Origin of the sequence: Streptococcus sp. Marseille-P7375 (assembly GCF_902460365.1) — a bacterium.
GTDB classification, from domain to species: domain Bacteria; phylum Bacillota; class Bacilli; order Lactobacillales; family Streptococcaceae; genus Streptococcus; species Streptococcus cristatus_I.
Genome location: NZ_CABPTR010000002.1, coordinates 1 through 115,343 on the forward strand (window position 1 = coordinate 1; position 115,343 = coordinate 115,343).

The 115,343-nt window shown below is 43.1% G+C and carries 110 protein-coding genes and 3 pseudogenes (1 of these 113 running past the window's edge); 12 read left to right on the forward strand and 101 right to left on the reverse strand.

Annotated features, from left to right (window positions below):
* Positions 1-216: 216 nt before the first annotated feature.
* From nth to FZ954_RS05425, 11 genes are all read right to left on the reverse strand, one after another.
* A complete protein-coding gene (nth, locus tag FZ954_RS05375) occupies positions 217-846 on the reverse strand; it encodes an endonuclease III (protein WP_148877644.1) in 630 nt (209 codons plus the stop codon).
* Positions 847-923: 77 nt separating this feature from the next.
* Positions 924-1,406 carry a transcription elongation factor GreA gene (greA, locus tag FZ954_RS05380; RefSeq protein WP_005592281.1) on the reverse strand — a complete coding sequence of 161 codons (483 nt, stop codon included), beginning with the start codon at positions 1,404-1,406 and terminating at the stop codon, positions 924-926.
* Positions 1,407-1,470: 64 nt separating this feature from the next.
* Positions 1,471-3,273 carry an endolytic transglycosylase MltG gene (gene mltG / locus FZ954_RS05385; protein WP_187423333.1) on the reverse strand — a complete coding sequence of 601 codons (1,803 nt, stop codon included), beginning with the start codon at positions 3,271-3,273 and terminating at the stop codon, positions 1,471-1,473.
* 64 nt (positions 3,274-3,337) lie between these two features.
* Positions 3,338-3,835 (reverse strand): GNAT family N-acetyltransferase, encoded by a 498-nt coding sequence (locus FZ954_RS05390; protein WP_148877646.1) that lies wholly within the window; start codon positions 3,833-3,835, stop codon positions 3,338-3,340.
* Positions 3,832-4,347: a GNAT family N-acetyltransferase gene (locus FZ954_RS05395; protein ID WP_148877647.1), complete on the reverse strand. Its 516-nt coding sequence runs from the start codon at positions 4,345-4,347 to the stop codon at positions 3,832-3,834. The genes FZ954_RS05390 and FZ954_RS05395 overlap by 4 nt, the downstream gene beginning before the upstream one ends.
* Before the next feature lie 11 nt (positions 4,348-4,358).
* Positions 4,359-5,693, reverse strand: a complete 1,335-nt coding sequence (gene murC / locus FZ954_RS05400) for a UDP-N-acetylmuramate--L-alanine ligase (RefSeq protein ID WP_148877648.1) — start codon at positions 5,691-5,693, stop codon at positions 4,359-4,361.
* Positions 5,694-5,725: 32 nt separating this feature from the next.
* Complete coding sequence (locus tag FZ954_RS05405) at positions 5,726-6,397, reverse strand: cystathionine gamma-synthase (RefSeq protein WP_148877649.1); 672 nt, start codon at positions 6,395-6,397, stop codon at positions 5,726-5,728.
* Between the two features lie 41 nt (positions 6,398-6,438).
* Positions 6,439-9,552, reverse strand: a complete 3,114-nt coding sequence (locus FZ954_RS05410; RefSeq protein ID WP_148877650.1) for a DEAD/DEAH box helicase — start codon at positions 9,550-9,552, stop codon at positions 6,439-6,441.
* Positions 9,553-9,701: 149 nt separating this feature from the next.
* Complete coding sequence (gene hpf, locus FZ954_RS05415; protein WP_148877651.1) at positions 9,702-10,244, reverse strand: ribosome hibernation-promoting factor, HPF/YfiA family; 543 nt, start codon at positions 10,242-10,244, stop codon at positions 9,702-9,704.
* 81 nt (positions 10,245-10,325) lie between these two features.
* Complete coding sequence (locus FZ954_RS05420) at positions 10,326-10,991, reverse strand: ComF family protein (protein ID WP_148877652.1); 666 nt, start codon at positions 10,989-10,991, stop codon at positions 10,326-10,328.
* The gene (locus FZ954_RS05425; protein ID WP_148877653.1) at positions 10,988-12,289 is read right to left on the reverse strand and encodes a DEAD/DEAH box helicase; all 1,302 of its coding nucleotides are present in this window, start codon (positions 12,287-12,289) and stop codon (positions 10,988-10,990) included. The genes FZ954_RS05420 and FZ954_RS05425 overlap by 4 nt, the downstream gene beginning before the upstream one ends.
* A 56-nt stretch (positions 12,290-12,345) precedes the next feature.
* On the opposite strand from FZ954_RS05425, the gene FZ954_RS05430 reads away from it, so the two are divergent.
* Positions 12,346-12,978, forward strand: coding sequence for a YigZ family protein (locus tag FZ954_RS05430; RefSeq protein ID WP_148877654.1), 633 nt, complete (start codon positions 12,346-12,348; stop codon positions 12,976-12,978).
* A 119-nt stretch (positions 12,979-13,097) separates the two neighbouring features.
* Entirely contained in the window at positions 13,098-14,027 is a 930-nt protein-coding gene (gene cysK, locus FZ954_RS05435; RefSeq protein ID WP_148877655.1) for a cysteine synthase A, read from the forward strand.
* Positions 14,028-14,074: 47 nt separating this feature from the next.
* Here the strand turns inward: cysK and FZ954_RS05440 are convergent, their stop codons facing one another.
* The 16 genes and pseudogenes from FZ954_RS05440 to FZ954_RS05515 all read right to left on the reverse strand — a co-directional run bounded on the left by FZ954_RS05440 (position 14,075) and on the right by FZ954_RS05515 (position 32,715).
* On the reverse strand, positions 14,075-14,437 hold the full coding sequence (locus FZ954_RS05440; RefSeq protein WP_005591890.1) for a S1 RNA-binding domain-containing protein: 363 nt from the start codon (positions 14,435-14,437) through the stop codon (positions 14,075-14,077).
* Positions 14,437-15,837, reverse strand: coding sequence for a bifunctional Cof-type HAD-IIB family hydrolase/peptidylprolyl isomerase (locus tag FZ954_RS05445; protein WP_148877656.1), 1,401 nt, complete (start codon positions 15,835-15,837; stop codon positions 14,437-14,439). The genes FZ954_RS05440 and FZ954_RS05445 overlap by 1 nt, the downstream gene beginning before the upstream one ends.
* Positions 15,838-15,874: 37 nt before the next feature.
* Positions 15,875-16,507, reverse strand: a complete 633-nt coding sequence (locus FZ954_RS05450) for a response regulator transcription factor (RefSeq protein WP_045500904.1) — start codon at positions 16,505-16,507, stop codon at positions 15,875-15,877.
* Entirely contained in the window at positions 16,485-17,504 is a 1,020-nt protein-coding gene (locus FZ954_RS05455) for a sensor histidine kinase (RefSeq protein WP_148877657.1), read from the reverse strand. The genes FZ954_RS05450 and FZ954_RS05455 overlap by 23 nt, the downstream gene beginning before the upstream one ends.
* Positions 17,501-18,196 carry a cell wall-active antibiotics response protein LiaF gene (gene liaF, locus FZ954_RS05460; protein WP_148877658.1) on the reverse strand — a complete coding sequence of 232 codons (696 nt, stop codon included), beginning with the start codon at positions 18,194-18,196 and terminating at the stop codon, positions 17,501-17,503. Before liaF ends, FZ954_RS05455 begins: the two co-directional genes overlap by 4 nt.
* 220 nt (positions 18,197-18,416) lie before the next feature.
* The gene (locus FZ954_RS05465) at positions 18,417-19,232 is read right to left on the reverse strand and encodes an endonuclease/exonuclease/phosphatase family protein (RefSeq protein WP_148877659.1); all 816 of its coding nucleotides are present in this window, start codon (positions 19,230-19,232) and stop codon (positions 18,417-18,419) included.
* 17 nt (positions 19,233-19,249) lie between these two features.
* Entirely contained in the window at positions 19,250-21,442 is a 2,193-nt protein-coding gene (locus FZ954_RS05470; RefSeq protein WP_125372146.1) for a PTS transporter subunit IIBC, read from the reverse strand.
* A 259-nt stretch (positions 21,443-21,701) separates the two neighbouring features.
* Entirely contained in the window at positions 21,702-22,628 is a 927-nt protein-coding gene (locus FZ954_RS05475; RefSeq protein WP_061423515.1) for an ATP-binding cassette domain-containing protein, read from the reverse strand.
* Between the two features lie 10 nt (positions 22,629-22,638).
* Positions 22,639-23,706 carry an ABC transporter ATP-binding protein gene (locus FZ954_RS05480; protein WP_005591881.1) on the reverse strand — a complete coding sequence of 356 codons (1,068 nt, stop codon included), beginning with the start codon at positions 23,704-23,706 and terminating at the stop codon, positions 22,639-22,641.
* Positions 23,707-23,714: 8 nt separating this feature from the next.
* A complete protein-coding gene (gene oppC / locus FZ954_RS05485; protein ID WP_148877660.1) occupies positions 23,715-24,641 on the reverse strand; it encodes an oligopeptide ABC transporter permease OppC in 927 nt (308 codons plus the stop codon).
* On the reverse strand, positions 24,641-26,137 hold the full coding sequence (locus tag FZ954_RS05490) for an ABC transporter permease (RefSeq protein ID WP_045500889.1): 1,497 nt from the start codon (positions 26,135-26,137) through the stop codon (positions 24,641-24,643). The genes oppC and FZ954_RS05490 overlap by 1 nt, the downstream gene beginning before the upstream one ends.
* Before the next feature lie 65 nt (positions 26,138-26,202).
* The gene (locus tag FZ954_RS05495) at positions 26,203-28,179 is read right to left on the reverse strand and encodes a peptide ABC transporter substrate-binding protein (RefSeq protein ID WP_148877661.1); all 1,977 of its coding nucleotides are present in this window, start codon (positions 28,177-28,179) and stop codon (positions 26,203-26,205) included.
* A 140-nt stretch (positions 28,180-28,319) separates the two neighbouring features.
* Positions 28,320-30,075 (reverse strand): annotated as a pseudogene (locus FZ954_RS05500) (glycerophosphoryl diester phosphodiesterase membrane domain-containing protein).
* A 141-nt stretch (positions 30,076-30,216) separates the two neighbouring features.
* Positions 30,217-30,711 (reverse strand): DUF536 domain-containing protein, encoded by a 495-nt coding sequence (locus tag FZ954_RS05505; protein WP_005591876.1) that lies wholly within the window; start codon positions 30,709-30,711, stop codon positions 30,217-30,219.
* 114 nt (positions 30,712-30,825) lie between these two features.
* The gene (locus FZ954_RS05510) at positions 30,826-31,554 is read right to left on the reverse strand and encodes a pseudouridine synthase (RefSeq protein WP_148877662.1); all 729 of its coding nucleotides are present in this window, start codon (positions 31,552-31,554) and stop codon (positions 30,826-30,828) included.
* Between the two features lie 9 nt (positions 31,555-31,563).
* Complete coding sequence (locus tag FZ954_RS05515; protein ID WP_148877663.1) at positions 31,564-32,715, reverse strand: MFS transporter; 1,152 nt, start codon at positions 32,713-32,715, stop codon at positions 31,564-31,566.
* A gap of 194 nt (positions 32,716-32,909) precedes the next feature.
* Here FZ954_RS05515 and def point away from each other — a divergent pair, with 194 nt between their 5' ends.
* Complete coding sequence (gene def, locus FZ954_RS05520) at positions 32,910-33,542, forward strand: peptide deformylase (RefSeq protein ID WP_148877664.1); 633 nt, start codon at positions 32,910-32,912, stop codon at positions 33,540-33,542.
* 67 nt (positions 33,543-33,609) lie between these two features.
* Here def and FZ954_RS05525 read toward each other — a convergent pair whose 3' ends face one another.
* From FZ954_RS05525 to FZ954_RS05535, 4 genes are all read right to left on the reverse strand, one after another.
* Positions 33,610-33,840 (reverse strand): GlsB/YeaQ/YmgE family stress response membrane protein, encoded by a 231-nt coding sequence (locus FZ954_RS05525; protein ID WP_005591872.1) that lies wholly within the window; start codon positions 33,838-33,840, stop codon positions 33,610-33,612.
* Positions 33,841-33,933: 93 nt separating this feature from the next.
* Positions 33,934-35,175 carry an aminopeptidase gene (locus tag FZ954_RS05530; protein ID WP_148877665.1) on the reverse strand — a complete coding sequence of 414 codons (1,242 nt, stop codon included), beginning with the start codon at positions 35,173-35,175 and terminating at the stop codon, positions 33,934-33,936.
* A gap of 21 nt (positions 35,176-35,196) precedes the next feature.
* Positions 35,197-35,349, reverse strand: a complete 153-nt coding sequence (locus tag FZ954_RS11745; RefSeq protein ID WP_005591870.1) for a hypothetical protein — start codon at positions 35,347-35,349, stop codon at positions 35,197-35,199.
* Positions 35,350-35,368: 19 nt separating this feature from the next.
* Complete coding sequence (locus FZ954_RS05535) at positions 35,369-39,757, reverse strand: PolC-type DNA polymerase III (protein ID WP_148877666.1); 4,389 nt, start codon at positions 39,755-39,757, stop codon at positions 35,369-35,371.
* Between the two features lie 168 nt (positions 39,758-39,925).
* Here FZ954_RS05535 and FZ954_RS05540 point away from each other — a divergent pair, with 168 nt between their 5' ends.
* On the forward strand, positions 39,926-40,468 hold the full coding sequence (locus FZ954_RS05540; protein ID WP_148877667.1) for a DUF1307 domain-containing protein: 543 nt from the start codon (positions 39,926-39,928) through the stop codon (positions 40,466-40,468).
* Between the two features lie 151 nt (positions 40,469-40,619).
* Positions 40,620-41,087, forward strand: coding sequence for a hypothetical protein (locus FZ954_RS05545; protein ID WP_148877668.1), 468 nt, complete (start codon positions 40,620-40,622; stop codon positions 41,085-41,087).
* A 99-nt stretch (positions 41,088-41,186) separates the two neighbouring features.
* Here the strand turns inward: FZ954_RS05545 and FZ954_RS05550 are convergent, their stop codons facing one another.
* The 17 genes from FZ954_RS05550 to tmk form a co-directional block, all read right to left on the reverse strand.
* The gene (locus tag FZ954_RS05550) at positions 41,187-41,567 is read right to left on the reverse strand and encodes a PH domain-containing protein (RefSeq protein ID WP_148877881.1); all 381 of its coding nucleotides are present in this window, start codon (positions 41,565-41,567) and stop codon (positions 41,187-41,189) included.
* A gap of 243 nt (positions 41,568-41,810) precedes the next feature.
* Positions 41,811-43,661 (reverse strand): proline--tRNA ligase, encoded by a 1,851-nt coding sequence (locus FZ954_RS05560; protein WP_148877669.1) that lies wholly within the window; start codon positions 43,659-43,661, stop codon positions 41,811-41,813.
* Between the two features lie 45 nt (positions 43,662-43,706).
* On the reverse strand, positions 43,707-44,963 hold the full coding sequence (gene rseP, locus FZ954_RS05565) for an RIP metalloprotease RseP (protein ID WP_148877670.1): 1,257 nt from the start codon (positions 44,961-44,963) through the stop codon (positions 43,707-43,709).
* A gap of 70 nt (positions 44,964-45,033) precedes the next feature.
* Positions 45,034-45,837 (reverse strand): phosphatidate cytidylyltransferase, encoded by an 804-nt coding sequence (locus tag FZ954_RS05570; RefSeq protein WP_148877671.1) that lies wholly within the window; start codon positions 45,835-45,837, stop codon positions 45,034-45,036.
* Positions 45,838-45,852: 15 nt separating this feature from the next.
* Entirely contained in the window at positions 45,853-46,602 is a 750-nt protein-coding gene (locus tag FZ954_RS05575) for an isoprenyl transferase (protein WP_148877672.1), read from the reverse strand.
* A 217-nt stretch (positions 46,603-46,819) separates the two neighbouring features.
* Positions 46,820-47,155 carry a preprotein translocase subunit YajC gene (yajC, locus tag FZ954_RS05580; protein ID WP_005591861.1) on the reverse strand — a complete coding sequence of 112 codons (336 nt, stop codon included), beginning with the start codon at positions 47,153-47,155 and terminating at the stop codon, positions 46,820-46,822.
* A 120-nt stretch (positions 47,156-47,275) separates the two neighbouring features.
* On the reverse strand, positions 47,276-49,252 hold the full coding sequence (gene tkt, locus FZ954_RS05585; protein WP_148877673.1) for a transketolase: 1,977 nt from the start codon (positions 49,250-49,252) through the stop codon (positions 47,276-47,278).
* A 198-nt stretch (positions 49,253-49,450) separates the two neighbouring features.
* Positions 49,451-49,693, reverse strand: coding sequence for a hypothetical protein (locus tag FZ954_RS05590; RefSeq protein WP_005592291.1), 243 nt, complete (start codon positions 49,691-49,693; stop codon positions 49,451-49,453).
* Between the two features lie 164 nt (positions 49,694-49,857).
* On the reverse strand, positions 49,858-50,793 hold the full coding sequence (gene msrB / locus FZ954_RS05595) for a peptide-methionine (R)-S-oxide reductase MsrB (RefSeq protein WP_148877674.1): 936 nt from the start codon (positions 50,791-50,793) through the stop codon (positions 49,858-49,860).
* A gap of 167 nt (positions 50,794-50,960) precedes the next feature.
* Positions 50,961-51,314 (reverse strand): arsenate reductase family protein, encoded by a 354-nt coding sequence (locus FZ954_RS05600; RefSeq protein ID WP_148877675.1) that lies wholly within the window; start codon positions 51,312-51,314, stop codon positions 50,961-50,963.
* Positions 51,315-51,413: 99 nt separating this feature from the next.
* The gene (locus FZ954_RS05605) at positions 51,414-51,716 is read right to left on the reverse strand and encodes a YciI family protein (RefSeq protein WP_148877676.1); all 303 of its coding nucleotides are present in this window, start codon (positions 51,714-51,716) and stop codon (positions 51,414-51,416) included.
* Positions 51,717-51,787: 71 nt separating this feature from the next.
* Entirely contained in the window at positions 51,788-52,963 is a 1,176-nt protein-coding gene (locus FZ954_RS05610; protein ID WP_148877677.1) for a 3-phosphoglycerate dehydrogenase family protein, read from the reverse strand.
* A gap of 12 nt (positions 52,964-52,975) precedes the next feature.
* Positions 52,976-54,067: a 3-phosphoserine/phosphohydroxythreonine transaminase gene (gene serC, locus FZ954_RS05615; protein WP_148877678.1), complete on the reverse strand. Its 1,092-nt coding sequence runs from the start codon at positions 54,065-54,067 to the stop codon at positions 52,976-52,978.
* 139 nt (positions 54,068-54,206) lie between these two features.
* Positions 54,207-55,073, reverse strand: a complete 867-nt coding sequence (gene rsmI, locus FZ954_RS05620; RefSeq protein ID WP_148877679.1) for a 16S rRNA (cytidine(1402)-2'-O)-methyltransferase — start codon at positions 55,071-55,073, stop codon at positions 54,207-54,209.
* Positions 55,074-55,075: 2 nt separating this feature from the next.
* Positions 55,076-55,393, reverse strand: a complete 318-nt coding sequence (gene yabA / locus FZ954_RS05625; protein WP_005591852.1) for a DNA replication initiation control protein YabA — start codon at positions 55,391-55,393, stop codon at positions 55,076-55,078.
* Between the two features lie 9 nt (positions 55,394-55,402).
* Positions 55,403-56,305 carry a DNA polymerase III subunit delta' gene (locus tag FZ954_RS05630; RefSeq protein WP_148877680.1) on the reverse strand — a complete coding sequence of 301 codons (903 nt, stop codon included), beginning with the start codon at positions 56,303-56,305 and terminating at the stop codon, positions 55,403-55,405.
* On the reverse strand, positions 56,302-56,940 hold the full coding sequence (tmk, locus tag FZ954_RS05635) for a dTMP kinase (protein ID WP_148877681.1): 639 nt from the start codon (positions 56,938-56,940) through the stop codon (positions 56,302-56,304). Before tmk ends, FZ954_RS05630 begins: the two co-directional genes overlap by 4 nt.
* A 180-nt stretch (positions 56,941-57,120) precedes the next feature.
* Here tmk and FZ954_RS05640 point away from each other — a divergent pair, with 180 nt between their 5' ends.
* Positions 57,121-58,008, forward strand: a complete 888-nt coding sequence (locus FZ954_RS05640) for a YitT family protein (RefSeq protein ID WP_148877682.1) — start codon at positions 57,121-57,123, stop codon at positions 58,006-58,008.
* A gap of 52 nt (positions 58,009-58,060) precedes the next feature.
* On the opposite strand, the gene FZ954_RS05645 is transcribed toward FZ954_RS05640, so the two are convergent.
* The 4 genes from FZ954_RS05645 to glmU all read right to left on the reverse strand — a co-directional run bounded on the left by FZ954_RS05645 (position 58,061) and on the right by glmU (position 61,100).
* Positions 58,061-58,753, reverse strand: a complete 693-nt coding sequence (locus FZ954_RS05645) for a 5'-methylthioadenosine/adenosylhomocysteine nucleosidase (protein ID WP_148877683.1) — start codon at positions 58,751-58,753, stop codon at positions 58,061-58,063.
* Positions 58,754-58,836: 83 nt separating this feature from the next.
* Positions 58,837-59,148 (reverse strand): cell wall synthase accessory phosphoprotein MacP, encoded by a 312-nt coding sequence (macP, locus tag FZ954_RS05650; protein WP_045500835.1) that lies wholly within the window; start codon positions 59,146-59,148, stop codon positions 58,837-58,839.
* Positions 59,149-59,160: 12 nt separating this feature from the next.
* A complete protein-coding gene (locus tag FZ954_RS05655; RefSeq protein WP_148877684.1) occupies positions 59,161-59,712 on the reverse strand; it encodes an NUDIX hydrolase in 552 nt (183 codons plus the stop codon).
* 8 nt (positions 59,713-59,720) lie between these two features.
* Complete coding sequence (gene glmU, locus FZ954_RS05660) at positions 59,721-61,100, reverse strand: bifunctional UDP-N-acetylglucosamine diphosphorylase/glucosamine-1-phosphate N-acetyltransferase GlmU (RefSeq protein WP_148877685.1); 1,380 nt, start codon at positions 61,098-61,100, stop codon at positions 59,721-59,723.
* Between the two features lie 529 nt (positions 61,101-61,629).
* On the opposite strand from glmU, the gene FZ954_RS05665 reads away from it, so the two are divergent.
* Positions 61,630-61,923, forward strand: a complete 294-nt coding sequence (locus FZ954_RS05665; protein WP_148877686.1) for a bacteriocin immunity protein — start codon at positions 61,630-61,632, stop codon at positions 61,921-61,923.
* A 289-nt stretch (positions 61,924-62,212) separates the two neighbouring features.
* Here the strand turns inward: FZ954_RS05665 and FZ954_RS05670 are convergent, their stop codons facing one another.
* From FZ954_RS05670 to rsmH, 10 genes are all read right to left on the reverse strand, one after another.
* Entirely contained in the window at positions 62,213-65,665 is a 3,453-nt protein-coding gene (locus FZ954_RS05670) for a GBS Bsp-like repeat-containing protein (RefSeq protein ID WP_148877687.1), read from the reverse strand.
* Between the two features lie 208 nt (positions 65,666-65,873).
* On the reverse strand, positions 65,874-66,785 hold the full coding sequence (trxB, locus tag FZ954_RS05675; protein ID WP_148877882.1) for a thioredoxin-disulfide reductase: 912 nt from the start codon (positions 66,783-66,785) through the stop codon (positions 65,874-65,876).
* Between the two features lie 68 nt (positions 66,786-66,853).
* Positions 66,854-67,078 (reverse strand): DUF4059 family protein, encoded by a 225-nt coding sequence (locus tag FZ954_RS05680; protein ID WP_045500825.1) that lies wholly within the window; start codon positions 67,076-67,078, stop codon positions 66,854-66,856.
* Between the two features lie 94 nt (positions 67,079-67,172).
* Positions 67,173-67,916 carry an amino acid ABC transporter ATP-binding protein gene (locus tag FZ954_RS05685; protein WP_015605309.1) on the reverse strand — a complete coding sequence of 248 codons (744 nt, stop codon included), beginning with the start codon at positions 67,914-67,916 and terminating at the stop codon, positions 67,173-67,175.
* Positions 67,916-68,722, reverse strand: a complete 807-nt coding sequence (locus FZ954_RS05690; RefSeq protein ID WP_148877688.1) for an amino acid ABC transporter permease — start codon at positions 68,720-68,722, stop codon at positions 67,916-67,918. The genes FZ954_RS05685 and FZ954_RS05690 overlap by 1 nt, the downstream gene beginning before the upstream one ends.
* 208 nt (positions 68,723-68,930) lie before the next feature.
* Positions 68,931-70,274 carry a DEAD/DEAH box helicase gene (locus tag FZ954_RS05695; RefSeq protein ID WP_148877689.1) on the reverse strand — a complete coding sequence of 448 codons (1,344 nt, stop codon included), beginning with the start codon at positions 70,272-70,274 and terminating at the stop codon, positions 68,931-68,933.
* 100 nt (positions 70,275-70,374) lie between these two features.
* Positions 70,375-71,358, reverse strand: a complete 984-nt coding sequence (gene mraY, locus FZ954_RS05700) for a phospho-N-acetylmuramoyl-pentapeptide-transferase (RefSeq protein ID WP_048764978.1) — start codon at positions 71,356-71,358, stop codon at positions 70,375-70,377.
* A gap of 1 nt (position 71,359) precedes the next feature.
* Positions 71,360-73,645, reverse strand: coding sequence for a penicillin-binding protein PBP2X (pbp2X, locus tag FZ954_RS05705; protein ID WP_148877690.1), 2,286 nt, complete (start codon positions 73,643-73,645; stop codon positions 71,360-71,362).
* Positions 73,638-73,958, reverse strand: coding sequence for a cell division protein FtsL (gene ftsL / locus FZ954_RS05710; RefSeq protein WP_148877691.1), 321 nt, complete (start codon positions 73,956-73,958; stop codon positions 73,638-73,640). Before ftsL ends, pbp2X begins: the two co-directional genes overlap by 8 nt.
* 5 nt (positions 73,959-73,963) lie before the next feature.
* Positions 73,964-74,914, reverse strand: a complete 951-nt coding sequence (gene rsmH, locus FZ954_RS05715; RefSeq protein WP_148877692.1) for a 16S rRNA (cytosine(1402)-N(4))-methyltransferase RsmH — start codon at positions 74,912-74,914, stop codon at positions 73,964-73,966.
* Between the two features lie 246 nt (positions 74,915-75,160).
* Between rsmH and FZ954_RS05720 the strand changes: the two genes are divergently transcribed.
* Complete coding sequence (locus tag FZ954_RS05720) at positions 75,161-76,384, forward strand: MFS transporter (protein ID WP_148877693.1); 1,224 nt, start codon at positions 75,161-75,163, stop codon at positions 76,382-76,384.
* 206 nt (positions 76,385-76,590) lie between these two features.
* Here FZ954_RS05720 and htpX read toward each other — a convergent pair whose 3' ends face one another.
* Together htpX and FZ954_RS05735 are read right to left on the reverse strand one after the other, a co-directional pair.
* Positions 76,591-77,487 (reverse strand): zinc metalloprotease HtpX, encoded by an 897-nt coding sequence (gene htpX, locus FZ954_RS05730; protein WP_148877694.1) that lies wholly within the window; start codon positions 77,485-77,487, stop codon positions 76,591-76,593.
* A 9-nt stretch (positions 77,488-77,496) separates the two neighbouring features.
* A complete protein-coding gene (locus tag FZ954_RS05735; RefSeq protein ID WP_148877883.1) occupies positions 77,497-78,054 on the reverse strand; it encodes a LemA family protein in 558 nt (185 codons plus the stop codon).
* 277 nt (positions 78,055-78,331) lie between these two features.
* On the opposite strand from FZ954_RS05735, the gene rsmG reads away from it, so the two are divergent.
* Positions 78,332-79,045, forward strand: a complete 714-nt coding sequence (gene rsmG, locus FZ954_RS05740) for a 16S rRNA (guanine(527)-N(7))-methyltransferase RsmG (protein WP_125390300.1) — start codon at positions 78,332-78,334, stop codon at positions 79,043-79,045.
* 51 nt (positions 79,046-79,096) lie between these two features.
* On the opposite strand, the gene FZ954_RS05745 is transcribed toward rsmG, so the two are convergent.
* From FZ954_RS05745 to FZ954_RS05890, 30 genes and pseudogenes are all read right to left on the reverse strand, one after another.
* Positions 79,097-79,564, reverse strand: coding sequence for a hypothetical protein (locus FZ954_RS05745; RefSeq protein ID WP_262366229.1), 468 nt, complete (start codon positions 79,562-79,564; stop codon positions 79,097-79,099).
* A 163-nt stretch (positions 79,565-79,727) separates the two neighbouring features.
* The gene (locus FZ954_RS05750) at positions 79,728-80,564 is read right to left on the reverse strand and encodes an energy-coupling factor transporter transmembrane protein EcfT (RefSeq protein WP_148877696.1); all 837 of its coding nucleotides are present in this window, start codon (positions 80,562-80,564) and stop codon (positions 79,728-79,730) included.
* Positions 80,557-81,360: pseudogene (locus tag FZ954_RS12165) on the reverse strand (energy-coupling factor ABC transporter ATP-binding protein); the annotation flags it as partial. The gene FZ954_RS05750 and the pseudogene FZ954_RS12165, both read right to left, overlap by 8 nt.
* Positions 81,361-81,387: 27 nt before the next feature.
* A pseudogene (locus FZ954_RS12170) lies at positions 81,388-82,242 on the reverse strand (DUF3744 domain-containing protein); the annotation flags it as partial.
* A gap of 6 nt (positions 82,243-82,248) precedes the next feature.
* Positions 82,249-83,010, reverse strand: coding sequence for a nucleoside phosphorylase (locus FZ954_RS05760; protein ID WP_148877698.1), 762 nt, complete (start codon positions 83,008-83,010; stop codon positions 82,249-82,251).
* Between the two features lie 329 nt (positions 83,011-83,339).
* Positions 83,340-84,251 carry a DUF4299 family protein gene (locus FZ954_RS05765; protein WP_148877699.1) on the reverse strand — a complete coding sequence of 304 codons (912 nt, stop codon included), beginning with the start codon at positions 84,249-84,251 and terminating at the stop codon, positions 83,340-83,342.
* A 288-nt stretch (positions 84,252-84,539) separates the two neighbouring features.
* Positions 84,540-84,890, reverse strand: a complete 351-nt coding sequence (locus FZ954_RS05770) for a TfoX/Sxy family protein (RefSeq protein WP_148877700.1) — start codon at positions 84,888-84,890, stop codon at positions 84,540-84,542.
* 9 nt (positions 84,891-84,899) lie between these two features.
* Positions 84,900-85,313, reverse strand: coding sequence for a VOC family protein (locus tag FZ954_RS05775; protein ID WP_148877701.1), 414 nt, complete (start codon positions 85,311-85,313; stop codon positions 84,900-84,902).
* A 56-nt stretch (positions 85,314-85,369) separates the two neighbouring features.
* Positions 85,370-86,173: a helix-turn-helix transcriptional regulator gene (locus tag FZ954_RS05780; RefSeq protein ID WP_148877702.1), complete on the reverse strand. Its 804-nt coding sequence runs from the start codon at positions 86,171-86,173 to the stop codon at positions 85,370-85,372.
* Positions 86,174-86,331: 158 nt separating this feature from the next.
* Positions 86,332-87,318 (reverse strand): rhodanese-related sulfurtransferase, encoded by a 987-nt coding sequence (locus tag FZ954_RS05785; protein WP_148877703.1) that lies wholly within the window; start codon positions 87,316-87,318, stop codon positions 86,332-86,334.
* 137 nt (positions 87,319-87,455) lie between these two features.
* Positions 87,456-87,947, reverse strand: a complete 492-nt coding sequence (locus tag FZ954_RS05790; RefSeq protein WP_148877704.1) for a DUF6773 family protein — start codon at positions 87,945-87,947, stop codon at positions 87,456-87,458.
* 9 nt (positions 87,948-87,956) lie between these two features.
* The gene (locus tag FZ954_RS05795) at positions 87,957-88,634 is read right to left on the reverse strand and encodes a CPBP family intramembrane glutamic endopeptidase (RefSeq protein WP_148877705.1); all 678 of its coding nucleotides are present in this window, start codon (positions 88,632-88,634) and stop codon (positions 87,957-87,959) included.
* Positions 88,631-89,107: a DUF6773 family protein gene (locus FZ954_RS05800; RefSeq protein WP_148877706.1), complete on the reverse strand. Its 477-nt coding sequence runs from the start codon at positions 89,105-89,107 to the stop codon at positions 88,631-88,633. Before FZ954_RS05800 ends, FZ954_RS05795 begins: the two co-directional genes overlap by 4 nt.
* Positions 89,108-89,150: 43 nt before the next feature.
* Positions 89,151-89,645, reverse strand: a complete 495-nt coding sequence (locus FZ954_RS05805) for a DUF6773 family protein (protein ID WP_148877707.1) — start codon at positions 89,643-89,645, stop codon at positions 89,151-89,153.
* 19 nt (positions 89,646-89,664) lie between these two features.
* Positions 89,665-89,862, reverse strand: a complete 198-nt coding sequence (locus tag FZ954_RS05810) for a helix-turn-helix transcriptional regulator (protein WP_005591814.1) — start codon at positions 89,860-89,862, stop codon at positions 89,665-89,667.
* Positions 89,846-89,971, reverse strand: coding sequence for a hypothetical protein (locus FZ954_RS11930; protein WP_262366230.1), 126 nt, complete (start codon positions 89,969-89,971; stop codon positions 89,846-89,848). The genes FZ954_RS05810 and FZ954_RS11930 overlap by 17 nt, the downstream gene beginning before the upstream one ends.
* Before the next feature lie 210 nt (positions 89,972-90,181).
* Entirely contained in the window at positions 90,182-90,745 is a 564-nt protein-coding gene (locus FZ954_RS05820; protein ID WP_045500779.1) for an ECF-type riboflavin transporter substrate-binding protein, read from the reverse strand.
* Positions 90,746-90,756: 11 nt separating this feature from the next.
* Positions 90,757-91,602, reverse strand: a complete 846-nt coding sequence (locus FZ954_RS05825; RefSeq protein ID WP_062005582.1) for an S-adenosyl-l-methionine hydroxide adenosyltransferase family protein — start codon at positions 91,600-91,602, stop codon at positions 90,757-90,759.
* Positions 91,603-91,827: 225 nt separating this feature from the next.
* A complete protein-coding gene (locus FZ954_RS05830) occupies positions 91,828-92,421 on the reverse strand; it encodes an MptD family putative ECF transporter S component (RefSeq protein WP_148877709.1) in 594 nt (197 codons plus the stop codon).
* 513 nt (positions 92,422-92,934) lie between these two features.
* Positions 92,935-93,627 carry a methionine ABC transporter permease gene (locus FZ954_RS05840; protein WP_005591809.1) on the reverse strand — a complete coding sequence of 231 codons (693 nt, stop codon included), beginning with the start codon at positions 93,625-93,627 and terminating at the stop codon, positions 92,935-92,937.
* Position 93,628: 1 nt separating this feature from the next.
* Entirely contained in the window at positions 93,629-94,693 is a 1,065-nt protein-coding gene (locus FZ954_RS05845) for a methionine ABC transporter ATP-binding protein (RefSeq protein ID WP_148877710.1), read from the reverse strand.
* On the reverse strand, positions 94,683-96,059 hold the full coding sequence (locus FZ954_RS05850) for a M20/M25/M40 family metallo-hydrolase (RefSeq protein WP_148877711.1): 1,377 nt from the start codon (positions 96,057-96,059) through the stop codon (positions 94,683-94,685). Before FZ954_RS05850 ends, FZ954_RS05845 begins: the two co-directional genes overlap by 11 nt.
* A 206-nt stretch (positions 96,060-96,265) precedes the next feature.
* Complete coding sequence (locus tag FZ954_RS05855; RefSeq protein ID WP_148877712.1) at positions 96,266-97,141, reverse strand: MetQ/NlpA family ABC transporter substrate-binding protein; 876 nt, start codon at positions 97,139-97,141, stop codon at positions 96,266-96,268.
* An 86-nt stretch (positions 97,142-97,227) separates the two neighbouring features.
* Positions 97,228-98,061, reverse strand: a complete 834-nt coding sequence (locus FZ954_RS05860) for an amino acid ABC transporter substrate-binding protein (RefSeq protein ID WP_045500765.1) — start codon at positions 98,059-98,061, stop codon at positions 97,228-97,230.
* Positions 98,062-98,265: 204 nt separating this feature from the next.
* Positions 98,266-99,402, reverse strand: coding sequence for an amidohydrolase (locus FZ954_RS05865; RefSeq protein ID WP_148877713.1), 1,137 nt, complete (start codon positions 99,400-99,402; stop codon positions 98,266-98,268).
* A 108-nt stretch (positions 99,403-99,510) separates the two neighbouring features.
* A complete protein-coding gene (locus tag FZ954_RS05870; protein WP_187423335.1) occupies positions 99,511-100,605 on the reverse strand; it encodes a DUF4352 domain-containing protein in 1,095 nt (364 codons plus the stop codon).
* 312 nt (positions 100,606-100,917) lie between these two features.
* Positions 100,918-101,478, reverse strand: coding sequence for a hypothetical protein (locus tag FZ954_RS05875; RefSeq protein ID WP_148877715.1), 561 nt, complete (start codon positions 101,476-101,478; stop codon positions 100,918-100,920).
* 29 nt (positions 101,479-101,507) lie between these two features.
* A complete protein-coding gene (locus FZ954_RS05880; protein ID WP_148877716.1) occupies positions 101,508-101,918 on the reverse strand; it encodes a peptide deformylase in 411 nt (136 codons plus the stop codon).
* 80 nt (positions 101,919-101,998) lie between these two features.
* On the reverse strand, positions 101,999-102,898 hold the full coding sequence (gene scrK / locus FZ954_RS05885) for a fructokinase ScrK (RefSeq protein ID WP_062123547.1): 900 nt from the start codon (positions 102,896-102,898) through the stop codon (positions 101,999-102,001).
* Positions 102,899-103,057: 159 nt separating this feature from the next.
* Entirely contained in the window at positions 103,058-104,995 is a 1,938-nt protein-coding gene (locus tag FZ954_RS05890; protein WP_148877717.1) for a sucrose-specific PTS transporter subunit IIBC, read from the reverse strand.
* A gap of 199 nt (positions 104,996-105,194) precedes the next feature.
* On the opposite strand from FZ954_RS05890, the gene FZ954_RS05900 reads away from it, so the two are divergent.
* Both FZ954_RS05900 and FZ954_RS05905 read left to right on the forward strand, forming a co-directional pair.
* Entirely contained in the window at positions 105,195-106,649 is a 1,455-nt protein-coding gene (locus FZ954_RS05900) for a sucrose-6-phosphate hydrolase (RefSeq protein WP_148877718.1), read from the forward strand.
* The gene (locus FZ954_RS05905) at positions 106,630-107,595 is read left to right on the forward strand and encodes a LacI family DNA-binding transcriptional regulator (protein WP_148877719.1); all 966 of its coding nucleotides are present in this window, start codon (positions 106,630-106,632) and stop codon (positions 107,593-107,595) included. Before FZ954_RS05900 ends, FZ954_RS05905 begins: the two co-directional genes overlap by 20 nt.
* 500 nt (positions 107,596-108,095) lie before the next feature.
* Here FZ954_RS05905 and nusB read toward each other — a convergent pair whose 3' ends face one another.
* The 5 genes from nusB to FZ954_RS05930 all read right to left on the reverse strand — a co-directional run bounded on the left by nusB (position 108,096) and on the right by FZ954_RS05930 (position 112,101).
* Positions 108,096-108,533: a transcription antitermination factor NusB gene (nusB, locus tag FZ954_RS05910; protein ID WP_181951229.1), complete on the reverse strand. Its 438-nt coding sequence runs from the start codon at positions 108,531-108,533 to the stop codon at positions 108,096-108,098.
* Positions 108,526-108,915 carry an Asp23/Gls24 family envelope stress response protein gene (locus tag FZ954_RS05915; RefSeq protein WP_045500744.1) on the reverse strand — a complete coding sequence of 130 codons (390 nt, stop codon included), beginning with the start codon at positions 108,913-108,915 and terminating at the stop codon, positions 108,526-108,528. The genes nusB and FZ954_RS05915 overlap by 8 nt, the downstream gene beginning before the upstream one ends.
* Before the next feature lie 30 nt (positions 108,916-108,945).
* The gene (gene efp, locus FZ954_RS05920) at positions 108,946-109,506 is read right to left on the reverse strand and encodes an elongation factor P (protein ID WP_045500742.1); all 561 of its coding nucleotides are present in this window, start codon (positions 109,504-109,506) and stop codon (positions 108,946-108,948) included.
* Positions 109,507-109,567: 61 nt separating this feature from the next.
* Entirely contained in the window at positions 109,568-110,629 is a 1,062-nt protein-coding gene (locus FZ954_RS05925) for a Xaa-Pro peptidase family protein (protein WP_148877720.1), read from the reverse strand.
* A 65-nt stretch (positions 110,630-110,694) separates the two neighbouring features.
* Positions 110,695-112,101 carry a Cof-type HAD-IIB family hydrolase gene (locus FZ954_RS05930; protein WP_148877884.1) on the reverse strand — a complete coding sequence of 469 codons (1,407 nt, stop codon included), beginning with the start codon at positions 112,099-112,101 and terminating at the stop codon, positions 110,695-110,697.
* A gap of 66 nt (positions 112,102-112,167) precedes the next feature.
* Between FZ954_RS05930 and FZ954_RS05935 the strand changes: the two genes are divergently transcribed.
* A complete protein-coding gene (locus FZ954_RS05935; RefSeq protein WP_148877721.1) occupies positions 112,168-113,130 on the forward strand; it encodes an asparaginase in 963 nt (320 codons plus the stop codon).
* A 317-nt stretch (positions 113,131-113,447) separates the two neighbouring features.
* Here FZ954_RS05935 and FZ954_RS05940 read toward each other — a convergent pair whose 3' ends face one another.
* Entirely contained in the window at positions 113,448-113,705 is a 258-nt protein-coding gene (locus FZ954_RS05940; RefSeq protein WP_039975732.1) for a DUF896 family protein, read from the reverse strand.
* 20 nt (positions 113,706-113,725) lie between these two features.
* A protein-coding gene (glyS, locus tag FZ954_RS05945) for a glycine--tRNA ligase subunit beta (RefSeq protein ID WP_148877722.1) crosses the window boundary here: on the reverse strand, positions 113,726-115,343 show its 3' portion. It continues 422 nt past the right edge of the window; only the last 1,618 of its 2,040 coding nucleotides appear in the window; its start codon lies beyond the right edge, outside the window; its stop codon occupies positions 113,726-113,728.

Below are 115,343 nucleotides of genomic sequence, written 5' to 3' on the forward strand. Positions count from 1 at the left end.
TATCTTTTTTTTACAAATTTATTTCCTAATGCCTACAATATCACTGATAAATCAATAACTAAAAGGGAAAGGTATCCTCTCCCTCTTACCTCTCCCTTATTCTCTATATCACCGTGCTGCTAAAGTCTATTAAATATTCCTCTAACTCTCGCAACAGTCTTTTACGCCCCTTAAACCGTTCGTCGCCTAGCGAAATTTATTATCAAAGACACTAACTTAAACATGATCAAAGTTGTAAAGTTGAGGATAGTGATCACACTCTGGATTTTTGGGATGACAAACAGCCCGACCAAAGTAGATCATAGCCTGATGCGCAGCTAGCCAGCGTTCAGGTGGGAGAACGTCCATAACACGTTTTTCAACTTCTAAAGGACTTGCTGACTTTTTGACAATATCGTGGTGTTTACAAATGCGTTCAACGTGCGTATCAACAGCAAAAGCTGGAATACCAAACCCTACACTCATGACCACGTTAGCTGTCTTACGCCCCACCCCAGCTAAACTTTCTAATTCTTCCCGAGTCTGAGGCACTTGACCATTGAAATCGTCCAAGAGTTGCTGGGCGCATTTTTTTAGAAACTTGGCCTTATTTCGATAAAGTCCTAAGCGTGAAATGTGCTTGGCAATATCTGCCTCGGATGCTGCTGCCATAGCTTCTGGAGTAGGATAAGCTAAAAATAGATTCGGTGTAGCTTTATTAACTGCAGCATCTGTCGTTTGAGCGGATAACATGACTGCCACGAGTAGCTCAAAGTGATTTCTAAAATCTAAACTCGGTTTGGCATCAGGAAATAGGGCAATGATCTCCTCGATGACATGGCGTGCTCGTTTTTTTGATAAAACCATCAGTATACAATCTCCTTTGCTTGTTCTATATTATAGCATAAATTGATAAAGAAAAAGCCGAGCGTGCTCGACCTTTCTTAGACTGTTTTTTCAACTTTTAGGATTTTGACGTCATAACTGCCAACTGGTGTTTCTACTGTTGCAATATCACCAGTCTTCTTACCAATCAATGCTTGACCAATTGGGCTTTCATTTGAAACTTTTCCCGCAAAGGCATCCGCACCAGCTGAACCAACGATAATGTATACTTCTTCTTCAGTCTCACCGACTTCTTGGATAGTAACTGTTTTACCGATGGCAACTTCATCTTTAGCAACTGAATCGCTATCAACAATCACAGCATAGCGGATTTTAGTCTCCAGACTTGAAATTTGTCCTTCAACGAAAGCCTGCTCATCCTTTGCTGCTTCATATTCACTATTTTCTGATAAATCTCCGTAAGAACGAGCAATTTTAATGCGTTCTACTACTTCTGGACGTCGAACCAATTTCAATTCTTCTAATTCTTGTTCTAATTTTTCCTTTTCTACAAGGGTCATAGGATAAGTTTTTTCAGCCATTACTTTATTTTCTCTCTTCTTTCTATTTTTTGATAAAACAAAATTATGTGGAAAACCACATAATTTAGTTAGAACTTTCACCTGATTGGTTTAATTTGCTATTAACGTGTTCTTCCACATTCTTAGCGTGTTCTTCGTAGGTATTTGCAAAATATACAGCCCCTGTCTCCACATTTGCTACAAAATACAAGTAATCTGTCTTACTTGGATTAATAGTAGCTTCGATAGCAGACAGGCTTGGACTATCTACTGGACCAGGCATCAAACCTTGCTTCTTGTACACATTATAAGGCGAGTCAAGATTTGTATCAATTTCAGCATCTTCTTTAAGAGTTGTCTTTTGACCAAGTTTTCCTTGAGCATAAAGAAGCGCAATATTGCTCTGAAGTGGCATAGCTTGGTTCAAACGATTATAAAAGACGCTCGCAATATCTTTGCGATCCTGATCAGTTGATCCCTCTTTTTCAACTAAAGAGGCGAGTGTTAAAACATCATTGACCGTCAGATTCTTGGACTCAATTGTTGAGTAATACTGCGACAGATTGGTATTCATAGCAGCCAACATTTGGTCAATCAGTTCTTCAACCGTGGTTTCTTTTCCATAATCATAAGTAGCCGGGAAGAGATAACCTTCAAGACGATATTTAACACCACTATCCTTGCTCGGCAAAGTAGCTAGAAGCTGCGGATATTTAGCTGCCATTTTTGCAATAAAGTCTTCATCTTGAGCTTTATTTAGAAAATCTTCCTTGCTGAATGGTGTTTTAGTATTCTTGTTCGCAGTTTTTGCAGCATTGACAGTAGTTGCTTCGGCGATTTGCTCCAAAGTGTATCCCTCAGGAATTGTTATCTTGCCAAGAACTGGAGGCTGTGGTGTATCTGTTCCACCTTCTTGTAATTGCTTAGCAATCGTGTCTAAGTCCATACTCTTTTGAAGATTATAGTAACCAGATTGGAAATTACCATAACTTCTGATTTTTGAATAAAGATTAAAGACTTGAGCGTTCTTAATCAGGCCTTTCTTTTCTAAAATCTCTCCGATTTGTTTGGTACTAGAACCAGCAGGAATCTCCACCGTCACATATTCTGTCGATTTGGCATCTACTGGTTTCAGCGCAGAGGAAACATAATTGTATCCAACAAAACCAGTAATACCAAGGCCCAATAGGAAAAGTACCAAGACTGTCATCACGATTCGATTGGCTAGGCCGTTTTTACGTTTTTTCTTTTTACTACTATTGGTACGATCTGCACGTGAACGTTTCTTTCCATGAGCAACATCTCTACGGCTTAGCGTTGGTTCTGCAGTAGAAAAGTCTTTTTTAGCTTCTCTTTCATCTGTAGTGTTTGAATCAGGTAACACTGTTTCTTTTATCTCATCTGCAACTGGTGCTACCTTTTCTTGATAAGCTTCTGAATGAGCCACAGAAGTCTGAACTTCTCCAGACTCTATACTTTCCTTCTTAGCAACATCAGCTTGTCCTGGTCCATCAACATTTGATGGAACTTCCGAAATCGTAGAATTACGAACTATATTTTCTAGCACATCTGCCTGAGTATGAACAGTAGGGTCGCTTTTTCCCATTGGCTCTTCTACTTTGATCTTACTAGGTTCTTCCTCTACTGAAGTATCCTTCTCTAGAACCTCATGAGATTTTTCAACAGCAGAAACGAGAGATTCCAAGCTCTCCGCCAATTCCATTTCTTTACCTAAAAGAGGCTGCGCTTCTTCCTGAACTGAGTGATTTTGGATACCATTGGCTGCTGCCAACTCATTCAAAATCTTCTCTTTAAAACTCAGCGTCTTTTCGTTATCCTGTGAATTTTCAGTCAAAAACTTGATCTCCTTCTTCATAATCCCTAACATTATATCTTAAAAGTCAGATAAATGCAATCATATCCGACTTTTAAAACTATATTATTTATGAAAGTTATATCTGGGGATTTTCCCAAACCATATCAAACCATACTTCATCTGCATAAGTTGAGGACGAAGGTCCTTCATTGACGAAGCCATGCTTCTCATAATAGGCTATCAAATAATCATGACAAGTGAGATTAATACCGTGGCGTTCATCTGCTATAGCAATCTCTTTCATAGATTCCAATAGCTTGCGGCCGACTCCCATCCCCTGAACATCTTTCGAGATAGAAAGGCTGGTCAATGAGATAAAGCCACCATCCAGATGACCATAATCTTCAACGTCCTCTGTAAAGGAAATATCTTTTAAATAGCGTTCTGGTCGGACAGGACCTTCTAAATAGCCCAAAATCTTGCCACTTTTTTCTGCAACCAAAAAAGTTGAAGGAATCGTTTCAATGTGTTTCGCCAGTATTTCACGACTAATAGCCTCTTCTGGACTAAAATTTTCCAATTCGATGGCATAAATGGCATCTAAGTCAGCCATTTGAGCTTGACGGATAATCATTCTTTCTCCTTAAAATCAGGATTTTCCCATACCATATTTGACCAGATAGTCCCACCGTGAGTTGAGTCAGAAATCCCTTCGTGGACAAAGCCATTCATCTCATAATAAGGTATCAGCTCATCATGGCAGGTTAGGCTAATGCCCCGCCGGTTTTGCTGAACAGCTGTCTCCTTGAGAGCTGCAAGCAACAAGGTTCCGACTCCCTGCCTCTGAAAATCCGGATGGACGGACAGACTTTGGACGGCAATGAAGCCACCTTCTGAAGGATTAACACCCACCTTGCTAAAGAGATCATCTGTCAAATATCGCGTCTGAACAGCTGGTCCAACAATATAACCCGCCAGCTGACCATGCAGCTCTGCCAGCAAAAAAGTATCCGAGATGCGTTCAATCCGCTCTTTGAGAACTTCTGCACTGGCTGCTTCTGCTGCTAGAAATTTCAGCTGCTCGATTGCAAGAATTTCCTCCCAGTCGCTCAAGTCAGCCTGCCTGATTCGAATCGGTGCTTCCATCAAGTCTCCTCCTACTGAACGTTGCTGGTAAGATTGGACAGGAGGCGTTCAAAGGAATATTCATAGGTCTGGATATCTCCAGCTCCCATAAAGACATAAACGGCATTATCGTGGTCAAGAAGTGGAGAAACATTGTCCACATCAATAACCTTGGCACGCTTCACAATCTTTTCAGCCAGATCTTCTACCTTAACATCGCCTTTATCCACCTCACGCGCAGATCCGTAAATCTGAGCTAAATAGACTGAGTCGGCCTGATTGAGGGCTTCCGCAAATTCGTCCAAGAGAGCAATGGTCCGAGTGAAGGTGTGCGGCTGGAAGATGGCCACAATTTCCTTGCTTGGATACTTCTGACGAGCTGCATCCAGAGTCGCGATAATTTCCGTTGGATGATGGGCAAAGTCATCAATAATGACTGTGTCGTTGACAATCTTTTCTGTAAAGCGGCGCTTAACCCCACTAAAGGTCTTGAGATGTTCCCTTACTAGATTCAAGTCAATACCTGCAATATACAAGAGACCGATGACCGCAGTCGCATTCATAATGTTGTGACGGCCAAAGCTTGGAATCTGGAACTCACCCAGCTCTTGTCCGCGGAAGGAAACTTTAAATCCTGAACCGCTGGTAGAGCGCAAGAGATCGTGAGCGACAAAGTCATTGCCTTCTTCCTTGAAACCATAGTAGTAAATCGGTGCAGTTGCAGTGATGCGGCGTAGTTGCTCATCTTCTCCATAAACGAAGAGACCTTTGGTAATCTGCTTGGCGTAATCATTGAAAGCATTAAAGACATCTTCCAAGCTTGTGAAATAATCTGGATGATCGAAGTCAATATTGGTGATAATTGAATATTCCGGATGATAAGGCATAAAATGACGCTCGTACTCGTCTGATTCAAAGACAAAATACTTGGCATTAGCAGAACCGCGGCCTGTACCATCCCCAATTAGATAGCTAGTATCTGTGATATTAGACAGAACATGAGAAAGAATGCCCGTTGTAGAAGTTTTCCCGTGAGCACCTGCTACTCCTAAGCTGACAAAGTCACGCATAAAGCTACCCAAAAATTCATGGTAGCGCTTGTAGCTAATACCATTGGCATCTGCATAGGCAATTTCCACATTGTTATCTGGACGGAAGGCATTACCGGCAATAATTTCAAAATCTGACTGGAGATTTTTCTCATCGAAAGGCAAAATGGGAATCCCAGCCTGTTCCAGACCACGCTGAGTGAAATAATATTTATCAACATCGCTTCCTTGAACCTTATGGCCCATCTGATGCAACATCAAAGCCAAAGCGCTCATACCTGAGCCCTTAATTCCGATAAAATGATAGGTTTTCGTCATGATTACTCCTTAAATCTTAAACAACTGAAGCCTTATTGCCCTTGGGCATCTGAACTCAACTTGGTGATGTCCAATTCCTGAGCTTTTTTATGCTTATTGTGTTTTTCTCGCTTCTTGCCCTTGTTATAGACTTGGCTGGTTTTGAGAAAATCGTAGTTATTCTTTTTCTTTTTTTCTGGATTCGTTGGTACTTCTATGAGAGGTTGAGACTGAACATCTGCTAATATGTAGCTACCTTGCTTTAGCTTATCACTGAACTTCGTTAACTCACCCGGATTTTCCTTTTGGAAAGGGGCTGTTGGTTTAACTGGATTTCCCTCAAAAGGAGGTGCCACCTTCCGACTACGAACCTTATTTGGGAGCTTGCTCGTCAAATAAGCAGCCGAACGTTTTTTCCTCAGATCAGCCCGAGCTTCCTCTCGTGCTTGCTCAGCATAGCGAATAGCGGGATCTTTCTTATCAATCGGCTTTTTAAAGTCCGTAACTAGAGCTTGCTTCTTTCTCGCTTTACTTACGGTTTGACTAGGAGCAGCATGAGCAGGATTTTCTGGCTTAGCAATCGGCATCCATTCTAAATAATTACGGTCCTGGTAGTCACCTTTAATGTTGCTAATCAGATCCAACTCATCGTACAAATTCATGTGTGGCATTTCTGTCAACATGATTTCGTCATCAGCAATTATAGGAAATTTAGTATTTGTCATAGCATGTCCTTTCAACTCTTCATTATTATAAACTATTCAAACTATTTTTCAAGCGATTCAGATGAAATTCCAAGAATTTCTCGAATTTCTTCCAGCGAAAGACTGGAGCGAGACTCCGCCCCGTCCAAAATCGTTGAAACCAGATTTCGTTTGGTGTCTTGTAATTCCTGAATTTTTTCTTCAATAGTCCCCCGTGTAATCATACGATAAACTTTTACATTCCGTTCCTGACCGATGCGATGAGCCCGACCAATAGCTTGAGCTTCTACTGCGGGATTCCACCAAAGATCCACTAAAATAACAGTATTTGCACCAGTTAGATTGAGACCCACACCGCCAGCTTTAAGAGAAATCAGGAAGGCTGATCTTTCTCCTTGATTAAAGGCTTTGGTCATCTCCTGACGTTCTTTTGCTGGAGTTGAGCCTGTGATTTTGAAGGACTCCATTCCCATCTGACTCAGTTCTTGCTCAATAATATCCAGCATGCCACGGAATTGCGAAAATATCAGAACACGATGATCACCGTCTTGGATCTGCTCTAACAGCTCCCGCAAACTTTCCAGCTTGCCACTTTCTCCATTGTAATCCTCCATGAATAATTTGGGAGTGTCACAAATTTGACGGAGTCGCATAAGACCAGACAAGATTTCAATTTTGCTACGATTGATTTCTTCCTCCGTTGCATGAAGGATTCGCTCCTGCATTTGCTTGAGCAGGGCTAGATAAATCGTTTTCTGGCTGTCTGCGAGTTCATTTCGGTAAGAAACCTCAATCAAATCAGGAAGTTCCTGCAAGACTTCTTCTTTCTTGCGCCTCATAACAAAGGGTTTGATATAACGCGCAACTGTTTCTGCCGACATCTTCAAAAAAGCTTTCTTGTTCGGTAATAAGCCCGGAAGGACGATCTGGAAAATAGACCAAAGTTCACCTAGATGATTTTCAATCGGCGTCCCAGACAAGGCATAAGTCCGCTCCACCTCAAATGCTCTCAGATATTGAGCAATCTTGCTCTGGTCATTCTTCATGACCTGTGCTTCGTCCAATATCAAATAGTCAAAATGAAGTCCTTGATACTCTTCAACATCTTGTCTGAAGGAAGCATAGCTGGTAATGGTAATCTGATGGTCTTCTGCAATCACAGCATCTCGAACATTTTTCAGACCATACACAACAGCCACATCTAGGTCTGGAGCAAATTTGGCAAACTCATCGCTCCAGTTGTAAATCAGGCTAGACGGCGCCAAAATCAAAACTTTCTTAGACTTGGTCAAATGAGCAGTCAAGAAAGAAATGGTCTGGAGAGTCTTTCCCAAGCCCATGTCATCGGCTAGAATACCACCGAATCCATATTTATTCAGCATGGATAGCCATTTCACACCCGTCTCCTGATAATCTCGAAGCTCTGCCTGAACCTTCAGCTTAGGCAGGGGAAAATCCTCAGGATGGGTCAAATCATAAGCTAGCTGGCGAAAATCCTGCGATAAGTCAACTCTTTCCTGATCTTTGAACAATTCAGAGAGCTGATAAGCAGCCAGACTATGCGTTTGGATGACCCCATTTTTAGAATGTTTGCTTCGCAATTGTTGCAAAGTCTGGCTGATTCGCTTACTATTCTCATCAAAAATCACAACTTGACCCGTCTTGCTGATAAAGTAATCCTTTTGACTCATTAGTGAATCTAGAACATCATCCACTTCAGACTGATCAATACCAGTAAAATCAAAGCCAATATCCAAGAGCCCACCATTCATACTGATGGAAACTTTCGGAGGTGCTGTTTGTGATAGACTCTGCAGCTCATATGACAAGTAAACATTACCTAGTGCTCTAAAGCGTGGAATCAACACGGAGAAGAAGCGGTAAATTTCTTCAGGTCGTAAAGGCGGACGCTGGCTGATAAAATCATCTGCAAAACCTTCCTCCAGCATTGCTTTAAAAACTTGCTGTTCCCGCTCAAAATTACTGGCAAAAGGCAGCTTTCTCAGCTCTTCACGACTGGTGACAGTCTGACTGCCATAATCAAAGACAAGATCCAGCAATACTTGCTTGTCAGCCCCTAAATAAAAATTGAAATCCACGGTAAAATCATGAATGAACAGTCGCTCAGGTGCTGTCACACGGCCAATTTTTTTGAACTCGAGCAAGCTTACTGCCAGTTTGGACTGCTCAGACACATCAAACTGCAGGCGCTTGACGCGCTCTTGCTCAATCGGCAATTCCTGTAAAGCTTTGACTAACTTGGTCTGCTCAGTCGTCAGCTGATAGAAGGTCTGATTATGAAAGATAAATTGCCCCCCATAGAGCATCTTATAATTCTTTTCAGATATCAGCAGCTCAAAAAAGTTTTCCCGTTCTTGCACCTCAAACTGATAAATCTCCGCCTCTTCATGCAAATCTTGGAAAAATACCTCAGCATAATCATAAAAGCTATATTCTAAACGAAATGAAGTGAGATTCATCAAGCGAGTCACACCTTCCTCAAAAAGACTGGCTGGGAAATAAAGGTGGCGTCCAGCATTGGGAAAGACCAACGAAGAGTCCTGCCCCTTATAATCCGTCACCAAGCCTCGTAAAAATTCTAGTAGGTCTTGACTAGCTTCATCAAAATTCTCCATTCGGATAGGCTCATAGTAATTCTTACCGATTTGATAATGCCCACCCTTATTCAAGGTTCTCAAAAAGGACAAAATATCACGCACTACATAAGAGCGCTCATCCGGCAGACGGCTAATCCGCAGACTCCATAAAAATTGTCCTGTGTAAATATCTTCCTGTCCAGTCGCTGATAGCTCATAGCGGACTTGCTGACTGGATTTATCTAGCAAAATCTTATCCAAAAAAAGGCTACCAAAAGAAACCAATTTCTGGGCTTCCTGACTGGAAGACTCTTTTTCTGTCATCTTCGCCAGCAGATCTTTACCCGCCGGATCATTTTTCAAAAAATATTCCAAGGCAGCCAGATGGACACAGTACTTCTTCTTTTGGAAAAAGTCACAGGAGCAGAAAACTGCATCATCATCTAGACTATAGCGTAGATTGTACTGATCCACGCGCGTGTATAAAAAGGAATCTTTGACGTCAAGAATTTCGACTTTTTTGCTGTCACAGAGGGCAATTCCTTCCGTTCGAATTTTACCAGGAATTAATTTAGCCATACCTACCACCTAACATTTATCCCTTTATTATACCATAGGACAGCTATAAAAATAAAATAGAATTTCTTTATTCGTAATCATTCTTTGAAGTAGAATGAGCGAGAGCTTTCTCTACAACAAAAAGCCGTCCATTGGACGGCTCTTTTACATTATTTTACTTCTAACAAACCGATATCTCCATCTTCACGACGATAGATAACATTCGTTGTACTATCTTCAACATCTGTGTAGATGAAGAAGTCATGTCCCAACAAATCCATTTGCAAAATAGCTTCATCTAGATCCATTGGTTTCAAATCAATATGCTTAGAACGTACTACTTTAGAAGACGCTGCATCAACTTCTTCTACTAAAGCATCAGTGAACAACTGGCTAGTTGCAACCTTATTCCGATTTTTCTTTTCAATCTTTGTCTTATTCTTACGAATCTGACGTTCAATCTTATCGACAACTAAGTCAATAGATCCGTACATGTCTTGTGAAACATCTTCTGCCCGAAGGGTAATGGAGCCAAGAGGGATGGTTACTTCGACCTTCGCCGTCTTCTCCCGGTACACTTTCAAATTGACCCGTGCATCAAGTTCTTGCTCCGCTTGGAAATACTTCTCAATCTTCTCAAGTTTAGAAACTACGTAGTCACGGAGAGCATCAGTTACTTCTAGGTTTTCACCACGGATACTATATTTAAGCATATAAGTACCTTCTTTCTAAACATAAATGTTTTATTTACAATATCATTATAACGCTTTCATTCCTTTTTTGCAAATATTTTCTTATCTTGCGAGTGAAAATGTCAAAACTTCTTTCACACCTGCTTCCAGCAATAATTCTAGAGCCAATTGTAAGGTTTTTCCTGTCGTATACACATCGTCTATCAGTAAAATTTTATCTGGCAGACAGACATCTTTCGCCAATGTAAAACATTGCTGGCTTTTTAAACGTTCTTGGCGATTTTTACTGGATTGGGCAAGCACATCCTGCTTTTCAAGCAAATGTTGATAAGGCAAACCAGCAGCTTGCAAGAAACCTTCTACCTGATTAAAACCTCGACTTTGGTATTTTTCAGGACTGACTGGAATAGGAACTAAAGTATATTTTTTGACGTTTCTGAGACTTTTTTTGAGAACTTCCGTAAAAACAAATCTCAGAAGATAATCTCCTTGAAACTTGTATTTGCTGAAGAAGTCCTTCATCAAATCATTATAAAGGAAGCAAGCCTGATGCTGCACTAAATAGCCTTGCGCTTCCCAGGTTTGACAATCCGAGCAGACTTTCGCTTCCCCATCCTTCCAGCAACGTGGGCAATGGATATAGGAAATCGCTTCAAATCCCGCTCGACAATGGTTACAAATTGTATTTTGCTCTTTTTGCAATAAAATCAAGGAAGAAAAAGTCCTATTTTCTTCGACTACTTGGCTGCATAACAGGCAATTTTTCATAGGCCAGCCTCCTTGTTCATCAGTTTGATTTCACGAATCGCTTTTTCGATTGAACGTGTAGTGCCGTCGTGAAAGAAGAATAAATCTCCCATCGGCCTCTCCATACTACGTCCTACCCGACCAGAAATCTGCACCAAGGCGCTACGGCTAAAGAGACGATGGTTGGCCTCTAGAACAAAAACATCTACACAGGGAAAGGTCACACCACGCTCTAAGATGGTTGTCGTAACCAAAATGGTAATTTCTCGCTTGCGAAACTCTTCAACGATTTCTAAACGATTTTCAGTTGTTGAAGCCACAAATCCGACTCTTTCCGCTGGAAATACCTTCTCTAAAACTTGCGCAAATTCTTGACCTCTTTTGATTTCCGAGGCAAAGATCAGTAAAGGAAAGCCCGTTTTTCTCTGTCTCTCGATATACTTTTTCAATTTAGGCGGCAATTTCTTTTTCGCTAAATATTTTTGAAAATCTGCCAGCCAAATTTTTTGGGGCACAATCAAAGGATTGCCATGGAAGCGACGAGGAAGACTAAGTCGTTTTAATTCTCCTTTTTGGACTTTTTTATCCAACTCATCCGTCGAAGTGGCAGTTAGGAAGATAGTGGTTCCCTCCTCCTTGACCGACTGCTCCACGGCGTGGTAGAGCACAGGATTGTCTACATAAGGAAAAGCATCTACTTCATCCACAATCAGCAAATCAAAGGCTCGATAAAATTTAAGAAGCTGATGGGTAGTGGCAATGACCAAGGGACTACGAAAATATGGCTCGGATTCCCCATGCAAAAGCGAAATAGGGCATGCAAAATCCAGCTTGAGCCGGCGATAAAGCTCCAAACAGACATCAATCCGAGGGCTGGCTAGGCAAACGGCACCTCCACGATCAATCACTTCTGCAATCACCTGATAAATCATTTCTGTTTTGCCCGCACCAGTCACTGCATGGACTAGGCTATTCTGCTTTTGAGCAACTGACTCTAACAGTCCCTGAGAAACTTTCGCTTGAAAGGCTGTCAATTGGCCTTGCCACTTGAGTACCTGATTTTTAGGAAAATCTTCCTGCGGAAAATAGTAAAGTTCTTGATCACTCCGAACTCGCCCCAAAATCAGACATTCCCTGCAATAGTAGGCATTGACAGGTAGTTGGTAGTTCTCCTTGTCCACTTGAGAGCCACAACGGCCGCAAAACAACTTTCTCCTTTCCTCTCGCATACTGGGCAGCTGCTGGGCCTGCAAGCGCAACTCGGGGCTGAGCTGATCTTTTGTAAATATTCTACCTAGGCAATCATTTCTTTCTAACATACTTTTTTATTCGTAAAACTTTTGGAAAAATCTATTTTTTTGTGTACAATAAAACTATGGAATATAGAACAATTAGACAAGACGGCCAAGCCCAAGAAGAAATTAAAAAATCTCGTTTCATTTGCCACGCCAAGCGCGTTTACTCAGAAGAGGAAGCTCGGGATTTTATTGCAGCCATCAAAAAAGAGCACTACAAAGCCACTCATAATTGCTCTGCTTTTATTGTCGGAGAGAAAAGTGAGATCAAGCGAACCAGTGATGACGGTGAGCCTAGTGGTACAGCGGGCGTTCCTATGCTCGGCGTCATGGAAAATCACCAGCTAACCAATGTCTGCTTTGTGGTCACGCGCTATTTTGGTGGGATTAAGCTAGGAGCTGGTGGGCTCATTCGGGCTTATGCAGGCAGCGTCGCCTTGGCAATCAAAGAAATTGGTCTCATTGAGATCAAGGAACAAGCCGGTTTGCGCCTCAAAATGTCTTACAGCCAGTATCAAAACTTCGATAACTTTTTGAAAGCCGAGGATCTGATTGAATTTGATACAGAGTTTACAGATCTAGTGGCTACAACCATCTATATCGACAAGCAGGAAAAAGAACCACTAGAGCAGAAATTAATCGAGTTTTTCAATGGCAAAATCCAAATTGATGATCAAGGTTTGCGCGAGGTTGAAATTCCTTTAACAGTTTAATAATCTTAACAGCTAGGCCTAGTGATAAAGAATTTTTATCGTTGTCATAGCTTTTTTATATTTTACAAACTGCCACTTTCAGCTTATACTAGTTTCATTAAAGTATTGAGGTAGGAAAAATGGCAAACATTTATCAAAATATCACAGAATTAGTTGGAAGAACGCCAATTGTTAAACTTAATAATATTGTTCCAGAAGGAGCTGCTGAGGTTTATGTCAAGTTAGAAGCCTTCAACCCTGGCTCTTCTGTAAAAGACCGGATTGCTCTCAGTATGATTGAGACAGCTGAGCGCGATGGCCTTATCAAGTCTGGCGACACTATTGTGGAAGCAACCAGCGGAAATACTGGCATTGGACTTTCATGGGTTGGGGCTGCTAAAGGCTACAAGGTTGTCATTGTGATGCCAGAAACCATGAGTGTGGAGCGCCGCAAGATTATCCAAGCTTATGGAGCGGAGCTAGTTTTGACTCCGGGTAGCGAAGGAATGAAAGGGGCTATTGCCAAGGCAGAAGAAATCGCCCAAGAGCGAAATGGCTGGTTGCCACTGCAGTTTAACAATCCGGCTAATCCAGAGGTTCACGAACGAACAACAGGAGCAGAAGTTATCGCTGCTTTCGGTGAAACTGGGCTGGATGCCTTTGTAGGCGGTGTCGGAACTGGTGGGACTATCTCTGGTGTCTCTCATGCTCTTAAAAAAGCGAATCCAAATGTCCAAATCTATGCGGTTGAAGCAGACGAATCTGCTATCCTTTCTGGTGAGAAACCAGGTCCTCACAAAATCCAAGGACTTTCAGCTGGATTCATTCCAGAGACCTTGGATACAGCAGCCTATGATGGTATTGTCCGCGTGACTTCTGATCAAGCGCTAGAGTTAGGACGCCACATTGGCGGTCAGGAAGGTTTCCTAGTCGGAATTTCATCTGCTGCAGCTATTTTTGCAGCCATCGAAGTCGCTAAAAAACTAGGAGCTGGCAAGAAAGTCCTTGCCCTAGCACCTGATAATGGTGAACGTTATCTATCTACCGCTCTCTACGAATTTGACGCTTAATCGTGAAAATAGTTAACAAAATTCCTACCCGTTTGGGTAGGAATTTTTTACTCTTTTTGTTCTTTCAGAAAAGCTTTGGCTTCCCTTATCCAGATTGGCAATTGCTTACCTAAAGGTGCAAATCCAATTTTGCAACGATCGTTTGAAAAGCGATGTCGTCTCGGTAAACGATGTTTTTCTTCCTCTAAAGTCCGCATTGACAGGCTGGCCTTGCCAGAAAACTCATCATAATCCACCACCTGCACGAGGACCTGATCCCCGATTTTTAAAATATCGTGAATATTGTCAATATAGCCCGTCCGAATCTCAGAAATATGAATGAGGCCGATCAGACCGCTTTCTAGTTCGACAAAGGCACCGTAGGGCTGAATCCCTGTAATTTTGCCCTTTAACTTATCTCCGATTTTCATTAGTCTATAACCTCAATCGTCTCAATGACAACATCCTCAAGTGGTTTATCCATTGAAGCTGTTTCAACCGCTGCAATTTTATCCAAAACTTCATAAGATGGCTCATCCACCAGTTGACCAAATACAGTATGTCGGCGGTCCAAATGCGGTGTCCCGCCCTTGCTAGCATAAACTTCAGCGATTGGCTTCGGCCATCCTCCCCGAGTCAATTCCTTGCTTGAATAAGGAAGACTGCTATTTTGGACAATAAAGAACTGACTGCCATTGGTATTTGGTCCAGCATTCGCCATGGAAAGAGCCCCACGAATATTGTAAAGCTCAGGTGAAAACTCATCTTCAAAGCGTTCACCGTAGATGGACTCTCCACCCATGCCAGTACCTGTCGGATCGCCCCCCTGAATCATAAAATCTTTGATAACTCGGTGGAAGATTACTCCATCATAGTAGCCATCCTTTGATAAGGCGATAAAGTTGGCAACTGTTTTGGGGGCTTGGTCTGGGAAGAGTTGAATCTTCAGTTCACCATGATTTGTCTTGATCTTTGCAATTGGACCTTGAGCCTCGTCAAGATGGAGCTGTGGGAAGGTCAATTCTTTCTCCACCATGCCCAATTGCTCCAAAGCATCAAAAATGCCGTCTTCTTCGACCGTTTTTGTGACGAAATCAGCTTTTTTCTTTAGCTCTTCATCGGAAACTCCCATAGCAATGCTGAGTCCTGCATAGTCAAACAACTCTAAATCATTGAGTCCGTCGCCAAAAACTAAAACATTTTCTGGTTTGAAACCGAGGTGCTCCACGACCTTGGCAACACCAGCTGCCTTTGAACCTTCTTTCGGTACGACATCCGATGAATGCTCATGCCAACGCACCATACGGAGAGACTTGGCCAAATCTTCTGGCAACTGCAAACTGTCACCTACATCCTCAAAAGTCCACATTTGATAGATTTCATGATCTTGGTAAAAATCAGGATTGACAGCTAGATCTGGATAAATGATATCAATTGCTGACGAAATCATCGGATTACGAACAGACAAAGCCGCTTCGTGACTGCCTACCAAACCGTACTCAATGCCCACTTCCTTGGTCCAAGCGATATAGGATTCCACACACTCTTGCGGAATGACCGTTTTCGCAATGACTTCGCCCTTTCGATTTTCAACATAAGCTCCATTCAAGGTAACAAAAAAATCAGGATCCAAGTCACGAATTTCTGGAACAACTCCAAAAATGCCACGACCAGAAGCAATTCCTGTCAAAATTCCCTTTTCTCTCAGCTGCTTAAATACATCTTTGATCGACTCTGGGATGAAGCCCGTTTCCTTGACCCTCAAGGTATCATCGATATCAAAGAAAACAATCTTAATCTTTTTCGCCTTAAATTTTAATTTTGCCTTCATATTTTCCTCTTTCAATTTAATCTTTTCTATTATATCATTAAAAATCGTCTTGCGGAACAAGGTGATGCTGAAAAGCGTAGACGACTGCTTGGGTTCGATCGCTCACTTCCAGCTTAGACAAAATATTGGACACATGCGTCTTGACCGTTTTCAAGGAAATAAAGAGCTCATCAGCAATCCGCTGGTTTTCATAGCCTTTGGCTAAAAGCCCCAAAATATCCCGCTCCCGCGCTGTCAAATCCTCGTGAAGCTCTATATGATTCCGATGATATTCTACCTTCTTGCTGACTTCTGTTTCAATGGCAAATTCACCCTTTGCAACCTTTCTGACGGCATGGAGAATTTCATCCGCACTAGAAGTCTTCAACATATAGCCACGAGCACCCGCATCCAACACTGGATAGATTTTTTCATTATCCAGATAGGACGTTAAAATCAAAATTTTTGCCTCTGGCCATTCTTTCAAGATAGCCAAAGTAGCATCAATGCCGCTCATCTCTGGCATAACGATATCCATCATAATCACATCTGGACGACTTTCCAGAGCCTTTTCGACACCTTCTCTACCATTGGTAGCCTCTGTCACTTCTTCAATATCGTCCTGTAATTCAAAAAAGCTTTTCAAGCCCAATCTGACCATTTGATGGTCATCCACTAGTAATATTCTCATCCTTTTCCCCTTCTAACAATGGAACACTGATTTCAATAGAAACTCCTTTTTTAGGAGCCGTCAGAATCTTCAAAGTGCCAGCCATATCATGCACTCGATCTTCAATATTTTTCAAACCATAACTCATGTCAGCCAAACTAGCCGGATCAAAACCGATTCCGTCATCAGAAACCTTGAGTTTGAGCCTATTTGGCGTCTGATAGAGATAGATGTCCAGACGACTAGCCTGAGCATGGCGCAAGGTATTATTGATGATTTCTTGGATAATCCTAAAAATATGCTCCTCTATCTGCTTGGGCAGGCTGACCACCTCATGCTTAAACTGGACAGTCAAGTCCGACTTATCTGTCAATTCTTTGATTAAGACATTCATGCCCTCTACCAAGGTCCGATTTTCCAATTCTGTCGGCCGTAAATGTAAGAGCAAGATCCGCAAATCTTTTTGCGCTGTCTCTAGAATGTCTGCGATTCCCTTTAACTGTTGTTGGAGATTGTCTTTATCGAGACGCTCCACATTCCCCGCGACACCTGAGAGAATCATATTAGCAGCAAATAGCTCCTGACTGACCGTATCATGCAAGTCGCGAGCAATCCGCTTGCGTTCTTTTTCAATAATCTTTTCTTCCGCCTGCAAGGCCTGATTCTCAGATTTCTGCAAATTTTCGGTTAGACTATCCACCTTTTCTTTTAAGCGGACGAGAGAATCGTCCAATTCCACCTGCCTGGTTTCTTGTATGTCACCGCCTTCTAAAATAGCTTTTAAATTATTTTGAACTTGAGAAAGAGACAGGTGCTGAAGGAAGCGCGCAGCAGCGGCCAAGAAAATAGTCAACGCTAAGCCAAGAACCAGAACAAAGAAAGCAAAGGACTGGAGCAAGTCCAGATTATTCATCAGCTTTCGCCAATCTAAATTAAAAAGATTAAAGACATAGTGAAAGATAATCCCTAAAACGAAGAAGGTATAGAGAAAAATGACCAAATAACTTGTTTTTTTCACTTTCTAACAACCTCCACATTTCCTAAAAAGCTGACCAAGACAATTTTTACAGTTTTGCTGGCCCGCTTATAGTCAGGCGTTGTCAGAGAAATCGTTTCATTGCGCAGCTTGCGTGGCGGATGATTTAAAAAATTCAAATCTCCATACAAAGTGTTAATCTGAAGCTGGATTTCTACATCTAAAGGGATGACAATCTTGGTATCCCCAAAGCCCTTACGAATCACAATCACATTATCATGATTGACCACAATGACATCCTCTAAGTGAATGGTGTCCTTTCCCATCATTCTCAAGAGATTAATATCATGAAACTGGCAATCATCCTTTGCAAAATGCTGCAAATCCCCCAACCAACGATTTTTTTCAGCTCGAACTTCGGTCGCATCTTCAAAGAAAAGATGGGTCTCTTGATTTTCTTTGTAAAGATAAGGATAGGCCACAATCATGCCGTAAATCAATGCAAAAAGGACAGCAGCAATAACATAAGGATTGAGCATGACAATGAAAAAGAAGACAATCATGGTCGCAACCAATAGCGAATTGCCTCTCTGCTTGCCGAAATAATAATATAAAAACAAGAGAAAGAGCAGCATGATGAGAACAACACGCGAAAAATCGGCGGCCAGCATGGTAACCAAGGCCATTGATAATAGAATCGCTTCAACAAAGATGAATAATTGAACTTTCCACATAGCTATTCCCTTCCTTACATATCTATTGTAACAAAATTAAGCAAAAAAACCTCCGTCTGAGGCATGAAATAGCAAGATTATCCTATCTTAACCAGCAGAACTTCTTGGCTCTAGACTTCTTTACACTTTTCCTCTAAAAAGCAAAAATCACTTCAAATGCTGTTTAAACAAAACAAACATTTAAAGCGATTTTTAGTTTATTTCTATTGTTCAGATAAGCTTAGAAATGAACTTGAGCTTCCAAGCCAAAATGGTCACTAACGACTGGACCACGTTGCCCATCAAAAACAACAGCAGATCTTTCAATATTGAAATCTTTACTTGTGAAGATATAGTCAATTTTTAGAGCATCTTTGTTTCCTGCCCAGCCAGCGATATCGCCTTCAACCGTCGCTGTACCAATCGTTTGGTCAGCCACCTTATGGCTGTCTTGGAGAGCAAGTGGACTTTGAAGAATGTGCTGGTAACCCTCGTAATCAACGGGATTGTTAAAATCTCCCATGAGGACAAGAGGAGTCTCAACTTGCAAGAGCTCAGATTCAAACTTAGCCCACTCTCCTTGGAAGCCTTTATCCCACCAAGATAAGTGACAAGAAGCAACCATGATAGGCTGACCATCGAGCTCCGTTTCTGCCAGCAAGACTTTACGCGTATGATAGTCACTTGGATCATTGACATCAGATACCAAGAGTTCTCTTGCCTTCAGGGGCTTTCTGGACAGAATTGCAACCCCTTCATTGTAAATATCAAAACCAATATGATTATAAGCCCAAGACCAATAATAGTCCAGACCTGCCTCAGCTAGTTTCTCAACCAGACACAGGGCATAGTGATCCTGGTGAATCGGAATGGCGCCATCTACCGCATAATAGAAGGGAGCCTGAACAACCTGTTCAGACTCCACTAATTGATTGACTTCCTGCAGGCAAATGACATCATATTTTTCTTGAAGAATCCGCTCAGCTAGCTGATTTAGCTTGCTTTCTTGCTCTTCTTCCATCCAACTATGAGTATTTAAAGTCAGGAATTTTGCCATGATTTCTCTTTTCTATCTTACAATTCTACTTTAGCCACAACTGTCTTAGCAGCGACTTTACCGAATTTTTCAACTGCTACTGATTTGATTGCTGGAGCATTTGTGAAGACAACGATAGTGGTTGTTTCACGACCCGCTTCTTTAATAGCCGCCAAATCTGCTGTTACCAAAAGATCACCTGCAGCAACGGTTTGTCCTTCTGCTACATGTACTTCAAAAGGTTTGCCTTCAAGGCTAACAGTATCTAAACCGATATGAACAAGCACTTCAAGACCAGCTTCAGTCAAAAGACCAAGAGCGTGTTTTGTAGGGAAAACGCTTGTCACTTTACCAGCTACTGGAGAATAGATCTTGCCATTTGCTGGTTCAACCGCAAATCCGTCACCCATCATTTTTTGTGAGAAGACTGGATCTTTCACATCTTCCAACTTGACCACTTCACCATCAGCAACGGTTTCAATTGCTTCTGTCACACCTTTGTAGCTAACTGCTGCAGCTGCAGACTCAGCTTTTTGGCTTGGTAGAGTTTCAGGAATTACTTCTCCTGAATCCAACAAGTCTTGGATATCAGATTTAAGAACGTCAGCTTTTGGTCCGTAGATTGCTTGAACGCCTTGACCTTTCATAACCAAGCCCATAGCGCCTTCTGCTTTCCACTGCTCTGCTGTTCCAACTTTTTCAGCATCTTTGACAGTCACACGCAGACGCGTCATACATGCATCTACATCAACGATATTAGCGCGACCACCTAGAAGATTGATAACATTAACGGCTTGAGAAGCTGCAGCAACTTTACCATTACCAGATTCTGATGAAGAAGCCTCATCTGAACCTTCTGCTGTTTCATAGTTACCGTTGCGTCCTGGAGTTGCATAGTTGAATTTCTTGATCATGAAGTTAGAAATGAAGTACATGATCACTGCAAAGAGAACTGTAACCCAGATAAAGTTGATGACATCCATACCCAAACCAGCATTGATTGCCATTGGAGTACGAGTCAAGAATTCGATTGATCCGAATGAGTGTACACGAAGGTTGACGATATCAGCCATTGCAAATGCAGCACCTTGTACAAAAGCATAGATGATATACAGTGGTGTTGCAACGAACATGAACATATACTCGATTGGTTCAGTAACCCCTGTCAAGAAGGTTGCCAAAGCAGTCGCAATCATCATACCTTTGTATTTGTGTTTCTTGTCAGCATCTACATTGCGGTAAATAGCTGCGGCAACACCCATAAGGATACCAAATGAACCGATCATTTGTCCAACTTTGAAGCGGGCTGGGTGGAATGTGTCAAGCAAATATTGGTACTTAGTAGGATCAGCTGTCTTAGTACCAACTAAGTCAGTTGCCCAAGCCAACCAAAGTGGATCTTGTCCAAATACTTGAGTTCCTTTAGCAGCACCAGTCAATACTTCATAAGTTCCCCCAAGTTGAGTATAGTTCATTGGGATAGTCAACATGTGGTGCAAACCAAATGGAAGCAAGAGACGTTCTAAAGTACCATAGATGAATGGTGCTAGGATTGGTGCAGTATCTTGTGAATTTGCAATCCAAACACCAAAGTTGTTAATACCTGATTGAACAACTGGCCATACGAATGACAAAACAATTGCTACGATTGCTGAACGCAAGATAACAACGAATGGTACAAAACGCTTACCATTAAAGAATGACAAAGCATCTGGCAATTTACGGAAGTTGTAGTACTTGTTGTAAGCTGTTGCTCCGACAAAACCTGCGATGATTCCGACGAAAACCCCCATATTCAAAGCAGGAGACTCAAGAACACTGATAAAGTAATCAGAAACCTTGATGCTTCCTCCTAAGAAAGTGCTAACCACTGCTTTAGAATCTTTCAGCATATCGCTTGATACACCAAACATAACCCCAGTGATACGGTTAATCAAAATGAAGGATAAACCTGCCGCAAAGGCACCACCAGCACGTTCTTTCGCCCAGCTACCTCCAATAGCAAGAGCAAAGAGGATATGCAGGTTACCGATAACCCCCCAACCAATTTGTTCTAAAACGCCACCAGTAGTCACTAGAAAACCTAGCTCAGGATTGATCATCGGAATTGACTTACCAATACTGATCATCAAACCTGCTGCGGGCATTACCGCAACAACCACCATCAAAGCTTTACCGAATTTTTGCCAAAATTCAAAGCTAAAAATGTTTTTGAATGAATCTTTCATCATCCAGACCTCCTTATATTTCCACAAACCACCCCTTGATGAAATCGTTTGCATTTAATAATACTATTATACCACTATTTTTAATTTTGTAAAGGCTTTTATAAAAATTATTTTGGGACTTTTTCCTATATTTAGTGGAATAATATATAGAATAAGGTGAAATTTTAGCATGCAAGCGATTGCGTATATTTCCATAAATTTGCTGAAATAACAATAAAAAAAAGCCGAGAAACATTCAATTTCATGTTTCTACAGCTTCTTTTTATTTATATTCTTTTTTATAGCGGTCAGCTTCTGCCTGATTAGCCCAGACATAGTGACCAGGCCGGATCTCAACCATGCTAGGTTGATCCACTGAGTAGTCATGCTGCTCTGGATCGTAAACCTTTAAGACCTTTTTACGTTCCAAAATTGGGTCTGGAATTGGCACAGCAGATAAAAGGGACTGCGTATAAGGGTGGATAGGGTTGTTAAACAACTCTTCTGTCTCTGCCACCTCAACGATAACCCCTTTATAGATAACAGCAATTCGATCTGAAATAAAGCGAACTACTGATAGGTCGTGGGCGATAAAGAGATAGGTCAAGCCAAGTTCTTTTTGGAATTTTTTCAAAAGGTTCAAGACTTGTGCACGTACAGAAACGTCCAAGGCAGAGATTGGCTCATCCGCAATGACGAAATCTGGCTCCATGACTAAGGCACGAGCAATCCCAATCCGCTGGCGTTGACCACCAGAAAATTCGTGAGGATAGCGTGTCAAATGTTCAGCTAAAAGACCAACTTCACGAATGATATTCTTAACCTTTTGCTGACGGTCTTCTTCATTTTCAAAAAGATGGTAGTTATAAAGACCTTCTGAAATGATATAGTCAACCGTAGCACGCTCATTCAAGCTGGCTGCTGGGTCTTGGAAAATCATCTGAATCTTACGAATTAATTCAGCTTCCTCAGCTTTAGATTGCTTCCCGTTGATCTTTTTACCTTCGTATAAGATATCACCTGCACTGGTATCGTTCAAGCCGATGATAGCACGGCCGATGGTTGTCTTACCAGAACCAGATTCACCTACTAGGGAAAAAGTTTCTCCTTTATTGATAAAGAAATTTGCATTTTTTACAGCTACAAACTTCTTACTTCCTTCGCCGAAGGAAATTTCTAAATCTTTAATTTCAACTAATTTTTCAGTCATTTCCTTCCTCCTAAGCTTCTAAGTGATTGAAGCCCATTTTTGAACGAATTTTATCATGAAGGTTTTCGATAATAGCCGGCTTCTCAACTCTTGGTGCATCTTCGTGCAAGAGCCAGGTCTTAGCCCAGTGAGTATCGGAAACCTGAAAGGCAGGAGCTTTTTCTTCGAAATCGATAGCCATTGCATAGTCCGAACGAAGTGCAAAAGCATCTCCTTTAATGCTAGTATATAGCGACGGTGGTGTACCTGGAATCGAGTAGAGTTCACCATTTGCTTCAGCTAACTGCGGCAAGCTAGACAACAGGCTCCATGTATATGGATGCTTTGGATCGTAGAAGATTTCCTCAACTGTTCCATATTCAACGATTTCACCAGCATACATAACTGCCACTTTATCAGCAATACTTGCTACAACACCAAGGTCGTGGGTGATAAAGACAGTCGTAAAATGGTATTCTGCCTGCAACGACTTGAGCAAGTCAATAATTTGGGCTTGAATCGTCACATCGAGGGCTGTTGTCGGCTCATCACAGATCAGAATATCTGGACGACAAGCCAAGGCGATCGCGATAACAATCCGTTGGCGCATCCCACCAGAATATTGGAAGGGATACTCTTCAAAACGTTTTTCAGCGTCTGGAATTCCAACTTTAGTCATGTAGTCGATTGCCATTTCTTTGGCTTCTTTGCTTGTTTTTCCTTGGTGTTTGATGATAACTTCGGTAATTTGACTTCCGATTGTATTAATCGGATCTAGACTAGTCATCGGATCTTGGAAAATAGTCGCAATTTTAGCACCACGGATGGGTTCCCAGTCCTTATTGCTCTTTAGGGCCGTCAAATCAGTTCCTCGGTAATCAATCGTTCCTTGAGCTACACGGCCATTTTCTTCCAGCATTCCAGTAAATGTTTTTGTCAAAACAGATTTACCAGAGCCAGATTCTCCAACCAGAGCTAGAACTTCACCTTCAACTAGGTCAAGGGAAACGCCTCGAATGGCGGTCAATACTCTGTCACGAACGTCAAATTCCACGACAATATCGCGAGCAGTCAATATTACATTTTTATTTTTTGTCATATTTACTCCTATCTATGTGTCCGTGGATCACTTGCATCAGCTAAGTTTTGACCAACTACGAAGAAGGACAGGGATACCAAGATCAGGGTTGTCAATGGAATCCAGAAAAGGTAAGCGTTGGTGGTTACGTTTTGTGAATAGTCGGAAATCAAGCGTCCCAAACTTGGTACTGTTACAGGAAGACCAAGTCCAAAGAAGGAAAGGAAAGCCTCGTAAGAGATAAAGCTTGGAAGCATTTGAGAAGTTGTCGTTACAATAACAGATACCAACTGGGGCATGATATTCTTGGTCACAATCTTATATGTTGGAGTTCCCAAGGTACGCGATGCCAAGTTATACTCCAAATCACGGTAACGCATAATTTGAATACGGATCGTATACGCAATCCCTACCCAGCCAGTGATGGTCATGGCAAAGATCAAGTTCCAGAAACCAGCACCGATAGAGTAAGTCAAGACAATGACAATCAAGAGTGCTGGAATATTTGAAATGATATTGTAGACTTCCATCATGACACGGTCAACCGCTTTGGAAATTCCCCAGATAGCACCAATAATAATTCCGATAATCAGGTTAATGAGTGTTGCGATAATGGAAATCAAGATAGAATTCCGCGCACCAAACCAAACACCGTCAAACAATGATTTACCATTACTGTCTGTACCAAACCAGTGTTCAGCATTTGGTTTGATATAGCGCATACTAAAGTCATTTACCTTGCTGACATCATTGAAATCGAAATCCGAGAACATTGGATAAATGAAACTCATCAAAACGATGGCAATCAGAATCCCTAACATGATCGTCGTTGATTTCTTTTTCAAGAACTGGCGCATAACGGAGCGCCAGTATGAATAAGCCGGAGCATCAATCGTTTCAGAGGCAAAATCGTCACGTTTGACAAATTGAAATTTACTTTTATCAATTGTAGCCATTATTTACCTCCTTTAGATGTTAATTTAATACGTGGGTCAAGCATTGTCATCAAGATATCACCAACTAAGAGGGCAAAAATTGAAAGACAGGTGAAAATGAATACAAGACCAACCACCATTGAGTTATTTGATGCCTTAACAGAATCAATCAGCATTTTACCCATACCAGGAAAGGCGAAGACAGTTTCTGTCAGGGTCGCACCTGCAATAACACCAACGATAGAAGCTGGAATACTAGACACCAATGGCACCATCGCATTCTTGAAAATGTGCTTGTTCGAAATTTCTTTCTCAGAAAGACCTTTGGCACGAGCAAAGCGAACAAAGTCTTGGGATTGTAAGTCAATCATATAACGACGGATCCAGACAGCTGTCACAGGTGCGCTCAGAAGTCCAAGAATCAGAGATGGCAAAACATACGAACGCCAGTCGCCTGCTCCCAAAATTGGGAAGGAATCTGGAAGACCAATAGCTGAACCAGCCAAACGAACAATATAAACAAGAGCGATGGTTGGCAGTGACATCATGAAGGTCAAGGCACCTGTTGAAATACTATCAAACCAAGTATTTTTCAAACGAGCCATATAAGAACCAAGCGGAACAGCAATCAAATAAGAAAGCGCCACACCAATCAGACCAATAATAGATGAGCTGACAATCATCGATGGGTTTTGATAGTTATTCTTGGTTGCAGTGTAAGCATCTCCCTTGCCATATTTAGCAATATCTTGAGAGTCTGCCTTACTTGGAGTCTTGTAGGTACGAGAGTAAATATCTACAGCAGAAGTTTTCTTACCTGTTGGGAATTGAACTTCTGATGATTTTGTTTGACCTTGTCCTTGGGAAATAACTTGCAATACAGGCGTATTCGCATAAGTAGGATAAGAATTTCCTAAGTTCAAACTAACAAAGTTTTGGTGAACAAATGGGAATTGGCCATTAAAATATAGAAGATATTTATGACGAGTACCAGAACCTACGACTGACCAACCAATGGCTGGGTCATTTTCGATACGGATATAGCGCTTAAGATTTGGATTTTCCTCATCTTGAATCACATTTGGATGATCAATCTGAATCAGATTAGCATAGAACTCAAGTACACGCTCGTAAACTGGAACTTCACGAACAGCATAGAATTCTTTGCTTTCTTTGAATTGATACAATTTCCAACCTTTGCCAAGTTTTTCAACGTAGGCTTCGTAGATTTTTTTATTCTCATCGGTTGCCTCAGTAGTTACAGATTTATTTTCCTTCTTGGCTTTTTCCTGCAACTCTTTTGTATCATAATAGTCGATATAACCCATCCGCTCATAGACTGTATTTTCATAGTTTGTCTTTTTATCTTCGGTTGTGGCTATCTTATTGTAGTTCGGGTCTTGTTTGAAAATCAATCTTCTCGGAACCATTGTATAAATAATGGTATAGGTCAAGGTCGTTACCAAGAAAATCGACACAATTGAGCGTAAAATACGCATAAAAATGTATTTCTTCATTTATCGTTTCCTTTAAATTTCAAAAGAACTTTCTCTCGTTATTAGAGAAAGTTCTAGTGAACGATTTATTCTACATGACTTTCGAGATCTTTTTGTGCTTTCGCATTTGACTCTTCTTTTTCTTTCAGCCATTTCTTACGAGCTGCTTCGTAGTCTTTCTTCGTTACTACTTCATCTTTCACTTTAATACGTTTGAAGTAAGTAGAACTTGTCTTATTACCAGTTTGGGCATAAGCGCCTGAGAATGGCTCGATACGTGAGATAAATGGTGCTGCTCCTTGGTTTGCCATCAATGGAACAATAATAGAGTTATCTGTTAACCAAGCTTGAGCCGCTGCATATTTTTCGTAACGAGTAGCAACATCTGAAGTTTCTTTACCAGCTTCATCTACCAAGCGGTCATATTCATCTAAACCAACTTGCTTAGCGGCAGCATTATCTGCTCCTTCAAAGCCAAGGTAGGTTTTTGTTGTTTCAGCTGCTGAAGTTTTCAGAATGTCTGTGTATGTTGATGGATCTTGATAGTCAGGACCCCAGCTAACGAGGATTGAAATATCCCAATCTTCAGCGGCAGCATTTGGTGCGTAGTAAGTAATATTGAAGAGATCATCTTCTGACATTTGTTGGATATCTACTACCACATTTTCAGATCCCAAAGCCTTTTCAACAGATTGCTTAAGGGATTGAGCACGGTTGATCAATGGTTTCGATGTTTGAGAAACTGGAAGATCTAGATGGATTGGGAATTCAACTCCCTCTGCTTGTAAGGCTGATTTTGCTTTTGCAAACTCTGCTTTTGCCTTCTCAGCATTATAGAGTCCGTCTTGTCCATCCTCAAGTTTAACACCTTTCCATTCGTCGCCCAATGTAGCCACTTTTTCTTCGACTAGATCACCAAAGGATTTATCGCCGGCTTGAACAAAAGTTGGCGGTACAAAAGTATTGCGAACAGCGTAAGGAGCACCTTCTTCACCATTAACTTGTGCTGAATAAGACTTACGGTCGATAGCAAAGTTCAAGGCTTGACGGAAGTCTTTGTTTAGAATTGCTTTCTTAGTAGCAGACTTCTGAGCATCCGTTGTTTTACTTGTGTGATTGTAACCTTGGCGGTCAAGGTTGATACTCATCACATTTACAGTAGCAGCTGGTGCAGTAAAGTAGATGTTGTCCTTAAAATCTTTTTCTACTCCAGCATAGTTTGAGCTGGTAGGGTAGAGACGAGCTACTGTGTAGGCGCCGTCTTTAAAGTTACGAGCAAGGGCATCTTGGTCTTGTCCATCAAAGTAAGACAACTTGATAGTATCGACATGAACATTTTTCTTATCCCAGTAGTTTTCATTCTTTTGATACTCAACAGCAGACTTAGCAGTGATAGACTTCATCAAGAATGGTCCATTGTAAAGGATAGAAGATGGGTCAGTAGATTGACCGAATTTGTCCCCTTGTTTCTTAAGGAAATCTGCGTTAACTGGCCAAAGAACTTGTGAAGTTGTTTTTGAATTCCACTGTGGTTCAGGTTGGTTCAGAGTATATTGGAGAGTGTGGTCGTCAACTGCCTTAACTCCGACAGTAGAGAAGTCAGTTGTCTTACCAGTCACATAGTCATCCAAGCCTTTTACAGATTGTTGAACAAGGTATAGGGCTTCAGATTTCTTGTCGGCAGCATGCTTGAGACCAGTCACAAAGTCCTGAGCTGTCACATCGCCGTATTCTTCACCTTCTGAAGTGTACCATTTAGCATCTTTACGGATTTTATAGGTATAAGTCAAACCATCTTTAGAAACAGTCCAAGACTCTGCAATAGACGGTACAAAATTACCATATTGGTCATTTTCCAACAAACCGTCCACACCGTTTGTCACGAGGTCAACTGTTGAAGCTTTACCAGATGTCACATAGTCCAATGTTTCTGGATCAGCAACATAGACATAATTATAAGCTTTAGATGCGCTGTTTCCTTTTGATGAACCAGAACAAGCAGCTAAAACGCCTACTGAAAGAAGGCTAACCCCAGCTAAAGCTAATACTTTGCTTTTTTTCATACGAATTCTCCAATTTTGTTTTTTAGGTTTACTTAGGATTATAGCACAAGAAAGTAAAAAAGTAAACTAAATTTTCTGAATATTATGGTAGACATGCAATAACTCTACTCTATTACTCGTGTTCATTTTCTACTGCTATTCTAAGAAAAACTTAGCAAGTCTAAAGACTTATTTAATAGAAGGGTAGTATAGTCCGGATCATCCTTGAGTTCTTTTATGGAACTTTGAACCAGCTCTAAATCATCTGTAATCATCCCATCCACTCCTAAACGAAAAGATTTGACGATACTATCCTCATCATTAATGGTCCAATCATAGAGACGTTTGTCGGATTGCCAGAGTTTATTGACAAAATTTTCATCCAAGGTTGAATATTCCATGGTGTAGCCAGAAGCCTTGGTTCGTGGAAAGATTGTATTATAAGGTAGGATAAAGAAACTGGGGATAGAGGAGTCATATTTGACAACCTGATCGATAACTTGGTAGTCCAAAGACTGAATCTGGTGTTGATAAACCTTGATTTTGGCACCATACTTGCTCAAGAATCGCTCCATCATATCCTTGGAATCTTTCTTACTGGTCTTGATTTCTATCAAGAGACGCTGTCCGAGTTGATTGGCTCGAGTAAAGTAATCGTCAAAGCTAGAAATCTTAGCCCGATAGCCATTTTCTGAAATCTCTAGCGAAGTTAATTCGGCCAAGGTTAGGTCTTGAGGTTGGGCATCAAGACCTGCCAACTGCTTCAGGTTTGCATCATGCATCATGACAAATTGCCCATCCTTTGTTTCCTGCACATCCATTTCTACTAGGTCAGGCTTGAGCAAGGCTGTTTTTTTCCAGCGCCTCTACGGTATTTTGGATTCCATTTTCCCTCGAAACCCCTCTATGGGAAATCGTAATCGGAACATTCTCCAAAGGGAAATTTAGATAGACATAACCTTCTAATGCGAAGCTTGAGCTGGCAATAGTCAGAACAAACCAACGCATTAGAGACAGGCCTCTTTTCGTTGGATAGTCATTTAAGGTACGATCTGTCAGGAAGGAGACAAATTTGAGAAGGAAATAGGACAACATAGCATAGTAGGCAAACTTAATCAGGACAAAAGCTACAATACCGCTAAAGAGGACAACCTCATTTGGTTGAGTGTTCGCGTATCGCTGTCCCAGTATAGCTGGAGCTGAGAGAAAAGTATAAAGCAGAAAGCTTTTGATAATAATCCAAAAAAGATGCCTAGCGTAAAAGAAAAGGCGGTTCTTAGTTTTGGCCAGACTAAAGCGAATTGCCTGAGGAACTGTTGCGTGCTCAAAAAAGAGCTGTGGTAGGGCAAACATTAGTCGCACTGCCACCAGAAGCATGCCGACCACAAGAAGTCCCATGAAAACAGCGAACACAATATTATTTGCCAAATAGGTGACAATAAAATCCGGAACCAAAATTTTATTGAGATAGTAAATTTTCAAAATTTGACGCAAAAAAGGAAAAAGAAAGCCCATATAAAGTACGATAAAGAGCATTTTCCCTGGGCCAGCCTTCTTGACAATAGCAAAACTATCCCTGAATGTTTTTCCAAGAAAAGCGAATACTGGTCGGTTTTCTTTATCCAAAAGATTGCGAATCCCCATGAAAATCATGCCGCTCTGGAAATAGGCGACAAAGAGATTGACCACAACGAGGACTAGAAAACCTAGACCGACTAGCCAATTGGAGCTGAGGACTGCCCAGACATTATTGTAAGACAAAAAGAGATAGCCTGTCTGTTTGAGCAGGTATTCTGCTGCGTAGGAATTAAAGGGAATCCAAGCATACTCCATCATCATAAAGACCATGAAAAAGAGAACTAGGATCTTGTCTAAATTATGATAAAAGCGCTTAAAGCTAAGTTTTTCTGGTTTCATCTTATTCTTCTTTCAGAAATTTGTGCGAAAAAGGGTAGTCAAGTTACAGTGGCTACAGTGAGTCCGCTCCTGTTATTGCCATCTTGGCTCCACCCCTTCTTTGACAAATAAATCCCAGCTTTTCAACTGAGATTTTCTTTCTTATTTACCAAATAAACGGGCGAAAAATCCTTTGTTTTCCTGTTTTTGTACCTTCTCCTTGGCTTCATCCAGTTCCAAAAGAAGGGTTTCCCTCTCGCTCATAGCCTTGGCTGTCAACTGTTGCTGCTGGTCCAGCTGCTTATCTTTTTCAGCAATCTGCACGTCCTTGACACGGAGTTGTTCGTCTTTCTTAGCCAGCTGATTATCTTTCGCCTTGAGTTGCTCATAAAGGCGCAAAATCTCAGCATTTTTTTCATCCACTAAGATTTCCATCAACTCGCGCTGTTTGACTTCTTCGCTGACTGGCTCATCTTCAAAAATGGTCTTTTTATAAATTTCTTCTAGCTTAATCAGGCCACTGCGGGTCACGACTGTGACCCCTTTTTCATTTTTTTCTGTATCTTCTGGCGGCAGAGCCTTGACACGATTATTGATTGCCTGACGGCTGACTCCTAAAATCTCGGCCAGCTCGCTGACTGTCTTTTCAATTGCCATAATTTCCTCTGAAACTTTTTCTAGATATAGTTACCTAAATCTTATCATATCAAGGCTTAACTGTCAAATAAAGCAAAAAAGTGAAGCAGTATGTTGCTCCACGTTCCTAGCTTTCTATAGTTCAACTTGAAAGATTTCCAAGCGCTGCATTTCTTCTTCTGTCAAGCGTCGCCATTGCCCCAGCTCCAGACTTGGATCAAGCTGGAGAGGTCCCATAGACAAGCGCTGAAGGTCGGTGACTTCTTTCCCACAAGCTAGAACCATCCGCTTCACCTGATGAAACTTGCCTTCTGAGAGCGTGATACGAACCAGACTGGTCTGTGCTCCTTCATCTCTTTCGATAATTTCGAGCTGGGCAGGCTGACAAGTGAAGTCTTTGAGTTTGATTCCTTGGGCAAAACGCTCGACATCTGCCTGATCCATCAGACCGGCAACCCGGGCTTGATAAACCTTAGCCACATGGCGCTTAGGGGACAGCATAGCATGCGATAGCTGACCATTATTGGTCAAAAGTAAGAGGCCATGCGTATCCACATCTAACCGCCCCACAGGAAATACTTCTTTTTGACGGGCAGTATCGTCCAATAAATCTAAAACCGTTTTATGGCGGTCATCTTCAGTGGCAGAAATAACACCCTTGGGTTTGTTCAATAGATAATAGACAAATTTTTCATAAACCAGGGTCTGACCATCCACCACAATCTGATCCGACCGCTCATCAATCTGTGTCTTGGCCGACGTGACCGCTGCTCCATTGACCCAGACTTGACCTTTTTTCAATAGTTGCTTGACTTGACTACGTGAGCCAAGCCCACTTTCCACTAAAAATTTATCCAAACGCATATTCTTCTCCTAAGCAGACTTTTTCTTGAGAATGCCGAATGCCAGCACTGCCATTAAAACCATCAGACTTCCCAAAACGCCAAAAATAAAGGAAGCTTGGCTTGAAAATTGACTAATCAAAGACAAGAAAAAGGTTGTGGCAGTCGCTCCAGCACTGCAGCCTAAAATCACAATCGAAGTCGCTTGATTCAAGGATTTGCTAGGGATTCTCTCTGAAAGAATATGGAAAATCGATGTCAGACTGACACTATAAACAAAGCCAGAAGCGATGGTAACCACACTCAAGAGCAAGAGATTTGGTGCTAGGCCAATCATGATCGCAGTAACACCAAAGACCACTCCCGCAACCGTCAATAAATTTTCCTTGAAATAGTGAAGAAGAGGTGCAAAGGACAAGCCTGCGGCAATACCAATCAACTGCATAGTTGAAAGAATCAAGCCTGCCGTCTGAACACTGCCCATACCAGACTTTTCAACCAGTCCGGGCACGCGCACGTTGATGACCACATTCGTCAAGACAATCACCGCTGCTACTAGGGCTAGGCCGATTGTCAAAAACCACTGTGCAGCTGTCAAGCCCTTGCCTTCCTGATGAGCCTCATGATGCTTCTCCTCCTTGCCATAAGGCACAAAGAGCAGGTAGAGGGCTAGAACAATCAACCCCGAAGCATAGACCAAGAAAGAAATTTCCCAGCCAAAGCGAAGCAACTGGCTCACTCCAAGTGTCAAGAGAGCCGTCCCGACAACTTCAGCCGATCCACGTAGACCGAGGGTCTGAATCCGTTCCTTGCCCTCATAACGTTCGCTGATAATCGAGATAGCTTTGGCATTGAGCAAACCAACTCCCATACCAAAGATCAGACGCGAGGCAAAAATCACCCAGTAGGCCTTATTCACGAGAGGAACAAAGCCGCAAAGAGCGAAAATCAAGAGCCCCGTCACAATCATCTTTCGTTCCGATAAATATTTCTCCACTAGGCCATTTAAAACTAGCATAAGCATAATCCCAGCCGATGGGAGAGAAACCAACAATTCAATCCAGCTTTCCGGCAAGTCTTTATAATAAGCAAACATAGCCGATTGGGCACTGGAAATCGAAAAGGAGGTCGTTAACACCAAAGAAAGTGAGAGAATACTCACTTTTTCCATAAACTTTTTCATTCTATTTTCCTTTAAAAATTACACTCATTCTATCATACAGCTTTTTAGAAAAAGACGCAATCATCTTTTCTTAAAAAATCAGTGATTAAAAAGAGTATTCTTTCGAAAAATTTCTCCTCTGATAAAAGGACAAGCCCTTTCTTTATTTCTGGCGGGATTTGTGTTATGATGAAAGAAAGAAAAAGGAGAGAATCATGTCTGTTAGTGAAAAAAAATCGGTTATGGATAAATTAACCAAAGCAGCTCATTTGATTGATATGAGCGACATTATCCGTGAGGGAAATCCTACCTTGCGTGCAGTGGCTGAGGAGGTCAGCTTTCCCCTATCTGATCAGGAAATCATTTTAGGTGAGAAAATGATGCAGTTTCTGAAACATTCTCAAGATCCTGTCATGGCTGAAAAAATGGGGCTCCGTGGCGGAGTTGGTCTAGCAGCGCCTCAGCTGGATATTTCTAAGCGGATTATCGCTGTGCTAGTGCCAAATCTGGAGTACGAAGAAGGAAATCCGCCTAAAGAAGCCTACTCCCTAGCTCAGGTCATGTACAATCCTAAAGTTGTTGCCCACTCTGTGCAAGATGCTGCTCTGGCTGATGGAGAAGGCTGCCTATCCGTTGACCGAGAGGTACCAGGCTATGTCGTGCGCCATGCACGGGTGACCGTGGATTACTTTGACAAGGATGGTCAAAAACACCGCATCAAACTCAAAGGCTATAATTCTATCGTGGTTCAACACGAGATTGACCATATCAACGGCATCATGTTTTACGACCGCATCAACGAAAAAGATCCATTTGCAGTCCAAGATGGCATGCTGGTGCTGGAATAAAGAACTCATATAGCTCAAACAAAAATACCTAGACGCCTTCACGTCTAGGTATTTCTTTTACACTATTCTAAGTGCCTCGATCCCAGAAAAGAGCCAAAAGGATCACAGCACCCAAGACTGAGGGAAGAATGGCTGTGTCCGCTAGCATTGGTCCCCAGTGGCCAAAAAGCAATTGCCCAAGCCATGAACCAAACCAGCCCAAGAGGATTTTTCCGATACAGCCCATACGCTCCCCGCGACTGGTAATAGCCCCAGCCATGAGACCAATAATAAAACCGACAAACATACTACCAATCATATAGGATCCTTCTTTCTATGTTTCTAAGAATACTTTTCAAGAAGCAGGTGGGAGCTGCCAGATTAAAAGTGCCCGTCAAAACAACTTAAAATCTTAAATTGCCCAATCTCCATTGCGGAAGATTGGCACACGGCTACCATCTTCACGAATACCGTCAATATTCATCTGGTTAGAGCCAATCATAAAGTCCACGTGAACATCTGAACGGTTGAGGCCTGCAGCTTCAAGCTCTTCTTCGCTCATCTCTGCTCCACCAACAACACTGGTCGCATAGGCTGCACCAATAGCCAAGTGGTTAGAAGCATTTTCATCAAAAAGGGTATTGAAGAAGGTAATGCCTGACTGGGAAATTGGGCTTGGATCTGGTACCAAGGCACATTCACCCAAGGCACGAGCGCCCGCATTTTCAAAGACAAGGTCTTTCATAACCTGATCACCCTTCTCGGCTGAAATATCCACGATTTGTCCATCCTTAAAGGTTACCTTAATGCCTTCGATGATATTTCCGTTGTAGCTAAGTGGTTTTGTAGAAGTGACATAACCATCTGCACGACGGAAGTCAGGAGCCGTAAAGACTTCTTCTGTTGGCATATTTGGTAAGAATCCTTCTCCCTGTGCATTGATAGCACCAGCTGATTCCCAAACGTGGTTCTTTGGCAAGCCAAGTGTCAAATCTGTTCCTGGTGCTGTGTAATGAAGGGCTGAGAATTGTTCTTTATTGAGCATTTCTGCCTTGCTCTTGAGAATGGCTGCATGTTCTTCCCAAGCCTTAACGGGATCTTCTTCATAGACACGACAAGTTTTAAAGATTTGGTCCCAAAGGAGATCGACTGCTTCTTCATCGCTTGCAGCATTTGGAAAGACTTTTTTAGCCCACTCAAGTCCAGCAGCGGCCGCTACTGTCCAGCTAACCTTGTTGGATTGAGTTGCGATGCGCATTGGCTTCATAGCAAGTCCCATCGCTTTAGCAGAAGCTGAAAGCTTGTCAGCGTCCACTCCGTTCAAGGCACCTGGGTCAGAAGAACGGACACCAAGACGGCTAGCTTTCTTCTCAAGGAGATAGTTCATCTCAACAACCTTGTACTCTGGGACATTGTCCAAACGCTCCATCGGCGCGTGGAGGAATTTCTCACGGTTGATGACATCATCTGTCCACTGAACGATAACCTCATGAGCACCTAAAGCATAGGCTTCTTTTACGATCAAATGTGCCAATTCACGCTGCTCCACATCAATATTGAGCGCCACTGTGTGACCAGGTTGCACGTTGATTCCATTCGCAACCAATAGTTTAGCGTATTTTTCTAAGTTTTCTTTAAAATTTGGCAGAACCATGCTGCTTCTCCTTTTCTTTTGTTATTTCTCTTTAAACAGGGACAGCAGGCTAACCGCTGCCACCGTACCGCAAATCAAAGCGGTCATTTTCAAAATCGTATCTGGGTCAAACTCCAGCTGGTAATCAAACACCTTTTGCGCAGGCTTATCCTGAGCGGAAATGGTCAATTTCATAAAAACCTCTTTCTATATTTTAGAAAAACTCATCAAACAAACTCAACTGGTTATCCTCTGGCATATTGCCGAGAATGCCCATATCATCCATTTTTTCAACTAGGGTGCTAGAAAGGCCACCGCGCTTGCGGAGCTCTGTCTTAGAAAGGAATTCGCCTTCTTCCCGCGCTCTAACTAATTGGCGGGCAACGTTGTCACCCAGACCGTCCATAGCAGAAAATGGTGGGATAAGGGTATCTCCTTCGATGAGAAACTCGGTCGCATGGCTCTTGTAGAGATCTAGCTTTCCGAACTTGAAGCCCCGCTCCAGCATTTCATTGACGATTTCCAGAGTCGTATAAAGGTCAATTTCTACATTAGAGGCTTCATTGTTCTTGCGCTTTTCAGCGATTTCGCTCATCCGGCGCTTAACGGCATCAAGTCCACCACTCATGGTCTTGATGTCAAAGGCTTTGGCCCGAATGGAGAAATAAGCACAGTAGTAATAAATCGGATGATGCACCTTGAAGTAGGCCACCCGCAGGGCCATCATAACGTAGGCTGCCGCATGGGCTTTAGGGAACATGTACTTGATCTTTCCACAGGACTCAATGTACCACTCTGGCACATTGTTTTCCTTCATGGCTGCGATGTAGCCATTGCGCTCTTCTTCAGAAATCTTCAGCCAAAGGCCCTTCCGCACGCGCTCCATGATCGTAAAGGCCATCTTAGGATCCAACCCCTTGTGCATGAGGTAAACCATGATGTCGTCCCGACAGCCGATAACGGTGGACAGGTCAGCAATCCCTTGCTTAATCAAGTCCTGAGCATTGCCCAGCCAAACGTCCGTACCATGAGAGAGACCAGATAGCTGTAAGAGCTCGGCAAAGGTCGTCGGATGAGTCTCGTCAACCATGCCCCGTACAAAGTTGGTCCCAAACTCCGGAATCCCCAGCATACCAGTCGGCGTGCCGATTTGCTCCTGAGTCACACCCAGAATATCTGTCCCAGAAAAGAGAGCCATGACGCCAGCATCATCCATAGGAATGTCATTTGGATCAATGCCAGACAAGTCCTGAAGCTTCCGAATCATGGTCGGATCATCGTGTCCCAGAACGTCTAGCTTGAGAACATTTTCATCAATATCATGGAAGTTGAAGTGGGTGGTCTGCCACTCGGCCGTCACATCGTCAGCAGGATATTGGACCGGTGTAAAGTCATAAACATCCATGTAGTTAGGGATAACAACGATTCCGCCCGGGTGTTGTCCAGTCGTCCGCTTGACTCCGGCAGCTCCCTGCGCCAGACGCTCAACTTCAGCATCCCGGTAGAACTTCCCGTAGTCTCGCTCGTAGCCCTTGACAAATCCATAGGCCGTCTTAGCCGCAACGGTACCAACGGTTCCAGCCCGAAAAGCGTATTCTGCACCAAAGATATCCCGCACATCCAAATGGGCGCTCGGCTGATCCTCTCCAGAGAAGTTCAAATCAATATCGGGTACCTTGTCCCCGTCAAATCCAAGGAAGGTCTCAAATGGAATATCCTGACCGTTCTTGCTCAGCTTGTGGCCACACTCTGGACAGTCCTTATCCGGCATATCAAATCCAGAACCATAGGAGCCGTCTGTGATGAACTCGCTGTATTGGCATTTGCCACAGACGTAGTGGGGTGACAAAGGATTAACCTCGGTAATCCCGATCATGGTCGCAACAAAGCTGGATCCAACAGACCCCCGTGAACCTACCAGATAGCCCCGCTCATTGGAGCGTTGCACCAGCATCTGCGAAGCCAGATAAATCACGGCAAAGCCATTCCCCAAGATGGAGGTCAGCTCTTTTTCAATTCGTAAGTCCACGATATCTGGCAGCGGATTGCCATAAATCTCAAAGGCCTTTTGGTAGGTCAGCTCGGCAACTGTCTCCTCGGCCTTGTCAATGAAAGGTGTATAGAGATCGCCCTTGACCACTTCTACCGGCTCAAAAGTCTCCGCCAGCTGATTCGGATTGGTGATGACCAGCTTCTTAGCCAAATCCTCGCCTAGAAAGGCAAATTCGTCCAGCATCTCATTGGTGGTCCGGAAGTGAGCCTTAGGAAGCGGAGCCGGTTGGGCATTTTCGCCGTGACCGATGGTCCGGTTAATCATGGCTCCCTGACCTAGACTCCGAACGATAATCTCGCGATAGATTTCTTCTTCCGGCTCGATATAATGGACGTTCCCCGTCGCAAGGACAGGCTTGCCCAAGCGATCGCCAACCTCAATCAGATTGCGAATTATGGTCTGCAGTTCTTCTTGGTCCTTGATCTGCTCCTTGGCAATCAGCGGCTCATAGATAGCCGGTGGCATGACCTCGATAAAGTCATAATACTTGGCTACTTCGACAGCCGCATCCACCCCCTGAGAGACAACAGCATCATAGACTTCGCCTTCTGAACAGGCTGAGCCCAGAATCAGGCCTTCACGATGGGCATCCAGCACGGTCCGTGGAATCCGAGGAACACCTTCGAAATACTTGGTATTGGACAGACTGACTAACTTGAAAATATTCTTGAGCCCCGTCTGATTTTTTACATAAATGGTCGCATGCTTGACCCGAGCCTTCTTGTAGGAATTCTCATCGACCAGATCCGTATTCAGATCCTTGAGATTGGTCACACCATGCTTTTCAGCCACATCCTTGATAAAGATAAAGAGGAGGCGGCCCGTCGCTTCCGCGTCATAGTTGGCCATGTGGTGGTGCTCCAGAGCAATCTGGAAACGCTTGGTCAAAGGCCCCAGACCATGACGCTTGTACTCTGGATAGAGGTTGCGGGCAAATTCCAGCGTGTCAATGACCGGCTGGGTAATTTTCGGCAGGCCATGACGCTCATAGTTGACATTCATAAAGCCCACGTCAAAGGTAGCATTATGGGCAACGAGGACACTGTCCTGGCAAAATTCCTGAAACTCTTTCAGCACCTGCTCTAGCGGTTTGGCATTGCGGACATGCTCATCTGTAATCCCGGTTAGATCCGTCGTAAAGGCCGACAGAGGATGCCCCGGATTGATAAACTCATCAAACTCAGCGATGATATTGCCCTTGTGCATCTTGCTGGCAGCGACCTGAATCAAGTCATTGTAGACCGCTGAAAGCCCTGTCGTTTCCACGTCAAAGACTACATAGGTCGCATCGCTCAGCTCCATGTCCACTTCATTATAGACGATGGGCACCCGGTCTTCTACAATATTGGCCTCCATACCATAAATCAGCTGGATACCAGCCTTCTTGGCAGCCTTGTAGCCATGGGGAAAGCTCTGCACATTGCCATGGTCGGTAATGGCGACAGCCTTGTGGCCCCACTTGGCGGCTGTTGCAACAATTTCCTCGACCTCAGGCAAAGCATCCATCGTAGACATATTGGTATGGGCGTGAAATTCAACCCGCTTCTGCCCCTCAGGCATCAGATCCTTGCGCTCATAGTGGGTAACTTCCTGGACATCCTGCACATTCATGGTCAGATCGCGGGTAAAATTGTTCATCTCCACATTTCCACGCACGCGCAGCCAGGCACCTTTCTTAATCATGTCAAACTTCTTGGCTTCTTCCTCGTTTTTCATCCATTTCTGCAAGGAGAAACTGGAAGTGTAGTCTGTCATTTTGAAGTTAAGCAAGACCCGGCCGGTCCGAGTGACCTTCTGCTCCAAGTCAAAAACCATTCCCTCGAAGACCAGACGGTTTTCCTCAGTCTGAACTTCGATCATAGGGGTAATTTCTGCCTTGTCTAGATTTGGCTTTGCTGCAGCCTTGCGAGCTTGGAAGTCATAGGCTGGCTTTTCCTCTGGCGGCGGCGCCAGCTGCTGGAGAGATTCCGTGGCTTTGAGCGCTTCTTCATTGGCCGCCTGGACAATCTTGTCATTCTCCGCCTGGAAATTCTCCGCTTGCTGCTGGGTCAGCTCATCGCTGTGCTGAACCTGACAGGTCAGCTGAGGAAAACCGTACTTGACCAGCTGCTGGCTGAGATTTGGCAGGTGATTCTTGCGAAAATGCTCCGTATCAATAGTCGAAGCTCCCTCAATCAGCAGCTTGTCCCCATCCAAATGGACCCGCAAATCCTGATACAGGCTCTTGAAGCCATGACTGGCACATGGACCTTCCTCAAAGGCCAGCTGGTAATAAACCTGCAAGAGCTCGTCTGATACCTGGGGAGCCTGACAGTGAATTTCAAAAATAGCTTGATTGCCCGTCTTAGAAAACTCTTGAGCTAAGCGCTTCTGCAATTCCCGAAAAATCTCAATGGGCAGAATATTCGCAAAAGAGAAATGAAACTCCCAGACCCGACTGACCTTGTGGACTAGAACCTTCTCAATTTCTGCATTCAAAAAGGCCTCTGAATTTCTTATTTCCAGTGGCATATCCAGTTGATGCATTAAAATTTCAAACTTGTTTGACATAACATTTCCTCGTACAGTAGTGACCCTATTTTACCATAAATCAGCACTTTTTTCGACAGAAAAAGAGCGGAGTAAAGTTGTTGACGTCTATATATTTATATGTTTTCTTGTCTTAAAACTAAGTTATGCTATAATAGAACAGAACATTTATCAAAAGGAGTCTTAACTGTGAAGAAAATTTTACTAGCTAGCGCCTGTCTGCTGGCTTTGACTGCCTGCAGCATGCCTAAGCAAACTAAGCACGAAAGCAAGCCCAACCAAAGTCAGAGCCAAAGCAAGCCAAAAAAAGAAGAGAAAGTAAAAACCAAGACTTTTGCTTACAACATGCCTAACGGATACAATAATAAAATTGTTGCTTATTATCAAAAAGATAGGATTCGAGCCTTCGATTTTATGGCTACGAAACCGACTCAAGAGGACGAGCAAAGTAAGAGTCCTGAAGAAATCATCAACATTTATCAAGAAGAATTAAAAGCTGGTGACATTTATGATAAATTCAGCAAGTTAGATGGGGTCACACTTGAAGTCAAAGTTTCAGAGGACAAGAAAACCGTTGCACAAGTTGCCCACTTTGATCTCAGCAAAGCAAAAGAAAAACAAGTCATGGCGGCTTTAGGGGAAACAACTAAAGATAACCTATTTAAAAAGCTTAAGGAAAAGCCCGAAGATTTCTTTGCTTTTCTGCTATCACAAGGATTCACAGAAGAATGAAATCTTTTCTGACATATTTTTTACTTTAGAAACTATCCTGTCTTGCTAGCCAACTCCTTAGTTCACCAGCAAGAAAAAAACTTAGAAAATATTTTTTAGAGCAAGCTATTGGCTTTCACTTCTCCAATAGCATGATTTTCAAGGAACTTTTATGCGCTTAACTAAAAAAACTGTTTTTATTGGTATCGCTTCTCTTCTTATTTTGGGCTTAGCTGCATGGGGAGTAAATGTATTTCTCGTTATGAACAACGCTCAGAAAAGTTTTGATAAAAATTTTATTCACTTTCAAGCTAAAAGTGATGACAACGAAACTTTTATTACACAAGGCATCGGAAAAAAAGAAGCTTATAATTTATCCTACTCTCCTGCTAAGAAGACCATTGAAATAACCAAATCGACTAAAAATGGAGATATCTATTATTCCGATTCCATTTACGGAGCAGTAAAAGTCTATGATATAAAACAAAACGCTAATCGCTATGTCTTTATAACTGCTGCAAAACCAATAATCGTTGACTTTGGAATAACTTCAGTCAAGGTAGCTTATGACGGGGGTCATTTTGAAACTCCATACTCTGAGCTGCATTTTGGTGAATCTTTCCCTAGCGAAGACAACTAGATAGGAAGTATTCCAGATCGTCAATCTTTATTTATGAACTAACCAAGCTAATAAGATACGGTTAGTTTTTGTTTGAAAAAAAGCGGTTTCAACCGCTTTTTATCTCAATACTGCTTCTGCCAGCGCTTTTTGGATGGCAATGACACTTTTATCACTTCGGAAGGTTAGGGTTTCAGCTGGTTCCTCAGCACTGGAAACCCAGATTTTCAGCTCAGCATCTAGGTCAAAGTGGCCAGCCGTTTCCACTGAAAAGCGAGAAATGGAGCGATAAGGATAAGACTTATAAGCCGTTTTCTTGCCTGTCACTCCCTGCTTGTCCACCAAAATCAACCGCTTATCTGTAAAGACAATCAAGTCGCGAATAAGGCTAAAAGCCAGTTCCACATTCTCTGTTGTTGTCAGAATATCCTCCAATTGTCTTTCCGTTTTTTCAATATCTTTCTGAGAGGCATTGCCTAATAAACCGCTGAATAATCCCATCATTTGGTCCTCCAATCTATTTTTCCCTACTATAGCATTTTCAAGACCAATAAGCAAAAGAAAGAGAGTGGGACAGAAATCGGTAATTCGTTAGAATTCGATTTCGTCGTCCCACCTCCGCACAGTTGAGTAGGGCTGTAAAAGCTGATGAAATCAGCGTAGTAGAGCCCACTCAACCACTGCGTCTTGCTCGACAATCCAAAGACAATTGAGAGGCTAGGACTTTTGTCCTAAACTCTTGTTTTATTTTGTCAAAATAGACAGAGTTTCGAGCAGATTATCAGCATGGACTTCAATGGTATCGCCAGTAGCCTTAATCTTGACTTCAACAATGCCTTCTGCGGCTTTCTTACCAACTGTCACACGGATTGGGAGGCCAATCAAATCGCTGTCGCTGAACTTAACACCTGCGCGCTCATTGCGATCGTCCACCAAGACTTCATAACCAGCACTTAGTAAGTTAGCCTCGATTTGATCAGTCAGAGCCAGAGCTTCCTCGTCCTTGACATTGACTGGAATCAGGTGCACGTCAAATGGTGCCAACTCTTTCGGGAAGTTGATACCCCAAGCATAGCGGAATTCACCCTTAGGAGTTTTATTGACAAAGAGACGAGCGTGTTGCTCCATAACAGCAGAGAGGAGACGGCTGACACCGATACCGTAGCAGCCCATAATCATCGGTACTGCTCGGCCATTGTCGTCCAAGACATTGGCATTCATGCTATCAGAGTAGCGCGTTCCCAACTTAAAGATATGTCCAATCTCAATCCCACGAGCAAACTTAAGGATGCCTTGACCGTCCGGAGACACCTCTCCTTCACGAACTTCACGGATATCCACATACTCTGGGCTAAAGTCACGACCTGGGTTTACACCAGTCAAGTGGTAGCCATCTTCGTTAGCTCCTGCCACGGCGTTAGAAAGGTCTTGAACTCTACGATCCGCAATAATGGTCACATCCTCTGACAGATTGACTGGACCTAGTGAGCCAAAACCTGCGCCCAAGAGCTGACGAACTTCCTCTTCACTAGCGACTTCAAAGAAATCTGCACCCAAATGGTTTTTCAGCTTGACTTCGTTGAGTTGGTCATTGCCGACAAGGAGGGCTACGACAGGCTTTTCATCAGCCATGTAAACCAAGGTCTTGATTGTTTCTTCTGTATCAATTTGTAGGAAAGCTGCTACCTCATCAATGGTCTTGCAGTCAGGAGTTTCTACACGCACCAACTCTGCTTCAGTCACTACTTTTTTGTTTGGTTTGTAAGCATTGGTTGCCATTTCTAGGTTGGCCGCATAGCTAGACTCGCTTGAGTAGGCAATGGTATCTTCACCAGAAACCATCCATTTAAGCAATTCTGCCTTGATTTCTTCTTGCACTTCTGCAGGAATTTCATCAAACGAGGCAACTGACTTGTCCAAAACGACCCAACGGTCAAGATCTGTACGAGCAGGTGTGATTGCCATAAATTCCTGACTGTCCTTACCACCCATGGCACCACCGTCACCGATAATGGCTTTGAAGTCTAGCTCACTGCGAGTGAAGATTTTCTCATAAGCAGATTTGTACTCATCATAAGTTACATCCAAACTATCATAGTTAGCATGGAAACTATAACCGTCTTTCATGATAAATTCACGGGTACGAAGAAGTCCATTACGTGGACGCTTTTCGTCGCGGTACTTAGGTTGGATTTGATAAAGATTGAGCGGCAATTGCTTGTATGATTTAACAGAGTCACGAACAATAGAAGTAAAGGTCTCTTCATGTGTCGGACCTAGGATAAAGTCTGACTTTTCACGGTTTTTCAATTTATAGAGATCTTCACCGTAAGTCTCGTAACGACCTGACTCGCGCCAGAGATCTGCACTAAGCAGGGCAGGCGCCAGCATTTCAACCGCACCAATCTTATCAAACTCTTCCCGCATGATTTTTTTAGCTTTTTCAATAACACGGTTAGCCAGTGGCAGGTAAGAGTAAACTCCCGCAGAAACTTGGCGAACATAGCCAGCCCGCAACATAAGGGCGTGGCTGATAACCTGAGCATCGCTTGGCATTTCGCGCAGCGTTGGGATTAGCATTTTACTTTGTTTCATAAAAACAAAACTCCTTCATAGAATATTTTTCAATCTTTTAAAATGTTAGAAGAACAATTTCATAATATCATTCCAAGTCACAGCGATCATAAGGACAACCATGACAGCTACCCCTGCAAGGGTAACATAGCTTTCTGTTTCCCGTTTCAAGGGTTTGCGACGGATAGCCTCAAGGATATTGAGGACAATTTTCCCACCGTCCAAAGCCGGAATCGGAATTAGATTAAAGATCCCGATATTAAGGGATAGCACGGCTAAGAGATTCAGAATAGTCGGCAGACCTTGCTGAGCCGCCTGACTGCTGGCATTATAAATAGCAACTGGGCCACCTAATTTATTTAAATTAAAGTTAAAAATCAAATCTTTCAAGGCTGTCAAAATCCGACCTGTGGTCGTCCACGTAGCGGTAAAGCCTCCGATCACCTTGTCCCAGAAACCAGTCTTGATAGCAGGGGAAACGCCCAATAGATAGCGATCCCCCTCTTTTTTAGGTTCAATATCCACCTTATGAGTCTGACCCTCGCTCTTATAGGTGATGGTCAATTTTGGTGCATCTGCCTTATCTTTGGTCGCTTCTGACACTGCATCGGTCAGGTCACCCCAGTTTGCAATCTCATAATTGTTGACTTTCAGAATCTGGTCATCGCTTTTTACCCCTGCCTTGGCAACGGCCCCACCTTCCAGTACCTGAAAATGATTGCTGTTTTCATCTTGGACACCGCCTTGCAGAAAGGCCAAGAACATGAAAACTAGAATACTCAAAATGAAATTGTTCATGGGGCCAGCAAAATTGGTGATAAGGCGTCCCCAGATAGTCGCATTTTGATACTGAACATCCAGCGGAGCAATCCGAACTTCCGTTCCGTCTTCCTCAACAATGGTCGCATCGTGATCGACAGAATAAGTCTTGGTCTCATCTAAGACCAGCCCTGTAATCTCCAGTTTTTCTTCAAAATCAAAACTGGTCACATTCATAGGCAGAGCCGTCTGATCAATTTTCTTGCCAGACAGATTGATGCGGACGACTTTTCCCTCTTCATTCAGAGTTAAACTTGCTGGCGTACCTGTTTTGATTTCTGTCGAATCCTCGCCCCAGCCAGCCATGCGGACATATCCACCTAGCGGCAGAATCCGAATCGTGTAGGCTGTTCCATCCTTGCCAATATGAGCAAAGATTTTCGGGCCCATCCCAATGGCAAACTCACGAACTAGAATGCCTGATTTTTTGGCAAAGTAGAAATGTCCAAACTCATGAACCACCACAATGATCCCAAAAATAATAATAAATGTAATAATCTGCATAAGTCTAATCTTTCTCTTAAGATTGTTCATTAAGCCAAGAAGGCTTTCGGCTGCTTGGCCACCAAACTCCTTAGAACAGGCCAAAGAGGTGCATCAGTGGAAAGACAAAAAGCAAGCTATCAAAGCGATCCAAAACGCCGCCGTGCCCAGGAATAAACTTCCCTGAGTCTTTCACACCAAAGTGACGCTTGATGGCGCTCTCTACCAAGTCGCCAAATTGGCCAGCAATACTAAAGACAACAGTCAAGAGCAACATGGTCACAAAGCTATACGGAGTGGCAACTTGCGGACGAACAGACATAAAAATCGCAGAAACCAGCACCGCTGAGATAAGACCTCCCAAACTGCCTTCAATGGTTTTATTTGGCGATATCTTTGGCAATAATTTTCTCCGCCCGTAGCGGGTACCGACCAGATAGGCTCCACTGTCTGTCGCCCAGACGATAAAAAGAGCCAGCAAAACCTTGTCCACATTCACCAAACGGGCATCGATCAAAGCATTAAAACCTAAACCAACATAAAAACTAGAAGCAATCGGATAAGCCGCATCCTCAAAGCTATAAGAGGAACCTAAAACAGTCGCTCCTAGCAAGACGAAAACGACCAAGCCATAAGCCATCACATTGCCGTCCACGGGCAAAAACTTCAAGTAATTTTCAAGTGGCAGGGTCAAGACGAAAGCTGCCAGCATAGACAATCCACCCTCTAAGGTCGCTGTCGGAAGCCCCTTCATCTTAAGCAATTCATGCACTGCTAGCATAGCTAAAAGGCCAACACTGATCTGGAAGGGAATCCCCCCCATCTTCACTAGAGGAATAAAAATAGCTAGAGCAATTCCTCCAAAAAGAAGACGTCTTTGTAAATCAAAACTCATCTTTTTCTCCCTCCTTTATACACCGCCAAAGCGTCGATTGCGATGATTATACTCTACAACCGCATCCTTCAAAGCTTTCTCATCGAAATCCGGCCAAAGGATATCTGTAAAATACAACTCGCTATATGCTGTCTGCCAAGGCAAGAAATTGCTAAGGCGCAGCTCGCCACTCGTACGAATAACCAAGTCAGGATCTCGCAAACTTGCAGGCAGACTGCTGGTATAGAGATAATCTCCAAGCATTTCCTCTGTAATATCAGCTGGTTGAACTTTCGCATCTAAAACATCTTGGGCAAGCTTCTGAACCGCCTGATTGATTTCAGCTCGTCCGCCATAGTTTAGGGCGAAATTCAAAATCAGACCCGTATTCAAGCGAGTCAGCTCCTCAGCCTTCTCCAAGGCCTCAAAAGTAGCTTTAGGAAGGCGCTTCGTATCGCCAATCATTTGAATCTTCACATTGTTTCTGTGCAATTCTGGCACATAGCGGTCATAAAACTCAACCGGCAAATTCATAATGAAGGACACTTCTTTTTCTGGTCGCGTCCAGTTTTCCGTTGAAAAGGCATAGACTGTCAAGACCTGCACACCCATCTCCTTAGCTGCAATCGTCACTTCTTGCAAAGCTTCCATACCTGCCTTATGACCAAAGACGCGCGGCTGCATACGTTTTTTAGCCCAACGACCATTGCCATCCATGATAATGCCTATATGCTTGGGAACAAGCAAGGCCTCATCGAGCTTTTCTTTTTTCTTAAAACTAAACATATTTTTTATCCTATTTAAAGTTTTATCATTTCATTATATCATAAATCCTTTAAATGTGGGCAGGAGAGCTGATTTTTCGTCTATCAGAGCTGATGATAAATAGTTGGTAGTGATTACAAGCAGTTTTAGCTTATTTCGCACAACTATAATATTGTAAAAGATGAGTTTACAATATGTCCTTAAAATAAAAAAGACAGCCTCTCGACTGTCCGATATCCTATTCTTCAATTGCAGTATCTTCATCAGACACAGCGATATCGCCTTCCACTCCCGCAGCAGCTGGGATACCTTCTGTCAATGGCAAAACAGTCTTAATGGCTGCTAATTCAAATGTCAAGAAAACACCGTCTACGTCCAAGACAACAGTCTTACGCTCTGAATCAACTTCGTCAACAGTTCCGTAAAGACCACCAATAGTAATGACTTCATAGCCTTTTTGCAGTTTATTAAGGCTTTCCATCCGTTTTTCAGCTTGCTTTTTCTGTGTCCGTACTTGGAAATACATCATTCCTACTAGTACAACAAAAAAGATAATCATCATTGTTGGATTCATTTCTCTTCTCCTTTGGAATTCATCTACGTAATTACTATAGCAGATTTTGGCCCGTTTGACAAGGCAGGAAAATGATTTCCAAAAAAATCAGGATGCCTTGCATCCCGATTTTATGTCTTTTTATTTAAGATTTTTAACAACCTCTGCTACGTGCTCAACTGTAAAGCCGTATTCTTCCAGAACCTTACCTGCTGGAGCAGAGGCACCGAACTGATCAATTCCGATAACTGCGCCGTCCAGACCGACATACTTGTACCAAGGCTGGCTAGCTGCCATTTCGATCGCTACACGGCGACGAACTGCATTTGGCAGAATTTCTTCTTTGTAGGCTGCATCTTGAGCATCAAAAAGCTCTGTTGATGGCACGCTGACCACGCGAATTTTAGCGCCTTCTGCTGCCAGTGCTTTAGCAGCTGCAACAGCCAAATTAACCTCAGAACCAGAAGCCAACAAGATAGTATCGAAATCTGCTCCTGTTTCGTAGACTACATAAGCACCTTTAGCGACCTTGTCAAAGTCTGTGCCTTCTTCGACTGTCAGATTTTGACGGGTCAAGACCAGAGCAGTCGGAGTAGATTGGCTCTTAAGGGCTAAATACCAAGCTGCCTGGGTTTCACGTGCATCTGCTGGGCGAAGGACAGTCAAGTTTGGAATCGCACGCAGACCAGCCAAGTGCTCAATCGGCTCATGAGTTGGGCCATCTTCACCAACTGCAATTGAGTCGTGAGTGAAGACATAAGTCACTGGCAAGCCTTGAAGGGCAGACAAACGGACAGCTGCCTTGACATAGTCTGAGAAGACGAAGAAGGTACCGCCGTAAACGCGAAGACCACCATGAAGCGCCATACCATTGAGAATAGTTCCCATGGCAAACTCGCGCACACCAAATTGGATGTTGCGGTTGAGACGGTGAGCGTCATCCTGCAGGCCGTCTTCCTTGATGTAGGTCATATTAGAATGAGCCAAGTCAGCAGAACCGCCGAGGAAAGTTGGAAGCACCTTAGCTGCTGCATTGAGGGCATCCTGACTAGAATTACGGGTCGCTTGAGAGAAGCCATTTTCAAGTACTGGGAAATCTTCTGGCTTGATCTCTACTGGATCCTGACCAGCGATGATAGCCGCTACTTCTGACGCCAATTCTGGATGAGCTTGCTTGTAGTCCTCTACCAATTGTTTCCAAGCATCATATGCTGCTGTACCACGCTCTGCTACATTTGTACGGTAGTCAGCATAGACTTCCTCAGGAATCTCAAATGGCGCATAGTCCCAGCCCAAGGCTTGACGAGTCGCTGCTGCTTCTTCTGCTCCAAGAGGCGCACCGTGAACTGCATTCGTACCTTGCTTGTTTGGTGAACCATAACCAATAATCGTCTTAACTTCAATCAAAGATGGCTTGCCAGAAGCTTTCGCTTCATTGATAGCTGCATCAATCGCTGCTAGGTCTGTGCCGTCTTCTACCAAGGCAGTATGCCAGCCGTAGGCTTCATAGCGGGCACGAACATTTTCTGTAAAGGAATCCTTGGTTTCCCCGTCCAAGTTGATATCATTTGAATCATAGAGAACAACCAGCTTGTCCAGCTTTTGCAGGCCGGCGTAAGAAGCAGCCTCTGCAGAAACACCCTCCATCAAATCACCGTCACCACAGATGACGTAAGTGTAATGGTCGAAAATCGGATAGCCTTCACGGTTGTACTTAGCAGCCAAGAAACGCTCTGCTTGAGCAAATCCAGCCGCTGTAGAAATCCCTTGTCCCAATGGTCCAGTCGTCGCATCAACTCCAGCTGTATGACCAAACTCTGGGTGACCTGGTGTCTTAGAGCCCCATTGGCGGAAGTTTTTGATTTCCTCCATGCTGACATCTTTAAAGCCAGACAGGTGGAGCAAGGCATAAAGCAACATAGAGCCGTGTCCTGCAGATAGAACGAAGCGATCGCGGTTAATCCAATTTGGCTCTTCTGGATTGATACGCAGCTGTTTGGTAAATAGATCGTAAGCCATCGGCGCAGCGCCCATAACGACGCCGGGGTGACCTGACTTAGACTTTTCAATCGCGTCAATTCCTAAAAAGCGAATGGCATTAACAGATAATTGTGACATTGAGTTCTCCTTATAAAAAATTTAGCGGGCTGCTACAACCAGCAGACATTCCTACGCTCATTTTTCTTATTTCCATTATATGAAATTTTTGCCTTTCCTGCAATAATGGAAAGGCTATTCTTTCCTTCAGTAAAAGAATCCCACAAGCAAGCACTCATAGAATTCCAATTATATATATTTCCCTGTAAAATCGGCTACTTATTGAATAGTAATACCGTATTTTTCATGATTTTCTTCGTACCAATTAATCAGAGCAATAGCCGTTTGATAAGTAATATTCTTAATCTTGCTGCTACCTTTGACCAGTGTCAAGATGCTCATTTTGCTGATATTGGCATCTGTCGCCACACGATAGCTGGTCAAAACTCCATCGATTAGTAATTGAATAACAGCTTCTACCTTTTTATAATCAGACATTGTAGTAATATCCAATTTCTCCATTTTGCATTCCTTCCATAACATTTATCTTTTCCTAACCATTATACACTTTTCTATAGTATTTACATATATAAATGCTTGGAGCGTTAGAAAAGAGGAAATTGGTTGATTATTTCTGTCTAGTTTAGCTAGATTTTGAAAAGGTTGACAAGCGACAAAAATGAGTATTAGTCCATATAGGGTAGCAGGTAGCCGTAGCCTTCCTCTTCCATTTGCTCTCTGGGAATAAATCGCAGAGATGCTGAGTTGATGCAATAGCGCAAGCCACCTAATTCCTGCGGACCATCGGTAAAGACGTGACCTAGATGGGCATTCCCCGAGCGACTCCGTACTTCAATTCGCTCCATGCCATGACTCAAATCTTGATAATATTTGATAACTTCGCGAGCGATAGGACGAGCAAAACTAGGCCAGCCACAACCAGATTCAAACTTGTCAGCCGCAAAAAAGAGTGGTTCGCCAGTTGTCACATCAACATAAATCCCTGCCTCAAAAGTCGCGTTGTAAGCATTATGGAAAGGGCGCTCCGTTGCGCTCTGCTGGGTCACCTGATACTGCTCCTCACTTAGCACTGCTTTGAGTTGCTGCTGGCTAGGTTTAGGATAATGACCCGCATCTACCAAGGGCTGCTCAGCATCCTTGACATTGATATGGCAATAACCCGTCGGATTTTTCTTGAGATAGTCCTGATGATAATCCTCGGCCAAGATATAATGGCGCAAGGTCTCTAGCTCTACAGCCAACTTTTGTCCTAATTGCTCCTCCTGCTCAGCAAAAACCTGCTCGATAGTGGCGCGATCTTCCTCACGGACATAGTAAACACCTGTCCGATACTGACGGCCAATATCATTACCCTGTTTGTTGATGGATAAGGGGTCAATGACTCGGAAATAGTAGAGCAAAATTTCCCGCAGGCTGATGTTTTCTTCGTCATAAATCAAGTGCACCGTCTCCGCATGGTCGGTCTGGTGAATGAGCTGGTAGTTGGTGGACTCTACTTGTCCATTGGCATAGCCTACTGTCGTCTCCTCAACCCCTTCAATCCGAGAAAAATATTCCTCCAAGCCCCAGAAACAACCGCCCGCTAGATAAATTTCTGCCATAAACATCCCTCCAATCTTTTCCTCTATTTTCTCATAAAAAGAGGAACTTTTATAGGATTTTGATTGGGACTTTCTTAGAAATCATATCAAATACTGCGCCTCTATGGATTAGCCAAATTCAATTGTTTCAGAAAAATATAAAAAGACAGGAAATTTCCCATCTTTGACTAAAGATTTAGTTCTTTGTATTCTGTTCGGTAGCCGACTTGCACAATCCGATCATCTTGGACTAGCAGTGGTCGCTTAATCAGCATGCCGTCGGTCGCCAAAAGTGCGGCTGCCTCCTCAGCAGAAAACTGAGGGACCTTATCCTTGAGCTCCAATTCTCGGTACTTGATACCACTGGTATTAAAGAAAGACTTGATTTCCAAATCAGAATGAGTCATCCATTGCAAAAGTTGCTCTTGACTAGGCGTTTCTTTGACAATATCCACCGCTTCAAACTCCACTCCTAATTGATCGAGCTCAGCCTTGGCCTTACGGCAGGTAGAGCATTTTGGGTATTCGATAAATTGTAACATACTTACCTCAATTCTTATTTATCTCTAGCCTTTGTGGTCTAAAATTCCAAAATAGCTTGAAATTTCTATGCTTACTGTTAAAGAAAGCAAATGCTTCCTCTACAAGACATCACCCTCATCCAATATTTTCTTGAAGTGCTGCGAATACTTTGTCGGATAAAACTCGGTGAAAGTATATGCTGCAATCTCTTGAATATAAAAAGGATCTTCTGAAATAATCTTTTGAACAGTTTCTTTACTATCAGTATTCACTAAAATAATCCCACCAATCCGAGGATTCTTCCGTCCTGATACGATAAAATGGCCAGATGCATAATATTTATCTAAAAAAGAAATATGCTCTGGTAAATATTTTTCAACTTCTACTAGGTCTTTTTTATAAGTTAAATCAATAATAAACATAATAACTCCTATGATATTTTACTTATGATATTTAGCATATAAATCACTTTTATGTAAGCCGTATTTTTTTGTTATTTCTTAATTAAACGCACGCGCACAATATTATCGCTATTCTCAAATTTATCAACCAGCTCCTGAATCTTGCTTTCATCTGACTCATCCAGATCCAGCAAAGTATAGGCATAATCACCCTTGGAACGATTGATGATATTGTCAATATTGATATTCAAATCACTGACCGCTGTTGAAATCCGAGCCACAATATTCGGTACATTTTTGTTAATCAAGGTAATGCGATAAGGCGCTGAGAGTGCCTGACGGACATTAGGGAAATTCACTGAGTTGATAATCTCCCCCGTTTCCATGAAGCGTCGGATGGTTTTCCCAGCCATAATGGCACAGTTGAGCTCAGCTTCCTCTGTCGAGCCACCCAGATGCGGAAAGACAGTAATCTGCGGATGACGGAGCAGCTCTTCTACACCAAAGTCTGTGATATAGCGCTTGACTACACCAGCTTCTATGGCTTCAAAAAGAGCAGCATTGTCCACCAACTCGCCACGGGCAAAGTTGATGAGAGTCGTCCCCTTTTGCATGAGACCAAAAGCAGCCTGATCAAAAGTAGCGCGTGTATCATCAGTCAGGGGCACATGGATAGTGATATAGTCGCTCTTTTCAAAGATTTCCTTAATGTCTGCTACCCGCTTGACATGACTAGAGATATTCCAAGCTGTTTCAATGGATACATAAGGATCATAACCCAGGACGTTCATCCCCAGACGATAGGCATCGTTGGCAATACGGCCACCGATTGCTCCTAACCCAATGACTCCCAAAGTCTTCTCTGCAATCTCTGTCCCAGCAAACTGTTTCTTACCAGCTTCCACTTGCTTGGGAACATCTTCTCCAGAAAGGCCGTTTGCCCAACTGTTAGCTGCGATATAGTCACGGGCAGACAGAAGAATGGAAGCCAAGACTGCTTCTTTCACCGCATTGGCATTAGCTCCTGGCGTGTTGAAAACCACGATTCCCTGCGCTGTTGCCTGGTCAACAGGAATATTATTGGTTCCTGCGCCTGCTCTCGCAATGGCTTTGAGCTTGCTTGGAAATTCCTGCCCATGCAGGTTTTGACTGCGCAGGATATAAGCATCCGGATTGTCAGACTTATCTCCGTCAATCTGAAAAGCATTGCCCAGCTCCTTGAGCCCGATTTGATTGATGTTGTTAAAGGTTTTGACACTAAAGACCATAGCTTTCCTCTCTTAAGAATTTTCTTCTTCAAATTTCTGCATAAAGGCAATCAAGTCCTTGACACCTTGGAGCGGAAAGGCATTGTAGAGACTAGCTCTCATGCCACCTACGCTGCGGTGCCCCTTGATATTCTTAAATCCTGCTTCAGCAGCCTCTTTGTTAAACTTGGCATCCAACTCAGGGCTAGGAGACACAAAGGGAATATTGGCTACTGAGTGCTGCTCCTTATAACGGACTGGACTGCTGTAAAAGTCAGACTGCTCAATGAAGTCGTACAAAAGGACAGATTTTTCACGATTGCGCTTTTCCATTTCTGCTACACCACCCAGCTCCTTGACCCACTCAAAGACCAGCTTGGCCATATAGATGGCGAAAGTAGGTGGTGTATTGTAAAGAGAGCCATTGTCCGCCTGAATGCGGTAGTCCAGCATACTAGACAGAACAGGCTCATCATTGAGCAAATCCTCACGAATGATGACTACTGTCACGCCGGCTGGTCCGATATTCTTCTGAGCTCCAGCATAAATCAAACCAAAATCCTCTACTCGGTACTGAGCAGCAAGGATATTAGAAGACATGTCCGCCACAATGGGCACGCCATTAGTCGCAGGCAGGTCATAAATAGCCGTTCCCTCGATAGTATTATTGGTTGTTAGATGCACATAAGCCGCCTGCGGATCAATCTCTTTTTCATCGAAAGAAGGAATTTCCGTGTAATTTAAATCCTCTGATGAAGCCAAGAGAATGGGCTCAAAAGGAACTGTCTTAGCCAACTTGACTGCTTCTGTGTAGGCTTTCTTGCCCCAAGAACCAGCTACTAGGTAGTAGGCCTTGCCTCCCTTAGCGAGATTGAGCGGAATCATGCTAAACTGGGTAGAAGCCCCACCCTGCAGGAAGAGTACGCGGTAATTGTTCGGAATATCCATGAGCTCACGCAGCAAGTTCTCAGCTTCTTTTATAATATCGTCAAATTCCTTGGATCGGTGGGACAGCTCCATCACACTCATGCCACTTTGGGCATAGTCTAGAAACTCAGCCTGAGCTTTTTTCAAGACTTCCTTGGGCAATACTGCCGGTCCAGCAGAAAAATTGTAAATCGTCATATCCTACCTCCAAAAATGTATTTTGTCTATCATATCACAATGTTCAGAAAATTTCTATAATTCTTTCAAAGATATTTTTCTTTTGGGGAAATTCCCGAACAAAAGGAGGTTTTTGAACAAAAAAACTAGTCGAATAGGACTAGTTTCTGTCTTCTTCATGATAAAGGGCATAGAGCTGACTCTTATTGCGCCCATATTTTTTAGCTACTTCCTTGATAGCCTGATTTTTCTTACTACCGGATTGGACCAAGCTGTCAATTTCAGCCAATAGTTCCTCATCCGCTTTGTCTTCCTTCTCCAAGCTTGCACCAGCCACAATCAGGAGGCACTCGCCCTTGAGGGCATTCTCTGCCAGATAGTCTATCAACTCAGAAATCCTTCCTCTTTGGTATTCTTCGTAGATTTTGGTGAGCTCGCGAACCAAGACCACCGATCGGTCGCCATAGACTTCCAGCATATTTTCCAGCGTAGCCTTGACCCTATGAGGAGATTCGTAAAAGATCTGTGTCTCTGGATAGGATTTTTTACTCTCAAAAAATTCCTTCTGCTGGCCTGACTTGCGAGGCAAGAAACCATAAAAAATATGAGGCTGAGGCGCTAAACCACTGGCAATCAGAGCGGAAATCCCGGCGCTGGGCCCCGGAACTGTCACCACAGCAATGTCCTCAGCAATAGCCGCCTTGACCAAATCATGTCCCGGATCCGAAATGCTAGGCAAGCCTGCATCGGATACCTGAGCCAGATTTTGCCCTGACTTGAGCAAGTCCAGCAATACCGGTATCTTTTCCTGAGCATTGTGTTCATGAAAGCTGATCTGCCGCGTCTCAATTCCAAAGTGTTTGAGTAGAAGGCCTGTATTTCTGGTATCTTCGGCCGCAATGACATCCACTTCCTTGAGGGTATTGACCATGCGAATGCTCATGTCGTCCATATTTCCAATGGGAGTCGCCACCAAATACAGCTTGCCGTATGGCGACTGTCCCTTAAAACTCTTTTGAATCTGCATCTCTACTCCCTGAATAACAACTCGTCGCAGAACATGCACTCCGCATCGTTTTCTCGGCGTTGACCATAAAAATCCGTACACACATGAAAACCATCGTAGTACAATTTGCGGAGGTTGTCCCGATTTTTATTGATTTTAACCGGTGCTGCTTGCTCTACCTCACCTAGTCGCTCTCTCAGCTTGTCATTTTCTAGCTGGAGGACGATATTTTCCTCCACGACACTCTTGAGATTTTTCTTGATTGCCTCTACCTCGGCAAGGGTCACTAAAAGCGTCTGAGAAAAATCATCCAAGGCATCAAATAGTTCTTTTTTATTCATTATCTGCTCCTATCTTGCTTGGGCACTGGCTTTTAAAATCATGTATTCCAGAGCATTTTGAAAAGACACATTGGCTCGCCACATCTTCTTTGCTTCTAAGAGATCTTCCAGTTTCTTGCGACCTGCCTCGCTTCCAAGTTCCTTGGCCAGCAAGACCTCCAAGATTTTAAAGGCCTGCTCCTGTTTATCCTTGTCCTCAGCCAGTTTAGCTAGCTTGGCCACTTGAAGATAAGCCTGATTCTCATTGGTCAAGGCAGCTTTAACAAATCGCTGACTCTCACTGACTAGCTCAAAGAAAGACTTGTTGAACACCAGCTGATCGGCCTCTTCCTGGGTCTGGCTATACGCAGCTAGTAACTCAGCCTGACTTTTAATTAAGCCAGCCTCTTCCAGCTGGTGCTGGAGAGCGGCCTGATTCTTCCGAAAGTGAAAAATCTGCGTTCGACTCTTGATTGTAGGCAAAATCAGATGCTCATCGGCTGTCAAAAGAAAGATGTAAATCTCACTCTGGGGCTCTTCGATGACCTTGAGGAGGGAATTAGCGGCATTGACATGCATCTTATCTGCATCACAGATGATAAAGACCTGTCTGTTGCCCTCCATACCGCTCTGGGAGAAATTTCTCACTAACTCACGAATGCGCTCCGTTTTGATAATACCATTCACTGGCCGGACAACCGTCACATCTGAGAAATCCTCACTCTCAATCAAGCGACAAGCCCGGCAAATACCGCAGGGCCAAACTCCCTGACGATTCTCACAAAAGAGACTCTGGGACAAAGTCAAAGCCATGGTAAAACTAGAAAAATTCCCCGAAAATAAATAAGCATGATTGAGCCGCCCTGCTTCTAAGATTTGCCGAAAAGTTTCTGTAAGATTAGGCTGGGCCTGACGTAATTCTTCTACTGTCATTTTTCTTTGATAAAACGCTCTTTGATAACTGCCAAACTGTCGGCCACGACTTGCTCCAGCGGCTGACTAGCATCTATCTTGACGACACGTTCTGGTTCCTTTTCTAAAATAGTCAGATAGCCTTGGCGCACGCGCTCGTGCAAGTCGAGACCTTCCAGATCCAAACGATTGACTTCGCGCTCCTTATTTCGAGCAATGCGAGCCAGACCTTCCTTGACATCAATATCGAAATAGAGGGTCAAATCTGGCTTGAGTCCATCAGTCGCAAACTGATTGAGCCATTCCACATCGTCAACCGCCAAGCCCCGTCCGTAGCCTTGGTAGGCCACCGAGCTATCAATAAACCGATCTTGCAAGACCCATGTCCCTTGCTCCAAAGCAGGCAGAACCTTCTCCGCCAGATGCTGACGTCGGCTGGCAATATAAAGCAGCAGCTCGGTCTTAGCATCCATGGCTGTGTGCCCCTTATCCAAAATCACCTCGCGGATTTTTTCAGAAATAGCGACACCGCCAGGCTCTCTCGTCGTCAGTAACTTATAGCCCATCTCTTTCAGCTGAGGAAGCAAAGCCTCTAATACACTGGTCTTCCCAGCACCTTCTGGCCCTTCTAGCGATATAAAAATACCTTTTTTCATCGTTTTCCTTTTACATTCATTCTGCCAATGGATACAGAAATTCCTATTTTAGTCTATGCTTTATTGTACCAAAAATTATCCCAAAAGCCCATAGAAGAATTTCTCGAAAACTATTTCATATTATTTTCAAAAATGAAAACTTTTGATAAAATAGAGTCAGAAAATTCTTAGGAGAGTCTGATGTTTAAATTTAAAAATATACTGGCCATCATTCTGGGGGCTGGAATTTTTTCTTTTGGGATTCATTATTTGGTGATTCCTTTTCACTTGTATGAAGGCGGAGCAACGGGGATCACCTTGATTGTCTACTACCTCTTCAAGATTCCTGTATCAACCACCAATTTGGTCATCAATATTCCACTCTTTATTCTCGCTTGGAAATTACTGGGAAATCGCACCCTTTACCTTAGTATTTTAGGGACTTTCTCTGTATCAGCTTGGCTTAAACTATTCGAATTGCTACCTTCTTCCAAACATTTACAAGACTATTTCTTTTCTTCCTTAGATGGCGACGTCTTACTAGCCTGCCTTGGAACGGGAATTATTCTTGGAGTTGGTCTAGGAATCATTTTCAATGCTGGAGGGACGACTGGTGGGACCGATATTGTAGCTCGTATCTTCAATAAATATACCAGCATCTCCATGGGCCGCCTCATGCTGACAGTGGACTTTATCGTGATCTCTCTGGTTCTTTTAGTCTTCAAAGATCTACGCATGGTTTCTTATACACTCATGTTTGTCTTTATCACCTCTCGTGTTATTGACTTGATTGCTGAGGGTGGCTTCGCGGGCAAAGGCTTCCTGATTGTCACCAGTAAACCAATAGAACTAGCTGAAGCCATCAATGAAAAACTTGGAAGAGGCGTTACCTATCTGCAAGGACAGGGCTTCTATAGCAAGCAAGATTTGCAAATCGTTTATTGCGTTGTCTCTCGTAACGAAATGCAGCAAATGAAGAAACTCATCAATGACATCGATCCATTTGCCTTTACAACTATTACAGAAGCCCATGAAATCTTAGGAGAAGGCTTTACCTTAGATTCTAATAAACAGCCTATCATCAAATAGAGTTATCATACACAAAAAGACTTCAGAATGATTGTTCATTCTGAAGTCTTTTTTAGTCTAAGTTATTCAATAATTGAATCAGGGTTTCAGCTGAGCGCTTACCTGCTTCTAGGATAAATTCATCAAAAGTGATATTGGCATCATGGCTGGCTGTATCGCTCATTGCGCGGATGACCATAAAAGGCAAGCCAAGAGAATGCGCGGCTTGAGCAATGGCTGCTCCCTCCATCTCTACTGCCAAAACATCAGGAAAATGCTCCTTAATTTGGTCAATCTTATCCTGTCCAGCGATAAAACTATCTCCCGTCGCAATCAAGCCAACTCGGCTCGTCTGCTGGGCCTTTTCCAGCACTGCTTTCATCTCCTCAACCAAGTAGCGACTGGCTTCATAGTAGAGGGGTTGCCGTGCCATTTGACCGTAGTCATAGCCGAAAGCTGTCACATCCACATCATGGTAGACCAAACGATCTGCCACTACTACATCTCCGATTTCCAAGCTCGAAGCCACTGCTCCAGCGGAACCCGTATTGATGACCGCCGTCACCTCAAAATCATTGGCTAAAACAGCCACACTCATGGCTGACATGACTTTGCCGATTCCACTTTCCACCAAGACAACCTCATGATGGCCAATCCGACCAGTATAATAAACATTCCCTAGGCGCTGGTGTTTCTCAGCCATCTCCAGATGCTCTACCAGCAGCTTCAATTCCTCAGGCATAGCCGCGATAATTCCGATTTTCATGATTCATTCTTTCCTTTTTTACATTAAAAAGAGGGAGAGGAAGCAGAGTTTCATTTTCTCGTTTCCGTCACTCCCCTTCTTTATCATAGCCAAATAATAGCCGCAATTAATCCAATCAAAAGAAGCACAATCCAGAACAGGATTTTGTTTAACTTAGCCTGAAAAATACTTCGTTTTTGATTTTCGATTCGACGACTTTTGATAACTGTCGGTTCAACTTCAATCTGTAGAGTATCCTGATTGACAGCTTGCCGTGGAGCAGCATAACCGAAAGTTCCTTTTCTAGCAATAGAAATGACCTTAGTTTCTTCATCGTCCATCAGCAAGGGACCATCAATATGTTCTCCACGATTGGCCCGCTCAATGATTTCATCTGTTAATAAAGCTTTTCCCATTGATCTACGTTCCTATTTATTCAGATTTTTTTGTTGCCAGTACTGAAGGGCCATGATGGTCTTGGCATCGCAGATATCACCGCTTTTCAGCAACTGATGTGCCTCCTCCAGACTGACTTCAAAAAGTTCTAATGTTTCATCCTCGTCTTGAGGACGAGGGTTTTCGACCTTTGTTAAATGGCTGGCGCTGTAGAGCTTGATTTTTTCATTGCAAAAACCGATGGCAGAGTAAAAATCATAAACCAGCTCCAACTGGCCAGTGTAGCCCGTCTCTTCTTCTAATTCTCGGAGGGCAGCCGCTTGCGGATCTGCATTCTCTCCTAGCTCCAACTTCCCAGCTGGAATCTCGTATGAAGTCGTTTCAATCGCCTTACGGTACTGCTTGACTAAAATCATCTTATTTTCCGGAGTGATAGCAATCACAGCCACCGCGCCATTATGAAAAATCAAATCCCGTTGGGCTTGTCCTTTGCCTTCTGGTAGCTCTACCTGGTCCTGAACCACTTTAAAAATCGGTCCCTGATAAATCTCTGTCCGTTGGACGGTTTTTTCTTCAAATTCCATGGCTGAACCTACTTATTTTGAGGGTGATGAGGAAGACGCTTAGCATAATCTTCCTTGTTAATCTGACGGCCACGTCCCAGAGCAATAGCATCTGCTGGCACGTCCTTCGTGATGGTAGAACCCGCACCGACCAGTGAGTTGTCACCCAGCTCAACTGGAGCAATAATGGTCGAGTTAGAACCAACAAAGACATTGTTACCAATGATAGTCTTGTACTTCTTCTGGCCATCATAATTGACCGTAATCGTTCCCGCACCAAAGTTGACATTAGCACCGACTTCAGAGTTACCAATGTAGGTCAAATGACCAGCCTTTGTATTTTCTCCAATTGACGATCCTTTAACTTCTACAAAGTTTCCGACATGGACATCCTTGGCCAGACTAGAACCTGGACGAATGTGAGCGTAAGGCCCGACCGTCACTCCATCTGCCACACTAGACTCTTCAATCATAGAGTTGGTAATGACAGTCCGTTCTCCAATGACAGAGTCCACGATGTAGGTACCATTGGTCAGAATCGTCTCTGCCCCAATCTTGGTTTGACCTTTCAGAATCACATTGGCTTCGATTTGGACTTCAGGTGCGATTTCTACATCAATATCGATATAGGTCGCATCTGGATTGACAAAGCTGACACCGTTAATCATGTGCTGCTGGTTAATCCGACGGCGCATAACGCTTTCAGCTGTCGCCAAAGCCACGCGGTCGTTGACACCGAGACTTTCGTCAAAGTCTTTCAGCGTATAAGCACCGACTTTTTCCCCATTTTCACGGAAAATTCCAATCACATCTGTGATATAGTATTCTCCCTGCGCATTGTTGGTATTGATATTTTTGAGGGCCTCAAAGAGACGGGCATTGTCAAAGACATAGGTTCCTGTATTGATTTCCTTGATTTGCTGCTCAAAGTCAGAAGCATCTTTTTGCTCAACGATTTTGATGACTTCTCCGTGCTGATTGCGCACGATCCGGCCATAACCAAAAGGATTGTCCGCTTCTGCTGTCAGGATTGTCGCAACATTCTTGTGATTGATATGAAAATCAATCAGGTTTTTCAGGCTTTCTCCCGTAATCAGAGGAGTGTCGCCAGCAATAACTAATGTTTGACCAGTTAGATTTTCCAAAACAGACTCAGCCATCATGACCGCATGGCCCGTTCCCAGCTGCTCGGTCTGACGGACAAACTCTGTCTGACCTGCCAAGACTTGCTCGACCAGCTCCGCCTTGTGCCCGATAACAGTAACAGTCTTCTCAGGGTCAATCGCACTGACACTACGGAAAACGTGCTCTAGCATGGAAATTCCTGCCACCTTGTGCAAGACCTTTGGTAAATCTGACTTCATGCGAGTACCCTTACCCGCAGCCAAAATAACGGCATAATTTGTCATAAATGAACTCTTTTCTCTAAGATATTATCCTTATTATACCACTAAACGAGAATTTTTTAAAATGCAAATTGCAGAAGCAGGAAATCGCACTTAGATAAAAAGGTGAAAGCCATTGACCGAAGCACTGTCCTCAATCCGCAATCCACTCCATCCAGATCAATTTTTTAACGTCTTTTTGCAGGTCTAAAAATGATTTTTCCTTCGTTTATACCAGCTTTTGATAGCAGCGAATGGCTGGTAGATTATGTTCCTTAAACACTATAGGTCTATTACTTCTATTGTCAAAATTTTGATGGCGATTATACATTTAAAATTGATATGCAAAGAGATATTTGCTATAATGACATAAAATCAAATGTTTACCCCTGCCTTATGAAGAGCAGAAAACTCTATAAAGCTACTAGGACAATACTATGATTAGGTGATCCACTTTGGGATGATGCAATCCAAGGATTGTGAGCTCCACTTCCTAGTTTTCTTGTTTTTACCCGGCCAATTATATATTTAAAGTTGTGAGGAGATTGTGGTTATGATATTTACTAAAAATCACAAGAAGAGAGATGAATACTACCAACAGATTGACAGGATCTATAATAACGATAGTATCATCATTAGCTCAAAGTTACGGGAAGAGCTCTTAAGTAGTGCCAAAGGGCTACAGAAAGGGGACCAAATTAGTTATTTAGCATTTAAGTTGTATCCTTTTGTATGTGACGAGGTGCTGAAGAATAAGTCCGATGAATTGATCGCATTCAAAAAATACCTTGAAAAAACAAGATGGAAATATTATTGGGGAAGTGTGGCTTGGAATGGCATTCGTTAGGACATAAGTTACAACTGACGCTTTTGACAGCATTCAAAATGAATATGCAAAACTCTCCCAATATGATAAGACGATAAAAACTCATAGAATCTCCAAGTGAAGCTGATTGTCTAGTGACTGACAGTTTACACGAGTTGAGGCTCTGTGATTTTTTTCTTGCATGATATTTACAATCTAGCCATAAAAAAGAGGCTGGGACTCTTTTGTCCCAACCTCCTGAATGTAGATACTGTTAGCATACGAACATGTGCTAGAGCCCCATATAAAGTATTTTGTGACCAGCTACAATCTAAGCTCTCACAGAGATAAATGGTGAGCCTTCTGTATTATCTTCAGGCGCTCCGCTCTTTGAACCAAAGATATAATCCACTGAGTACCAACCGTTATTATTAGCATTATAAGGATCATAGACCTGGGTTTGGCCATTTTGATAGCCTCTTAAGACTATCTCATGGGTAACAGGATAGCTAGCAAAGACGCTATTACCAACAGCCGCCATGACATGATGACCTGCTGCCAAAGCTTCTTTAAGCGCTGCTGATGAATGCAAGACATCTGTGGTCAGTCCCCAGTTCTGTGCCCCTTGGACAATCCCCTTACTTGACGTTCCAAATAGACCATTTTTGTTAAAGGAGTCCGTATGATGATAAAGGAAGTCCGCTACGGTTGTTGGTAAAACCGTTTGACCTGTAATACCAGAAATAGTCATTGCTAATGTGGTAGGAACACAGCCAGTAGCTGCTAAATTATATTTTCCATAATATAAACCAGCCCATCTAGGATCACGTTGTGAATAATATGGCGTATCATAAACTCCTCTGCTGACTGTTGTAGTCGTTCCACCAACGCCTACCAAACTACCATCATTTTGAACATAATAGAGGTGAATATTGTATTCCCCAGTAGAATATTTATGGCTAGAGGTGCGTACTAAAGCCTTATAACTACCATCGGCTTGCTTTTGAGCCCGATACCAAACAATGTCATCCTGACCATTGACACTTGACCAAGTTGGCAATTTGACTTCCTGGACTCCTTTTGGACTATAAACATTGGTTACTACAACTTCGAATGTGCCTAATCGAGGATTATTATTTTTAATGGTGATTTGACCCGTTGGCTTAATGTGCTCTGAAGCTACATTCGCTGTTGTCTTCGTGCCTCCGACCCCGACCATACGGCCATCATTCTGAACATAGTAGAGGTGGATATTGTATTCGCCTGTAGAATACTTGTGGTCACGTAGATTGACCTGTGCCTTGTAAGTACCATTGGTTTGCTTGACTGCTGTGTACCAAATAATGTCGTCCTGACCATTAGCACTTGACCAAGTTGGCAATTTGACTTCCTTGACACCATAAGCATTCTCGACTTCAGAAACCACCACTTCAAAGGTGCCTGTCTGTTGATTATTATTCTGGATAGTCAGCTTACCTTTCGGGGTTCCTAGAGATACGGTCGTCTTGGTTCCTCCAACTCCGACCAACTGGCCATTATTCCCTACATAATAGAGGTGGACATTGTACTCACCTGTAGAATATTTATGGTCGCTCGCCTTAATATTCATCTTGTAGCTACCATCAGCCTGCTTGGCAGCTCGATACCAGATAATATCATCTTGACCATTAGTGCTAGACCAAGTTGGCAGAAGCACTTCACGAACTCCCTCTGGACTGCTCACTCCGCTCACGACAACATCAAAACTACCTGTTGTTGAATTATTATTGGCAATCGTGAGAGTTCCTTTTGGTTTAGCGACAGAAACAGTAGTTGTTGTGCCACTAACCCCAATCATCTGGCCATTATCTTGAAGGTAGTAGAGGTGGATATGATACTCACCTGTGGACATCTTATGGTTGCGGGCTTGAATGCTAGCCCTGTATGTGCCATCGGACTGCTTGGTGGCTGTATACCAAACAATATCATCTTGGCCTTTATCACTAGACCAAATCGGCAGATGCACGCTCTTGACACCAAAAGGACTGACAACATCAGACACAACAACATCGAAGCTGCCCGTATCCGGATTATTGTTTTCAATTTTCAAGCTTCCTTTAGGCTTAGCTGCTAAACTGAACTGAGTGCCTGCTACACCAACTAGTTGGCCGTCATCTTGGATATAGTAAAGGTGAACAGTGTAGTCTCCCAAAGAATATTTGTGATCGCGAGCCTGAATGCGAGCTCGATAAGTACCATCAGACTGTTTGATTGCTGTATGCCAGACTAGATCATCTTGACCTTTATCGTTAGACCAAGTCGGCAGCTTGACTTCCTTAACACCAAAAGGATTGGAAACGTTAGAGACAACGACATCAAAGCTACCTGTAGCTGGATCGTTGTTTTCAATTCTCAAAGTTCCTTTAGGTTGAGATAAGCTAACTGTTGTTCGAGTGCCACCTACACCAACCAGCTGACCGTCATCTTGAATATAGTAGAGATGGACATTGTATTCGCCTGTTGATTTCTTATGATTTACTGCTTTGACGGTTGCCCGATAGGTACCATCCGCCTGCTTGACTGCTGTGTACCAGATCAGGTCATCTTGACCTTTATCACTGGACCAGGTCGGTAACTTGACTTCCTTGACGCCATAAGGACTGGAAACACCAGAAACAACAACATCGAAACTACCTGTATCTGGATTATTGTTTTCAATTTTCAGCGTTCCTTTAGGCTGAGCCTTAGAAACTCTAGTCGTTGTACCACCTACACCGACCAACTGGCCATTATCCTGAACATAATAGAGGTGGATATTGTACTCACCTAGAGAGTTCTTGTGGTGGGAAGCTTTGACTGTGACAGTGTAGTTGCCATTGGTCTGGCGCTGCGCCTCATACCAGACTAGATCATCTTGACCATTGACACTAGACCAAACAGGAACAACAACCTTTTTCACACCATAAGGATTAGAAACTCCTGAGACAACAACATCGAAACTGCCTGTGTCTGGATTATTATTGACAATATCAATTTTTCCTTGTGGTTTGCCAATGGTAACAGTTGTTTTTGTACCGCCTACACCGACCAACTGATTATCTTCCAAGAGATAATAGAGATGAACATTATACTCACCTGTAGAATACTTGTGGTCACGAGCTGTAACGCTAATTTTATAGGTGCCATCCACTTGTCGTTTAGCATCGTACCAGATAATATCATCCTGACCATTCACGCTAGACCAAGTTGGTAGGGCGACTTTTTTAATAGGCTTAGGGGATGAGATATTGGTTACATGCACATCGAAAGTACCAGCATTTGGATCCACATTTGTAATATTGATAGTGCCTTGAGGCTTGTCATCAACTGCCCGAGAAACTCTCGCTTTTGGCTCAGATTCTGCCCTTGTTTCTACTTCTTGTGGCTTATCAGAAGCAGCTGTCACAGATCTAAATGAAGCCCTCCCTGAAGAAATGTTTTCAGAAGGGACTGGTGCCAAATCGTTCTTAGGCTGTTCAAGCGACGAGTTACTATCCTTTTCAGAGAAACTTGAAGCGACTTTTTCATCTTTACCTAAAGATGCTTCATATGTACTACTATCTTTCTTTGTCTCAGAATCTACTTCTGAAGGCTTGCTAGCTGGTTCAGACTGTTTAGAAGCATCTCGATTAGTCACAGCAACTGAAGGCTCCGTTTGCTGCCTATCATTTGCTGCTTGATTTGTTTCGTCAGCAAAAACGCTATTAGCACTGGCTGCTAATAAAATAGCTGTACTAGCTAGATAAACTAATCCTTTTGTTTTCATACGCTTTCTCCATCCTTTTTAGAGTTGCACACCTTTATTGTAGCATAATAGGACAATTATTACAAATTGGTAACAAATTTGTATCGTTTAATACAAAACTGATTTGAAACCTATTCTTTCTATTATGTAATTCGTAAACAAAAATAAAAAAGAGCTGGGAAAGACCAAAAATGAATCATTTTTTGCTCTTATTCCCATCTCTTCCTCTTTAATGCTCTGTGATGTATTTATAAACTTCTTGGCCTGCTACTGCTCCGTCTCCAACGGCTGTGGTAATTTGGCGTAGATCTTTCTGACGGACATCACCAATGGCATAAATGCCGTCAATAGCCGTTTTCATATGTTGATCCGTGACAACCCAACCAGCTTCATCGCAAATACCCAGATCTTTGACAAAATCGCTAACAGGATCTAGGCCGACATAAACAAAGACGCCACCAAAGTCTGACTCGCTGCTTTGCCCCGTTTTTACATTTTCAAAAACCACACTGGTTACCCTACGGTCGTCCCCTTTGATTTCTTTTACAACGGAATCCCAGATGAAACTAATTTTTTCATTGGCAAAGGCCCGCTCCTGCAAGAGCTTTTGCGCCCGCAATTGGTCACGACGGTGAACAATGGTCACAGACTTTGCAAAGCGCGTGAGGAAAATCGCTTCCTCAACGGCAGAATCGCCGCCTCCGACCACTAAGAGATCCTCATCACGGAAAAAAGCACCATCGCAGACCGCACAGTAGGAAACGCCGCGGCTATTGTATTCTTCCTCGCCAGGAACTCCTAGATGACGATGGTTGGCGCCAGGAGCCAAAATCACTGTCTTGGTTTCAAAGGCTTCATCCTCAGTAATGATTTTCTTAAAGTCGCCATGGTCTTCAATCTTTTCAACCTGACCAAATAGATGCTCTACACCTAGATTTTCTAAGGGTTCAAACATTTTCTCAGCCAGCTCTGGTCCACTGATACGAGCATAACCGGGATAATTTTCAATCTCCGCAGTATTATTCATCTGGCCGCCGTAAATTCCGCGTTCAAGTAGGGCCACTTTAAGATTACTTCTAGCTGCATAGAGGGCTGCTGTCATTCCCGCAGGACCAGCTCCAATAATCATTGTATCGTACATCATCTTTTTCCTTTCTCTTTGTTGTAACTACTGTTATTCTAACAAACTAACTAATCTTTTACAAGTATTTAAGCTTTGAGAACAACCAGTAAGCCAAAAATCGCAAAAGACAAAATTGGAATCGTCATAATTGTAATCAAAAGAAGATCGTAAATTTGGCTTTGACCTACCGCAAGCGTCCGATCCTTGCGACCGAGCCGCTGCAATAAAAGCCACAAACCATCGGCAAGTCCTACCAGAATCGTCGTATAGATGAGACTTTGGATATAGAGAGAAAAAATCTTAATTAACATGTCAGCTCCTCAATAATCAGTTGCCTTAAAAAGGTTTCAGTCGAAAACAAACCCAGCTGGTCTAGCCAACTGAGCTTTCACTTTCTCTATTATATCAAATATAAGTCCGTTTGTAACTAGCAAAGAATTCTTTAGTTCTAGCTTCCTTGGGATGATTGATAATCTCCTCTGGACTACCTGACTCGATAATATGCCCCTTATCCAAGAAAAGCACCCGATCTGCTACCTGAGAGACAAAAGATATATCATGGCTGACCAGAATCATAGTTTGTCCTGCTTTAGCAGCGTCGGCAATGGATTTCTCTACCTCACCGACTAGCTCTGGGTCAAGGGCTGAGGTCGGCTCATCTAGCAAGAGAACATCTGGCTTCATGGCCAAGGCTCGCGCTAAAGCCACCCGCTGTTTTTGACCGCCTGATAAATGCTTGGGATAATGATTCTCACGATCAGACAGGCCAACCTTTGCCAACTCTTCCTTGGCAATTTTGGTCGCTTCTTGGTCAGACAAATTTTTAACTACCAGCAAACCTTCCTTGACATTTTCCAGAGCTGTCCGACGGGAAAATAAATTGAACTGTTGGAAAACCATGGCCAATTTTCGACGTAGCGTCAAAATCTCATCTGGTGAAATAGTTGAAAAATCCACCTTGAAGTTATCAATTTCAATCCTTCCGCTATCTGGCTGCTCCAGATAGTTGAGGCTGCGCAGGAAGGTTGATTTACCAGCACCTGAGGAGCCTATTAGAGCAATGACTTCGCCTTTTTGAATTTCCAAACTCAGGTTATCCAAGACCTTTTGGCCAGAAAATTCCTTACTTAACTGCGAAATTTTAATCATCAAATCCTACCTCCTTGCGCTTGCTCCATTTTTTCCAGATTGGCTGGCGCCTTGATATCCATAGCTTTTTCAATCGCATGACCGATTTGCTCAATCACGATATTGACAATCCAGTAAATAATGGAAACAGAAATAAAGCGCTCAAAATAACGATAATCAGAGCCACCGATAGCCTGAGCCTTGGCAAAGACTTCTACGACGCCCGCACTAAAGGCCAGAGATGTTCCCTTTGTCAAGCCGATGAGGGAGTTGATCAGAGTCGGTGTTGCCACAACTGCTGCATTTGGAATGATGACCCGCAGATAGACTTGGCGATTGGTCATACCCAGACTGCGAGCCGCCTCAATCTCACCCGCGTCCACTGAAAGAATGGCTGCCCGAATCGTCTCGCTGGCATAAGCCGCTTCATTGAAAGCAAAGGCGATAATAGCAAAGACTGAGGCAGGAATGGCATTGATATTAAAAGATGTCCCATATTTTTGATTGATGGCTTTCAGCAGGAGCGGAATCCCAAAATAGGTCAACATGAGCTGAACCAAAAGGGGTGTCCCACGGAGGAAGCTCACAAAGAGAGCCTGAATAGGATACAGAATTCTCGTGCGGTTAATCTTGACCACTGCGAAAATCATGGCCAAGATGATGCCAAAAAATGCCCCACCCAGTGTCAACAAAAGTGTGACAGGCAAGGTTTTCAGGATCGCTGGAATGGCATCAAAAACAGCACGTAAACTAAATAATTTGCCGTCTGGAAGGAGCTTCAAGAGCTCTTCATACCAGTTTGCAGCTAGGATATAAGTTGTAAACATTTAAATTACTTCTCTTTCTCGATAATGCATTATTCTATCATAATTTGACCCAGATGCAAACTATTTGGCATCAAGAATAGATAATCTTTAAACCTTTAATAGCTAAGTGGGAAATGACAATAAAATAGACCAGTAATCCTAGTCTATCATAGTTTTACTGGTCTTTAAAATATAATCTTTCTATATCTGCCATAAAAAGAATTTATGGCTAGAATGTCTGGCGCTTAGCCTTGCGTTCTGCTCGACCACGTGCACGATTTTCAGCTCGCTTGGTCTTGCGGCGCTTCTCATTAACCGCCCACTGAATTTTCTTCTTATAGCCTGGTTTGATTTTTTTCTTTTTCTTCTTGACCAGACCAATCATTTCTGTGTCCAGCTTTTCCTTGGTCTTTTCCCGATTAGCACGGCGATCTCGGTCGTAGGTATCTTGAAATTCACCATTTTTGATCATCTTAGGAGTAAACTTGATACCCAGCTTTTCCAACTCTCGAATATCTGAATCGTCACTCGGTTGATAAAGGGTAATGGCTGTGCCGGGAAGACCATTTCGTCCCGTCCGACCAACTCGGTGGACAAAGAAAGACAAATCCTGCGGAATAGCATCATTGATGACATGACTGACACCTTCAATATCAATTCCACGCGCTGCCAAGTCCGTCGCCACGATGTATTCAAAATCCAGATTCTTGACCTGATTCATGATGCGCTTGCGCTCCCGTGGTGGAATGTCGCCATGAATCTTGGCTACTTTTAGACCCTGCGCAGTCAGATAGGCCTGCAATTCATCCGCACGAGTCTTGGTATTGACAAAAATCATCGCCAGATAAGGCTGGAGGAGCTGACTAATCTCATAAATCTGGGCATTCTTATCCTGCCCCTTGGTTGACAGGAGCCAGTTATCAATGGTATCGGCAATCACCGTCTTGGTCTTAATCTGCTCCATGACCGGATTAGACAGGTATTTTTTCAAGAAGGGTTGGAGCTTCTGTGGAATGGTAGCCGAGAAAACTAAAAACTGCAGGTCTTTGGGCAAGCGAGCCGCAATCCGGTCGACTGTCTCCAAAAAGCCCATATCAAGCGTCATGTCAGCCTCGTCCACAACAAAGGTATGAGCCTTGTGGATAGCCAAATCGCCTGACTCAACCAAGTCATAAATCCGCCCTGGTGTTCCAATGACGATATGGGGCTGGCTAGACTCTAGCTTGCCAATCTGACGAGCCTTGTCAGTTCCGCCGACATAGTTGGCCACTCGAATCTCTTGCTCTGAAAAGCTAGCCAGCTGACGGGCGGCCTGATAGATCTGGGTTGCTAATTCTCGGCTGGGTGCTGTAATCACCGCTTGGACACTGTCAGCCTCCTCATCGAGTTCTTGGAAGATAGGCAGCAAAAAAGTGTGGGTCTTGCCTGATCCGGTTTTGGACTCTCCAACCAAGTCTCGGCCAGATAACACCACCGGAATCAGCTTTTCTTGAACCTCTGTCGCCTCCATAAAGTTCAGGTCCTTGAGGGCTTCCTGAATATAATCTTTAAAGTTAAATTCTGTAAATTTCATTTTTTCCTCTGTTTACTCTTAATCTTATCCATTATACCAAAAAAATATCTTTTCTGCTCAGCTCAGGAAAAGAAAAGGCGGGCTTATACCCACCTTCATATCACAAATATAGAATGGCCAAAGTCAGCAAGCTAGCTAAGAGACCTACTCCCCAGAAGAAGAAGTCAACCTTCCATTCGCTCCAAGGCTGACCATGCCCAGAAAAACCACCCAATTCAAAGTGGTGATGGACTGGCGTCATACGGAAAATTCGCTTGCCACCCGTCAACTTAAAATAAGTCACCTGCATCATAACAGAAGTCGTTTCAAAGACGTAGACAATTCCGATGAGAAGCAAGGTCCACTCTTGGTGCAAGGCAATGGAGAGGGCTGCGAGCATACCACCCAAGGCAAGACTTCCCACGTCCCCCATAAAGATTTTAGCTGGCTTATGGTTAAAGACAAAGAAGCCTAGCAGGCCACCAATCATGCTGATAATGACAATCAGAAGGTCAAAGCGCTTCTGCTCCAGAGCAATGACTCCGTAAGCCACCAAACTGATCGCAACAGAGATACTAGCCAAACCATCAATTCCATCGGTCAGATTGACAGCGTTGGAGAAACCAACCAGCCAAAAGAGGACGAAGAAGATATAGAGGAAACCTAGCTGCACTGGAATCGTAAAGACATTGAGAGAGTCACCTGCCCCGTGCTGATTGTAGAAGAAGTAAAAGATAACTCCCCCTACCAGCTGCAGAGCTAGTTTCTGTTTAGGATTCAGGCCTTCGTTGATCTTACGGAAAACCTTGAGGAAATCATCCAAAAAGCCAACGATTCCGTAGAGAACCAAGATAAAGAGAATCATAATCAAGCCGTTGGATAGTTGTTGGGAAAGCAAAGCTGTCACAAAACTAGCCAAAACAGAAGCAACCAGAAAGACGGTTCCCCCCATCGTCGGCGTTCCAGCCTTAGCCTGATGCTGCTTAACATCCTCGTGCATTTGCTGGCCTGAAATATGAGCCTTGTGATAAAAACGGATAAAGGCAGGAATCCCAACAAGTGTTAGGATAAAGGTCAGAATTCCTGCAATAATTGCTGTTAACATGCTAGTCTCCCAATGTAACGGTTATTTTTTTCAATTTTTTCAGGTCTGTATTGACCTTTTCCTTCTGTTTGACAACTTTTGAGCCTTTGCCTTTAAAATTGACTTCCAGCCCTTGCCATTCAGCAAATTGCTCCACATTTTCCTTGGTCCAGCCATACATATCTGGCAAATCTTCAAAGTTATCACTTAAAATCAAAATCTGTTGATTAGCTTTCAGTTCTTGCCCTTCTTTTACAGAAATCTTCTTGATTTCACTGCCTGTTCCTAAAATGACGGGCTGTACCAGATTGCGGCGGAGTTCATCAGCCAAGCCTCCTGGGCTGATTTGATTTTTCAGCTTCAGTTGCTTGGTCAAACCATCGATAGATGGCATTTTGTAGGTTGTTTCTTTTTCAACCAATTCCAAGGCAGGGCTATCGCCAGTTAGATTCAAGCTATCTTTAAGTGCCACAGCTTCTTCCAAGACTGGATTGACAACTTCCTGCCAGAAAAGAGGGGAGAATTTAACTTCAGGCTGCTGAACAGTGACATACATAATGAAATCTGGACTTTCTGCCGGCGTCATGGCTACTACGGAGTAAATGTTATTATTCTCCCCTTCCAAATAGCCCTTAGCTGTCGCAATTTGGGCTGTTCCGGATTTCACGGCCACATCTTGCCCAGAAACCTTGATAACCGGTTCTCCGCCGATATTCAGTGTTCCATAATAAGGGACCGTTCCAACCTGAATCATATAGTCCCGAGTCGTTTTCGCTGCTTTTCCTGAAACTGGATGACCAACGATTTCTGGCTGGGATTTGCGGGCACTACCCGTTTTTGAGTCATAGATGGCAGAGATAAATTTCGGCTCTAACATGACACCATCATTTGACACAGCTGAAAAGGCACGTAACATCTGCACTTGGGTTACCCCAATCCCTTGTCCAAAGGAACTCATAGCAATGGTTACAGCATTGTCTGTAGGCAAGGCACCATATTCTTCATAGCCCATACCAAAACGAGTCGGTAAGCCAAATTTGAACTTCGATAGATAATCGATCCACTTGGCATTGCCCATATCCTGCTCAATGCGTGTCATACCAACGTTACTTGAGAAAATAAAGCCTTGAGCATAGGTCAGGACTTGTCCTGTTGCTAACCCCATGTTCACATCCCAGTCGCGGATGGTAGCATCTGCAATCTTATATTCTGAGCTATCGAATGTTCCGGTTGGATTAAAGGATCCATTATCAATCGCTGAGGCTAGAGTCATAACTTTCATCGTTGATCCAGGCTCATACTGCGTCTGGTAAAGGAAGCTATTCCAAGTTTTCAAATGATCTACATTCAGGCCCTCTTTGGTATCCGCATTATAAGTCGGACGCTGGGTCGTTGCTAGAATCTCGCCTGTCTTGGCACTGACCAAAGTCGCACTGACAAATTTTCCTTTAGCTGTTTCTTGGAAGGCATCCATCCGCGTTTCCAAGTATGTCTGCAGCTGAGCAGAGAGGGTTGTATACACATCTTTTCCGTCTTCTGTCTTAACAGAAACTTCCTCTGAACCTGGGATGATGTTCCCTTTGCTGTCTTTTTCATAGGTAACCAGACCATTCTGACCGCCCAAGATACGGTCTAGCGACTGCTCCATACCTGAGGTTCCCACAAGTGTTTTATTACCTTCTTTATCCTCTTGCATCTGAGCCTGACCGATAAATTGCGAAGCAAAGATACCGTTACTATAGCTGCGGTTAGGGCTAGTTGTAAAATCAATCCCCTCTATCTTTTCCTTCTCCATCGCTTGCCGGATAGAGCTCATGGTGCTATAGGTAATCCCATTTCCTTGAGAACCAAAAGAAACTTGCTTTAAATCCTTTTGCGCAAGTTGCTGCTTAACATAGTCCTTATCTATTCCTAGATGTTGATTAAGAATCTCAGCAACCTTTTCATACTGGGACTCCTCTACATAGAGGACCTTGCCAGCAGCGGATTTGTATTTTTTATCAATAACAGCATAAATGTTATAAGTCGTTGCATCTTCAGCGATCGGGACACCGTTGCGGTCATAGATAGTTCCTCGCTTGGCAGCGACCACGACCGTCTTTTGGTGCACTTGCTTAGCACCTTTTGACAAATTAACACCAAATTTCTGATCTGTCCCGATAATGGTCGCAAAATTAATCAAGAAAATGAAAAAAAGAAAGACGGCCAAGGCACTCATACTTTTTCCAACTTTTCGTCGATTGTATTCTGGGCTTTGTCTATTTTTTAAAGCATATCGCTGAATATTTTTTAAAAATCTATTACTCATTGGTTGTACTCACTGTCTTACGATTTCCCTTTTGGAGTTTCATATCCTGAGAGCTGGCCAACTGGGACAGCCTTTCATAACGTGTCAATTCATTCACTTCTTGCTTAATATTATCCAATTTAGCCTGCTCTGACTCAATCTGAGCATTAACTTCAGTCAAATCATGGTTGACCTGCAACAGCTTGGTCTGCATAAACACAATACTAACTGCAAGGATAATCGCTGTTAAAATAATGGAGCCATAGAAGGCTTTTTCGACTCGAGAAAATTTCCGAATCCGTTTTTGAATAGGGTGTTGCTTTCTTTCTGCCATGAAACTTACTCATGCACCTTCCTAGCCACGCGCAACTTCGCAGAATGGGCGCGATTATTGGCTTCTAATTCTTCTTTGCTTGGTAAAATGGGTTTGCGTGAAACTAACTCCAGCTTGGGCTGCAAATCATCTGGAATGAAAGGCAGACCTTTGGGAACATCTACGGTTGAAGCTTCTTTAAACAGTTGCTTGGTCAGACGATCCTCCAGCGAATGAAAGGTAATCACTGAAATGCGCCCCCCCACTGCCAACAAGTCAATGGCCTGCTGAATGGATTCATCGGCCGCTCCCAACTCGTCATTGACTTCAATCCGAATAGCCTGAAAAATCTGCTTAGCTGGATGACCTTTTTTCTTCAATTCTTTAGCAGGTTTGGCTGATTTGATGATCTCAGCTAGCTCCGTCGTCGTTTCGATGGGCTTGATTTCTCTCGCCTGCTCGATCTTACGGGCAATCTGCTTAGAAAACTTATCTTCGCCATATTTGAAAAAAATACGGACTAGGTCCTTGTAAGGATATTGATTCACAACTTGGTAAGCTGTCAAGGCAGCTTCTTGATTCATCCGCATATCCAACGGTGCGTCCTGCTTATAAGAAAAACCACGCTCTCGCTCATCTAGCTGCGGACTAGATACGCCCAAGTCGTAACAAATTCCATCAATCTTCTCGACCCCTACTTCATTCAAACGAGTCTTGAGATTGCGGAAATTATCCTTGATAAAGGTCACCATGCCTCGCTCAATATAGGGAGCCAGACGTTTTTTGGCATTGTCAATCGCAGTTTGATCTTGGTCAAAGGCATACAAATGTCCCTTGTCACCCAGCTTACTCAAAAGATACTCGCTGTGACCAGCTCCACCCAAGGTCGCATCAACATAGATACCATCTGGCTGAACATCAAGCTGGTCAATCGTTTCATGAAGAAGTACAGTAATGTGATGAAATTCTTTTGTCATATCCTATCTATTATATCACATTCATGTATAAAAAAAAATCTAAAAGAATATATCAGCTTTTGATAGGCTACCTTATAGCTTTTGCAAGTCACTTTTAGAAATCTACCACTTAGCTTGTCCGCTTCTACCAGTCAGCGAAAAGGCCTTGCGGACATGCCACATTTTGCTATAATCATAACTACCAATGCATTGCGAGTTGGAATTCCTTCACATTCCGAAATTGATTCGTCCCCAAGGAGATTTATTATGAAACTTGCTTTAAGAAATCGACTATTTGCCTTTATCAGTCTGTCACGGATCTTTAATATCCTAGGCTCTTCTATCTATAATATCGTTTTTATCGTATTTGCTTCTAGCATGCCCCAGCCCAAGTTTGCAGTCGGTATTGCTAATTTTATCGTTCTTGTTCCTACCTTTTTCACAGTCTTTGTCGGGATGAAAGCTGACAAAACCCATCGAAAGGCTCGCTGGCTTATTCATCTAGGTTATTTGCAGGCCTTCCTCTTCATCTTAGTCGCCCTCCTAACCAAGTCTGCCTCCTACCTAGCCTTTGCTACCGTCTGCTTTCTCAATATCTTTTCTGACATTATCAGCGACTATCGCAGTGGCCTACAGATGCCTATCTTACAGAAAAATATAGAAGAGAAAGATTTGATGGAAGCTTACTCCTTCACTCAACTTCTCACTTTTTTGGGAAATTTTGCTGGGCAAGCTCTAGGAGTCTGGTTACTAAGTATCAGCCAGCAGAATTTCGCTATGGTCGCCCTCATCAACGCCCTCTGCTTCCTACTCTCCTCAAACACTCTCTATCTGATTCGCCAAAAACTCACCCATGACGCCCCTGCTGTTTCAGAGCAAAAACTTCCTTTCAAGACTCAGATGAAAGACCTTTACCAGAATGTCCAAATGATTTTTGAACAAGAAAAAATCGGAAACTTCCTGCTAGTGCTGCTTCAAGTCCTCCTCTTAAACGCATTGGCCGGCTCTACCATGGGACTCTACAATCTCTATTTATTGGATCACCCATTTTGGGGACTAAATCTGAGCCAGTCTCTGCTAGTCATCGAGTCCTGCACAGTGGTTGGGATTATCTCTGCCAGTGCCTTCTCAAATGATTATTTTTCTAAGCTCTCCCTGATGCGGCTCGTCGTTTGGTGCTCGCTAGCTCTCCTCCTCTTAGGTATCAGCAATTTACTCCAAGCTCCTGCTCTCTTGGGAATTTTCTTTCTGACCTTTCTCATGTACATCTCTGGAAAAATCAATCCTAAAATCAACAGCATGCTGCTGAGTAAACTGCCTCCAGAAGTATTAGCCCAAACCTCCAACTTTCTCACTATGCTTTTTACCTTTTCCATTCCGCTAGGAAGCATGCTTTTCACTAGTCTCGGTCTTTGGAATATGGGAAGCGCTTGGTTAGTTTTCTCTCTGCTTGGTGGTGTCTGCCTTCTGCTCAGCCTCAAAAATAACTAGAGTAAAAATCGTCGCAATTTCATACAAAAAAGAGGCTGGGACAAAAGTCCTAGTCTCTCAATTGTCTTTGGATTGTCAAACAAGACGCAGTGGTTGAGTGGGCTCTACTACGCTGATTTCATCAGCTTTTACAGCCCTACTCAACTGTGCGGAGGTGGGACGACGAAATCGAATTCTAACGAATGACCGATTTCTGTCCCACTCTCTTACATATTTTTCAATCTTTCTACCCGATCAGAAATTGGTGGGTGAGTATAAAAGAGCTTTTGCAAGCCACCCTTTTTCTTCGGATCATTGATGTAGAGAGCTGCACTGGCATCATCTACATGGTGCTCCATGGGCTGGCTATTGTCTAACTTCAGCAGGGCATTGATCATGCCCTTAGGATTACGGGTCAGCTCAACACTTGAAGCGTCTGCTAGATACTCACGTTGACGGGAAATGGCCAACTGCACCAATGTTGCAGCAAGCGGCGCCAAGAAAAGAGCCAGCAGAGATACTATCATCAAAACAATTCCTAAGCCATTGTCATTGTCTCGATCGTTTCGTCGACGGCTGCCACCGCCAAACCACATCATGCGCCCAGCCATGCTAGACAGCATTGTGACAGCACTTGTAAGCGCCACTGCAATCGTCGAAATGCGAATATCATAATTGCGAATGTGACTGACTTCATGCCCCATTACACCTTCAAGCTCTTCACGATTCATGAGGGCAAGCAATCCAGTTGTAGCAGCCACAGCCGCATTCTCAGGCTTTGAGCCAGTCGCAAAGGCATTGGGTGAAGCATCTTCTATGATGTAGACCCGAGGCATAGGAATCTGAGCCACCATGGCCATATCCTGCACAACATGGTAGAGTTCAGGCGCTTCCTGCTCGGAAACTTCCCTTGCACCGTTCATCGACATGACAATCTCTGTGGACTGAAAAATCATACTGACAGCATAAATACCACCGATGATGAAAGCAATGGCCATCCCACCAAAGGGAGAATCGAGCCAAAGATAGCCGACAGCAGCTCCAATCAAAGCTAAAAGAGCAAAGAAGGCGACGAGGAGAACCCAAGTACGCCTTTTATTGCTGGCAATTTGGTCAAACAACATAGTAGCCACCTACCCCAAATCGCTAAAATCCACTTTAGGAACAGCCTTTTCTTCCTCTGGTGTCTTCAAGAAGTCTGCTGCTTTGAAGCCAAACATACCTGCAATGACATTGCTTGGGAAAGTTTCCATTTTGACATTGTAGTTGCTGGTTACTGAATTATAAAGCTGACGAGAATAAGCAATCTTATTTTCTGTATTTGTCAACTCTTCCTGAAGTTTCAAGTAGTTTGTATTTGCCTTAAGGTCTGGGTAATTTTCAGCAACCGCAAAGATACCAGAAATCGAACGAGTCAGAGCGTCACTAGCCTCCATAGCTTGAGCAGGTGATGAGGCAGCAGCTACTTGGTTACGCAATCGAGTAACATTTTCCAAGGTTGATTTCTCATATTTCCCATAACCTTTAACCGTCTCTAAAAGGTTGGGAATCAGGTCATTTCTGCGCTTGAGCTGGACATCAATCTGACTCCAAGCTTCTTGAGTTTGCATACGGCTTTTAACAAGACCATTGTAAACAGAAATCACGAAAATAGCTACAACTGCCACAACGGCAAGAATAATTAAAAACATGGACATAATAAAGATACTCCTTATGATTTGATTGCACCTATTATAACAAAAAAAGCTCAACCTGTCTTTCTTGACATGTCATCTAGTAAAATAGGTTTATCTTAAATAATATCCAAACGCTAAAATAGTCAGAAATCTAGAAAAAGCTTCTTCACTTTTCTAGAAATCAAGACAAGTCAGTATCTAATCCTTTGAGACACAAGAAGCTGATAGACAGCAGCACCTTACCCCGTTTTATGATATAATAGAATGAATACTGACAAACAAGGATGAAACTATGACACCGCAAGAATTTTACCAGCTACTAAGCCAGCAGGGAATTGAACTGACCGACCGCCAGAAAGACCAGTTTGAGCGTTATTTTGAACTTCTGGTCGAATGGAATGAAAAAATCAATCTGACAGCTATCACTGAGAAAAATGAGGTTTACCTCAAGCACTTCTATGATTCAATTGCCCCCGTTTTGCAAGGTCTGATTGACAATCAAGAGCTTAAGCTGCTGGACATCGGAGCAGGTGCAGGCTTTCCCAGCCTCCCTATGAAAATCATCTGTCCCCAGCTGGATGTGACTATCATTGACTCCCTTAACAAACGCATCAACTTCCTCAAACTGCTGGCTGAAGAGCTCGGGTTGGACAAGGTTCATTTCTACCACGGTCGTGCAGAAGACTTTGCTCAGGACAAGGCTTTTCGAGCTCAATTTGACCGAGTGACTGCCCGTGCAGTCGCTCGGATGCAGGTCCTATCTGAACTGACCATTCCCTATCTAAAAGTTGGCGGGAAGCTCCTAGCGCTCAAGGCTTCCAATGCTCCGGAGGAACTGGAAGAAGCAAAAAATGCCTTGAACCTACTCTTTAGCAAGGTCCAAGACAACCTCAGCTATGCCCTACCAAACGGCGATCCCCGCTTTATCACAGTGGTTGAAAAGAAGAAAGAAACTCCCAACAAATACCCCCGCAAGGCCGGTATGCCAAATAAAAGACCATTATAAAAAGAAAAATCAGGCAATCCTTGCCTGATTTTTTATGTTTGTTAAACCATATTATTTTTCCACAGCTTCATTATAGATTCGAATCCGAGGGGCAACTTGATTTATCACATCTAAAAACTGTAATAAGTCAATATATTTTTGATCCGTGTAAGGCCCAAAAGCCAGACGAATATCTTTGTTAGAACTCATTGGATTGTAATACAAATAAAGATAATGAATTTTTAGATGGTTCGTTTGTTCCACTTCCTCAATCTTAATGGTCACATCAGCTAAGTCAGAAAGCATGAGAAATTGGAAATAAGTATCAACCCGTATGATGACATCCTTGTAGAGATAGAGAGATAGGCTTTCACGCGCATAACGAGAGTCGCTATAAATTAGTTGAAAATCCTTTTCAAGCTCTGGAAAGTGAGAATAAAGTTCTTGACAGCGTCGCAAACTCTTTTCTCTATTGACTATAGCAAGGCAAGTAAAGAGACCACTCATCCCTATTAGCAAGATGATTGAAATCAGGGCCATTCTCCCCCCGACTTCATCTGTCTGTGACAAAGCCAAGAGCAAAACGAAAGCCCCTAGACCACAAAAAACAGGAAAAACTAATTCCTTATAAAATTTAAAATTTATTTTTTCTTGCACCAATTGATCCTCTCAATCCAAACCTGGCTTGTTTTCCACCTTTAGCCTAGGCCCAAGGATTATAAAAGCGTCCTTGATTGACAACGAAAAGAAGAAGGCTGAGGGCTAGTAGAAGGACGGACACCACGATTACAAGTTTGTCTAGTTTGCTGAAGGCTTGCTGGGTGTACCATGTCCGCTTTTTATTTTTTCCAAAGCGGCGTAGCTCCATGGCCGTCGCGATAGTATTGATTCGCTCGAGCGAGCTGAAAATCAGGGGAATGACGATTTGCAGATTGCCCTTGACCCGCTTGCTGAGGGGAGCCTTTTGGGATAATTCTTGCCCACGCGCCTCTTGAGACATCTTGATGAGGTAAAATTCTTCCTGCAAATCCGGAATATAACGCAGGGTCAGGCTGACCGCATAAGCAATCTTATAAGAAAGGCCGATTTGGTTCAGACTAGAAGCAAATTGACTGGGATGGGTGGTCATAAGAAAGATCACCGCTAGGGGAATCGTTGAGAAATACTTAAGTAAAAGATTCAAGAGATAAAAGAGCTCCTGTAGCGTGAGATTATAAGCTCCCCATCCTGTCCAGAGCAAATTCTTGGCTCCATAAATCTCCACCCCATACTGTGGTGCAAAGAGATAGACCATGAGAATATTCAGCGCTGCAAAGGTTCCCGCAAAAGCCAAAACGAAAGAAATATCCCTCAGCCGAATCTCAGACACTCGAAATAACATCAGGGAAAGCAGGGCCACAAGAAGGAGGAAACGCGTATCGTAGCTCATCATGGCCGCCACCGAAACCAGGATAAAAAAGATTAGTTTGCTAGCACCAGAAAGAGCATGGAGAAAAGTCTTTCCGGCATGGTAGCCAATCAATTTCTGTTGATTAAACATGACTTTCCTCCTTTTTTTGCATGTAAAATTGAGTCAGAGCTAGCGGATCCACTCCCAGCTTCTCAGCTAGACTAAAAATCGAAGTTTCCTTTAAATTGGCCGCTGCAATCAACTCATGATTGGACAAAACCTGAGCAGGCGACTGGTCTGCTAAAATCTGGCCGTCCACCACCACGATGGCCCGATCCGAATAATCCAACATAAGCTGCATATCATGGGTAATCATGATAATCGTGTGTCCCTGCTGGTTTAGCTCATCGAGAAAGTCCATCATTTCTGTATAATGGCGCTGATCCTGACCAGCTGTCGGTTCATCCAAAAGAATAATCTCTGGATTTAGTACCAAGATAGAAGCAATGGTCACCCGCTTCTTCTGACCAAAAGACAGGGCTGAAATCGGCCAACTGCGAAATTCATATAGACCGCAAGTTTTGAGAACAGCATGAACCCTTTCTTCAATTTCCGCATCTGCCAAACCACGCAACCGCAGCCCCAGAGCCACTTCATCAAAGATCATTGTGGTCGAAATCATCTGATTTGGATTTTGCAGGACATAGCCAATCCGCTCCGCTCGCTCCTTGATAGAGTCTCCCTTGATATCCTGTCCCTGCCAACGATACTCCCCTTCTGTATCAATAAAACGACAGAGAGCCTTGGCTAGAGTAGACTTGCCAGCTCCATTTTTCCCAACGATGGCTATCCGCTCACCCTTAAAAATCTTCAGACTAATATCCCGCAAAATAGGTTGATTGCTCTGATAGGCAAAGGAAACATGTTCAAGTTCCAAAAGGGCTTCGTGACGACAGCCATCCTGCTCTGCTTTTTGGTTGGTCAGATTCTGCGAAAGTCCTGTAAGTTCCAGCTTGGTTAAATCAGCCAGATGAGTCTCGCTTGCCACATCAAAACCAAGCTGCCGCAAGGCTGTGATATAGAGGGGTTCTCGGATCCCATTTTCCGCTAAGAGCTTCGTCTTGAGCAGATCATCTGGCGCGCCATTAAAGAGGATTTGCCCATCATTGACAAGAACAACTCGATCAACAGGTCGATAAAGAACATCTTCCAAGCGATGCTCGATGATGATGGTCGTGGTCGCAGCTTCTCTATGAATCCGATCAATCAGATCAATCGTATCCTGGCCAGACTTGGGATCGAGATTGGCCAAAGGCTCATCAAACAGCAAAATTGGACTCTCATCGATCAAGACACCCGCCAGACTGACCCGCTGTTTCTGCCCACCAGACAAGTCTTGAGGACGGTGATCCAAAAGCTGCTCTAGGTCCAGCTGCTTCGCCCAACGCAGGACTTTCTCCCGCATCAAGGGCAAGTCCACCATATCATTTTCCAAGGCAAAGGCCAAATCCTCTGCCACGCTGAGCCCGATAAACTGACCATCCGTGTCCTGCAAGACCGTGCTGACTAGATTTGACTTGTCATAAATGCTGGTGTCAAAAGCTGGCTGCTCCTTAATTAAGAGTTGTCCACTGGCCTGACCCTTGTAAATATTGGGAATAATGCCGTTGAGACACTGCCCCAGGGTTGACTTACCAGAGCCAGACGGCCCAATCAGCAGAACCTTTTCCCCCTTATAAATGGTCAAATTGATATGCTTCAAAGTCGGCTCCGACTGAGCCTGATATTGAAAACTAAAATCTTCAAATTGAATAATTGGTTTTTTCATGTTTTTCTATAAGGCCAGAGCGATCTGAATCGCCAGATTGGCCACCTTGTCTTTCTCGTCTAAGTCCGCGTGATTAGCCAGGTTGCGCATATCCCAAGCCTCCTCAGACAGATGATCCGCCGCATAAAAGAACTGGCAAACTTGAATGCCACGAAAGGCCGCCAGAGCTGCTACAGCCGAGCATTCCATATCCACACAGATAGCTCCCGCCTCTTTTCGCCTGCGCAGCTTATCCGCAGTCTCTCGGAAAATACCATCGGTCGTCCAAACCTTGCCCAAACTATGGGAAATTCCTCGCTGTTCAAGGAATTTCAAGAGAAAATCCTGCGAGCCAACATTGACTGCTATCTCCGAACTAGCCGGCTGGTAATGATAGCTAGTCCCCTCATCACGCAAAGCTGCTGTCGGAATAATGACGGATGTTGCTTTGATATCCTCGTCCAGCACACCACAAGTCCCAAAGAGAACCAGCTTTCTCATACCAAAAGCAATCAAATCCTCCAGAATAGCCACACAAGCAGAAGCCCCAACTGGAGCATTAAAAAGAGCTAGCTCCTGACCATCCGCAAAGACCCGATAGATAGGAATTTCAATGTTGGCCATAGATGTCGTCGTAATCAACTCATGGTCAAAATCCGCCAGCATTCGGGCAAAGGTCTCCCGAGCAAAGCAGGACACTGCCGTCTGCGGAAATCCTTCAATAGGCTCTATCAAATCCTCTGGATTGATGATGGCCTTACGGTTTTGGTCAAACTCTTCAAGAATCATTGGCTTATTTTGTCCCTTTCTTTAGCATGAAATAGCCAGCTAGCGTCCACTGACTCTATCCTACTATTGTATCATAAAAAGGCAGTCTCCTGACTATCACCAGCATATTTTCTAGCTAGTCAAGGATATAGGCAGACTCTATAGCAAGGATGGGCTCAAGCGCATTTCAAAACAAAAAAGATTGGGATAAAGCAACTGCCCCCCAAGCGCTAGATTAATATCTAGCTATCGGAGGGCATTCAATCTGAATGAGAGTTTTCACATAAAAAGATTATTCATCCATAAATGGAAGCTAAACTGGCTGAGTCCAGTCTTGGCATGAACAAAGACTACAAAACAAACTCCTGGCAATCTTCAAAGAGAGCTTTCATTTGGGCAAAAGTCATAGCAGAAACAAGGACTTTCTCAGCATCAAATAATTGTGTCATATTTTCAGGAAGCTTGTCCAAAAAATCTGAATATGAAATTCTCTTATAAATAAAAAATTTCTCCAGATTGTCCGGGTCTGCATCATCACATCCGACCAGATTACAGCACCAGCTAAGTTTTGATTCATCAATATATTCAGTATCTTCTTGTGCGAGGGTAGGTACGAGAGGAAGGATTGTATCAACACCAGCAGTTAGCGTATAGGTCCCTAAAATTTTTTCATTCTGCTCACTTCCATAAAATTTACTTTGAGCGTCATAGGCACCAATATACTGTCGAGTGGTGAAAAAATCGCTATAACTCTGAGCAGGATTATCTGCCTTCAAGAAACATTCCACCAGATGTGGACTCAGAGCAAGCGTTCTCCGAATACCATCTTGATACACAAGCTCATAGCCTGATTTTAGAAAGGCCTTCAAGCCAAAAACTATGTCCTCTTGATAAGGGTAGTCCCAGACACTTGAACTGCTATATTCTCTACCATGTTCATCACGGATGCTTGTCCCCAAGCGACTTGATAACTTAGAAACCAAAGTAAGAGCCTGAGACCAATCAGCAAGTGTTGAAGGAGTCAGAATCCGCACATTGTAAGTTTGTTGAGTCTTATCATATTCCAAGTCAATATAACGGCCTGACTTTGCAGGAACCCAGCATTTCAATAGAGCAAGCTTATCTAGTCCAAGGTACACAAACTCTTTCTGTATAGGGTGGGGTTCAAGTCCATCAACAAATCCAAGCAATTCACTGATTTTTAAAACTTTCTGAAATCCTAGAAACCCCCGTTTATTTGGAATAGAAAATGTAATACTCATAAAGCAAACCTCCTTATATTATCCTATTATATTATAACATATGCTACAAGAATGTAAAATAAAGACCTATAACTAGAAAAATAGAGCTATAAGAGATTTTCTAGATTTATTTCTAAAAATACTAGCTTGCCATACCCATCATCCTAAAATACATAACGCTGAGCCCCATTACTAAACAGGTTGTCTTTCCATATCAAAAACAGCCCCAGTGGACTGTTTTTTTTTATTCTTTATGCAGGACTTACTTCATTTAAACTTTCCCCAATCGCAGTCAAACGCTCTATCACTTCATTTTTGTGTCAACTCCTGATTGTAGGACAAGGCTAGACCAATCCAGTAAGATAGTTCTTTTTGTCCTTCGCCATCTAAATCAATATAGCCATGATAGAGCTTGCCCTTCATTAACGTCACACTAGCACCATTTTTAGGCAGAATCTGCTTTTCCATTTCCTTACCAATGCGTACCATGACAAGCTCTTGACTTCTCGAACTCACAGTAACGGTCATCTTACCTCGAACCATAAAAGTCAAGCCACCAAACATCTTCTTCTCTTCTACCTCTTCTTCAAAAACATGAGGAGGAAGTTCAGTAGCTAAAATGGCACGGACTTGCTGGGCTAAGGATTCACTATAAGCCATCCTTCGGCCTCATTTCATCACATCCCAGCCGATACCAAAACGGTCAATCAAGCGACCATAAAACTCTGCGAAAGTTTGTCCCTCTAAAGGATAGAGAATTTGTCCACCTTCAGCAAGCTTAGCAAAAAGCTCATCGGCTTCTTCTCTACTGTCTGGGCTCAGAACCAACCATTGATTGGGCTGAGGGTTGCTAGGAATAGATAGGTCGTTAAAAATGCCTACATCTTCACCGTTCAGGGTTAAGTTTTCCGTATCTAAGGCAATCCAGGCAAGCTTATCCCGTTTTTCTGCAGGAAGGTTTGCTGGGTCCATCATCTCACTGGCTCGGACAAGTCCCTTTATCTCTGTCTGAAAAAGATCTGCATAAAAACGAAAAGCTTCTTCGGCCTGACCATTAAAACTTAAAAACACGTCTAATTTCATTATTGTTCCTCCAATTTTTTATAGCTGAGAATAAATCTCTAGTATCAGTTTATCAATTAAGATAAAAATTTTCTTATTCTCAATTGCGCTTGTTTGGCTAGGGAACGCATGATTAAAACTGGAAGATTAACTGTGATAGGGGGATCGCTCGGCAATGGCCTCCGCATGCTGATTTCCTCTTGATAGATGCTGTCGCCTGAAAAAGCGAGAGGATCATCGCTGCCCCAGCGAAAGTTATGCTTTAAGACATAGTTTTTAGTTAGGCGTAAATCCTCCAGCAATTCACAAGCCAAAAGATAGTAGTGGCCATCTGGTACATTTTCAAAAGTAAACTGTCTCTCCTGACTCAGTGCTACTCCGATAACTGGCTCTTCTTTGGGTATGCGGGTTTTAAAAAGCCCGATACAGCTAAGGCGTGGTTCATACCCCTCAGGATAAGATAGCGCCACAGTCAACCGATTGCCACTTTTACAGTCGGGATCCTGATGTAACAAAGCTCCCTTCTCTTCTAGCTGTTTGACCATAAAATCATAAGCCTTGGTTGATTCCTGATGATATTTTTTAGGCGAAAGTCCAGTATGTCGCTTAAACGTATTGGAAAAACTGCCTAGACTATCATAACCAGCTTCCATAGAGGTCTCGGTCACATTTTGTCGGCCTTCTACAATCTCCTGAATCCCTTTTTCCATCTTAAGAGCTTCCATATATTGCTTGATAGAAAAGCCCATCTTTTTCTTGAAAGTTCTGGATAGATGGGAAGGACTATAGTGGAAATGCTGAGCCAAATCAGTCAGACTCAGCTCTTCATCTGCATGCTGACGCAGATAGGCTGCCACTTCTTCCATGATAACTTTAGACATAGACTTGCTCCTTTCCCATTTATTTAAGCCCATTATATCACATCAAAAAGAAGGGACAAAACATCGAAATCTGAATAATGAAAAGCTAATCTGCAACTAAATAATGAAAAAACTTTAGACACTTGAAACATCTAAAGTTTTTTATCTTCACGATTAAATTACTGAGCTACTAGTGTTTCCAAGCTCTCCCCAATCGCAGCCAAATGCTCCATCACTTCTGCCTGGCTCAAGCCGTTTTCAGCCACATAGCGGTTGCGAGGGTGAACACGGCATTCGTGAGAACAGCCACGGAGGTACTTGTCTTCGTTTTCTTCTGAAGTCAGGATGCGGCGGTTACACTCTGGATTACCACAGTTGACATAGCGCTCGCAAGGAGTACCGTCAAACCAGTCTTTCCCAATCACGACTGGATCAACATGGTTGATATCAACGGAGATACGCTCATCAAATACATACATCTTACCATCCCAAAGCTCGCCCTGAACTTCTGGATCCTTGCCGTAAGTCGCGATACCACCATGAAGCTGACCGACATCTTTGTAGCCTTCACGCACCATCCAGCCTGAGAATTTCTCACAGCGAACACCACCGGTACAGTAAACAACCACGCGCTTGTCCATGAACTTCTCTTTGTTATCACGAACCCATTGCGGCAATTCACGGAAGTTGCGGATGTCTGGACGAATGGCACCTCGGAAGTGACCCAGATCGTACTCATAGTCGTTACGGGTGTCTAGGACAACAGTGTCTTCATCAAGAAGGGCTTCTTTGAACTCTTTTGGAGACAGGTAAGCTCCTGTCGTCTCCAACGGGTTGATGTCGTTGTCAAAGTCATTGTCTTCCAAGCCCAAATGCACGATTTCTTTTTTGTAGCGAACAAACATTTTCTTGAAAGCTTGCTCGTTTTCTTCGTCAATCTTGAACCAAAGGTCTTCCATGCCCGGAAGGCTATGCACATAATCCATGTATTTTTGAGTGGTTTCATAGTCACCAGAAACAGTTCCGTTGATTCCCTCATCTGCTACCAGGATACGGCCTTTCAGACCGATAGATTTGCAGAAGGCCAGATGATCAGCTGCAAATTTCTCAGCATTCTCAATCGGAACATATTTGTAGTAAAGTAGGACGCGAATATCTTTTGCCATAAGATTTCAACTCTCTTTTCTCTATAAAATTTTCTGAATTTTTTAATTCATCTATTTATTATAACGCGAGAAGAAAAGCTGGGCAAAAAATTTGTTTGGAAAATAGCAGAGCTGGAATCTCTACGCAGAAAAGCAGGTTAGCTCTCTTTCTCCAATTCTTCCAAATACTTCTCAAAGCGCTTCTTCTGCCACTTGCTGAGACTCTCCAAGAGAATATTGACCAGCAAAATAAAAGGAAAGTGAATGACAAAAGTAATTATAATAACAAATAGAAACATGGGGTGAAAAACATTGTTATGATAAATAGCATGATTGAGCTGAAAATTCTGGCAGGCAATCAAAAGGGTCAGAAAGCCTGTCGCAGCCAGCACACCCCAGATGGTCAGACTGAAACTATTGTAATAATTAGCCCCCAGATACTGAGCTCGACACATAAAATAAAAGCTACTGATGAGAATCAGTACCAAGAAGGGCTGATAGTGAACGACTCCCCCATTCATAGCTACAGAACCCATATATAAAGCTAAACTGCCACATAGCATGAGACTGAAACTCTCCATACCAGCTTTGTTGACCAGCTGCTCTTCCCGTTCGTCTAAAATTTGACGTTTAATAAGTTTCATTTTCATTTCAAGCTCCTATACTTCTACTCCAAAAATAGTAATTAACAACATAAGAATGGCAGGAAGTCCGTTATTTATCATGTGAACTGCAATACTGACTTCCAAGCGCCGAGTTCGATAAGCCAGCAAGATCAAAATCACAGATGCACCACCATAAATCACAAAATACATGATATTGGTTGGGCCATGAAATATCGCAAAGAGCAGTCCGCCTATGATATAGCCCCAGCTTTCATAGCCTTTAAAGATTTTGAGAGGAATGATGCCACGGAAAATAATTTCTTCTGCGATAGGCGCTAAAACTCCAAGCATGATGGACAATAAAATGATATCTCCTCTTTGGAACTCCTCCATCAAAGATGCTTGATTAGCCGTTGTCACTTCTCCATGCAGCCACCGGAGTAATACTGTCCCAAGGACAGATATGAGCATCATGCCTAAGAGGCCTAGAGCAATTCGCTTCCCGTCTCCTTTTTGAAAAATTTTTCCAGACGGAGATAAAATTCCTGTTTTCTTTGCTACTACGACAAAGACTATCAAGGCTAGGAAAATCAGCAAAAGCCCAAGACCGATGGTCCACTGTTTGGGAAATTGATAAATTATGGCTACCTGCTGAAATAGCATAGGAAGGACATACAAACCCAAGGCTAAGAAAGCGCAGCCAACCCAGATCAATCGTTTCCACCAAGTCATTCTTTATCCTCCAATTCCTGATCTAGCTTTGCTTGACCTTTACTATTTAGGTAAAGACTGACCTTGTCCATGTTCAAGCTTCCAAGCATAAACAGTAGCATTGCAAGAGCCAGCTTGAGCAGATACAAAATGCTGAACATGCTAGCCAGATTTTCTCGCTGACCAAAGAAATCAATGCCTATAACGATGAGAGCAAAGACAAGTCCACCGCCAAAACGCTCTGGCCATTTTTCCTCTCTCACCATATCGCGAACATCAACGCCTAGGCTTACGCGACGAAGCAAGGCATATAGACCTACTAGGGTAAGTAGAATCCCTTCTGGCAGATAGGCCAGCAAGCTTAGATGGAGGATATAGGCTTTGAAAAATACAGAGATAGCTAAGAAGAGGAACATTCCTAGTACTAACTCTCCCGCAACTTTGCCGTCTAATTTTTCTGTTCGTTCATCTTTTATAACAGGCTGCTTCTTCATTTTTTACTCCCTTTCTCATTTATAAGTTAAAGATTCATTGATTCTAATTCTCATCATTTTCTAGTTCTTGGTCCAATAAAACCTGTCTCTTCTGATAAAAATAATTGACCAACTGATCAAATATACTAGAAAAGGCAGTTATCAAAGCTACAATAAAAATAAATTGCAAAATTGGATGATGGCGAAAGAATGGTCGAAGAGCTGAATTTCCACTCCACATCTGAACAGCCACGATTACAATCGCTAAGATAGCTCCGTTAGCCAAACGACTTCTGAAACTCCTATGCCCAATAGATGGCTTGTCACGTCTGATATCAAGTCCCAACTGCCAGCTACGAATGCCAGCATAGATTTCCATAGCCAAAATAACTAGAATTTCCGGTAAGTAACCTTCTACTGGCACATGCCAAATCATGATTTTGATAAAAATAGAGATAAGGAGCAAGATAATTGCAAAAAATGCAACTTCTTTTCCTAATTTTCGCTCAAGTTGTAGAGTCCGCTCGTCTGTATAGACTTTTTGTGGTTTGTCCTTCATTTTCTTTCTCACTTTCCTACTATTCTTCCCAAAACAACTGATCCAGCGTTTTATTGAGGCATTTGCAAATGGCCAAGCATAGACTAAGACTGGGATTGTACTTGCCTGCCTCAATCAGGCCAATGGTCTGACGAGTCACGCCGATAGCATCAGCCAAGTCGCCTTGAGTCATGTCATGCTCAGCCCTTGCCATTTTTAACCTAAGATTTTTTGCCATAGTCACCATCCTTATCGTCATTCTTTTGCCCGTCTATGGCGTAGAAAGCAGAGCCAAGGGCGGCATTAGCACAAGCGATTATGATAAAGGTTTGATCTTTCTGAATCATGCCAACAACTAGTAGAACTATCGCCGATACAAGACAAATAAGTAGTGTAAGCAGATTATTCCCTTTCTTATTCATATCTACGCTCCTTTCATCTTCATAAGTCCATTATACAATATATTTTAAATAATGCAATATATAAATTACATTTTGTTTTTTATTTTGTACAAAAAAAGATTGGGACTTTCCCAATCTTGTAATTATCTAGTTTGATTAATCTTTCTTAAGGCTACCTGAGCGAGTCTGAGTACGAGCGTAGGCTAGTAAGAGCAAGGTTCCTGCTACAGCAACTGTCACTCCATTGGACAGAGTTGCCACAAAGCCTTGCACAAAGACCTTATTGACCGGCTCGCTATAAATCAAGATATCGCCAATCGGAGCGACCAAGAGCCAGACAAAAGCATTGGCCAAAAGCTGGAAGATATTGAAGTTGACGATGTCCTTCACTTCAAAAATACCTTCTGCTGCACGGATGCGATTTTTAAACAAACCAAGAATGAAACCAAAGAAGGCACTAGCGATAATCCATGACCACCAGAGACCGTAGCCAGCCATAGCATCTTTGATAACGTGACCAATCAAGCCCATCAGGAAGCCAACAAAGGGGCCAAAAACGACACTGAAGAGAGCCTGAACCGCATATTGCAGCTGAATACTGGTATTTGGGACAGGTGTTGGAATGCTAATCATTCCGATAACTACAAAAAGTGCAGCTCCAATCCCCGTTGCAACGACTTCTTTAATGGTAAACTTTGTATCTAACAATTTCTTTTTCATAATGTTCTCCTTTAATTTTCTATACGTTTAATCTCAATATGCCATTGAGCACCAACACCAACATTATAGGCCTTGGCAAAGGAACCTTGGTTGATAGCCAAGCCCACCCGATAGAGGGAATTGATGTACAAAATCGGCTGACCAATACGAACATCCGCAAAGGACTTGCCATAGGTCACTTGGTTTTGATAAACCAGCATATCATTGTTGTAAATGGTGACTTCGAAACGGTCGCCAAAACTTGGCTCCAAGGTGCAGAACTCCTCGCGCGTAATCGAAGTCCAAAGGGAGCCAAAGCGAACATCCAAAATGTCAATAGCTCCGCTGACCAAATTATCTGCTAACCTTGTTTCGACAACAGGGATTTCAACAATTTCTTCGACACTCAGCTCTGGACCAACTTCCTCAAAACTGATATGGCCGCTGGCTAGCTTGGCACCTGTATAGGCATAGACATCTCGCCCGTGGAAGGTATAAGAATGCTCGGTATTCTTGCGGCGATTTTCCACTTCTGAAATCTCACGAATAGCTACAATACCGACATGCTTTTTGATAAAGGACAGAGTACCATTATCAGGTGTCACGATATATTGATTTTTACTGGTCTTAGCAACTACACTTTTCCGCTTGGAACCCACTCCCGGATCCACGACTGAAACAAAAGTCGTTCCCTCAGGCCAATAATCTACCGTCTGAAAGAGACGATAACTACCTTCAAAAATATTGTAAGGGGTGATGTCATGGGTCAAATGATGGATTTTCAGCGTTGGTGATTCCTCCAAAGCTACTCCGATCATAGCTGACACTGCTCCATCTACCAGACCGAAGTCCGACTGCAGCACTAATATGTTGTTCATCTTATTCCTCCCAGGCCTTGAGCCTGATATTCTCCAAGTCTTCTAATCTTACCAAAATTAGGCCCTTTTCGCTAGAGCTGGAGGCATAGAATTTTTTTATAACCGTCTATTTCTCAAAGATATAGCATGCAAGATGAGTCATCTTCTGGCTTGGACTTATGCTAGACCGATTGCCTGAGCAAGCCGAGATAAGAAAGTCCAGCACTGTTAGTCTCGCTTAACTTTTTATGACTGAAAATCAGCTTTTTCACTGCGTTTCTTTACCAGATATTGGCCCAGCAGGCCACCGATTAAAGCACCTGCCACTACCATCACGATAAAACTAGCAATGGTCGGGAAATCCAATGGCAGCAAAATCCGATTGATGTATTCCGCTGTCTTACCACGCGCCACCAAGCCATCAATATAAGCTTGACGCGCTATCCACATGAGGATAATAGGGCCCGAATTGACAAAAGAGAAACAAACAAAGGAAAGCAGATTCAAGAATTTATTTTCGTATTTGCCTAAGCCTGCAATCGTGTCTGCCAAGAGACCGAACACCAAGCCCGGCAAACCAGCAATCATAAAATGACCAGACAGGAGGAAAAAGCCTCCCATTATTAGGCCCACTAAGCTGATCGCTCCAAATTTTTTAATCTTGCTTTGCAGCAACATATAAACGCTTCCGCCAAAAACTGCAGCAAATACTGGAGCATAGAGCATATTGCCAGCATTGTCAAAAAAGTGCCCTACTAGTACTCCTAGTCCGACACAGAGAAAGTAGAGCAGAGCAAAGACTCCCGTCCATTTCAGCTCTTTCAGTGTTAACGATGTCATTATCGAATCCTTTCTAATTGTGAAGCTAAAACTTCATAAAACTATTGATAGCTATATCCTTGATACGTGCAAATGCGCATTTCATGCTTTGCCATCCTTCCTGCAGGAGGAAGTTCTAGCAAGGTTTGTAGATCTAGCATCCTTGATAAGCTTCCTTCCTAGGAAAACTAGTTGTTTATTAAAGCAACTTTCCTCGGCATGGGCAAAATCCAGCACTGCCAAGAAGTAATGTATTATGCTATTTTTCTATACTTAGCTTTATTTATTATAGCATTATGAAAATAGAATGTAAATTAAATTTTCAGACTTTTCAAAGGATGATAGTTGACAAAAGGAGGCTGGGACAAAAGTCCTAGCCTCTAAATTGTCTTTGGATTGTCGAGCAAGACGCAGTGGTTGAGTGGGTTCTATTACGCTGATGAAATCAGCGTAATAGAGCCCTACTCAACTGCGCGGAGGTGGGACGACGAAATCGAATTCTAACGAATTACCGATTTCTGTCCCACTCTCTGTCTAGCGATGGCTGATTTTTCTGGTTAAGAAATCACCCAAAAACTGGATAAAGAAGATAAGAAGCAAGAGCAAAACAGTCGCTAAAATGGTCACGTCTTGGTTGAAACGTTGATAACCGTAGGCAATCGCTACGTTCCCAAGGCCGCCTGCACCGATCGCTCCCGCCATAGCCGTTTCACCTACTAGCGAGATTAGGGTCACTGTTGTCACCCGAATCAAGTCTGGTAAGCCTTCACGCAGGTAAACGCCGATGATATCCCATGAGTTAGCCCCAACTGCCTGCGCTGCTTCAATCACACCACGGTCTAATTCTGATAGAACCACCTGCACCTGACGGGCAAAGAAAGGAAAGACTGCCAAAGATAGTGGCACCAAAGCTGCTGTTGGACCAATCCCTGTGCCCACAATCATCCGTGTGAAAGGATTGATCAAAGCTAGGAGAATGATAAAGGGAATTGCCCGAAAGATGGATGTGACCTTGTCCAAGATGAAAAAGGCTGTTTTATTTTCTAAAATACCACCGGGCGCTGTCAATACTAGGAAAAGTCCAGCGATCAAGCCTAGAATTCCACCGATCAGGAAAGAAATAATCGTCATATAAAGGGTCAAATAAATCGCTGTTCCCCAGCCAGCCTGACCAGCCCAGCCCATCTTATAGACATTGGGCAAAAATGTTTTAATCAAGTCTATCAATCTAAATTCCTCCCTTAAGCACCTTTAATTCTACGCCAGCAGCTTGTAAATTGCTTTGAGCAGACGCAAGATTTTCTGCATTCCCTGACAAAATGACTACCATCTCCCCGACAGGCACATTGTCTAAAATCTCAATGTTAGCATGTAAAATATTGGCTGAAACTTGATACTGCTTGTAGATATCGTTGATAATGGCTGTATCTGTCACCGTACCAGCATACTTCAAATGCGCCAAAACAGAATCTGCTGGCAGATCTTGCACAATCTTCTGTTGATTGATTTTAACCATCGCTTCGGTGATACCTGTTGCCGTTGTGATAAAGTCTTGGGTCAATTCGTTCTGTGGATTGGTAAAAATATCCAAAACCGAGCCTTCCTCGATCAATTTCCCATTCTGCATAACAGCTACACGATTAGCAATATCTTTGACAATCTGCATTTCGTGCGTGATCAGTACAATCGTCAGCCCCAACTTTTGATTCAAATCCTGAAGCAAGGCCAAAATTTGCTTGGTTGTTTTAGGATCCAATGCCGAAGTTGCTTCATCTGAAATCAAGATTTTCGGGTCATTGGCCAAGGCTCTAGCAATCGCCACGCGCTGCTTCTGACCGCCAGACAGTTGAGACGGATAATTATCCGCTCGATCTTCCAGACCTACCAGTTCTAAAAGTTTACGAACCTTCTCCTCTTTTTCAGCAGCAGACAAGGAAGAGTGCTTCAAGGCAAATGCAACATTTTCCTTGGCCGTCATCTGGGCCATCAGATTGAAATGCTGGAAAATCATACCAATGTCCTTGCGCTTTTCCCGCAGTTGAGTCGCATTTAATTGGACGCTTTCTTTGTCATACAGGACTGTCCCATCCACAGTGATGCGACCACCAGATGGCTTCTGCAGAAGGTTAATAACCCGCACCAAAGTTGACTTTCCGGCACCAGAATAACCTACGATACCGTAAATATCCCCCTGATTGATGTGAATGGTCACATCTTCAACCGCCTTGATGACACGATTTTTCTGTGTAAAAGTGACATCAATACGGTCTAATTTGATAATTTCATTGCTCATAACTTCTGATTAACTCCTTGATTAATTCAATATGGGTATAATAATCGGCAATCTTGACATTTTCATCGCCACCATGATCTCGACTATTGGCATTTCCCAAGCCAAAAGCAGCCATCGGAACTTCCAAAGCCTCAAAGACTGTATGCATAGGCCCTGTTCCTGCCGAGGTCGGAAGCACCGAGATGCCCTCTGGATAAAAATCCTTGGCCAGTTCAATCACATTCAGGATAGAAGGAGTACTCATATCGCTACGATAGCTCATTTCTCCCAATGTATAAGTTAATTCTACCTTATCATAGCCATTTTTGTCCAGTTGCTTGCGAATCTTGTCCAAGACATCATGAGGCTCTAAGCCTGGTACCAATCGTACTTCCATCTTGGCAGATGCATATGCTGGGAGGATGGTTTTGACTCCTTGTCCCTGATAGCCCGAACCGAAGCCTTCAATGTTAATAGCTGGCTCAAAATAGAAACGACGGAGGAATTCCTGCCTTTCCTCTTTCAAGACTGGAAGCTGGAGGCCGTAAATTTCCTTCAACTCTTCTGGTGTCTTCAGAGCATACTGGGCAATCAAAGCTAGCTCTCTCTCATTGGGCTCCTGTACTTGCTCATAGATGCCCTCCACTAAGATTCGACCGTCAGCACTACGCAGGCTAGAGATAGCATCCATCAAGTACCAAGAAGCTGAATTAATGACACCGCCATAGCTAGAATGAATATCAACTTCCGCACTGCGAACAGACATATCAAAGGTGACAATTCCCTTATTCCCACCAGAAATTTCAAGCTGACCTAGATTATTACGCGTGCCCTGCTCCCAGACCAGCAAATCTGCTCCCCGCAAATGTTTCTTATGCTTGGCCAGATATTTATCCAAGTCTGTCGAAGCCGACTCCTCTGCTCCCTCCATCATGAAGATGATATTGACTGGCAGCGAACCGTTCTCTCGGATATACTTACGCACTGCTGTCAAACGCGCAGTGATGTGTCCCTTGTCATCATCGACTCCGCGGCCATACATGACACCGTAGTGGACCGACAGAGTAAAGGGGTCGTTGGTCCAAGGCTGGTCATTATCGGCCGGCACCGTATCATAGTGGTGATAGAAAATGATAGTCTTGGCCTCAGGATTGTCCGACTGAAACTCTGCCAATACAAAGGGAGCCGTGTAACTGTCATCAATCATCACTTTAGCACCCGCAGCAGTGAAAATTTCTCCCAGATAGGTAGCTACCTCCTTGAGCCCAATTTGCTGGGCAAAGATAGACTTTTTAGAAATCAAAGTCCGCAACACTTCAAAATAGTGTTGGGCCACCTCATCATTTTCAAACTTTTTAATTTGTTCACTCTCAGTTGAGAAAGGCATGTGTAACTCCTACTAATCGCATCTCTTTAAAGATTATCTGCTATTATTCACGAAAGAGCAAAGGCTTGCTGTCAGGTAAGTCTGTGACTCTGCGTTTTAATATTGCTAAGTCATCTCCGTTGATAAAAACTCTAACTAATAGCAGATAAAGGGCTGGAGAAATCCATTCCCCGCCCTTTCTATCTTCAATTATTTTCTATAAAATCTTACCAAACTGGTTGATCCATACCATCTGAAGACTCTTCAATGACTTTTTTAACTTCGTCAGTATGGTAAGCCTTGATGATTTTCTTGATAGCGTCTGCCTTGTCAGATTTTTCCCAATCTTTCTTAGCAGCAATCAAGTTGTACCAAAGTTTAGAATTTTCATCTGTCTTTTCTTTGTAAAGAGCGCTCTTGTAGTCAATACCAGCTTCACGAACGAAGGTATTGTTGACAACTGCTGCATCTACAGAAGTAAGAGAAGCTGCTGTTTGAGAAGCATCCAATTCAGAAATTTTCAAGTTTTTCTTGTTTTCTTTGATGTTAGCAACAGTCGCAAGCTTCGTTGAATCCACGTCCAACTTGATCAAACCAGCTGCTTGAAGAAGGTTCAAGGCACGGCTTTCATTTGTCGCATCGTTTGGTACAGCAATGCTTCCGTTTTCTGGAATGTCTTTTACATCAGTATATTTGTTTTTGCCATCTTTAGTACCAGAGTAAAGGCGGATTGGTGCGATATAAGTATCTGCTACAGACACCAAATCAGCATTGTTTTCTTTATTCCAGTTTTTCAAGTAGTAGTAATGCTGGAAGGCATTGATGTCTACATCGCCGTCACGAACTGCTTGGTTAGGTTGAGAATAGTCTGTAAATTGGGTGAACTCCAATTTAACACCTGCTTTATCCTTATCAAGGATTTCCTGAACCTTGTCCCAGCGCGCTTCCTCTGTATCACTGAGGTTCATCACACCAACTTTTACAGTCACTGTCGCACTGTCTGCTGACTTAGCGTTTTTTGATGTTGAAGACGAGCAAGCTGCCAAACCAAATGCTGCTACAGCTAAGAGTGCTGTTGCACCAAACCATTTTTTCAATTTCATGAGATTATCTCCTTATAAAATATATTTTTTTCTAATGAAAGGGTTGTAAGTTATTTCTGATTGTTTAGGGCAAAGAAAATCAGAACTTACTTAATATCCTTGGCATCTGGCAAATAAGTGCCGCCAAAGAATTCTTTTGATAATTTTTCAAGTGTTCCATCCTCGTAGAGTTCCTTGATCCGCTTGTTCATGAAGGTTTGAAGCTCTTCTTGTCCTGAAGCAAGGATTGGATAGACATACGGTTGTTGGTCACTTGGAAGTTCAATCACTTCGACATTATCTAAACCTTGGTCTTTGATGATAGTATCTACTGTGATACGCTCAAAGATCTTGTAGTCTGAGCGGCCATCATTCAAATTAGCCAAGATTTGTTGAATTGTACCATCTGTGTAGTTGATGGTTGTTGGATTTGAACTGTGCTCTTCATTGTACTTTTCCAGTTGTTTGGCTGTTGAAGTACCTTGAACAACCTCAGTAGACTTGCCTCCGATATCGTCCAGCGACTTGATATTCACTCCTTTACGAACCACCAAGACGGTTGGGTTTTTAGCGTAAGGGTTGGTATAGAGGTATTTACCAGCACGGTCTTCTGAATAACTGATGTTGTTGGCACCGATTTGGTAGCGGTCACTGTCCAAGCCAGAGAAAACAGAAGCCCATTTGGTTTTGTTGAAATTGACCTCGTACTTATCTGAACCTTTAAAGATTTCACGAAGCACTTCAATTTCGTAACCAGTTAGTTTTCCGTCCTTATCCTCATAAGAGAAAGGCTTAGTTGTTCCAACCGTTCCGACTTCAATCGTCTTTTTCTTTGTAGTACTATCTTTACTTGCAGAAGACGAGCAGGCTACAAGCAGCCCAACTGCAAGACTTCCTACCACAGCAGTGGCAGTGTATTTCAATATTTTTTTAATATTCATATCTCTATCTCCTCCTAAAGAGCATGTTTCTATCATACCAAAAGTCGAAAATCCTGACCATTATATATTTTTTATCAAGGTGATAGATTTTCTTTATCACTGATTCGATTACTCAAACTATTTGAAAATATCGAAATCTTGTTTTTCTATGATAACAAAAGAAGAGGAGCTTGCCTAGTTCTTATTTTCTATGAAAGACTATAGTTATTTCTTATAGTGCTTGAGGAGGAAGAGGGTGTTTTCGACATAGTAAGGCACAGAGACCTGAAAGGCTGCATCGTCAATTGTCATGCTATCATGGTGCAGATCAGGCGCATCTGCTGCACCATTTGAGCCGATAAAAGCAAAGACACCAGGGATTTTTTCCTGGTAGAAGGCAAAGTCTTCGCCAGCTGAAGACGGCTGGGCAGGCAGTAGCTCCCCGATATTCTGAGAATTTTTAAAAATAAGCTCGGCTAATTCTGGATCATTATAGGTCACTGGCGGAGTCTGATCCCAGACAATGGCGACCTTAGCACCAAAATTCTCCGCCGTATGTTCCACAATACGGATAAAATCCGCTTTCAAACGCTTTTGCAAATCAGGATTAAAACAACGAATGGTGCCTTCAAATAAGCCATTTTGAGGCAAGACATTCCAAGTCGCCCCAGCCTCAATGTGGGTCACAGATAAAACAACTGGCTCAAAGGGCGAGACAGTCCGAGAAACCAGTGACTGAAGATTTTGAATCATGCTGGTCAGAGTCAGTACCGTATCCACTCCCAAATCTGGCCGAGCCGCATGGCTACTGACTCCCTCTACAGTCACCTTAAACTTCTCTACACCTGCCATCATGGCTCCAGGCTTCAAGGCCATTTGTCCAGCTTTTAACTGGGGCATATTATGAAAACCGATAATCGCAACTACATCATCCAGCAAGCCCGTAGCCAGAACTTGACTGGCTCCTTGAGAGGTTTCCTCGGCTGGCTGAAAAATCAGACGAATGGTTCCCTGTAAATCTTCTTCCATAGCCTTGAGTAACTCCGCCGCTCCCAAAAGACTAGTCTGATGAAAATCATGACCGCAGGCATGCATGACACCAGGATTTTGGCTAGCGTAAGGCAGACCTGTCTGCTCTAAAATGGGCAGGGCATCAATATCTGCCCTCAAGGCGATGACTGGGTCTCCTTGACCGATTTCGGCAATCAAGCCCGTCTCTAGGCCAGAGTCCAAGATTTTTATCCCCAAGTCTTGCAAATAATGGCTTAGAAAGGCCGTTGTTTCATATTCTTGGCCAGACAGCTCTGGATGCTGATGGAGATGATGACGCGTTTTTACTAATTTATCATAGAATTTTTTCATGGTAGACTCCTTTACTCTACATATCTCCCCTCCAGTATAGCACAAAGCTAGACTAGAAAACAAAATAAATAGAGAGCAGAATGAAGCATCTGCCCTCTCATCTTGATATTAAGATATATCGCCTTCAAAAGCTCTGACGATAGATTCATAAGAATAATCACGCTCTAGGACCCATTTGCCATCTGTTTTGACAAATTTCAACTGATAATCTCGCTCTGGTGTAAGGAGAGGACGTGAATCCATTCCAGCCATCATGTCATTAGCATAGCTCTTATCGGTAGCTTTATAGACGTCACTCAGGCTTCCATATTCAGAGCGATGCTTGTCATAAAAATCTTGACGGTAGGTATACATGGTTTTATTTAGACTGACCGTTCTCGGTTTGATCTTGATAACGATTGAATTTGGCATGTACTGGGCTACTGTGTAATCAATTTCTGAGCGTTTGGCATTACTTTTCACATAGGCATCAATGAAAGCATTGATTTCATCCTCACTAAAGGGATAATCATGCAATTTACGTGTGAAATCTGCTGCAAAAGCTGCTCTATAATCTTTTTTATCTTGCTCCAAATCGCCACCTAAAACCAAATCGCCCTTGTCTTTGGAGGATTTTGTCTTTGCTTCTCCTCCCAAGAAAACAGCATTGAGATAATCAGAAGCTAATTTCTTTGATTCGTCAACGTGATTCGGATATTTCGCAGGATCAACCTTTAGTTTGATGGCTTCTGCTTTTTCATCGGATCCATAGGTTTTCTTCTCATAGTGAAGCTCGTATTTCTTGCCATCTTCAACCTTAAAGACCAGATTACCAGAAAGAGTCTTTCCTTCCGCTAAGTCTTCATAGCTCAGTGTTTTAAAATTCTGCTTATCGTCATAGACTCCGACTGGCTGGATCTTTTCTCCCTCTGAATCATAAAAACCAATGTCTGAGGAGGAAATCATGATCTTATCATTTGTTTTATTTTTAATTTCCAAAGACAAGGCCAAGTATTTGGCATCAGCTGATCCGTTACTTGGCATAATGAACTGACCATCCTTAATCTGGATATCAACCTGCCCATTGCTGGCTGATTTTTTGACAGTCGTTTCCTGACTTGGCTTACCAGAATGTTTTTTATTTGGACTTGGAAGCAAGGCACAGGCTGTTAAGCTCACACCTGCCACAAGCAAGGCTGTGTATTTAAATACTTTTTTCATCATTGTCTCCTTAATTTCTTAATACTGTGACTTTTCTATTTTATCATACTTGACTAAACTGGTAAATAGCGTTTGAAATCAACCTCATGTAAAAATGCATCCTTGCAATCTCTAAAATGACCAAACAGATCAAATGAAAATTCTAAAGTGCGGCCTTAAATAAAACATGCAAAATTTCTAACCTTCATATAAGGAATTGGTTACAAAAGAAGCACAGCCTGAGCTGTGCCATTATCTTTTATCCAACTAATCTTACATCGATAAAATAAGCAGATCAAATCCCTGCTCTAGAATAATCTTCCTCATCATTCATCTCTACGGAAAAAGCCACTTGATATGCGGAGCAAGATTGGAAATTTCTTGATGAAGTTCATTAAAGCTAGTATTTTTCACATCATCCAAGTCCAAAGAGACCGCACTCTCCTCTTGATTTTTAGGATAGAAATATAAAATTCGACTGCCCGGTTCTGACCTAGATCGATAGATATCGTATTCAATTTGCTCAATCTCCTGCCACAAGAAGTACTTCTCTCTTTTAGCAGATAAGCCTCTCAGCCTTATTCCCATCTCATCCATCTCTAAAATCGGTGGTTTATGATTCGAAACATAGCCTAGAACAAACATAAACATAGCGGTTATGCCCATTCCCCAATAGAGCAGATTGAGCATATTGTTGCTTTCTTCAGTAGTCTGGCTGCTTCTTTGCTCTTCTTTGCTGATAGGACTCCTATGAACCAGTTGATTGCTACTATTTTGACTTGTTGACTCAGGGGAGGCCTTATCCATAGATACAAAAGACATGGTAAAAAAGATAAAAAAGAGTAAGAGAAAGCCCATGATATAAAATTTTTCTCCATCGCGCTGATATACTTTCATTCTATTCCTATCCTTTCCAGATATATTTCCTATATGAGAATTCCTTCCAAATGATCCAATTCGTGCTGGCAGATTTGCGCTGGGAAATCCTCTAACGTGATGATCTTCTTCAGCCAATTCTGATCCAGATATTCGACAGTGATTTTCTGGTAACGAATGGTTGACCGACTACCTATCAAGGATAGACAGCCTTCTTCTGTTTCATAAGCTCCTGATTTCTGAATGAGAACTGGATTAAACATGACCATGGGCAGCATGCCATACATAAAAATAATCACCCGCTTTTGGAAACCGATCATATTCGCAGCAAGACCGACACAAGACTCTCTATGAGCCAACAAGGTATCTTGCAAATCTTGGGCTAAAAATAGGTCATCCTTTGTAGCTGGGACTGATTTTTGCTGTAAAAAGAAAGGATCTTTCACAATTGCTTTTTGCATATTTCACCTCAAATGGAAGAGGCTGGATTCCCTATCTCAGCCTCCTTAGTTTATTTGAACACTCTCAACGCCTTGTTTACTTATTTTGCATAGCGTTCGCTAATATCTTTTGCGAGGACAAAATTTCCTAGTGTTGCTGAGCCATTTCCTGCAACAGCCGGTGTGACAATGTAGTCACGCACATCTGGCACTGGCAGGTAACCATTGAGCAGGACAGTGAATTTCTCACGGACACGGTCTAACATGTGCTGCTGCGCCATCACGCCACCGCCAAAGACAATGACATCCGGACGGAAAGTCACCGTCGCTTGAATAGCTGCCTGCGCAATATAGTAAGCCTGAATATCCCAGACAGAATTATTGAGCTCGATATTTTCACCACGCACACCTGTCCGCGCTTCTAAGCTAGGGCCAGCTGCTAAGCCTTCCAAACAGCCCTTGTGGAAAGGACAGACGCCGTTAAAGCCTTTTTCCACATCCATCGGGTGCTGAGCTACATAGTAGTGTCCCATCTCTGGATGGCCTGTACCCCCAACAAATTCACCACGTTGGATAGCACCAGCGCCAATCCCTGTTCCAATCGTATAATAAACCAGATTTTCAATGCGGCCACCAGCATTGTTACGGGCTACAACTTCACCATAAGCTGAGCTGTTGACATCTGTCGTAAAGTAAATGGGCACATTCAAAGCACGACGAAGCGCTCCCACAATATCCACATTTGCCCAATGTGGTTTTGGAGTTGTCGTAATGTAGCCATATGTTTTTGAATTAGGATCAATATCAATTGGACCGAAAGAGCCGACTGCCAGACCTGCTAAATTGTCAAAACGAGAGAAAAACTCAATCGTCTTATCTAGCGTCTCAATCGGCGTAGTTGTAGGAAACTGTGTTTTTTCTACAACATTAAAATTTTCATCGCCTACAGCACAGATAAACTTCGTTCCACCAGCTTCTAAACTTCCGTACAATTTTGTCATTTCAAACACCTCTTGTATTCTTTATACTCCATTATAGCATATTTCCATATTGGAAATGGCTCTATATTTTAGATTTTCCTCTGTAAATCTTAGCACTCAAGTAAAAAACGAACAAACATAAGTTGTTCGTTTTCCTTTGTTGACTTTCTATAGCTAAGATTAAGCTTTCACTTCAATAATCGCATCGCCTTTAGCAACAGTTCCTTCTGCTACTGGAGTCACAGATGCGTAGTCGGCTGTGTTAGTCACGATAACCATAGTCGTGTCATCCAGACCAGCTGCTGCGATTTTAGCTGAATCAAACGTTCCAATAATATCGCCAGCTTTGACTTTAGAACCTTGAGAAACTTTTTGATCAAATCCTTCGCCATTCATAGACACTGTGTCAATACCAACGTGGATCAGGATTTCAGCACCATTAGCTGTCTTCAAACCATAAGCATGACCTGTCGCAAAAGCAATTGTCACTTCTGCATCAGCTGGGGCATAAACGACACCTTCAGTTGGTTTGATCGCAATCCCTTGACCCATAGCTCCGCTTGAGAAAACAGGATCATTTACATCGCTCAAAGCTACTGCACTACCAACGATTGGAGAAATGATTGTTTCATCTTGGAGAGCATTAGTTTCTTCAGCACTCGCATCTTCAGCTAATTCTGTTTCTACTGTCTCATCTGCTCCCGTAGCTACTGCTTCCGCAGCAAAGGCATCTGCTGCTTTTGTCTTACCGTAGAAGTAAGTCAAAGCAAAGGCAGTTGCAAAAGCAATAACTTCACATAAGAAATAGAATGGAATTGATTTAGCATCAATTGAAAGGAAGCCAAGAAAACCTGCCGAACCAAGAGACACAGCAACAACTTGGAAAAGACCCGCAAAGAGAGCTCCTACTGCTGATCCGATAAGGGCACAGAAGAATGGGAATTTATATTTCAAATTTACACCAAAGAGAGCTGGCTCTGTAATACCCAAGAGGGCTGAAACACCTGCAGATGATGCAAGACCTTTAGTTTTAGCATTCTTAGTTAAGAACAAAATTGCAAAGGTAGCTGCACCTTGAGCAACGTTGGCCATAGATGCAACAACAAAGATAAAGTCGCCATGTCCACTACCATTTTGCCAAGCAGAAAGCAATTGTGTTTCGATAGCTGGGAAAGATTGGTGAAGTCCAGTCATTACAATTAATGAATAAGTTCCACCAAAGATACTCATACCAATAAAGCTTGTTGTGTTGTAGAGCCAAACAATTGCATCAGTGATACCATTAGATACCAATAGCATTACTGGACCAACGACTGTAAATGTCAGGAACCCAGTAATCATAACAGATAGCAATGGGGTGAAGGTGAAATCTACAGCGGACGGTAACTTCTTGTGGAAGAATTTTTCAAGGTGAGCCAAAATCCATACTGCAGCGAGAACCGGAATTACTTGGTAAACATAACTTGTTTGTGTCACATGATAACCAAAAATATCCCAAAATTTCTCAGCCCCTCCAAGGTCTGGTGTCGTCATAATCATACCGATTGCAGCACCCAGGAACTGGTTAGCTCCAAAGCGTTTTGCAGCTGAGATACCAACAAGAATTGGCAGAAACATGAATGGTGCAGCAGACATGAGCTGAATCATTTCTGACAGCCCCTTAATAGCTGGAACCATTTGCTCAATTGATTGTGGCCCAAACAATCCTTCTGAGGTCAGGAAATTACGAAGAGCCATCAAAAGACCGCCTGCAACTAAGGCTGGAATAATAGGTACAAAAATATCGGACAAGAGTTTAATCAAAGCCATAATAGGATTAAACTTCTTTCCATTAGCAGCAATCTGCTTCAAATCATCAGTTGAAACTTCTTTAAGACCAGTTTCTTTTATAATCTCAGCGTAAACAAAGTTTACATCACCAGGACCAATGATAACCTGATATTGACCATCTGTTTTAAAAGTCCCTTTAACATCAGCATTATCGTCCAATGCTTTTTGATTAATAATACTGTCATCTTTCAACACGAGGCGCAATCTAGTTGCACAATGTGCTGCTGCCACAAGATTATCTTTTCCAACAGCCTCAATGACCTGTTTTGCAACTTTTGAATAATCCATTTGCAAAAATCTCCTTATAAAAATATTGTAAAACTTTTTGAAAGCGATTTTATCACCTTTACGAATATTATTTTACCATGATTCAGAGATATGTCAAGCGTTTTGCAGAAAAAATATTTTTTTACTGTTAAATGTTGATTTTTCAGCAGAAAACGTTTACTATAGTAATAAGAAATAATATGATTCGGAGGACAAAAGATTGGCTTGGACGACTGAAAAACGTTACAAACGTTATGAAGACTGGACTCAGGAGGAGGTACAGCAGATCAAAGAAAACATAGCTAAATCTCCTTGGCGGGCCAGCTATCATGTGGAGCCTCAAACTGGTCTGCTCAATGACCCCAATGGCTTTTCTTACTTTGATGGCAAGTGGGTCGTGTTTTATCAAAACTTCCCTTTCGGAGCAGCTCACGGTCTCAAGTGCTGGGTTCAGATGGAAAGCGATGACCTAGTCCATTTCACGGAAACTGGTCTTCGGGTGCTGCCAGATACTGCTCTGGACAGCCACGGTGCCTACTCAGGCTCTGCCATGCAGTTTGACGACAAGCTCTTTCTCTTCTACACCGGCAATGTTCGTGATGAAAATTGGGTGCGTCACCCCTATCAAATCGGCGCCTTGTTAGATAAATCAGGCAAGCTGGAAAAAATTGACAAGGTCTTGATTGAACAACCTGCTGAAGCGACTGACCACTTCCGCGATCCACAGATTTTCAACTACAAAGGGCAATTCTATGCTATTGTCGGCGGGCAAAATCTGGATAAGCAAGGCTATATCAAGCTTTACAAGGCAGTTGATAATGACTATACCAACTGGGAAGCTATTGGTGATTTAGACTTCGCCAATGACAAGACAGCCTATATGATGGAGTGTCCTAATCTAGTCTTTATCAATGATCAACCAGTTCTGCTCTATTGCCCTCAAGGCTTGTCTAAAGACGTACTGGATTATGACAACATTTATCCAAATATGTATAAAATAGGTCAATCGTTTGACACAAACAAAGCTGCTATGATTGATCCTAGTCCCATCCAAAATCTAGACTATGGCTTCGACTGCTACGCGACCCAAGCCTTCAACGCACCTGACGGTCGTGCACTGGCTGTCAGCTGGCTAGGCTTACCCGATGTGGAATACCCTTCTGACCACTTCGACCATCAGGGGACCCTCTCCCTCGTCAAGGAATTGACCCTAAAAGACGGCAAGCTTTATCAGTACCCAGTGCCTGCTATCAAAGATTTGCGAGCAGAGGAACAGCCTTTCGCTGCTCTGGCAGAAAGCAAAAACAGCTACGAACTAGAGCTGAATCTCGCTGCGGACACCGAACACGAAATCGTCCTCTTTACAGACAAGGACGGCAAGGGCCTACGCATCAACTTCGACCTCAAGGAAGGACAAGTGACAGTTGATCGCAGTCAGGCAGGCGAGCCATTTGCCCTGGACTTTGGAACCAGCCGAAGCTGTGACATTGACAAAGAAGCAACGAGTGCTACTATCTTCATCGATAAATCGATTTTTGAAATTTTCATCAATAAAGGAGAGAAAGTATTTTCCGGTCGTGTCTTCCCGAGAGAAGACCAAACAGGTATTGCTATTACTAAGGGCAATCCAACCGGTACTTACTATGAATTAGATTATGGTCGCAAAGCTAACTGATGTAGCAAAACTTGCAGGAGTCAGCCCCACAACTGTTTCCCGCGTCATTAACAGAAAAGGCTACTTATCCGACAAAACGATTTCTAAGGTTGAAGCAGCCATGCGAGAATTGGCCTACAAGCCCAACAATCTGGCGCGTAGCCTCCAAGGAAAATCAGCCAAGCTGATCGGACTCATTTTCCCCAATATCAGCAATGTCTTTTATGCAGAATTGATTGGCAAGCTAGAGCACGAGCTATTTAAACAAGGCTATAAAACCATTATCTGCAATAGCGAGCACGACTCTGACAAGGAGCGTGAATACCTTGAAATGCTGGAGGCTAATCAGGTGGACGGCATTATTTCCGGTAGCCACAATCTAGGCATCGAAGACTACAATCGCGTAACTGCTCCTATCATTTCCTTTGACCGTAACCTTTCACCAGATATTCCAGTTGTCTCCTCAGACAACTATGGCGGTGGAGTGCTGGCTGCTCAGACCTTGGTCAAGACTGGCGCTCAAAATATCATCATGATCACCGGCAATGACAACTCCAATTCCCCAACTGGGCTGCGCCATGCTGGCTTCGCCTCTGTCCTGCCGGACGCTCCTATCATCAATGTGTCCAGCGACTTTTCTCCAGTCCGAAAGGAAATGGAAATCAAACACATTTTGACCCACAAGAAGCCAGATGCTATCTTCGCTTCAGATGATTTGACAGCTATTCTAGTCATGAAAGTCGCTCAGGAGCTAGACATCCAGATTCCTGAAGATTTAAAAATCATCGGCTACGACGGCACCTACTTTGTGGAGAACTACTACCCTCAGCTGGCAACCATTAAGCAACCGCTGAAAGAGATTGCCAAACTTCTGGTCGATTTACTGCTACAAAAAATTGACAAGCAAGAAGTCACAACAACGGGCTACTTCCTGCCGGTGAACCTCTTGCCAGGCAAGAGTGTGTAACTTTTTTGATCTCACTAAATTCCTTCATCTTGACGAACCCCCAAAGATTTGGCAGAAACCAACTTTTGGGGGATTTTTAATATCATTAATCCCTAGCAATTACTTCAATGTTAGCTCCGTCTAGGATGACTTTCTTTTATAATTAAGTTTGAAGTAGCTAGCCGAGACCTAAGTTGCCGTGAATCTATAGGAAAAGTGAACAGCCGAGGCCTAGGTTACCACGAATCTATAGGAAAAATGACCAGCCGAGGCCTAGATTACCAGGAATCTATAGGAAAAGTGACCGGCCGAGACCTAAGTTGCCATGAATTTATAGGGAAAGTAAGCAGCCGAGGCCTAAGTTACCATGATTCCATAGGAAAAATGACCAACCGAGACCTAAGTTACCACGAATCTATAGGAAAAGTTACCAACCGAGGTCTAGGTTGCTATAATGGAAACCTTTTAAGTATTATCAGCAACTGCAACTATCAAAAACCAAAAAAGCTGAGACAATCGTCTCAGTCTTTTTCTTCTGTTATAAATTGGCTTAAAATACCATTGATAAACTTACTTGATTTTTCATCAGAGAATTGCTTGGAAAGTTCAATAGCTTCATTGACCGCTACTCGCTCAGGAGTATCAAACTCTGTGATTTCAAAGATGCCTAATCGCAGGATATTCTTTTCCACCAAGGTCAGACGCTCAACTGTCCAGCCTGCTTTCAAGTGCTGGGCGATTTTCTTATCTAATTCTTCCTTGGATTGAGATACTCCTGTGACCAAGTTGAGTAGAAATGCTGGGATATTGACTTCAGCATCTGTCTGCTCTTCGTCCTTATCATAAGTATAGGCAAAGCGACAAGACTCAATGGCATCCCCTTCATACTCTAGGCTCATCAAGGCCTGAAACGCCCGCTGGCGTAGCTCTCTTCTAGATTCTAACAAAACATCAGTCATTGAGGAAATCCTCATCAAACAGATCTTTCAAATCTGGTTTTGGTGATTTTTCTGGAACAATACCTGCCACGTGGATATTGACAGCAGATAGCTCCACTTCAGCCATATCGTTCACAGCACTTTTGACCGCCTTTTGGATTGCAACTGCAACTGTTGGCACACTAATACCGTACTCCAGATAGAGGTAGATATCAACTGATATGTCGCCACTTTCATCCGTATGCAGCGCAACACCGCGTCCAAGCGTACGCATAGAAAGGCTATCTGACATGCTTTTATTTGCAAAAGAATGAACGCCCTCTACCTTAGCCGTAGCAATGGCAATAATTTTTTCCAAGACTCGTGGCGCAATAACGATTTCGCCTAATTGTTCGTTTGCCATAAGAATTCCTTTCTATATGAAAGATTGAAATTACGCACGAGAAACGTAAGTTCCTTCTGCTGTATTGATGACCAATTTTTGTCCAACTTCGATGAAGTCTGGTACGTTGACAACAAGACCTGTTTCAAGAGTTGCTGGTTTACCAGAACCTGTTACAGTAGCACCTTTGATAGATGGTTGTGTTTCTGTTACCACCAATTCAACAGTTGTCGGTACTGTCACACCGATCACTTCTGAGCCGTAGAATTGGATTTTCACATCTGAGTTTTCAAGGATGAATTTCAACTCGTCCTCTACATTAACGACTGGAATTTCGTATTGATCGTAAGTCTCAGTATTCATGAAATACGCAGTACCATCCATTTGGTACAAGTATTGTGCTGGTACTGTTTCGATGATAGCTTGCTCAAATTTTTCTTCTGGACGGTAGCTAGTCTCAAATGTAGAACCAGTACGAACATCACGCAATTTCATACGCATGATAGTATTTCCCTTACCTGGTTTGTGGTGACTTGCTTCCAAGACACGGATCAATTTACCATCAGCAGTTTCAAAAGTCATTCCAGCTTTCAGCTTGCTTGCTTCAATCATTTGTTTTTTACCTCTTTAATAAATAATTTACTCTTTATTCTACCATAAAGCTTGATAATTCTCAAATCACAATCAATTCTTTTGGAGCAAGGGTCAAGACCTCACAACCAGTCTCTGTAATCAGAAGGTCATCTTCGATCCGAACGCCGTATTTGCCATCCAGATAGATGCCCGGCTCATCGGTCAAGACCATGCCAGCCTCAATCGGCTCTTCTGACTTGCCAAAGTAAGGAATCTCATGGATATCCAAACCAATCCCGTGGCCAATCCCGTGGCTGAAGTAAGGGCCGTAGCCTGCATCGTTGATAATTTGACGAGGAATCCGGTCAAAATCAATACAGCTGAGTCCAGCTTTAGCCGCTTCTATCAAGGCTTGATTGCTACGCAGGACAATATCATAAATTTCCCGCTCTTCATCCGTCACCTGCCCCACATGAACAGTCCGCGTCATATCGCTGACATAGTGATTGTAGTAGCAACCAAAGTCCATGGTCAGGGTTTCACCATTTTGGATGACCTTGTCACTAGCCACACCGTGCGGCATAGCAGAACGGTAGCCCGAAGCGATGATAAAGTCAAAGGAGGCACCTGAAGCACCTAACTGGCGCATACGGGCATCCAAAAAGTTCATGACAGCCAGCTCTGTCGTCTGACCAGGCTTGATAAAGTCCAGCACGTCTAGGAAGGCTTGATCCGAAATCTGACAGGCCTTGCGAATGGTCGCAATTTCTTGCTCATCCTTGATCATGCGCAGATTTTCGATAAAGGCTGTCATCGGCACCAGCTCATGACCAGCAAACACACTTTCCAGCATCTTGAAGTAAGCGTATGAAATCTCATCATCAAAACCGATTTTTGCCAACTGATCGTCTGCAATAATTTTAGCAATTTCTCCAACTGCATCCCGTGTTTCAACAATATCAAAGCCTTCAACCACGCCCTTGGCAATCAAGGTATAGCGAGAATCCGTCAAGAAAATCCGTCGTGACTTGCTGATGAAAACTGTCGCTTCTGTGCCACTAAAACCAGTCAGATAGTAAATATTTTTCAGATTGGTTACTAGGACAGCATCGCATTCTGTCTGAGCCAAGGCTGCTTCAAATTTTTCAACTCTTGATAACATGAGAAAACCTCCGTAAAATAATTCGATTGAGTATCGTAAAATAAAATTCTGCCGACAAAGAGTCCCTACTCTTCGTCTTTTGTTTCTTTTTGCGCCTTTTCCACATTGCGCTGATAGGCCTGAATCTGCCGCTCCAACTCCCGTTCGATTGCTGGTTCTGGCGCATATTTCTCTTCCCAGTCATCTGGTTTGAGGATTTTATGAGTCACGGGATCAAAATGCGCTTTTCCATCTGGGAAAATTTTCCCCATATTGGCCTGATGAACAATATCGAAAATCCGCTCAGGATCAACTCCCATCAAGACAAAGCTACCGTAAGTAAAGTAGAGCGTATCGATCAGAGCATCCACTTGACCAACTAAAGAAATTTCTGCCTTGCTCTTGCTACGAACCTTGGCAGCAGCCTTATCTAAAGCCTCGTGCATTCTGGCCATCGACTGATCAAATTCTTCCTCTGAAGAGCTGGCAGCTCTGAGAAATTCAACCAACTCTTCCAGCTTAAAGTCAGCACGGTGCCGAGCTTCCTCTGGTGTCCAAGCGATGGGTTCTTCCTGCGTAGACTCATCCATAACACTATGGAAAGTCTTAACCTTATTGAAGTGGTGATCGCGGGACACAAAGACTTTCTCACTCGCTAAAATACCAAAATGTTCTAGTGCCCGATGAATCCCATCCTGACTATTGCTGCTAGTCGTATGCTTGGCTACTTCCTTGACAGAGCTGGTACCATTCCCCATGGCAATAGACAAGCCAACTCCCGACAGCATTTCCAAGTCATTGTCGGAGTCGCCGAAGGCCATGACCTGATGGATATCAAAGCCATATTCTTGACCGACTAGACGAATGCCCTCCAGCTTGGACATCCCTTGATTGATGATGTCCGCTGCATAGGGGCTTGAACGAGTAAATTTCAAATGGGGGAAATTCGCTTCAATCTTTGCACTCTCGGCTGGATCAGCCAAAATTAGAACTTGATAGATAGGCTCTTGAATCAATTTCAACAGATCTTCTTCATGCTGAGGCAGGGCCTTACTCACAATCTTGTTAAAACCATGGCTCACCGTCCGAGTCATTTTCCTAGGAATAAACTGGGTAGCCCACTGTGAAAAAGAACTCATACCAAAGGTCATAATTTTTGAACCTTGCATGGCCTTTTCTGTTCCCAAGGAAATCTCTTTCCGGTGCTCTTTGGCATAGGCAATCAAATCACGCAAGCTCTGCTTATCAATCGGTGTGGCAGAAATGACCCTGTCCTTTGAAAAAATATACTGACCATTGTAGGTGACAGCAAAGTCTAAATCCAGCTTGTCCATAAAAGGCTTGACAAAGAAGGGGCCCCGACCTGTTGCTAAACCGACCAAAATCCCTTGTTCTTGCAAACTCTTAATGGCAGCTTCTGTCGATTTCAAGACGGTTCGACTGTCATTAATCAAGGTTCCATCTATATCAAAAAAGACGGCTTTTATTTCCATTGATTTTCTCATTCTTTCCTTTTATGATACAATAAATTATAACACAATTCACGGAGAAGCTCATCTATGAATAAGCAAATTTTAGTTTTACATACAGGTGGAACCATTTCCATGCAGGCTGATGGAAGTGGCGCTGTCAATAGCAGCCAAGACAATCCCATGAACCATGTGGCTGTTCCCTTAGAGGGTATTGAAGTGACAGTGGTTGATTTCTTCAACGTTCCCAGTCCTCACATCACTCCCCAACACATGCTTGACCTCTACCAAAAAATCAAGGCTGACGCTGACCAATACGACGGTGTGGTCATTACCCACGGAACCGATACTCTAGAGGAAACGGCCTACTTCCTTGATACCATGGACCTGCCTGACATCCCTGTCGTTTTGACCGGAGCTATGAGAAGTTCAAATGAACTCGGTAGTGACGGAGTTTATAACTACCTGACTGCTTTGCGGGTAGCCAGTGACGAGAAGAGTCGAGGCAAGGGCGTTCTCGTCGTTATGAATGATGAAGTGCATGCTGCCAAATATGTCACTAAAACCCACACCACCAATGTCAGCACCTTTCAAACTCCGACGCACGGTCCTCTAGGCCTGGTCATGAAACAGGAAATTCTCTATTTCAAAACAGCAGAACCTCGCGTCCGCTTTGATCTGACTAGCATTTCGGGACTGGTACCCATCATTCCAGCCTATGCCGGTATGAAAACAGAACTGCTTGATATGCTGGATTGGCAAAAGCTAGACGGTCTCATCATCGAAGCCTTTGGCGCAGGCAATCTGCCAAAAGAAACTGCGGAAACATTAACAGAGATGGCAGAAGCTGGTCTCCCCATCGCTCTCGTTTCACGTTGTTTCAACGGTATTGCTGAACCTGTCTACGCCTATGAAGGCGGTGGTGTCAAGCTGCACCAAGCCGGAATCATGTTTGTCAAAGAGCTCAATGCACCGAAGGCTCGCATCAAGCTACTGATTGCCCTCAATGTCAGCCTAAGTGGTCAAGCATTAAGAGATTATATAGAAGGATAGAATCCTAACTTACCTACTGTTTTCTAGAACATTGTTTCTACTCCTCCTTATAATGCTGTATTCCTCAATATTATGAAGCAAGTTTATAAGTATTCCTAGCCTTAAGCTAAGTTATAAATTCAAAAAAAGAGTCTGGGACAAAAGTCCTAGCCTCTCAATTATCTTTGGATTGTCGAGTAAGACGCAGTGGTTGAGTGGGCTCTACTACGCTGATTTCATCAGCTTCTACAGCCCTACTCAACTGTGCGGAGGTGGGACGACGAAATCGAATTCTAACGAATTACCGATTTCTGTCCCACTCTCTCTTTTTCTTGTTGTTATGAATTTGGATCATCTAGACTGCGGCCATGAAGACCTTTCTCGCGCTGAACTTGGCGCAATTTTTCAGGCGTCACATCATTGCCGTCCTCATCAACGATCTTGATGCCTTCAATGTGATGGCGAACAGAACGGCGGTAGCCTTCGATGTACTCTTCACGAAGCTTGGCTTGTTCCACTTTTTCCTCAGCAGTTAGGCCTTCGGTTTTTTTCTTTTTAGCCAGTTCGTTGATGCGTTCAATTTTTTTAGGATCCATGATTCTACCTCTCTTACCTTTTATTTGGTATTAATCTGATTAAATTGCGCCAGCTGGCCAGCCTTGTCTGTCAAAGAAGCTAGGAGAGCTAGACGGTTGTTACGTACAGCCTCATCTTCTGCCATAACCATGGTATGGTCAAAGAAAGCATCGATAACTGGACTGAGAGCAAAGAGTTGGTCCAGATTGGCAGCTAAGTCAGGCGTTAGCTCCACTTTTTCAATGGCCGCAGCCAAGTCTTTTTCCTCTTGATTTTCAAAGAGCGCTGGATTGACAGCTGTCTGCCCTTGAGCTTTCTCAGCTAGATTGAAGACACGAGACAGGCTTTCCACTGCCGACTTGAAGTTATCTTCCTGAGCTTTTTCTGCTAGGAGCGCAGCCGTTTCTACCAAATCTCGTACGACAAAGTTAGTGCTTTGAAGAACAGCTGTCACGATGTCTTTTGGAATGCTGCGATCCATCATTTTCTCAACGCGGGCACGAAAGAAGTCTAGCACCGCCTCTTGATTGTCATAGCTTAGGCTATCAAACTTGAGTTCGTAAAGTCGACCAAGAAGTTGAGCCAAGTCAATGTTCCAGCCAAACTTATCCAAGATACGCACAACACCCTGAGTCGCACGGCGCAGCGCATAAGGGTCATTGGAACCGCTCGGAATCAAGCCAACTGAGAAGAAGGACAGAATCGTATCCAGCTTATCAGCCAGAGCCAAGACTGCTCCGACCTTGGTATCAGGTAATTCGCCATCGGCTGAAGTCGGCATATAGTGTTCCCGAATGGCAGCTGCAACTGCAGCATTCTCACCAGCCAGAAGAGCATACTTCTCGCCCACGATACCTTGCAGCTCATCAAACTCACCAACCATGCCAGTCAGCAGGTCAAACTTATAAATAGCTGCCGCACGAGCCAAGTCGGCTGTCTCATCAGCATCCAATCCTGCATCTTGCGCCAAGAGAGCCGCAATCTTGCCAGTCCGCTCCATGTGCTCTGCCAGAGAGCCAATCTTTTCGTGGAAGGTCACATTGCCAAGTTTTTCAACCAAGTCAGCAATCGCCAGCTTTTGGTCTTCCCGCCAGAAGAATTCCCCATCTTCCAGACGAGCCACCAAGACTTTCTCATTCCCCTTGATGACATTTTCCAGATGCTCTGCATTTCCGTTGCGGACAGAGATAAAGTGTGGGAAAAGCTTGCCTTCAGCATCGCGCACAACAAAGTAACGCTGATGCTCTTTCATGGAAGTGACCAGCACTTCCTCAGGCACCTCTAAATATTTGGCATCAAAATTACCCAAGAAAGCAGTTGGATATTCTACCAGATTCAACACTTCATTGAGCAAGTCTTCGTCAATCTCGATAGAAACACCGTGCTCCTGCTCTAACGCCCGAATCTGTTCGATAATCATCTTTTCCCGCTCAAGAGGATTAGTAATGACAAACTGAGCCCGCAAGTCATCTTCATAGGAATCGGCTGAAGAAATCTCTGTTTCTTTCCCCAAGAAGCGATGTCCACGGCTAGTACGGCCGCTCTTGATGTCCAAGAAATCCAAATCAAAGGCCTGCTCATCTAAGAGCACAGTCAAGGTGTGGACCGGGCGGATATATTCAAAGGTGTTGTTGGCCCAGTGCATGCTGACAGGGAAG

Bases quoted from the DNA above. Each gene is read 5' to 3' on its own strand.
- nth (WP_148877644.1), bottom strand. From the start codon at position 846: ATGGTTTTATCAAAAAAACGAGCACGCCATGTCATCGAGGAGATCATT.
- greA (WP_005592281.1), bottom strand. From the start codon at position 1,406: ATGGCTGAAAAAACTTATCCTATGACCCTTGTAGAAAAGGAAAAATTA.
- mltG (WP_187423333.1), bottom strand. From the start codon at position 3,273: ATGTTAGGGATTATGAAGAAGGAGATCAAGTTTTTGACTGAAAATTCA.
- FZ954_RS05390 (WP_148877646.1), bottom strand. From the start codon at position 3,835: ATGATTATCCGTCAAGCTCAAATGGCTGACTTAGATGCCATTTATGCC.
- FZ954_RS05395 (WP_148877647.1), bottom strand. From the start codon at position 4,347: ATGGAAGCACCGATTCGAATCAGGCAGGCTGACTTGAGCGACTGGGAG.
- murC (WP_148877648.1), bottom strand. From the start codon at position 5,693: ATGACGAAAACCTATCATTTTATCGGAATTAAGGGCTCAGGTATGAGC.
- FZ954_RS05405 (WP_148877649.1), bottom strand. From the start codon at position 6,397: ATGACAAATACTAAATTTCCTATAATTGCTGATGACGAAATCATGTTG.
- FZ954_RS05410 (WP_148877650.1), bottom strand. From the start codon at position 9,552: ATGGCTAAATTAATTCCTGGTAAAATTCGAACGGAAGGAATTGCCCTC.
- hpf (WP_148877651.1), bottom strand. From the start codon at position 10,244: ATGCTTAAATATAGTATCCGTGGTGAAAACCTAGAAGTAACTGATGCT.
- FZ954_RS05420 (WP_148877652.1), bottom strand. From the start codon at position 10,991: ATGAAAAATTGCCTGTTATGCAGCCAAGTAGTCGAAGAAAATAGGACT.
- FZ954_RS05425 (WP_148877653.1), bottom strand. From the start codon at position 12,289: ATGTTAGAAAGAAATGATTGCCTAGGTAGAATATTTACAAAAGATCAG.
- FZ954_RS05430 (WP_148877654.1), top strand. From the start codon at position 12,346: ATGGAATATAGAACAATTAGACAAGACGGCCAAGCCCAAGAAGAAATT.
- cysK (WP_148877655.1), top strand. From the start codon at position 13,098: ATGGCAAACATTTATCAAAATATCACAGAATTAGTTGGAAGAACGCCA.
- FZ954_RS05440 (WP_005591890.1), bottom strand. From the start codon at position 14,437: ATGAAAATCGGAGATAAGTTAAAGGGCAAAATTACAGGGATTCAGCCC.
- FZ954_RS05445 (WP_148877656.1), bottom strand. From the start codon at position 15,837: ATGAAGGCAAAATTAAAATTTAAGGCGAAAAAGATTAAGATTGTTTTC.
- FZ954_RS05450 (WP_045500904.1), bottom strand. From the start codon at position 16,507: ATGAGAATATTACTAGTGGATGACCATCAAATGGTCAGATTGGGCTTG.
- liaF (WP_148877658.1), bottom strand. From the start codon at position 18,196: ATGTGGAAAGTTCAATTATTCATCTTTGTTGAAGCGATTCTATTATCA.
- FZ954_RS05465 (WP_148877659.1), bottom strand. From the start codon at position 19,232: ATGGCAAAATTCCTGACTTTAAATACTCATAGTTGGATGGAAGAAGAG.
- FZ954_RS05470 (WP_125372146.1), bottom strand. From the start codon at position 21,442: ATGATGAAAGATTCATTCAAAAACATTTTTAGCTTTGAATTTTGGCAA.
- FZ954_RS05475 (WP_061423515.1), bottom strand. From the start codon at position 22,628: ATGACTGAAAAATTAGTTGAAATTAAAGATTTAGAAATTTCCTTCGGC.
- FZ954_RS05480 (WP_005591881.1), bottom strand. From the start codon at position 23,706: ATGACAAAAAATAAAAATGTAATATTGACTGCTCGCGATATTGTCGTG.
- oppC (WP_148877660.1), bottom strand. From the start codon at position 24,641: ATGGCTACAATTGATAAAAGTAAATTTCAATTTGTCAAACGTGACGAT.
- FZ954_RS05490 (WP_045500889.1), bottom strand. From the start codon at position 26,137: ATGAAGAAATACATTTTTATGCGTATTTTACGCTCAATTGTGTCGATT.
- FZ954_RS05495 (WP_148877661.1), bottom strand. From the start codon at position 28,179: ATGAAAAAAAGCAAAGTATTAGCTTTAGCTGGGGTTAGCCTTCTTTCA.
- FZ954_RS05505 (WP_005591876.1), bottom strand. From the start codon at position 30,711: ATGGCAATTGAAAAGACAGTCAGCGAGCTGGCCGAGATTTTAGGAGTC.
- FZ954_RS05510 (WP_148877662.1), bottom strand. From the start codon at position 31,554: ATGCGTTTGGATAAATTTTTAGTGGAAAGTGGGCTTGGCTCACGTAGT.
- FZ954_RS05515 (WP_148877663.1), bottom strand. From the start codon at position 32,715: ATGAAAAAGTTTATGGAAAAAGTGAGTATTCTCTCACTTTCTTTGGTG.
- def (WP_148877664.1), top strand. From the start codon at position 32,910: ATGTCTGTTAGTGAAAAAAAATCGGTTATGGATAAATTAACCAAAGCA.
- FZ954_RS05525 (WP_005591872.1), bottom strand. From the start codon at position 33,840: ATGATTGGTAGTATGTTTGTCGGTTTTATTATTGGTCTCATGGCTGGG.
- FZ954_RS05530 (WP_148877665.1), bottom strand. From the start codon at position 35,175: ATGGTTCTGCCAAATTTTAAAGAAAACTTAGAAAAATACGCTAAACTA.
- FZ954_RS11745 (WP_005591870.1), bottom strand. From the start codon at position 35,349: ATGAAATTGACCATTTCCGCTCAGGATAAGCCTGCGCAAAAGGTGTTT.
- FZ954_RS05535 (WP_148877666.1), bottom strand. From the start codon at position 39,757: ATGTCAAACAAGTTTGAAATTTTAATGCATCAACTGGATATGCCACTG.
- FZ954_RS05545 (WP_148877668.1), top strand. From the start codon at position 40,620: ATGCGCTTAACTAAAAAAACTGTTTTTATTGGTATCGCTTCTCTTCTT.
- FZ954_RS05550 (WP_148877881.1), bottom strand. From the start codon at position 41,567: ATGGGATTATTCAGCGGTTTATTAGGCAATGCCTCTCAGAAAGATATT.
- FZ954_RS05560 (WP_148877669.1), bottom strand. From the start codon at position 43,661: ATGAAACAAAGTAAAATGCTAATCCCAACGCTGCGCGAAATGCCAAGC.
- rseP (WP_148877670.1), bottom strand. From the start codon at position 44,963: ATGCAGATTATTACATTTATTATTATTTTTGGGATCATTGTGGTGGTT.
- FZ954_RS05570 (WP_148877671.1), bottom strand. From the start codon at position 45,837: ATGAGTTTTGATTTACAAAGACGTCTTCTTTTTGGAGGAATTGCTCTA.
- FZ954_RS05575 (WP_148877672.1), bottom strand. From the start codon at position 46,602: ATGTTTAGTTTTAAGAAAAAAGAAAAGCTCGATGAGGCCTTGCTTGTT.
- yajC (WP_005591861.1), bottom strand. From the start codon at position 47,155: ATGAATCCAACAATGATGATTATCTTTTTTGTTGTACTAGTAGGAATG.
- tkt (WP_148877673.1), bottom strand. From the start codon at position 49,252: ATGTCACAATTATCTGTTAATGCCATTCGCTTTTTAGGAATTGACGCG.
- FZ954_RS05590 (WP_005592291.1), bottom strand. From the start codon at position 49,693: ATGGAGAAATTGGATATTACTACAATGTCTGATTATAAAAAGGTAGAA.
- msrB (WP_148877674.1), bottom strand. From the start codon at position 50,793: ATGGCAGAAATTTATCTAGCGGGCGGTTGTTTCTGGGGCTTGGAGGAA.
- FZ954_RS05600 (WP_148877675.1), bottom strand. From the start codon at position 51,314: ATGTTACAATTTATCGAATACCCAAAATGCTCTACCTGCCGTAAGGCC.
- FZ954_RS05605 (WP_148877676.1), bottom strand. From the start codon at position 51,716: ATGTTTATTATTGATTTAACTTATAAAAAAGACCTAGTAGAAGTTGAA.
- FZ954_RS05610 (WP_148877677.1), bottom strand. From the start codon at position 52,963: ATGGTCTTTAGTGTCAAAACCTTTAACAACATCAATCAAATCGGGCTC.
- serC (WP_148877678.1), bottom strand. From the start codon at position 54,067: ATGACGATTTACAATTTTTCTGCTGGACCGGCAGTATTGCCCAAGGAA.
- rsmI (WP_148877679.1), bottom strand. From the start codon at position 55,073: ATGCAGATTCAAAAGAGTTTTAAGGGACAGTCGCCATACGGCAAGCTG.
- yabA (WP_005591852.1), bottom strand. From the start codon at position 55,393: ATGAATAAAAAAGAACTATTTGATGCCTTGGATGATTTTTCTCAGACG.
- FZ954_RS05630 (WP_148877680.1), bottom strand. From the start codon at position 56,305: ATGACAGTAGAAGAATTACGTCAGGCCCAGCCTAATCTTACAGAAACT.
- tmk (WP_148877681.1), bottom strand. From the start codon at position 56,940: ATGAAAAAAGGTATTTTTATATCGCTAGAAGGGCCAGAAGGTGCTGGG.
- FZ954_RS05640 (WP_148877682.1), top strand. From the start codon at position 57,121: ATGTTTAAATTTAAAAATATACTGGCCATCATTCTGGGGGCTGGAATT.
- FZ954_RS05645 (WP_148877683.1), bottom strand. From the start codon at position 58,753: ATGAAAATCGGAATTATCGCGGCTATGCCTGAGGAATTGAAGCTGCTG.
- macP (WP_045500835.1), bottom strand. From the start codon at position 59,148: ATGGGAAAAGCTTTATTAACAGATGAAATCATTGAGCGGGCCAATCGT.
- FZ954_RS05655 (WP_148877684.1), bottom strand. From the start codon at position 59,712: ATGGAATTTGAAGAAAAAACCGTCCAACGGACAGAGATTTATCAGGGA.
- glmU (WP_148877685.1), bottom strand. From the start codon at position 61,100: ATGACAAATTATGCCGTTATTTTGGCTGCGGGTAAGGGTACTCGCATG.
- FZ954_RS05665 (WP_148877686.1), top strand. From the start codon at position 61,630: ATGATATTTACTAAAAATCACAAGAAGAGAGATGAATACTACCAACAG.
- FZ954_RS05670 (WP_148877687.1), bottom strand. From the start codon at position 65,665: ATGAAAACAAAAGGATTAGTTTATCTAGCTAGTACAGCTATTTTATTA.
- trxB (WP_148877882.1), bottom strand. From the start codon at position 66,785: ATGTACGATACAATGATTATTGGAGCTGGTCCTGCGGGAATGACAGCA.
- FZ954_RS05680 (WP_045500825.1), bottom strand. From the start codon at position 67,078: ATGTTAATTAAGATTTTTTCTCTCTATATCCAAAGTCTCATCTATACG.
- FZ954_RS05685 (WP_015605309.1), bottom strand. From the start codon at position 67,916: ATGATTAAAATTTCGCAGTTAAGTAAGGAATTTTCTGGCCAAAAGGTC.
- FZ954_RS05690 (WP_148877688.1), bottom strand. From the start codon at position 68,722: ATGTTTACAACTTATATCCTAGCTGCAAACTGGTATGAAGAGCTCTTG.
- FZ954_RS05695 (WP_148877689.1), bottom strand. From the start codon at position 70,274: ATGAAATTTACAGAATTTAACTTTAAAGATTATATTCAGGAAGCCCTC.
- mraY (WP_048764978.1), bottom strand. From the start codon at position 71,358: ATGTTAACAGCAATTATTGCAGGAATTCTGACCTTTATCCTAACACTT.
- pbp2X (WP_148877690.1), bottom strand. From the start codon at position 73,645: ATGAGTAATAGATTTTTAAAAAATATTCAGCGATATGCTTTAAAAAAT.
- ftsL (WP_148877691.1), bottom strand. From the start codon at position 73,958: ATGGCAGAAAGAAAGCAACACCCTATTCAAAAACGGATTCGGAAATTT.
- rsmH (WP_148877692.1), bottom strand. From the start codon at position 74,914: ATGACAAAAGAATTTCATCACATTACTGTACTTCTTCATGAAACGATT.
- FZ954_RS05720 (WP_148877693.1), top strand. From the start codon at position 75,161: ATGAAACTTGCTTTAAGAAATCGACTATTTGCCTTTATCAGTCTGTCA.
- htpX (WP_148877694.1), bottom strand. From the start codon at position 77,487: ATGTTGTTTGACCAAATTGCCAGCAATAAAAGGCGTACTTGGGTTCTC.
- FZ954_RS05735 (WP_148877883.1), bottom strand. From the start codon at position 78,054: ATGTTTTTAATTATTCTTGCCGTTGTGGCAGTTGTAGCTATTTTCGTG.
- rsmG (WP_125390300.1), top strand. From the start codon at position 78,332: ATGACACCGCAAGAATTTTACCAGCTACTAAGCCAGCAGGGAATTGAA.
- FZ954_RS05745 (WP_262366229.1), bottom strand. From the start codon at position 79,564: ATGGCCCTGATTTCAATCATCTTGCTAATAGGGATGAGTGGTCTCTTT.
- FZ954_RS05750 (WP_148877696.1), bottom strand. From the start codon at position 80,564: ATGTTTAATCAACAGAAATTGATTGGCTACCATGCCGGAAAGACTTTT.
- FZ954_RS05760 (WP_148877698.1), bottom strand. From the start codon at position 83,010: ATGATTCTTGAAGAGTTTGACCAAAACCGTAAGGCCATCATCAATCCA.
- FZ954_RS05765 (WP_148877699.1), bottom strand. From the start codon at position 84,251: ATGAGTATTACATTTTCTATTCCAAATAAACGGGGGTTTCTAGGATTT.
- FZ954_RS05770 (WP_148877700.1), bottom strand. From the start codon at position 84,890: ATGGCTTATAGTGAATCCTTAGCCCAGCAAGTCCGTGCCATTTTAGCT.
- FZ954_RS05775 (WP_148877701.1), bottom strand. From the start codon at position 85,313: ATGAAATTAGACGTGTTTTTAAGTTTTAATGGTCAGGCCGAAGAAGCT.
- FZ954_RS05780 (WP_148877702.1), bottom strand. From the start codon at position 86,173: ATGTCTAAAGTTATCATGGAAGAAGTGGCAGCCTATCTGCGTCAGCAT.
- FZ954_RS05785 (WP_148877703.1), bottom strand. From the start codon at position 87,318: ATGGCAAAAGATATTCGCGTCCTACTTTACTACAAATATGTTCCGATT.
- FZ954_RS05790 (WP_148877704.1), bottom strand. From the start codon at position 87,947: ATGAAAATGAAACTTATTAAACGTCAAATTTTAGACGAACGGGAAGAG.
- FZ954_RS05795 (WP_148877705.1), bottom strand. From the start codon at position 88,634: ATGACTTGGTGGAAACGATTGATCTGGGTTGGCTGCGCTTTCTTAGCC.
- FZ954_RS05800 (WP_148877706.1), bottom strand. From the start codon at position 89,107: ATGAAGAAGCAGCCTGTTATAAAAGATGAACGAACAGAAAAATTAGAC.
- FZ954_RS05805 (WP_148877707.1), bottom strand. From the start codon at position 89,645: ATGAAGGACAAACCACAAAAAGTCTATACAGACGAGCGGACTCTACAA.
- FZ954_RS05810 (WP_005591814.1), bottom strand. From the start codon at position 89,862: ATGGCAAAAAATCTTAGGTTAAAAATGGCAAGGGCTGAGCATGACATG.
- FZ954_RS11930 (WP_262366230.1), bottom strand. From the start codon at position 89,971: ATGATTCAGAAAGATCAAACCTTTATCATAATCGCTTGTGCTAATGCC.
- FZ954_RS05820 (WP_045500779.1), bottom strand. From the start codon at position 90,745: ATGAAAAAGAAATTGTTAGATACAAAGTTTACCATTAAAGAAGTCGTT.
- FZ954_RS05825 (WP_062005582.1), bottom strand. From the start codon at position 91,602: ATGAACAACATATTAGTGCTGCAGTCGGACTTCGGTCTGGTAGATGGA.
- FZ954_RS05830 (WP_148877709.1), bottom strand. From the start codon at position 92,421: ATGACATCGTTAACACTGAAAGAGCTGAAATGGACGGGAGTCTTTGCT.
- FZ954_RS05845 (WP_148877710.1), bottom strand. From the start codon at position 94,693: ATGAGCAATGAAATTATCAAATTAGACCGTATTGATGTCACTTTTACA.
- FZ954_RS05850 (WP_148877711.1), bottom strand. From the start codon at position 96,059: ATGCCTTTCTCAACTGAGAGTGAACAAATTAAAAAGTTTGAAAATGAT.
- FZ954_RS05855 (WP_148877712.1), bottom strand. From the start codon at position 97,141: ATGAAATTGAAAAAATGGTTTGGTGCAACAGCACTCTTAGCTGTAGCA.
- FZ954_RS05860 (WP_045500765.1), bottom strand. From the start codon at position 98,061: ATGAATATTAAAAAAATATTGAAATACACTGCCACTGCTGTGGTAGGA.
- FZ954_RS05865 (WP_148877713.1), bottom strand. From the start codon at position 99,402: ATGAAAAAATTCTATGATAAATTAGTAAAAACGCGTCATCATCTCCAT.
- FZ954_RS05870 (WP_187423335.1), bottom strand. From the start codon at position 100,605: ATGATGAAAAAAGTATTTAAATACACAGCCTTGCTTGTGGCAGGTGTG.
- FZ954_RS05875 (WP_148877715.1), bottom strand. From the start codon at position 101,478: ATGAAAGTATATCAGCGCGATGGAGAAAAATTTTATATCATGGGCTTT.
- FZ954_RS05880 (WP_148877716.1), bottom strand. From the start codon at position 101,918: ATGCAAAAAGCAATTGTGAAAGATCCTTTCTTTTTACAGCAAAAATCA.
- scrK (WP_062123547.1), bottom strand. From the start codon at position 102,898: ATGACAAAATTGTACGGAAGTTTAGAAGCTGGTGGAACGAAGTTTATC.
- FZ954_RS05890 (WP_148877717.1), bottom strand. From the start codon at position 104,995: ATGGATTATTCAAAAGTTGCAAAACAGGTCATTGAGGCTGTTGGAAAA.
- FZ954_RS05905 (WP_148877719.1), top strand. From the start codon at position 106,630: ATGGTCGCAAAGCTAACTGATGTAGCAAAACTTGCAGGAGTCAGCCCC.
- nusB (WP_181951229.1), bottom strand. From the start codon at position 108,533: ATGACTGATGTTTTGTTAGAATCTAGAAGAGAGCTACGCCAGCGGGCG.
- FZ954_RS05915 (WP_045500744.1), bottom strand. From the start codon at position 108,915: ATGGCAAACGAACAATTAGGCGAAATCGTTATTGCGCCACGAGTCTTG.
- efp (WP_045500742.1), bottom strand. From the start codon at position 109,506: ATGATTGAAGCAAGCAAGCTGAAAGCTGGAATGACTTTTGAAACTGCT.
- FZ954_RS05925 (WP_148877720.1), bottom strand. From the start codon at position 110,629: ATGTTATCAAGAGTTGAAAAATTTGAAGCAGCCTTGGCTCAGACAGAA.
- FZ954_RS05930 (WP_148877884.1), bottom strand. From the start codon at position 112,101: ATGGAAATAAAAGCCGTCTTTTTTGATATAGATGGAACCTTGATTAAT.
- FZ954_RS05935 (WP_148877721.1), top strand. From the start codon at position 112,168: ATGAATAAGCAAATTTTAGTTTTACATACAGGTGGAACCATTTCCATG.
- FZ954_RS05940 (WP_039975732.1), bottom strand. From the start codon at position 113,705: ATGGATCCTAAAAAAATTGAACGCATCAACGAACTGGCTAAAAAGAAA.